Origin of the sequence: Pseudomonas syringae, from assembly GCF_002157375.1 — a bacterium.
In the GTDB taxonomy this organism is placed as follows: Bacteria; Pseudomonadota; Gammaproteobacteria; order Pseudomonadales; family Pseudomonadaceae; genus Aquipseudomonas; species Aquipseudomonas syringae_T.
The window spans coordinates 57672-173014 of the sequence record NZ_MTSA01000003.1; the positions used below are offsets into that span (position 1 = coordinate 57672).

Consider the following 115343-nt stretch of genomic DNA (forward strand, 5'->3'; position numbering starts at 1 on the left):
TGATGAGGTGATGGCCACGCGTGCGCCGTAGAGTTTGGCGAGCTTCAACGCCGCCAGGGCCACCCCGCCTGTGCCCAGGCAAAGGACGAGTTCGCCCGGTTTGACCTTGCAGACCTCAATCAAGGCGTTCCAGGCGGTCAAGCCAGCCGATGCAAGCGCGGCAACGTCCTTGTCGGCGAGCGAGTCCGGCACGTGAATCAAGGCGGCGGCGGGCAATACGACTTTTTCAGCCAGCCAGCCGTCGTGGGTTACGCCGACGTCATGGGCGAAAACGCTGGTCCGGAATTCGCCGTCCAGCCAGCTCGGGAAGTGACCGCAGATGACCCGGTCGCCCGGTTTTACCTGGCTGACGCCCTCGCCGACAGCGATCACCTCACCGACACCTTCGGACACGGGAATGCGCTCTGGCGCCTGCAGCGCACCGTATACGCCTCGCAGGATTTGAACGTCCCGGCTTATGAGGCTCACCAGGCGAGGTGCCACGACGGCTTCTCCCGGCCCGGCAATCGGCTCGGGGCGAGTGGTCGGGGTCAGCGCGTCCAGGCCTTGTTGCGATCCGATCTGAAAAGCTTTCATTAACATGATCCTTGTACCGTCATCGTCGCCCCGTTGAGGACGACTTTTTGAAATTAACGTGTACACGATACCTGCTCAGGGCTGAGCGGCAAGTCGATGAACCGTATGGACCTTGAACGCAGTGACCACACGACGCTGACTACTTCAACCGCCAGACCCCCTCCACCTGATGCGCCAGCCCGCGCTCGCCGAGCGACTCGATGTATTTCTGCATGCCCTTTTCACCGCGCTTCTGCAGTAACCGGGTGGTGCGTGGCAAAAGATTGGGGAACAGCATCGCCAGGCTGGAAGCCCAGGATTCGCTTGGCTTGGGAGACCGTTCCAGGCAAGGTTTGTCGAGCATCAGCACAACCTGCTGGGCGACATCGTCCGGTGACTGAGGCGGCGCGATGAACTGCAAGGCATTGCCGCCGTCGATTGCTTCCTGACGCAGCATTCGGGTGTCGGTTGCGGTGGGCAGAATGGAGCCGACCTTGATGCCTTTATTCGCCAGATCCAGGCCGATTGAGAGCATCGCCCCACGCAGGCCGAACTTGCTGGCGCAATAAATCGGCGACTCCGGCGTAGGGAATACGCCCCCCAGGGATACGGTGGAGATGATTCTGGCGTCGGCAGAGCGTTTGAGCAGCGGTATGGCAAGGCGAGTCAGGATCAGCGGTGCAATCAGGTTGATATTGAGTTCCCGACTGATGCTTTCCACTGACCGGGTATCAAACGCTTCAACCACCGCAATGGCTGCGTTGTTGATCAGCACGTCAAGTCGGCCGAATCCGGATTCGATGTACGCCATCAAACCCGCCAGGCTTTCCTGATCGGTCAGGTCGACGCCATAGGGAAAAGCATCTTCGCCAAGGCTTTCAGCCAGCGCATGAACCCGTGCCTCGTCGATATCCGCCAATATCAGCTGCATCCCGCGATGGATCAGTCGCGCACAGATCGCCTGGCCTATGCCCCCTGCTGCACCGGTAATCAGGACGACGGTTTTCATGAGCACACTTCCTGAAGCGTGGCGCTCTGCTGCATTGGCGCAGCAGCATAACCAGCCCCCTTGCGCAGACTGCTGTAATACCCCTCTGTAACCGGTGCCCAACCCAGGTCATGAAACAGCTTGCGTAAATATTTTTTCAGCGCGTGCGCTTCCAGGTACACCTCGTGGCGCTGGGAGTTGACGAACTGAATACCGCCGGAAAGATCCGGATGGTCCGCCGCAATCAACTGATCGAATTGACGTGCCTGAGCCGTTTGATGCAATTGATCACGCAGGTAACAGGCCACCGCATGGGCTTCATTATCAAAAAGTTTGTAAGCGCTCGAATTGGTCTCCACGTAACCGATGCCGAACAGGTTGTGATGGTCGCGACTGAAAATCGACAGGTACAGTTGAGGGCGACCGCCCTTCCACTCGAAATACTTCGCGGCGTACTTGCAACTCCATTTATAGCCGGTGGCATAGAGCACCAGGTCCAACGGTTCACGTGCGCCGTCCTTGAACACCACCTCATGGCCTTCGTAGTGCGAGACATCCGGTTTGACCTGAATGTCACCGTGCTGCAAATAGTGCAGCAGTTGGGTATTGAGCAGCGGATGGCTTTCGAACAGCTTGTGGTCTGGCCTCGGCAAACCAAAGCGTCGAAGGTCACCGTTGATGATGCGCAGAATCACCTGAAAAATCGGACGTGTCAGCCATATAGGTAACTGCGGACCCTTTTCTCCGAACTCATCAACCGGCATGCCGAACACATGCTTGGGAATGAAGTGATAACCACGGCGCATGCTGATGAAGGCTTTGTCTGCATGCCGGGCTGCGTCGCAGGCAATATCTGCACCGGAGTTACCCGCGCCGATGATCATGACCCGCTTGCCCTTGAACTCTTCAGCGCTCTTGTACGTCACCGAGTGCCGTAGGGTGCCCTCGAAGCGGCCTTTCACCTCAGGCATGTTCGGGTCCCAGTTACAACCTGTGGCACACACCACGGCGCGATAGCGACGTTGCTCACCGTTGGCCAGGGTTACCCGCCAGCGTCCGTCATGTTCTTTTTCCACGTTTTCGACGGCGGTGTTGAAACGAATCTTGCCGTACAGGTCGAACGCCGTCGCAAAGGAGCGGACGTACTCGAAAATCTGCACGTTGCTCGGGTAATCCGGAAAATGCGCCGGCATGGGGTAGTCGATAAACCCCGACTGGTCACGGGACGAGATGAAATGTGCCGACTGGTACATAGGCGTTCCGGGATTATTGATGTCCCAGACACCGCCGACCTCGCTGTGCCGTTCGAACTGCTCGTAATCAAGGCCCTGGCGTTTAAGCGCCCTTGCCATGCACAGCCCGCCAGGGCCGCTTCCGATAATGCATACCGCGTTGCCGCAATCATGGATCTTATTGTCGTTGCTCACTTCACAGTCCTCGGGTTCTACAGCGAGAACACTAAGTTAGCGACGGGATGCAGGAGCAAGCAGGGGCTTAATGGACGTAAAAGGGGGCACTGACGGACTGGCTCCGGCGCTCGTGTTCATTTATCGAACGGCTAAGGGTTTTACCTGGTTTTTCAGGCATGCTGTGACGAACTAAGATCGCAAAGGACGGCTTATTCAGAAGGTCTGGTTCACCATGAAACTCATTGCTGACCCGTTGTTTTCAGAAGCGTCGGCGCCGCCGCAAGTACCGCGCATGCTTCTGCAATACGCCTCCGATCAGGGTGTCGATGCCGAGCGCCTATGCCGCGGTCTGGGTTTTGCCGCCGATGACCTCAAAAGGCACGGCTACCTTTTGTCTCATCGGCAAAGCAATCTGTTGGTGCGCCGGACCATCACGCTGCTGGGTGACAATGGGCTGGGTCTGGCGGTCGGCGAGCGCCAGACGGCCGTGTCCTTGGGCATTGTGGGGCTGGGCATGCAGGCCAGTCCTACGCTGGGCGACGCGCTGGATCTGGCCGTTCGTTATCAGAAACATGCCGGCGCCCTGCTCTGCCATCGCATGGAGCTGCATGAAGGCCGCTGCCTGACGTACATCGTGCCGCAATTCTTTGACCCGGATGTCATCGGTTTCTATCTGGAAGAAGCGCTCGCCAGCGCCATGGCGATCGTTCGTCACCTGACTGGCCGCGACGATCTGGTGCCCAGCCGCGTTGAACTCGAATACCCGGAGCCGGAACACGGGCGTCGGTATGAAGAAATATTTCGCTGCCCGGTGATATTTGCCGCCGCTCATAACCTCATCGAATTCGAGGCGCAGTGGCTCGATATTCCCTTGGCGACACGCGACGATTTTGTGGCCCATGAAGTGGCAGAGCTGCTGGACAGCGCAAGCTGGGAAGACAAAGGGACTTCCGACCTGGTGGAAACAGTGCAGCGGGAAATACGCAAACGTCTCTGCGTACCGCCGTCGCTCAGCGAACTGGCCAGACAACTCAACATAGGCGAACGCACATTGCGACGCCGTCTGGAAGCCGCAGGACAGTCCTATCAGGGCGTCATCGATGCCCAACGCCGGGCCAGAGCGTTGTCGCTGCTGAGTCACCGTGAAGCGAGGCTGATTGACGTGGCAAGCGAGACCGGCTTCAGTGATATTCGTGATTTTCGTCGAGCCTTCAAACGCTGGACCGGCGTCACGCCCCGGGAGGCAAGACGCGAAATTCAGCAGTTTCGCAAAGACATCCAGCGGCCCTTTTCGTCCTGACACGCGGTACTCGCCGGCACACCACCGCAAGGCCGCCAAGGCCCCCTTTTACGTCCGCTCATCCCCTGATCGTTCTGGCATCCGTTGTTTAACGTAGCGCTGCTCTCAATAAAACCTCAAACAAGAGATAGGCCGTCATGACAGATCGAGTGCTTGTGACCGGGGGTGGCGGTTTTGTGGCCTGTCACTTGATTCAGCAGCTGCTCGCTAACGGCAGCACAGTGAACACCACTGTTCGCCATCTTGCGCATACGGCGAAAGTGCGCCCGTTATTGACCTTGCAGAAACAATACCCCGGCCGTCTGCATTTATTTGAAGCCGACTTGCTGGCAGAGGGCACTTTCGATCTTCCCATGCGCGATTGCTCGGTCGTTCATCATGTGGCATCGCCGTTCCTGCTGCCCGAAAAAATCAAGGACGGCCGCCGTGACATGCTGGAGCCTGCGCTGCAAGGCACCCGGAATGTCTTGCAGAGCGTCGGTAAAACGCCGAGCGTAACGCGGGTGATCATGACCTCGACGGTCGGCGCCATTTTTTGGCGATTACATTGATGTCATGCACATGAAGAACAAGACCTTGACCGAGGACTACTTCAATACCAGTAGCACCCTGGAATCCAATCCCTATCATTACGCCAAGGTAGAAGCGGAGAAAGAGGCGTGGCGGCTCTGCGAGGCGCAGAACCACTGGCGTTTGGTCACGATCAATCCGGGAATGATCCTCGGCCCCTCGCTTACACCGGCGTCAGACTCCGGCAGCCTGTTCCTTCTGGATGAGATGTTTCGTGGTTACTTCTTTTACGGCATGCCGGATCTGAGCCTGACGACGGTCGATGTCAGGGACGTGGCAAAAGCCCACATCAATGCAGCACATCACGCTGGGGCTAGCGGGCGTTACATACTCGCTGAACAACAGATGATGTCTTTTGTGGATATCGCGAGGATTGTACGGCGCCTGCATCGACGCCCCTGGCTGTTGCCGCGTTACCAGATCCCGAATGCCATCGTGCGGATGATCGGCCCGTTCTTCGGGCTTACTCAGGATTATCTGAGCAAGCACCTGAGCATTCGTTTTGTGGTCGATAACCGGCGCAGCGTGGAAGAACTGGGCATCACGTATCGATCCATCAAGGAAACGCTGACGGATCACTACCGCAGTTGGGAGTTGCAACGCCAGCTTGAAAAGTAGCCGTCATTACGCGACGTTTCAAATCGCTACGTGTAGGTCATTACAGGCGCCTCGCTCGGCCGGTCCGTTGCCCTGACCGGTCCGTTACGCTCGCCCATTGCCAGCAGCGCTGTCACTTGGGCCAACGGCAGTGGCCGCCCAAACAGGTAGCCTTGAGCAAAATCGCACTGATGAGCGGTTAACCAGTCTGCCAGTTGCTCGTGTTCCACGCCTTCGGCGGTGATTTTCATGCGCAAGCTCTTGCCCAAGGCAAGAATCGCCTTGACCATTTCATTCTGATTAGCCAAGGACGTGTCAAAAAAAGACCTGTCGATCTTGATTTTGTCGATGGCCAGTTTGGTCAGGTGATAAAGCCCTGAATAGCCTGTACCGAAATCGTCCAGCGCGACACTCACGCCCATCGCGCGCAGACGTTCCAGGTTCAAGCGGGCGCTGTCGACGTTGGCCACAAGGGCATTTTCCGTCACTTCCACTTCCAGTCGGTTCAGCGGAAATTTGCCTTCGCTGGCCAGGTGCTCCAGCCATTCTGGGAAGTCGAGGCTTTCGATCATCAGCGAGGTGACATTGATCGACAGCGTGAAGTCGCTGGGCCAGTCGCGCGCTTGCTCAAACGCCTGGAGCAGAAGACATTCAGTCAGTTGTTTGATCAGCCCTAGCTGTTCCGCCACCGGTATGAAGTCCAGCGGCAGGATGATACCGCGCTCGGGGTGCAACCATCGCGCAAGCAGTTCGAACCCTGCGAGGCGTTGATCGGGAAGACTGACGATAGGCTGATAGAACGGCTGGATATGTTTCTCTTCAATCGCGTGCTTCAGTTCCTGCGCGAACAATTCCTGCAGGCGCTGTTCACGCTCAAAACCGACTTCGTAGAAATGAAACGTGGCCCGGCCGCTGCTTTTACCGCGGTACATGGCGTTGTCAGCACGTTGCAGCAGGATGTCGGCATCGGAACCGTCCAATGGGAAAACGGCAACGCCCAGGGACGCACTGAGGGTGACACGCGGTAAACCGGCGTTGGACGCTGCAATTTTTGCCAGCACGCTTTCAGCCAGTGTGGCCAGCTCGGCATGATTGAAGTCACCGCTGACCGCCAGGCCAAACTCGTCACCGCCCAGCCGCGCCACCGAAGCCTGCAAGCCTGCAGTCGCCTCTCGCAGGCTTTCCGCAACGGCGCATATGGCCGCATCTCCCACCGCATGCCCGTGGGTATCGTTGATCAGTTTGAATTTATCCAGGTCGATCAGGAAGACAGCCGTCTGCATAGAAGTTTGCTGCAAGCGAACAACCAGTTGATCGTGAAATACACGGCGATTGAGCAGGCCAGACAGTGGATCGTGGCGTGCCAAAGAGTCGCTGAGCGCCTGTGCCGCCAGCAAATCGTTGTAGCTGCCTTGCAGCCGTTGCATCAGGCGTGTCAACAGTATGAGCGGCACGATCATCAACAGCAGCGCAAACGCGGTCGACGTCAATACAAAACGCCAACGCTCAGCGTTTTCGAAGTCCGCGTCATAAGGTAAATCCAAGACGTACATGGCGAAGGATTCAAGCTTGAACTCCCACGCCACTGCCAACAGAAAGATGGAAAACAAATAAAACCACAACACGGCGTAAAGGTATTTACGGACCATTTGCGGGTCGCGGATGAATGACATAAGGGCTGCGCTCGAAAGACGACTGGGGTGACGGCTATAGACAGGTTATCGGTTGCCAGGCGTCAGTCTTGAAGACACACCGCACTCCACGCGCTACCTGCTGAAGGGCAACGGCTCCGGGCAACACGGTTGACGTGGAGCCGGAGCCGATCAGTCAGCGAGAAACTAACTCGAGCGCTGATTGACAAAACGACTGACGGCCTTGACCACGGTGTTCGCGCCTTGCTGGATTTCCTGAATGACGCGATCTGCGTCATTCGCCAATACCAGTGCCTCGGAAGCCTGCTCGGTGCTGCGTACGATGACGCCTACTGCCTCTGAAGCCAGGTTTTGATTCGTCTTCACGACGTTTACGATTTCCTCTGCGGCTTTGCTCGTGCGAGAGGCCAACTGCCGCACCTCATCGGCGACCACAGCGAACCCCCTGCCCTGTTCGCCCGCCCGTGCAGCTTCGATAGCTGCGTTCAACGCGAGCAGATTGGTTTGCTCGGCGATACCGCTGATGGTTTTGATGATCGTTCCAATCACCTGGCTTTGAGAGTCAAGTGCCTCGATCCCTCGCGTCGCCTCTTCCATCGATACCGTCAATTGGCCCAGCATCTGAAGCGTATCGTTAATTACTTTCCGCCCCTGCTGTGCGCTGCTGTCCGTATCGATGGATGTTTGATAGGCCATCTCCGAGGCTTCGGCAACGGCTTTCTCACGTTCGACCTGCTCAGTAATAACCGTCGCAAACTTTGCAATTTTATAGAGTTTGCCGTTGGCGTCGGTAATAGGGTTATAAGACGCTTCAAGCCATACATCGCGGCCCGCTTTGTCTACCCGTCGAAAACGGTCGACGATGAACTCGACACGGCGCAGTCTTTCCCAAAAACGGGCGTAGGCCTCAGAGGCAGATTCTTCAGGCAAACAGAACAGCTTGTGATGTTTCCCCTTTATCTGATTCAACTCGTACCCCATCGCTTTCTGGAAGTTGTCATTGGCGCTAATGACAATGCCATCCAGGGTGAAGTCGATCACGGCCGTGGACCGTTGCAACGCATTGACGAGTGCTTCATTTTCACGCGAGGCCTCGATGGTTCGCGTCAAAACGCTTGAGTACAAGGTGATCTGCTCGACGCCACCCGTCTCGTTTTTGAAGGGCACGACCACCGTCCTCAACCACACCCTGGCCCCAGTCTTGCTGATCAGCCGCAACGTGCCGCTGAAATGCTTGCCGTCCCGAATCGCAGCCAGCGCACGCTGCTGATGAACATCACCGCTCAGCTCTGGCGGGCTCAGCTCGGAAAGACTGCGTCCGGCGATCTCGCCTTGAGAATAGCTCATCTCCGTCTCGAACAAGGCATTGGCAGACTGCACCTTGCCCGCCGCATCCAGAACGACGGCAACGGTCTCCAGATTCAGAATTTGCCCTGCTTGTTCAAGCATGGCGAGGCGGCGCTCCAATGCCTTGTTGGTACTTTTCAAACGCGAGTTAAACATTGCGACTATCCGGGGCAGTTTGGGCTTGCAACCTTCATCGGTCACCGGGGTAAAACCTTGAGTGCGTATTCAAACTAAACATTGAAAAAAAGCCGAGTATTTATTCTAAAAACTAGTTTAGGATCCCACCTGCCAATTTACGTATATATACGAACTTACGGCATGACGAGCGGTTGTAAGGGGGTGATGAACGAAGTTGCAAATGAGCGGTCATTCATTGCCCAGCTGAACAATAGCTGAACAAAAAGCCTGCTACGACGGCCTGTCATCAGACAGAACGTTACAAAGGAGTTTTACTCGTGTCAGAACCCTGCATTCGTCCTCTCGCGCTTTGCGTTTTCCACCATCACGGAAAAATACTGGTTAACCCCTTTTACGACGCGGTCGAAAAGCGAAGCTTTTTTCGCCCTGTTGGAGGTGGCATCGAGTTTGGCGAACGGAGCATTGATGCCATCGTTCGCGAGGTGCATGAAGAATTGAGCCTCTCGATCAGCAACATTCGCTTGATTGGCACGTTAGAAAGTATTTTCACCTATGCGGGCAAGCGAGGGCACGAGATAGTCCAAGTCTACGATGCAAGCTTTGATGATGCAGCAGTCTACGAAAAACCCTGGCTGGCGGGCATTGAAAGCGATGGCGCAACGTTCAAAGCCACATGGCATTCTGGTTCCAGCTTCACCGACGCAGCTGCGCTGGTGCCTGAAGGACTGTCCGACCTGCTCAGGAAAGCATGTCTGCTGGATTGAGTGTCCAGGCTGGAGACAGCGCTTTCTGATCGGCACCCTCGGTGCAAACAGCGTCAACGTAAAAACGTAAGGCAATCGCGTCAGCCCGTTTAAATGCTTTCAAGAACGCCTACTGCCCCTCATTCAACCGCTCCAAAAACTCCTCACGCCGTTCTCTGTCAGCCCCCTCCTTCGCCAACAACCCGGGCAACAGCTCGTTCGCTTGCTGCGGACTCAGGATAAATACTCCGTCGTCATCGCCAATCGCAATATCGCCCGGGTTCACAACCACCCCACCGATGTTGATCGGCCCGTTAAGCTCACCGCTCTCTCCAAGGCTTCGGGTGGTGACGGCGCTGATACCACGGCTGAATACCGGCAGGCGATGTTCGCGCAGGGCGGCGACGTCTGTGACGGCGCCGTCGACCACCACGCCGGCCACCCCTTTGATCAGACCGGCCAAGGTGCGCAGTTCGCCCCAGCAGGCGCAATGCGCGTCGCCGATGCATTCGATCACCAGCACATCGCCGGGCAGGCTGTTCAGCAGTGCGTCGCGAAGGATGCTGCCGTCGGGCAGGTGGACTTTGACGGTGACAACATTGCCAACCATCCGGGCGCCGTCGAACAACGGCCTGAGCCCGTGCAGATAACCGCGGTCGGTCAAGTGGCCGATAGTGGACGCCGCGATGCCGCGAAACTGCTCAATGACGGCGTCGCTGAGCTGTTGCTGACGGTGTGCAATTTGTGTGTTCATCGACATTTCCTGGGCCTCAGCAGCGGGCAGGTTGAGCAGTATTCGACAGGCTGGCTGGCGTCGTAATAAAAGCAGCAGGTGCGGCGGAAGCGGATGCTTTTGCCCTCCGACTCAAGCAGCGTCGGCGGCCGTCGGAAGTGTTTCAGCGGGTTGTAGCTCAGCCCGAACAACGCGGGGTCGGCCTGATTCAGCAGCCAGTCGAAGTCGTCCTCGCAGCGCTGTCGTATCGTCGGGTCTTCGACCTTGTCCATGCGTTTGTCGTACAGCGAATAGACGCGCACGGCCGTGTTTTCCCAGAGAATGCGCCGGGAAATACCGGTCACACGGTTGAACGTTTCCCACAGCGGCTGGAGCAAATCCCGAAACAGGGTGCCGGCGATCATTTCACGCCACGCCTCGCGGGCGTCCGGCTCATGCCCCGCTGGCGTCACGTCGACCAAGGGCATTGAAGAGGTCCAGAGGCCATCATCGTGTGCGTACTCGATCACGCTGTTGTCCAGCGACAGAATCAAACCTTTGTCGTAGACCGACAGGGCGTACAGGCAAGCGCCCGTGCTCAGAAAGGAGAAACGCTTGGCCAGCAATGACGCAGTGATCGCCAACGTCGGAGAGCCGATGATCGGCCCCAGTGTTGTCAGTAACTGTTCGCAGACCTGATCGTCCAGCAATGCCCTTGCGGGCAACGAACGTGGGTCACACGTATCTGCCTGTTTGAGCCGCAGCGCTGTGGACAGCAGCGCCCACTCGGATTGACTGAAGTCGCACGTCAGGCTCATTTCGGCAATTCCCGGCCAAAGGGAATGCACAGCGGCGTGCCAAAAAACGGGTCGGCAATGATCCGGCAATTGAGACCGAAGACCTGTTTGACCAGCGCTTCGCTGAGGATGTCGGCGGGCCGACCTTGGGCAAATGCGCGGCGTTCGTGAACGGCCACCATGTGATCGGCGTATCGGCAAGCCAGGTTCAGGTCGTGCAAAACCATGACGATGGTTTTGCCTTCCTGACGATTGAGGTCGCGCAACAGGTCGAGCACTTCGATCTGGTGGGCCAGGTCGAGAAAGGTCGTCGGCTCGTCCAGCAACACAATGTCGGTGTCCTGCGCCAGGGTCATGGCGATCCAGGCGCGCTGACGCTGGCCGCCTGACAAAGCATCGACCGGCCGTTCGGCCAACGCCTGCATGCCGGTCTGTGCCAGGGCGCGTTCGACCATCGCCTCATCCTGCTCGGACCATTGCTGCATCCAGTTCTGATAGGGATAACGCCCCAACGCCACCAGTTGACGCACGCTGATGCCTTCCGGAGCGCTGGGCATCTGCGGCAGAATCGCGAGTTCACGCGCCACGGTGGCAGTGGATTTCTGGTGGATGTCCGCACCATTGAGCACCACGGTGCCCTGCTGCGGCTTGAGCAGGCGCGCCAACGACTTGAGCAAGGTGCTTTTGCCGCAGCCGTTGCTGCCGATCAACACGGTGACCTGGTTTTCGGGCAATTGCAGATCGAGGCTGTCGATGATCACCTGGCGCTGGTAACTCAGGGTCAGGTCGTGGGTTGCGATGGACGCCATCCGTAATTCCTTAATGCCGCTGGTTGATCAATAGATACAGAAAAAACGGTGTGCCCAGCACCGCGACAAAAATGCCTGCGGGCAAATCCAGCGGCAGGAACAGCGTACGCCCGGCCAGATCGGCAAGCATGACCAGATTGGCACCGATCAGCGCGGCCATCAGTGCCTGACCGGTAAAGCCCGGTGGCATCAGCCGTTTGGCAATGTGCGGCGCGATCAGCCCGACAAAAGCAATGGCCCCGCCCCAGGCGACCGCAAGCCCCGCCAGCGCAACACTCACCAGCAACAGCCCGGCGCGCAACCATTGCACGCGCACGCCGATGCCTTGGGCCAGGTCGTCATCCAGTTGTTGCATCCGCACCTGACGGGCGAGCAACACCAGCAGCGGCAGGGTCGCCAGTAACCAGCCGGCCAGGGCACGCGGCTCGGGCCAACTGGCACCATACACGCTCCCGGTCAGCCAGACGTAGGCCGACAAGGTGGTGGTCAGCGGGCTGAACACCAGAGTGAAGGTGGTCACCGCCGCCAGCAGGGCCGACACCCCTACCCCGATCAACACCATGCGCAAGGGCGAAGCGCCTTGATTCCAGGCCAGTAGGTAGATGACCAGCGCAGCGAGGCCTGCCCCGCAGACGGCCGCCAGCGGCAGAAATTGCGCGCCCAGTGCGGCCGAGAAAAACGACAGATACAGCACCGCCGCGGCGCTGGCACCGCTGGTGATGCCCAGCAGGTCCGGCGAGGCCAGCGGGTTGCGAATGATGCTTTGCAGGATCAGACCGGACACAGCCAGGGCTGCGCCCACCAGAGCCGCCAGCACCAGACGCGGCAGGCGCAATTGCTCGACGATGAACACCAGGCTGGCGTCCGCATGGCCGGAAAGCACGTTCAGCAGGGTCGCAGGCGACAGATTGATCTTGCCCACGGCCAGCGAACACAGCACTACCAGCAACGTCAGCGCCACTGCACCCGCCAGACGCGTCAGCACGGTCAGGCTGAACTGCCGGGAGAAGCCGCGATAACGCAGCGTCAGGTGCTTATCCATAACGCGCTCCTCGCCGGACCAGCGCAATGAAGAATGGCGCGCCGAACAGCGCGGTCATGACCCCTACCGGGACTTCCTGAGGCAGAATCACCACGCGCGCCAGCGTATCGGCGAGCAGCAAAAGCGTTGCACCCAGCACCGCGCAGCCGGGCAGCAGCCAGCGATGGTCGATGGACAGCGTCTTGCGCACCATGTGCGGCACCAGCAACCCGATGAAACCGATGCTGCCGGCCAGGGCCACGGCGCTACCGGCCAGAACAATGATCACCAGGCTCATCAGCACACGAATCAACCCCGTCCGCTGGCCGAGCGCCGTGGCGATGGCTTCGCCGGTATTGAGCACATTCACCTGCCCGGCCAGCACCAGCGACCCGCACAAGGCGAGCACCACGCACATCAGCAGCGGCGCAGCGGTCGTCAGATCGCGCTCCGACAATGAACCGGCCAGCCAGAACAGCACGGTGTCCAGGCCGTCCTGATTGACCACCAGCAATGCCTGGCTGAAGGCCGTGAACAGCGCCGTGATCGCGGCACCGGCCAGCACGATGCGTAACGGATTGAGACTGCCCTGCCCGCGGTTGCCGATCACCCAGACAAGGGTCCCGGCCACCGCCGCACCTATAAAGGCACACCACAGCCATTGGCTCATTGACGTCAGGGTAAGCAACGACGAACAGGCGATGATTGCAAACGTCGCCCCCGCATTGATGCCGAACAAACCCGGCGAAGCCAGCGGGTTGCGCGTCAGCGCCTGCATGAGTGCCCCGGCAACCGCCAGACTCGACCCCACGGCGACGGCCATCAACGTGCGCGTCAGCCGGGTATCGAGCAACACATGCTGGAGCGGGTTCAGCGTGTCTGGCTGCCACAGGCTTGCAACGATGGCCGGTGGCGAGATCCAGACGGCTCCGGTCGCCAGACTCAACCCCATGCATGCCACCAGCATCAACAACCCAAGACCCAGTTTCATGGCGACCGTCATGTGGGGCGGGCCGCCATCACCACCTGGGCGATTTCATCGAGCATGCGATTGGCACCGAGAATGCCACCGGACAGGCTCCAGGCGACGGCATCGACGCGCCACACCTGATTGTCCTGAGGGGCACGCAGTTGTTGCCAGAACGGGTGCTGGACCAGCTTGTCGTAGTTTTGCTGCGCGGCTTTGCTGTCCGCGCGCTGGAAGATGAAGAACAGGTCGGCATCGACCACAGGCAAACTCTCTTTGCTGCTGAGTTTAAGGGAGACGCCGCGAGCCTCGCGGGCGGCAGGTGTCCAGTCAAAGCCCAGTTCGGTGAGTACCGAACCGGCAAAACTGGCGGGCAGATAGCTGCGGATGTGATCTTCGCGAATATCGAGCACCGAGACAGTGATGGGCCAGCGACCGGCGAATTTCGCCTGCAACTGACCTCGCAATTCGGTCACACGCCGCTGCCATTCGCCGAGCAGTTGCATGGCTTGCGGCTGGCGATTCAGTGCCGCGCCCATCATGGCCAGCGTGCGCTTGAATTCGAACACCTCTTCAAGCATCAGCACCGGACAGATCTGCTCCAGCAACGGCGCAATGCGCTGATGGCGAAAGCGTGATGCAACGATCAGGTCTGGCTTGAGCAAGACAATGTCTTCCAGGCTCGGCTGGGTTTCCAGACCCACGTGCGGCACTGCGGCCAGCGCAGGGCGCAAGTAGCGGTACATCGGTTTTTCGCTCCAGGAGTCCACGACACCGCATGGCGTGACACCCAGCGCCACGGCGCTGTCGGAAGCGCCTTGAAACAGGGTGACGACCCTTGACGGCGCAGCACGCAAAGACGCTGCCCGGGCAAACCCGGGCAGCGCCAATAACCCCAGCGAGAGGCGCAACACTGTGCGCCGCGAAGGATGCAGGGTTCGGTCAGGTGTCACGGCGCAACCTGTGGAACGGGTTGACCACCTGACCTTTGCCGAACGGCATGCTGCCGGGGCCGCCAGCGCGTTCGATCATCGGTGTGAGCAGCAGTTTTTGTGGCCAGTTCGGTGCTTCGAACAGTTGATGCCTGATCATTGCACGTGCCTCGTCGTCGAATTCGATGGTTGTGATCAGATTATCCAGAACATCGCGCAGCACAGTCCACAACGCCGTGACCGGCACTTCGTAAACCTGGGCCAGCGTGTCCATGATTGCCCGCACGTTGACCTGAATGCCAAGGGTCTGCAACCAGAACAGCAGGTCCTCAGGGCGGTCATGATAAAGGGTATTGGCATGACCTTTCTTGATTCTGTATTCCGGGTCGTGCATGCCGTTGCGTTCCAGCCACGGCACAAAGATACGCAATGAGTCGTGATCCCGCAGCAGCAGCCCTTGCGCCTCACCGGCTTTCCAGACCATGACCGCATTCTGGCCGTGTACCTCACCGAGCATCCCGAGGCGGAACATGCGCAGGTTGATGTCGAAGAAACTGTGGCTCAGTTCGCGGAACAGCGTCAGCACCGAGGCCTGATTGTGCGGCAGGCTGCGGTAGTCCATCCATTCATCGAAGAAATGCCGGTTGCTGCCCGGCAACGGCGTGCCCAGCGCGGCCATCGGCAGCAGGCGGCACTCAGGGTCGTTCAGCAAGGCCGAAGGGTACTGTCGCACCATCGCCGACAGGTGCCGTGGCGCTTCGTCGAACAGCGTGGCTTGCGGCGGCATGAACGCCCACCATTTGCCCTCGTCGCACAGGTGCAGCGAGCGACTCAGGGTTTCGTCCTTGCCCACGACCTCACGCAGCAGTTTCTCGCTCAGTTCACCGTTGATCATCTTGACGGCTGGCAGGTAACGGGAAGCGCCCAGGGAATAGATCGCCATCGGCAGCTTGAGGTAATCGGCGCTGTCGAAGCACGGCGTCATCGAACGCAGTGACGACGTGGCATGCACCGTGGCCGCGTTGAACGTCAGGCGCTGGCAATCGCCCTTGGCGAACACGTCGCCCAATTGCACGTCCAGCACATGTTCGAACTGCCAGGGATGGACCGGCAGCGCCACGTGACTGTGCGCAATGCCACGCTGCTGCAGCTCCTGTTCGAGATCGGCCTGCAGGTTTTTCGGCAGCAGATAACCTGCGGGGAACGAGGTCTTCAGATCCCCTACGCCGCCCCCGCATTGCAGCAGGGTCTTGTCGACGGCGACCCAGTTCAGCGCCACCGGCTGGGCAAACTCGGCCTGATACTGTTTGTATTCCTGCTCGCTCAGGCCCTGCTTGGCCTTGGCCAGCGGGTGATAAGGCCGATCACGCAGCGACGCCCACTGTTCCATCGTGCGGAAGAACGTGGCACCGTCCTGCGCCATCAGGTCTTGAAGGTCGACCTTGTGGTCCAGCGACAGCGCGGTTTGCCACACGCTGATGCGCAGGACATCAAGAAACAGCGCAATGCCTTTTTCGTTTTCCTGGCGCTCGCTGCCCTGTAGCTGGGTGGCCTTGCCGGCAAACACCCACTTCATGAAGTCTTCCGGCGACAACTGCGTCCAGCGCTCGTCCTGGCGGCCCAATACCGGCGTGCCGGGCACTTTCTCCCATTGCTGGGTGATGCCGGGGCGCAACGCGATACTGATGAAACGCTGCTCGGCTGCATCGCAGCACCATTCCCAGATTTGCTGGGTGGCGCTCTGCTCTGCCAGTGTCGGGGCCTGCGGGTGACGCGATTGCCAGTGAGCGGTGTCCTGCAGGTTCAATGGCTCACGGCCAAAGAAATCTTCGGCCAGCAGGCAATCAACCAGGTCCTGCATGACCAGGTCAGCGGCGAGTGAAGTGAAGTTCATCGGATTATTTTCCTTCTGCTGAAATATGGGTCAGACGGGCCTGCAGCGCACGAAAGGCGATACCGCGCTCATCCCCGAGAACAAAGGCGTTGACCCCGCGAGCCTGCCAGCGGGCGGCGTCGCCGGGCTGACGAGGAATGGTGCAGTAGGCAACGCCTGCGGCCTGAGCGGCCTGCCAGGTGTCGGACAAAGCTTGTTGCACCTCGGGCTGATCGATCTGCCACGGCATGCCCAGTGATTGCGACAGATCGGCGGCACCTTCGAGAATCATGTCCAGCCCCGCGACAGCGGCAATATCGGCCGCGCGACGCACGCCTTCGGCGCTTTCGATCATCGCCACGACCATGATTTGCCGGTTGGCGGCTTCGACGTACTGCGCCAGGCTGTGTTTGCCGAATGAACCGGGACGCCCGGCATTGAGGCTGCGGCGGCCCAGCGGGTGGTATTTGCAAGCCGCAATCGCGGCTGCCAGTTGCTCGGGGCACTCGATCATCGGCAGCACGATGCCCTGAGCGCCGCCATCAAGCAGGCGCAGCAGGGTTTTCGGGTTGAGATCGGCAACCCGCACCAGCGGCGTCAAGTCATAGCTTTCTGCCACGCGGATCATGTTTTCCACGGTTTCCGGGTTGATCAGCACGTGTTCCATGTCGATGATCACGAAATCGAACCCGGCCTCGGCGATCAGCTCGATGGCTGCCGGGGCCGGGATCGAACTGATCAGCCCGTACACCGGCTGCCCGCCGTCGAGTTTGCCCTTGAGTGTGTTGGTCCTCAGCATCATTGCGGCCTGTAGGCATGCAGCGGGTTGGGCACCGAACGGAAACGCCGCTCGCCGTCGCCAAGCAGCCGGCGCTTGGTCAGCTCTTCCACTTCATAGGTCGGTGCAAACACGTCGAACAACCCGAAACGGTCACGGTGCTGCGGATGCGCCTGCTGATAGCCGAGGATCACGTCTGCGGTCATCTGCCAGAACAGCGCCTCGTCCAGTTGATAGCGCTGACGCAGGAAAATCGCCATTTCCGCCAGACAGATGAAGAAGAAGCAGTCGCAGGAGAAATCACGTACTGCGTTCACGTCATCGGTGATGATGAACGAGTTGCGGTTGAGTTTCGCGTGGCTGTCAGGCAGCGGAACCAGCTCCGGGCACAGTTCCGGACGCCCCAGGTGCGCGGGCGAGTAACGCACGCCATCGTGGAAGTCCTTGAGGGCGATGCGCTGCGGCCAGCCCTGTTTGACGATCAGCACAATGTTCTGGCCGTGAGACTCCATGCCGATGCCTTCGGCGTAGAGCATGTGGATGATGGGTGGCACGGTGACCTGCAACAGTTGACGGGTCCAGTCCTCAAGACCGTACTGGCGGATCCAGGCGTCTATGAACGGTGCCTGTTCGCCGTCGCCATAGCGGTTTTCCACGTGGCTCAGGCCGTTGAACGGTACGGCTTGCTCATCGTCCCTGAGGTACTGATGCAGGCTTTCGCGCCAGATCGCGCCCAGCGTGCCGTAAGTCTGTGCCGAGCGTGATTCGGGCAAGTGGCGGTAGTCGTAACTGACCCCGGCGATTTCGCCGAGAATCACGAAGTCCAGTTTCCGGGCGGTGCTGTCGGTGGCGATGAGGTTGTGCAGCCAATCGGTGATGATCGGACCGTTGAGCACCGTATGCCGCGCCAGAATCCGCGTGCTGGAGGTGTTGGTCATGCTCATCGCCAGCTTCACGTAAGGTCGCTTGGGCTGGCTGGCGTTGGCCAGCGTGCGAATCGATTGCTGGGCCTTGTAGACGTCGGCTGAGGTGCCCAGATAAACCAGCTCGCCACTGGCCAGTTCCGGGTAAAAAGTCGACACCGTCACGTTGTCCCACTGCCACGGGTGTACCGGCATCAACTGATAGTCATCGATTGATCGGCTTCGTGCCGCCAGGTCACTGGCAAACGCCTGCCAGCGCTGTTCGCCGAGTTCTTCACGAATGAACGCCTGCCAATCCATGCTGCGGGAATGGCCGACTGAAGCGCTCGGCCTGGCAACCGCCAGCCAGACCACCGCGAACGGCGTGGCGAACTCAGGCCCGTAGTGGCGGTTATCGGCCAGGGAAAAACCGATTCGCGATTTGTAGCACGGGTGGTAACTGTGGGCGTCCATGAAATGCTGTTCCAGCGCATCCACGTCCAGCTCGTGGGCCGGCATGGCAGGCTGATAACCCTGATTGCGCGCTTGCAGGTCCTTGAGCTGGGTCTGCTCGATTTCCTGAATGAAGCGTGCCAGGTGCGGGCTGTCCTTGAACGGCGCAAGCAGTTCGCTCAAGGCCAGGTGCAGGTCTGGCGTCGAGCGCTGACCCGCGCTGTCAACGCGTTCAATGCTGGCGTGATCCAAGCGGATCAGCTCGAAACTGGTGCTGAGCAGACCGTTGCAGCGGTACTCCACGCCATCACCGAGCGGCACGCTGAAACGATGTTGATGCTCACCCAATGGCTCGCAACGGTAAGGCAGCGCCGCTTCGTACAGCAGGGTTTGCAGCAACTGTCCGATCACCCGGCGCTGTACTTTTTCGTAACGCGCGGTGTCGATATCGGCCAGCCACGCGCCGGTGGCCGTTGTCGGTGATGCAGTGTGGCGTTGCAGCGGTAAAGGAGTAGCCATGTTCATACCTCGAAGGAAAAATTATCGGGGTTCGACCGCGTCGGGCTGAGCCTCGGCGCGCTCGTCATTGAGGGGGAAACGCCAGGCGCAGGGCAGCGCCAGCAGAATCAGCAGGCCGGTAACCATGAACACCTCGCTGATGGCCGACGGCGTGGCGAGCGTCCCGGCGGTATTCAGGCGAAACTCCAGCCACAGCGAGGCGATGACAATCGCCAGCGACGCGACAAGACGGCGGGAAATGTTGTTCATCGCGGCGCCCTGAGTGACCATCGGTTCGGGCAGGGCATTAAGCCCCGCCGTTGTCACGGGCATATAGGACAGCCCCAGGCCCGCGCCGCGAAGCATCATCAGCACAAACACCACGCCAATCGACGCATTCGCATTGAGCATGCCCAGCGCCAGCGTCGAGAGACCGGTCAGCAGCAAGCCGATGGCGACCACGGTGCGCGGACCGTGGCGGTCCAGCGCCTTGCCGCCCCACTGCCCGAACAGGCTGGCGAACGCAGCGGTACACAGCAGCGCCAGCCCGGTCCAGATGGGGTTGTAACCGAGCACGGTCTGAACCAGCAGCGGCAGCAGCACCAGGCACTCGAACATGCCCACCGACTGAACCACGGCGATGATCACGCTCAGCCGGTAGCCGCGCAGGTTGAACAGGCGCAGATTGAGCAACGGTGCTTCACGACGCAGTTCCACGCGCACAAAGGCGATCAGGCAAGCCACGGCGACCAGCACCATGCCCTGATTGAACGGGTCGAACAGCGCTTCGGCGTGGTGCATGCGGCTGATGGCGATCATCAGCAGGCCGATACCTGATGCGATCAACAGGTAGCCGACCAGGTCGAACGGTTTGCGCTCGACTGGCTCCGAATCCGGCAGCACGCCGATGCCCAGCAGCAAGGCCAGCAAGCCGATGGGCACATTCATCAGGAACAGCGAGCGCCAGCTGAACCACTCCAGCAACAGGCTGCCGCACAGCGGCCCCAGCGCCGGAGCAAGCATTACCGCTGCGCTCCATAGCCCGGTCACCCTGCCCCGTTCGTGCTTTTCGTACACCGAAAAGATGATCGCCAGCGACAACGGAATCATCAGCCCGCTGGCCACGCCCTGCACAACACGCGCCGTGATGACCAACGCGATGGAGCTGGCCAGAGCGCCCAGCAACGAGCCACCGACGAACAGCGCCACGCCCCACAGGTACAAGCGTTTACGCCCGATTCGCTGACTGAGAAAACTGGTCAGCGGCATGGTCATGCCCATGCTGGTCATGAAGCCTGCGACGATCCAGGTGGCCAGCAACGGGCCGATCCGGAACGCCTCCATGAACGTGGGCAGCGCCGGGTTGAGCGAGCTGTTGCTCAGGCTGACCGTGAGCGTACCGAGCAACACGTTGATCACTACCCAACTGCGTGGGACGCTCACGCTCATTTTCTAACCCGTTCGCCATTACGCACGAAGTGCTGGGGCGGTCTGGGGTGGCACAGAAAATCGGCGTGCGAGATGTTGTAGCCATAGGCACCCGCCATCGGCAAGACCAGCAGGTCGCCGATATTCACGCCTTTCAAGGGCTGGCGGCGGCTCAGTACATCCTTGGGTGTACACAACTGCCCGACAACGGTGTACGCCTGTTCTACCGATGCCGACGTTTCAGGTACGGCTGGCAAGTGGATGACCGGATGATCGTGGCTTTGCGCAACCGGCAGGCGGAACTGGTGGGTACCGCCCCGACAGACCAGAAAGTGCTCGCCGTGGCTGGTTTTGCTGTCCAGTACCTCGATGACGTAATAACCGCAGTAGGCGCTGATGAAGCGTCCTGGCTCAAAGCGCAGGATCGGCGCATCAGGCTGCTCGCCCAAGCGCTTTTCCAGATAACGGCACAGGCGCTGCCAGTCAAATTGCTGACTGTTCAGGTAATCGACGCCAATACCACCGCCAACGTTGAAATGGGTCAGTTGCTCGGGATGGCGAGCCAGCGCTTTCCATTCCTGCCAGCGTTGCAGGTAAAAATCCAGTAACTGCTCATGGCGCTCCACCGACATCTGGTGCGACATGGCATGTACATGGAAACCCTTGAGCGTCAGATGGCTGGCATCATCGACCTTGCGCACGGCGTCGGCCAGGTCCGCCTCGTCGATGCCGAACGGGGTGGCTGTTCCGGCCATCGCCAGTTTGCTCGACTGCTGCGCCGGCAGTTGCGGGTTGATACGAATAAACACCGGCTGCACGCGCCCGGTCTCTTCGGCCAGGTGCTGCAAACGCTGGATTTCGTTGAGGCTTTCCACGTGGACGGCTTCGACCTTGTTCAGCAGCGCTGAGCGCAGGTCCGAATCGAGTTTGCCCGGGCCGGAAAACACGTAGGGTTTGCGCGTCGGGCAGGCCATGACCCGCTCGATCTCACCGCCTGACGATATTTCGAAACCGCTGACCAAGGGTGCCAGGGTGTCCAGCATCAGGGCTTCGCTGTTGGCCTTGATCGCGTAATACAACTCCACGCCAGCCGGCAGCGCCGCCATGACCTCACTGACGTGCTGTTGCAGAGCGTCCAGGTCATAGATGAACGCGGCCAGCGGGTCGCTTTCGAGCGCGCGAGCCTCATGGATGGCCCCCAGTACGGTTTCCGGCACCTTATGCATAACGAGCCTCCTTGCTCCAGGGTGAGGCAAGGCGCACGTAATTGGCCTCACGGTCGGCTTTGGCGGCCAGGCGAACCTTGAGATTGGTCTTGCAGGCAATCGACTGACCGGCGATCAGTGCGTCAAGCTCCGGCGCAGGCAGCACCAGTTCGTCGCGGATGCGCTGCAATTGCTGCTCGACTTTTTGCCACATCAACGGCGCCAGATGCGGTCGCTCCCAGCTCAAGGCCAGCACGGCCTCGGACAGGTTGTTGATCAGCAGGCAATACGTGATGCGGTTCCAGCCTTGTTCGCGGGTATAAAGCAGCGACTGACGAATGCGCGGATGCAAGCCGACCTGAATCGCCTTGATGCCCAGCTCTTCGGTCAGCTTGACGCCTTCGAAGTCGCGCAACAACAATTGTTGCGGCTGGCCGTTATCGTGGATCAGCACCGCGTTCTGCAAATGCGGCTCCATCACCACACCATGATTGAAGAACAGCGCCATGACCGGGCGCAGCAGCAAGGCCTGGTAGGCGTCGAACCAGCTCAGCAGATGCTCGTCTTCAAGCTCGCCACCGCTGAACGTCTGGAGGAAGTCATGCACCAGCGGGCGTGAACGCAAATCGCGCGCGAACAATGTGCCTGCCATCACGCTGCAGTCAGCGCCGGAGCGACGGCAGAAGTTCTCTCGCAGGATCGCCCCGGTCTGCTCGCGAAACCAGTGGCCGTCTGTCTCGCTGGCCCCTTTTGGCGCCCAGCTCATCGAGCCGGGCTCGGCGACCGTGGACAGTCCGCCAAGTGTTTGCGGGGAGCCTTGCTGCAGACGCTGGAACAAATCGTCGATGATCAGAGTGCTTTCCAGTTCGTACCAGGCGTTCTTCCTGACACAGTTGGTGATGCGCACGTTCAACGAACCCTTGATGAAGTAATCGTGGTCTTCGATGTACCAGGTGCGCATCGACGCGGTCGGGCTGGCCAGCAGGCCGCTGGCGCCAAGGTCCGATATCTCCCCCAGTTCGAGCAGGCGCTGCACGCGGCGGTCCTGCATGAACAGTTGAGCCTGTACCGGGTGCATGCAGATCAATGCATGTCCGGGTCTGGCCCGTGACTGATCGGCGAAGCCGGACATGACCTGCGCCTCGCTCAGGCCATTGGCGGTGACTCGCAAGCCGTCCATCGGTACTTCGAACAGGTGCAGCGCAGTCTGCGCCTGGAATTCCGGCGCGTAGGTTTCTTGCGCCAGATGGGCAGGCCACAACCGCGCCTTGGGCGCCGGGTGATTGGGATGGCCGAACCACAGGCCCTGCTCACTGGCCAGATAACCGCTCAGCGGTGCCGGGTGCTGGCCTGTCATGTTGTGCGCCACGATGGCAGCGGTCAGGTGCTGGCTTTGCAGCACCTGATCCATCAACTCGTCGTTACTGGCCCGGGTCATGTGTTCACACGCGGTCAGCAATTGCTGCACGAACTCGGGAAACGCCAGGCTGCGCCAGGTGCTGTTGCCGTTGCGCGCATAGACATCGGAAAGGTAGCGGTGACTGCCCAGACGGTCGCGGCGGTCCACCAGCACGAAGAATTGCTGTTGATTGGGCAGGCTGATGGTCAATGGAATGCCTTTCCATTGCCCCCCGTCTACAAAACTGCCCGGGGCAATTCCCTGCATGCCTTCGGGCCACGTGTAATGCAGGCAGTTCTCCGGCAATGCGAACTCTTTGATCAGGCAGTTGAGTAACGCGCGAGTGGTTGCCAGCTCGCTCACCATTGTTGATAAAACGGTGCGATCGGTATTAGTCATGTCTGCTCCACAGTCGCATTACGCTGACTGTTTAAGTGACGTCGAAACACGTGATGATGTACGCGTGCAGCACAAGGGTCTGACGGTCGGCACGGGCATAGAAACTGGCAGTAGCCCGTTATAATCTGATGCAGTTATCCGTTCAGTCAGACAGTGCCTGCCGCCCTGTTTAATTTAGTGGCGCAGTTGATGAAGTGCAGCCTTGAGTGCCTCTTCGAATCGGCGGATCACCAACTGGCATTGATCTTCGGTAATGATCAGCGGCGGTAATAACCGGATCACGTTGCCATTACGCCCGCCGCGTTCAAGTAGCAGTCCCTGTTTGAAACAGTGCTGCTGAATGGAGACCGCCAGTGCAGGGTCCATCGGGTAACTGCCGAGCCGGTCTGCCGGTTTACGCTCATCGACAATCTCGATGCCCAGCATCAGCCCGCGTCCGCGCACCTGGCCCATGGCCGGATAACGCTGCTGCAAAAGGCCCAGCTGTTCCTTGAGCCACTGACCACGCTTTGCAGCCTGGGCGGCGAGGTTCTGGCGTTGCAGCACTTCCAGGGTTGCAAGCCCGGTGGCCATCGCCATCTGGTTGCCACGGAAGGTGCCCGCGTGATTGCCCGGCGACCAGGCGTCGAACTCGCGCTTGATGCCGAGCACCGCTAGTGGCAGACCGCCACCGACCGCCTTGGACATGACGATGATGTCTGGCTCGATCCCGGCGTGCTGGAAGGCAAACATCTTGCCGGTGCGGCCAAAACCGGCCTGCACTTCATCCAGAATCAGCAGGATGCCGTGCTTGCGAGTGACCTCGCGGACCTGCCGTAACCACGCGTCTGGCGCAGGGTTGACACCTCCCTCGCCCTGTACGGCTTCCAGAATCACTGCGGCAGGAAGCGACACGCCGCTTTCGACGTCTTCGATGAACTGGGTGAAGTAGTAACTCAGCGCCTCGGTGCCAGCCTCGCCACCGATGCCCAACGGGCAGCGGTATTCGTGGGGATAAGGCAGGAACTGCACGCCCGGCATCAGGCTGGCAATGGCGTTTTTCGGTCCGGTATTGCCGGTCAGCGCCAGAGCGCCGTGGGTCATGCCGTGGTAGGCACCGGAAAAGCTGATGACGTTGTTGCGACCGGTGGCGGTCTTGGCCAGCTTGATGGCGGCTTCGACCGCATCGGCACCCGACGGCCCGCAGAACTGCAGGCAGTAGTCGCGCCCCTGCCCCGGCAACAGTTCCAGCAAAGCCTCGCTGAATGCGTCTTTGACGACCGTTGTCAGGTCGAGCGTATGCATTGGCATACCGGATGTCAGGAAGCTGTCGAGGCTGGCCATGATTGCTTCATGGTTATGCCCCAATGCCAGCGTTCCGGCACCGGCCAGACAGTCCAGGTACGTAGTGCCTTCAACATCGGTGACCCACACGCCCTGCGCCTTGGCAATGGCCAGCGGCAACTTGCGCGGGTAACTTCTTACATTGGATTCAAACTTGCTTTGCCTGTCCAGATAATTGGCATTGGTTTTATGCGACGTAGTAGAGTGCAATAAGCCATCATTCAACATCTGTTAACCCTCGCTAAATTCTGGATGCAAATTATTATCATTTCCGCAAAAGTGCAACCCGTTGTTTCAAAAAAAAGATGAAATTTAAATGAACGTAATAAAGCGAATGTATAAAACAATCAGGCACGCCGTGACACCGAGATAACATCGGTGCTTTTTACAGGCCACTCATTAAAAGGGCTGCTTGTTATTCATTATCACGCTACTCAAAGACGTTATTGGAATAACGAATACACCCGCCGTACCGGAGTAATGACCATGAACTTACACGCCTTGATTGTTTCTCATCAGGTCAGGCCCTTCCCTGGGCCGTTTGTTTGAATCAGAACCCGATGGTCGCCGAGAGCAGGTAGGTTCTCGGCGTTGAAAGGGTCAGGCCTGGCTCGCTGTCATCCGAGGCACCGGCCGAACTCCAGTAGTACTTGTTCATCACGTTCTCGACATTGGCCCGCAGCGTGATGTCCTTCTGATCGACCTTGAAGGCATAACGCGCGCCCACATCGAAACGCTCGGAAGAATCAATGCTTTTGCTGTTGGCCTGATCCAGGTACTGCGAACTGGTGTAGATGCCCCGTCCGGTCAGGGTCAGGCCCTGAACGCTCGGCACATCCCACTCGGCGCCCAGATTGACGTTGTACTCGGGGGTGGCCGGTGCCCGGTTGCCATCAAACGTGCCGTTGACGGTGTTGGTCAGCTCGCTGTCGATGTACATCACCCCACCCAGCAGGCGGAAGCCTTTGAGCGGTTCGCCAAACATGGTCAGCTCGACACCATCGTTGCGGCGCTTGCCATTCGGGCCAAAGACCCGCGACGCAGCATTGGTCTCGTAGGCTGGCTGCTTGATACGGAAGACGCTGGCGGTGAAGGCGTACGACCCCAGGTCATATTTGGCCCCGACTTCAACCTGGCGGCTGACGAACGGCGGGAATATCTGGTCCTCGTTCACCGAGGTCGACGGTGCGATCTTGCCCTGGCTCAAACCTTCCATGTAGTTGGCGTACACCGACAGATCGTCGGTCACCTTGTACAGAATGCCGCCCGACGGTGAAACCTTTTCCTCATCGTATGACGTATCGCCCTTCACGCCATTGGTCCAGTCGTCGACCTTGACCCGCTGCCAGCGGGCACCGAGGGTCAGCAGCAGACGGTCATCGAAAAAGCCCAGAGTGTCGGTCAGGGCTAAGCCGCTGAAGCGGTTTTCGGTGTAGACCTTATCGTCGATGCGCGTCGGGTTGCCGGGTGTGGGGGTGTCGATCGGGTTGTACAGATTGCTGGGCGACGCCGCATAGCGGGCGCCGCCGTTCTCGAAGTCCATGTAGAAATAGCTGGCCGCCAGATTGACTTCGTGGCTGACCGACCCGGTATTGAACCAGCTACGAACCCCGGCGTTGGCCGTGCGGACGTTTTCGTCGCGGGTGAAATCGCGTGGCTGGACGCTGAAATCGCCCGCATCATTGGTCACTGATACTGCGTGACGAAGAAAATCATGGTTACTTTTGCGCGCGCCGACACCGCCATACAGCATGACCGAGTCGCTGACATCGTATTCGGCGTTCACGGCGCCAAACGTGTCCTTGGTGCGGGCCTTGCTCCAGGACTGCGCGTAGTTGTCACGTACATCGTTGGCGTTGGGCACCTTCGCGTTGGCGCCGACCTGCACGCGCTCCTGCGGGGCGTCGGTGTCGCGCTCGGTGTGCCCGATGTCTGTCGACAAGCGCAGACGCTCGCCGCGGAAGTCCAGGCCCAGCACGGCCATGTCGCGATCAACGCTCTGGTGGTCCCATTCCGTGTCGCCGGACTGCTTCACGCCGTTGAAGCGAATCCCAAACTTGTCGTCTTCGCCAAATCGGCGACCCACGTCCACTGCGGCACCCACCTGCCCTTTGGAGGCGTAGCTGGTGGTGATTTCGGTGATGGGCTTGTCCGTGGCACGCTTGGGGACCACATTAATGCCGCCACCGACGCTGCCGCGCGGGGATATGCCGTTGATCATCTGGCTCGGCCCCTTGAGGATGTCCACCCGTTCGGCCATTTCCATGTCGATCGTGTAAGTCGGCAAGATGCCGTACAAGCCGTTATAGGACACGTCACTGTTGAACAGGCTGAAGCCGCGAATGGTGAACTGCTCATAACGTCCGCCTGCCGGGTTGGTGGAGCGCACCGACGGATCGCTGGCAATCAGGTCGCCCAGCGTGCGCGCCTGCTGGTTCTTGACCGCGTCCTTGGTGTAAGTGGTCATGCTGAACGGGGTTTCCATGAAATCCCGAGAACCCAGCATCCCTTGCGAACCTTTGCGGGCCACCTGGCCGCCAGCGTATTCCTGACCGTCCGTAGCGCTGCTGGCCCCGACAATCGACGTGGGCGCAAGCTGCAAACCGGCGCCCTCGGGTGCAGGGATCAAGGTGTAGGCCTGTTCGCCCACCGCCACCAGTTGCAGGCCGGAACCCTGCAGCAGACGCGCGAAACCTTCCTCGACCGCGAAATCTCCGGACAGACCGCTGCTGTTGCGGCCGTTCACCAGCACGGGATCTACCGACAGGTTGACCCCGGCCTGCCCGGCGAAACGGGTCAGCGCAGCACTCAGGCTACCGGCAGGAACTTCATAGGCACGCTTGCCCGACGTTTCGGCCCAACTGGTCGAGATGAACAGTGGGCTGGAACTCAATGTCAGCAAAAGGCTGAAATGCAACAGCGGACGCAAACGGTAGGGAGAAACTGCGGGCATAGAAGGAAGCTCTCATATTTTGTTCACTTACCTGACATGACAGGCGAGACAAAAAAAAGGGACAGGCTTCACGCATTATTTTTCAGGGAAGTGCTTGTTCGAGGGACCAGCGTGATCCAGTAACGGGTGCGCATCTGCACCTCGACCGGCAGGCTGGCGGCCAGCAATGACAGTACACGGTCGGTATTGTCTACCCGGAAACTGCCGGTCACCCGCAAGGTTTCAAGCGCCGGTTCCCAGCGCAGCAAGCCCGGACGGTAGCGGCCAAGCTCGCGCAGGAAGTCGCCCAGTGGCTGGTTTTGAGCGGTCAGTACGCCCTCGCGCCAGCCTGGCAGCATGGCATCGAAAGCGCTGACAGGTCCTGCGCCACTCCGCTGCAGGCTCATCTGTTGCAAGGCGCGCAAGGTCAGTGCAGGCCCCTGGACGGGATGAATCTGTACCGCACCGCTGACCACTGACACCCGGCAGTCATTCTCGTTGAGACGGACGCAGACTTCGCTCTGACTGACGACGACACGGCCATAAGGCCCTTCGACAGTCAACGCCGCCCTGCCCGGCACGTTGAGTGACATCTCCCCACGTACCAACGTAATACGCCGAGTGGTCAGATCAACGTTCACAGCGCTATCGGTGTTCAACTGCAAGCTGCTGCCGTCGGCCAGCGAAACCCGCTTGTGCTCACCCACGGAGGTTTGCAGATCGGCACGCCAGACATCCAGCGGCACCTGTCGCCCCAGCAACCAGGCAGCCGGAACCAGCGTCACGGCACCCAGCGCTCTTTTCAGTGCCGCTCGCCGCGCCTTGTCAGGTCGATCAAGCGTGGCCATGGCCAGATGGCTCGGCAGGCCCAAAAAGCGTTGTCGCAACTGCTGCGCCCTTTGCCAGGCGCGCTCGTTGCTGGCGGAACTGTCGCGCCAGTGTTGCAGCATCGCGTGATCTTCTTCACTGGCACCGCCGGACTCCAGCAAGGCCAGCCATTGCGCTGCCCGGCGTACGACCTCGCGCTCTTCGTTCGACGGTGCCGAGCGAATCACCAGTCCACCAGCAGGCAGTGCTCGTAGGCTTGTGCCATGTAACGTTTGACGGTGCGTTCGGACACCTGCAAGCGCTCGGCGATCTCGCGATAACCCAGGCCTTCAAGCTGGCTCCAGAGAAACGCGCGGCGCACCACGGCCGACAGACCATCCAGCAACTCGTCCAGCGCTTGCAGGGTTTCGAGCAACAGCCAGCGCTGCTCGGGAGACGGCACACTCTGTTCAGGCAACTGCGCCAGCGCCTCCAGATACGCCTGTTCGAGGCTGCGGCGCGTGTAGAAATTGCTGAGCAGACGCTTGCCCACGGTCAGCAGATACGCTCGCGGCTCTTGCATGTCGGCGATCTGTTGAGAGCTGGACAACACCCGCAGAAACGTATCCTGACTCAGGTCCGCAGCATCCCAGGCATTGCCCATGCGCTTGCGCAGCCAGTTTTCGAGCCAGCCGTGGTGGTCGCGGTACAGGGCATGCAGGGTCTGCGGAGGTAGGGTCGCTGTGTCAATCATGACAAGAGCCTTGAGCGGTGGGTGCGCCAAATGAGACTGATTCTAATTAGTGTTATATCCCGAGTCCATGCTCTTTTTTTCGAAACGCCCGTTTTCGTTGCGCAAAACAGGCGTCATTGAACCGCAACGCATTGATTTGCGGTGCGTGCGGAGGAACTGCCGAGTCAAAAAAATGAGTACAACACGCTCACTTTTGTGCCTGCGACGTTTCGCTCATGACACACAAGCACGTGACAGTGTCGGGACTCAGGTCAGGGCAAGTTGCTGCTGGTGGACCTGTAAATCGGCCATCGGGCTGCGACCGGCCAACATCCATGCATGTCGACCGTCGCGCCAGTGGACCACGTTCAGGCCGTGCCGCACTTCTTGAGCCGGAGGGCGGGCCTGTTGGGACGATTTTACAAAACACAGCGCCAGCGGTTGCTGCCGATCGTCCAGGTAAACCAGTTGGGCAATCAGGTCATGGTCATAACGCAGCACCTGCGCACGTCGCAGGGTCGCCCCCTGAATCGCGACGCCCTGAGGCGTCAGGGCAATGCCCAGCTGCTCACCAACCCGCGCCAATTGTGCGGCCTGACCAGACGCGCCCTGTTCCAGGCCGTCCAGTGTCTGCGCGGTATAGAGCGCCATGTACTGAGCCACCGAGCCTCGCCAACTGCCGTCGTCCACCCGGCGCGACGCTTGCCAGCCGTGCCAGACACGATCCCCCAGCACGCCGGCGACCAGACAGGCTGCGGCCCCTGCCAGCAAACGTCGGCGTGACCATTGCGGGCTTGCCGGCCCGAGCGCCGCAGGCGGCGGCAATGCGCCAAGCATGGTCTGCAGGTGCGCGGTGGGAGCTGCGTCCAGCAACGGCGCAAACCCCTCGGGCAAACCCGCGCAGCCCTGCTCGAGAAAAGCCAGCCGCTCGGCGATGACCGGTTCGCGCTCGCGCAACGCTTCGATGCGCGCGGCATCAGTGGCACTCAATTCGCCGTCGATAAACGCCACCAGCGTGACGTCGGACGGTATTTCGAAGGGTGAATGCGGGCTCATCGTTGACCACCTGACTGCCGGGTCTCTGGATTCATGGTTTGCGCCAGACGGATTCGAGCGGCGGCCAGACGGCTCATCACCGTGCCCATGGGGATTTGCTGAATGTCCGAGATTTCGCGATAGCTGAGGCCTTCTACGTAGGCGAGAAAAACGCTTTCGCGCAGTGCTTCTGGCAAATCCTGTACTCGGCGCATGACCTGGCTGGCGAGAATCTGGCTTTCGAGTGCCTGACTTTCATCGGTAGACGCAAGGTCGTCGCTGTTGACAAACCCTTGGCCCCTGCGCACCTGCTGTGAACGGACTTCATTGAGCCAGATGGAATGCAGAATCGAAAACAGCCAGCGATCCAGTCGGGTGCCCGGTTGATAATGCCCCGCCCGTTCCAGCGCTCTCACGCAGGTGGCCTGCACCAGATCGTCAGCAACATGCCGTTGCCGCGACAACACCCAGGCATAGCGCCAAAGCCTGGCCAGGCAGGGGCTCAGACCCTGCCGTACAGTGTCGAGGCTATAAGGCTCAGGAGGTTCGGTCGGCACGAAGGTAAATCCTCAGAGGCACGTCATGCCGGGCAGCCCTCTGGCTGGCAAATCTGCGGCGGCATGCTGTGTCACAGCCATTCTTCTTTACAGTTTTTCAGAATGCCTGATGGCACCTGACAAATCGCGGTATTCCTCACACCCGCGCCCGCACAACCCTTCGATCGCTTGCAGTTGCTGCTGCGCCAGATCCAGCCGGCCCTGAATCACATACGCTTCGCCCAGGTACTCACGCACTAGCGAGTAACGCGGATCCAGATCGACCGCACGCAGATAATAACCGATCCCTTCTTCAGTACGCCCCAGCTTGCGCGTGGCATAACCTCGATAGTTGAGGGCCTCGGCGGTGTCGGGGTTTTTCAGCAGATCGAGAACGGTGAGCGCTTCATCGTAGCGTTTTGCCTTGGCCAGCGCATAGGCGTAATGCGCAAGGTCTGGATCGCTCAACTGACTCTGCTGGGACACGCAACTTTTGGCTTTCGAATCCCATGCCTGACCTTTGGGACAAGTGGGCGTTTTCGTCGTGCTGTCGCCCATTGCCAATGCCTGCCCGCAGACCGCGAGGCTCACACAGCAGACCAGCCAACAGGTGCTTGCGGTTTTTGAGATAGAACGTTTCATGGCTATTTCTCCAGGCTCGGGAAGCGTGACGTGGGTACAACTAACGGTTTTCAGGAAGCATACGAAGCAAAACACCGTCCTTGAGCCACCAGTGGTGCGCCAGCACCACACAGGCGTGCAACCCGGAAAGAATGATCAGCGCCCAGGCGACATTTTCATGCAGGCCACCGAGCGTGTGTTTCCAGTCAGGGTTTGGTGCCATGAGGGCAGGCACTGCAAACAGCCCGAAAAAGTCGAAAGACTCGCCCTGTGCCCAGCGAAACATGAAGCCCAACACGATCTGGGCCAACAGCAGCCCGTACAGCAAGCCGTGCCCGGCTTTGGCCACGAAGCCAGCCATGCCTTGGTGACTGGCCAGACGGCGGCCACGGGTCAGACGCCAGAGCAAGCGACCGACGATGGCGACGCTGAGCAAGATGCCCAAAGAGATATGCAGGCCCTGAAGGCTGTGCCGAAGCGGTGTGCCTTTGGCCAGAAAGGACCACGTTTGCGCCGTGGCGAACAATGTGACGACCAGTACCGCAGTCGCCCAGTGAAAAAACAGGGTCGTGAGGTCATAGCGCGGGACATTGCTGGCAGCAGGTTCGATGGCGTTCATCAGGTGTTTCTCTCGACAGGACGGTGTAGGAACTGTCAGTGAACACCCGAGCCTCAGGCTTTATTCGCGCTGCCTGAAAATAATGATGCGGCACAACCAACGATTGGCGAGCTTTTAGGGCTTGGATTGCCTTCAGCCTGTCTGACTCCGGCGCATCAAGCCCTGCTTACAGCGCCGACTTTCCTGCCCGCCGAACACTTGCGCAATATCCCCACCAACAGCAGCGCTATCACCGAGAACCAGGTACTGACCAGCAGAACCGGCTGCGCGTTTTCGCCTGCGATCCATTGCGACGCCAGCAAAGGGCCAAACGCGCAGCCCAGCAATTGCATGCCCGGGATAAGCCCGGCGATCCTGCCCGAGGGATCAATTTGCAGTGCAATGCGCACCTGAAAAGGCGTCAGCATCAGGTAGACCAGCGCAAAGAAGCTGCACAGCCCAAGGAATACCGTTATGCCCTGATCAGCCGCCACGTACATGCCCAGTGCAATACTGGCCAGCAGCAGCGCGGCCACCGCCAGCATCGAATAGTCGGGCACCCTGCGCACCAGCAAGATCCCCAGGCATCCGCCCACGACCTGCATGAACAGCATGGCCGATACCAGCAACTGCGCCGCTTGGGAAGTGAGGCCGGCGTGGGTACCCAAGGGTTCCAGATAGGCCCACAGCGCGCCGATGGCCGAGAGTTGCAGGAATACCAGAATCAGCAGCCCTGCGTGCTTGAAGTTCCATCTGAAACCGGATACGTCGGGCTGCTTGTCAGGTTGGCACGCCAGTCGTATGGGCAACCAGGCGACGCACACCACCGAAACGGCCGTCAGCACGCCCAGAAACACAAAACCGGCATAGACGCTCTGGCCAGGCAATATCCAGAAAGCAAGTACCGCCGCTATCAGTGCCTGCGCCAGTGTCTGGACCACCATGAACACGCCTGCCACCCGGTCCGGAGCCGGCCCTTGTACGATCAGGCTGACGGCCCCCCATAACAGCAACCCTTCGGCCAGCCCTGCCACCGCACGTGCGGCGGTCAACGGACCATCGCCGGTGACATTGGCGGTCACCAGGTCCATTCCGGCAGCGAAAAAAAGGGCGATGACCGTGAGCAGGCGCAGGTTCAGCCTTGACCGCAGCAAGTCGCCCAGCACCACGCCCAGCCCCAGCGCGACGATTTCCCCCATGGCGACCAGCCCGACGCCCTCCAGTGACACGTGGTTCTGCGCGAGCAACTCACCCAGCAATAGCGGTTGCAGCCCCACCATCAGCACAGCGACTGAGCCCAGAGCCAACGCGGCACTCAGTTGCCTGCGCGTTACAGCGGACGACGTTTGCATGGCATGCGCCTCTTCGGAGTTTCAATAACCGCGGGTTTCCGGCGGAATCTTGCCATCGGCAAAATGCTGCGCCGCGCGCTTTTCGTCTTTCATCAGCCTTCCGTTGGCCACCAGCACCACCCACCAAGGCAGAAGCGTGAGCTGCGTGCCGCACGCTTTGGCCAGGGTGAAGGCCTTGGCGCACTTTTCAAACAGTTCGGCATTGAGTGCCATACGAGCGCCCGTGGTACCCATGACCACCGGCGTGCCCCCGATCAACGCGCCGTTCCCGCCTCGCTTCAATGTGTTCGCCAAGGGTTGATCCTGTCGGGCAGGCTCGCCCATATGGCCGATGTGACGCGCTTGCTCATCAAATAGAATCGGCATGACACCGCCAAAATCCACCAGACTTTTTGCGAACGTCCCGCCGCCGATCAGAATCGCGCCGACATCCGCCCGGGTTCGGTAAATAGCCGCGTGGGTATGGCTGGCGGGTACTGCGCAAGCGGACCAGTCGATGACCTGTGGCGCCAGGTCATCGAGTGTTCCCAGCCACATGCCCTGCTCGCCCGGCAACCGCAGGGACATGCTGCTGTGCGAATCCACCTGGCCCATCAGGCGCTCACGCAGGTCAAACCATTGCTGTCGAAGTGACTCTCGCATGATGCTCACCTCACACCAGCTGAAAGACAGTGTCGAAACGCTCGAGCGCGTCATCAATGACGTCGTCGGTGTCCGCCAGGCTGGTGTATATACGGCTGCCCGCCAGGGTGATCAGGCCATGCGCGGTGTAAGCGGCCCCCATCTCCTCCATCATGTGCTTGCGGGTCTTGGCCTCGTTACGCGCCTTTAACAACTTGAGCGGGTTGCTGGTGTCGAGCAGCAGCACACCGGATGTCTGCAAATGCACGATGGAGCCCATGTTGTATGCCACGTAGGGCAAACCGCGCCGCTGGATGATCTCTTCGAGCCCGGCCCGCATACGGTCGCCTGCCCGTCCCGCCAGTGCCGGCGCATCAAGACGGCGCGCCTCGAGCAAGGCGTAGTAACCCGCCACACAGGACAGCGGGTTGGCCGACAGCGTCCCGCCGACGAACGCCCGTCGGGACGATGTGCCAATACCACCCGCCAGCAGTTGCATCACGTCACGGCGCCCGCCAATGGCACCGGCCATCGGGTATCCGCCGGTCAGGCATTTACCCAGTACGGTGATGTCCGGCAAGACATTGAAATACGCCTGGGCGCCGCCCAGACCGGCCCTAAACCCGGTGACCACTTCATCGAAAATCAGCAGCGTGTCGAACTCGTTGCACAGCGCACGCAATTGACGGTTGAAGTCAGCATGCACCGGTCGTGTCCCGCTTTCCGGTCCAAAGGGTTCGACCATCACCGCGGCAGTGCCACCCCGCAGCCGATTGATTTGCAGCCTGCGGCGCAAGGCGTCCAGGTTGTTGGGCGGACTTTCCTGAGTGTTTGCCGTGGCGCCTCGCGGAATACCCACAGCCTCCATCCGCCCCGTACCCGGCAGGCGCATGCCGTAAACCAGTTGGTCGCTCCAGCCGTGATAGGCCCCGCCGATCTTGATCACCCACTTTTTGCGGGTATACGCCCGCGCCAGGCGCACAGCCGCCATCACGGCCTCGGTGCCCGAACCCAGCAAGCGGACCATGTCGACGCCCGGCATCATCTCGCAGACCAGTTCGGCCAGCTTGACCTCGTATTCGTGCAGCAGACCGGTGACCGGACCGCACTCGTCCAGTATCCGGTTGACCTGCTCGCGAATGGCCGGATGATTCGAACCTAGCAAGGTCGGGCCGCCCGCCTGTAGAAAGTCGGTGTAACGATTGCCATCGATGTCCGTCAGGTGCGCACCTTTGGCCTGAGAGAAGGCCAGCGGAAACGGATAGTTGAAGGCCAGGTTGTGCTGCACGCCTCCCGGTATGACTTTTTTTGCGGCCTCGGACAGGCGCTTTGAGCCTTGGCAACGTTCATCGAAATAACCCATGACCTTATTCATCGCGTCCCGCTTGATCGGGCGAATGGGCTGCTTCACCAGCGCATCGAAACGACGATAGAGCGAATCGACATCAGGCCATTGCGATACCGCTGAAGCCGGGGCCTTGGGAATGCTGGCAGGATCAAGAGGTTTGTTCATGATTGAGTCTCTGAGAAAGTCTGAGGGCTGATGGCATGCGCACTGGCCAGGGCGCTGACCAGACGGGCGATGGCGGCACGTGACTCGGGCTCTCCCCCGGCATTGACCTTGATCCGGTTGAGCAGATGGTCACGGCAAAATGTTTCCAGGTCTTCCAGACGTGCCAGGGTGGTTTCGATGTCCGGGCCGCAGCACAGCACGCCGTGATTGCGCATCAGATAAGCGTTGTGGTCAGCGCGGACCGCCTTGCTCAGTTTGCCGGCCAGCCAGCTGGAGCCGGACGGTGCATAACCGACCAGCGGAATGCGTTTTCCCAGCGACTTCCACAGCTGCGGGTATGGCACGTCCAGCGCTTCGCCAAACAGTGTGCAGGCGCTGCCCAGTGGTTGATGGGTATGGATGCTGCAATTGACATCCGGTCGGCTGCGCAGGACTTTCGCGTGTAACGAGCTTTCCACCGAGGGTGAACGCTCTCCCGACAACTGTTTCAGGTCCTTGAGCCGCAGCACACAGACGTCCTCCGGTCGCATGCTGAAATAGTCCGTGGCCGACGGCGTGACAGCGATGTGCAGCGCATCTACACGCAACGCGAGGTTGCCGCCGGTTGCGGCGAAGAAGCCGCGGCGAGACAGATGCCGCGACAGTGCGACGATCTGCTGTTGAACAGAACTCATAATGCCGTCTCCTGCGATGGGTTCAGCCTGCGATAGAGCGGTGCCAGGCGCTTGCGCACTTCTTTGAACGTGGCGAAGCGGTCGTCATACAGGCTGCGGGTTGACGTGGAAGGCTCGTAAAGCCGATGGGGTCGTTGCAGCGAGGGCAAATCGTGGAACTGGAGTTTTTCCAGCGCCACGGCAGCGATGAAAGCGGCTCCGCGGGCATTGGTCTGGATGGGGTTGTGCGGCTGCTGGATCACTCGCCCGCAGACATCGGCCATGATCTGGCACCACACGTCCGATTGCGCGCCGCCGCCGGTGGCCACGATGACGCCCCCGGGCTGGCCGATGAACCGCGAGAACGGCTCCAGCATCCAGCGCGTGTTGTGTGCCACGCCCTCCATGAAGGCACGGATGATGTCTTCCCTGGAATGTTCGAGCTTCAGGTTGAACAACCCGGCACGCAGACTCGGGTCGCCGGTGGGCGAACGTTCGCCGCACAGCCAGGGCGTGTAGATCAGCCCTCGCGAGCCGGGCGGCACCCGGGCTGCGATCCGGTCAAGAAGCGCATACACATCCGGCTGTTGCTCGTCGCTCAGCAGCTCATCCGGGTGATAAAGCACCTTGTCCCGCAAAAACGACAGGTTGGCCCCCGCCGCAGACTGCATGGCCATCGCCAGGTAGCGCCCTCTGACCGCGCTGGGAACCGCCGCGATGTGATGACGGACGCTGGATTTCTTGAACGGCACATGCGCACCGACCCATGACGAAGTGCCCAGATAAAGGTGCGGCGCAAAGTCACTCACGGTGGCGCCTACCGCCACGGCCGAGGTGTCCACGGCCCCGGCCACCACTGGCGTCGAGCGTGGCAGCCCCAGTGCATCGGCCAGTTCGGGCTGCAACGTGCCGATAATGTCTGTAGACCACACCAGTTCCGGCAATTTGCCGGCGTCGATGCCAAGCGCCTTGATCAGCCCTGTGTCGTAACGAATGCGATGAGGGTCGCGGTTATCGGTGATCCAGGCGGTCAGCATCGAGTCGCTGGTGGCGCAATAACGACCCGACAACCGCAGGTTCATGTAATCGAGCACATTGAGGAACTTGTAGGTCTTTTCATACCTGGCAGGGTCATGATCAAGGATGTAGGCCATGTGCCCGGCCGAATCCATGCCGGACAGTGACGCCACCCCGCCCGTCAGGCGCAACGAGCGCCAGAGTTTCAGCGGGCCGTAGCCACCCAGATTGCACCAGCCACCGCCCATGCGTTGCTTGATGGAGTCGGCGCCGCGCTTGTCCAGCCATAACAAGGCACGGCCAAGCGCAGCGCCATTGCGGTCGACACACACCGTGCCTTCGCTTTGGGTGGAACAACACACGGCCACTACCTGGCGACGCCTGAGCGAATCGGCCCCCAGCAACTCGCTGGCACCGCGCAAAAAAGCATTCCACCAGTCTTCCGGGTCCTGTTCGGCACTCAAACCGCTGACGTGAAGCGGTACGCCGTGGAACGCCCAGGCCCGGATGTCGCCTTCCATGGAAACCAGTGCGCACTTGCAGCCGGACGTTCCCAGGTCGATGGCCAGGACGAGTTGCTCCAGGCCGGTGGCCGCCTCAGGCGTCCGGGAAATGAAAAGCGATGTCATAAAGGTCTACTCAGAATGTGCGGGAAATCGACGCCACCCAGCGACTGCCGTCCGTGGTACGCACATGCCCGTCGTCCTCGGCCATATACAGCTCGCGCGCCCTGGTTTTGGTGGTCACCCAGTCGAGTCCCCAATCGAAACCCCACCAGTGATGAACCAGCCCCACGCCGTAATCAGCAAAGTCGGCCTCCGAGAAGTTCTCGATCTGCTGATAACCGGCATGCACTTTCAGGTTGGTATTGATGCCCAGCGCGTACTTGTAGTCCAGGTCATACAGCATGCTGCCCCGTGAGTTGTGATCGCCCCTGGCGTAGCAGTCCAGGCCTTTGGTCGGGTCTTCACGGAACTGCAATTGCGCGCCGCAAACACCGCCGCTGTTGGCACCTCGATAGTTTTTCGAGAGCACCCGTGCGACTCGCCCTTCGAGCGCGCCATAGCCGATTTCAAGCACTGCAAACTGGCTGTTGTAATGGGTCGAGTGTTCTTCGCCAGGCGTGAAGGTCTCGAAATCGAATCGATTGGGCGCCTTGAATTGAGCCCCTGGAAACATCTCGGCGGCGAGGCCCACGCCATAGTGCCAGGCATCCGGATCGCCGAAGCGGTAGCCACCGGCGAACAGAACTCCGGCTCCATCGCCGTCGAGAAACTGCTTCTTGCTGACCGTGGTAAATTCGGCGAGCGCCACAAGGCCCGATTCATGAGCGACCTGAAGGGTCACTTTGGCGCCCGGCTTATTCAACGAATCGGAGATGCCCCGGGTGCGAATATCCGAACTGACCTTGGCGGTGACGTCCACCGCGTAACTCGACATTTCATCGGCCAGCGCCAAGGTCGGACAGGCCGCCGAGCACAGTGCTACCGCCATTGCATAACGGGTTGTATGAGTGCGCATGATTCTCTCCCACGCTAAAGGACCGGACTTACAATGTGCAAACCGGGGCAGGAGGCAGTGTGTCGATACGTTCGAATTGCTCTGTCTTGCCGAGGACCTCGGTGCCGACAAAAGCCCTTACATTGAGGCGACCGTCCTTGACCCGGACAGCGCCCTTGTATTTTTTATGGTCACGGGGGTCATACACCCAGCCGTCGCGCCAGGCATCCTGGTCATAACGGGTCAGTTGCAGGATTTGTACGCCGCAATCGCTGGACGTCGACGCGGTATCCTTGACCCAGACAACCTGTCCGCAGAGAGCACCTGCCGTATCCTTGCAATCGTCCAGCCTGACCACGGCGTCCTTTTCCGCTGTCAGCCAAAGTCCCTTGGCCTCCAGCGGACCTGTCGCCGCATGAATGCCAGTGGAGCACATCAGAACCGAGGAAAAGAAAAGCCATTGCTGTACGTTCATAGCGGCACCTTTTTATTTTTTTTAACAGACCGTCACAATAGCGACGCCTCAGTTATGATAGTCATCGCTACACGATAGTTATAGCTATCATTTTAGGGCGCAGCAACTGTTTTTTTCATTGCGACACAGGCTCCCCATCCTTTTTGACAGGTACTTATGGCCAGGCTGAAAACCGACACAGATCCTGCGCAGGTCGCGGGAAAAACGGCAGAGCGAAAAAAGATCCCCGCGCAGCAACGGGCGACTGAAACCTACGAGCGGATTCTGGTGGCCACGGCCCAGACCCTGTGCGACGTCGGCGTGGAGCGCTTGTCGACCAATCTGGTCTGCGAGCGCGCCGGTCTGACTCCGCCTGCGCTGTATCGCTATTTCCCCAACAAATACGCGCTGTTGACGGTTCTTGGTGAACGTCTGCTGGAGAAGCAGAACGAGCGGATCGATCACTGGATCACGCCTGAACTCTTGACTGGCACGCCGCAAGCCCTTGAGCAGGCGCTTGCCGAGCTGATTCTGGACACTTATCGGGTGACGGACGCCACGCTGGGCGGCATGTGGACCCTCAAGGCATTGAGGGCGGTTCCGGCACTTGAACACGTGCGGCTCGACTCGCACCGTCGGGTTTCCACCGCTCAGGCTGCAATCCTGGCCGGCGTTTTCCCGGACGCGGACCCTGAACGTATTGCGATGGCTGCTCGAGTGGCGGTAGAAATGATTCACGCCACCATCGAGTTGCTGTTCGATGAACCGCTGAACCCAGGGCACGTTTGCGCAATGGTGGCGGCGATGATCGTCAGTCACCTGGATCGTTTGGGTCCCGAAACAGGCAACTGAACTGAACACGCCTCCAGTTATTACAATAAACAGCACCAGGAGCACCGGCATGAACCAGCCTGCACAGATCCCCCCTACCACACCGTATTCTGTTGCGGCGCTTGCCGAACTGCTGGAGGCGCAGCAGGCTGCGAATCGCGCTCAGGGAGCGCCTTCCTACGCGCAACGAATGGCAGACCTGGAAGCCGTTTCCCGGCTGGTCAGGGACAATCAGGACCGGTTGCTCGAAGCGGTCAGCGCAGATTTCGGCAACCGCTCTTTTGCCGAAACCAGACTCGGCGAGCTGATGCCTGTCATCAACGGCATCAAGCATATTCGCGCGCACCTCAAAGCCTGGATGCGCCCGGCCCGGCGCAAAGTGGGGATTATCTTCCGGCCGGCCTCTGCCAACGTCATTTATCAGCCTCTGGGCGTGGTGGGCATTCTTGCGCCCTGGAACTACCCACTGACCCTCACCCTGATCCCGTTGATCGAAGCGCTGGCTGCCGGCAATCGCGTGATGATCAAACCGTCAGAGCTGACCCCGAGAACCTCTGAACTGCTCAGGCAATTGCTGAGCGAAACGTTTCCCGCCGATCAGGTTGCCGTGGTCACCGGCGATGCCATGCTGGCCAGCCAGTTCAGTGAGCTGCCGTTCGACCATCTGCTGTTCACCGGATCGACCCGCATCGGGCGGCAGGTCATGGCGGCGGCGGCGCACAACCTGACGCCCGTGACCCTGGAGCTGGGCGGCAAATCGCCGGTCGTGATCTGCGCCGACTTTTCGATCAGAAAGGCCGCCCGCATGATCGCGATCGGTAAATTGTTCAATGCCGGTCAGACCTGCGTAGCACCCGATTACGTTCTGGTTCCACGCGACCTGGCAGATAGCTTCGCCAGCGAATGGCTGGCGGCGGCCAAAAAGCTTTACCCCACCCTTGAAAGCAACCCGGACTACACCTCGATCATCTCGCCTCGGCATTACGAGCGATTGCTGGGCATGGCCAGTCAAGCCGTTGCTGCAGGCGCTAAAGCCTGGCAACACGATGCGCCCGCCGCGGCCGACGAACGCAAGATCCCGCCTACGGCGTTCACCCACGTGCCATTGAACTCAGACCTGATGCAGGAAGAGATCTTTGGTCCGCTGCTGCCAGTTCTTGTCTACGACACGCTGGATGAGGCGATTGCCTTTATCAACGCCCGGCCCTCGCCCTTGGCCCTTTATTGCTTTTCCAGTGATCAGGCATTCGTGGATAAGGTGCTGAACCGCACCCGCTCTGGCGGTGTGACCCTCAACGGCACCATGCTGCACGCCACGCAGGATGACCTGCCGTTCGGCGGTGTCGGAGAAAGTGGCACCGGGGCCTATCACGGCTATGAAGGCTTTGTCCGCCTGTCGCATGCGCGTGGTGTTCTCAAGTTGAGCCGCTTCAACCTGTCGGACAAGGTCTCTGCGCCTTATGGACGCCTGACGCGCCTGGTCACCCGGTTCATGCTCGGCAAATAGGTCGGCACGGGCTGGCTAACCCCCTGTCGGTTTCCTGAAACGGCTAAACCGAGCAGCCGGTCGGTTTGGCCCGCCCGCCATCTTTTTACACTGGAAACAACGCGTCGCCACGTCTACAGGCTGGCGCGATACTCCCTGATTGCCAAGTGCTTATCACTGTTTGTGACCGTGACGCATTTAGGTAACATCCCGACGGTAGTCTTTGCGCTATTCCACTATCACCGAGATCTAACGGCCATCTAACGCAGCCGTGAGTCGCAGTAGCGCTCGTGATTAAGTTGATGTGACCGCAATGTCTTTCTGGCGTCTATACCTTTGTCAGCAGTTCTAAATCATGGATGACTAAATGCCTCATACCCTACTCCCGCAGATTGGCAGGGCCATCGCCAGCATCGGCAATGGTAATTTCTCCAGCATGTTCCACAAACTGATCGACACCCAGCTTGCGGTCGATGCCACGCACCTTTCATCACTTCCGCAGCCCTGGCAGGCCCCGGCAGATTCGGCACCTACGGTCTTCAACGAGACGGTGACGTCGTCGCGGGGCACGTTACTGCTCAACGACTCTATTCATCTGTATCCCGATCAGGCTTCGGAGAGCTTCAGTTGCAAGATTTCGGTGTTTCGCGCGCTTCCGGCGCATGCGTTTTCCGACAGAGAACGCCGCCAGCTGGACGACATATCACCGCTTCTGTTCTCGATACTCGAACGGCATGTGAATGCCTTGCAACTGGCGATGCCCAGCCTCGAATACGGCAAGACAGAGAGTTTCGAAGAGCGTTTCCACGAACGCCTGCGCGAGACAGGCCTGACACTGTCCGAGCGTGAAACGCAGGTCTGCCTCGGCCTGCTGGCCGGTCACACCGCACTCGAACAGGCCGAACGCCTGACGCTCAAGGTCAATACGGTCGGCAGCTACCAACGCCGTGCCGCCATCAAACTGGGTATCAGCGGTCGGCACTCTCTGATGCGCTGGATGTACGCATCGTCCGAAAGCAACTGCCCGGCCTACTGAGCCGCCTCTACTCATCAGAACCCGGTATAGCCCGACAGTACCGTGGTACGGCGTGCAGGCCCGATGCCGGACCGCACGCCGATCACGCCCTACCGGATCACTGAGTTTCCCCTACGCCCATCGCCAGCCCGTCATACCACCAGGCCGCCAGGCTGTACACGTCCGGCGCCTTGAGGACACTGAAGTGGTTGCCCGGCCCTTCCCAGACCGCCAGTTGCGGCAACAAATGTTGCCACGCCGCAGCGGACGACGCCTGCTCAAGCTGATTGTCCAGCGCATCCAGATGCGGATCATCCACCAGCACCAGACTGGCCCGACCGCTGTAACCTCCGGGATGCGGCCGGTACACAGTGCGCAAGGCGCTGGCAAATGTGCGAACAATCCCTTGCAGGGCCTGGGGCGCCATACGCGGCGGCAGCAGACCGGCGCGCACCATCGCTTCCTGTAACAGGTGCAGTTGAGTGCTGCCATCGCAATCGGCAAAGCTCAGCGGATCCAGTTCCAGGCGCTTGCCGCTGGACAATTGCAGCGCTTCGATCAACCGCTCCAGCGCAGCCGTGGCCGTGTAGGGTTTGCTGGCCAGGCCATCACCGCCAGGGGCTTCGCTGTCGATCAGGGTCAGCGACGCAACCTCTCGGCCACGAGCCTGGAGTTTTACCGCCATCGCGTGCGCCGCCCAGCCACCAAAGGAATGCCCGACCAGATGCAAAGGGCCGTGCGGGTATATCGCCTCGATTGCTTGCACGTAGCTTTGAGCGGCCGCCTCTACCCGACTGTGCGGAACGCTGCGACCGTCCAGCCCGCGTGGCTGCAACCCGTAGATTGGCCAGTCACGCCCCAGCGCCTCGGCCAGCCCGATAAAACCGGTGACACTGTCGCCGGCCCCTGGTACGCAGAACAGCGGGGCGTGACCCTCCAGCCCGCTCTGGATCGCCAGCAGCGACTGAGAAGCCGGGGCCGAAGGCGGCGTGACGGGCACGCTGGCCAGTGCCTGCGCAATGCGTTGACCGAGCACACTCACATTGGGCGCCTGCATCATGCTCATGTGATCACCCGGCACACTGATGCACTGCAGTTGACCGGTTGCCAGCGTCTCGCCCCAGCCCAGTGTGTCGCTGGTGCCAGGCGGCGCCATCGGACGCTGCTCGGCGCAGAACAAGTGGACGGGCATGTCCAGCGGCTCGAGCTGGTAATGGGCCAGCGCGTGACCGTGTGCGACCTCACGCTCCAGGTAGTGGCGCAATTGTCGGTCGCTTGCCTCAGCCAGTTCGTTGTAAAGCAGATGCTCGTCGCGACACAGCTGCAATAACGCGTCGAAGTCCGGCAGCGTGGTCTGCTCGCGCAACGCATTGAGACGCGCCAAGGCTGCAGCGGCTGCTGAGTCTCTGGTTTCTTCCCAGTGCGCGGTGCAGTGCGACAGCAGTTGCCGCTCCAGCAGGTCCGGCCCTTGCCAGCGCGCTTTGCCCTGATCGGTCAGGCGTGGCACATAGCTGTCGATCAAGCCCAGGAACGTAACCGCCTCGTCCATGCCGAGCAACTGAGTGGCGACCTCGTAAGCCACCACCCCGCCGAACGACCAGCCCGCCAGCCGGTAAGGACCGCGTGGCTGGACCTGACGAATACGCTCCACCAGCCGGGCTGCCAGGCATTCCAGCGTGCGCAGTTGCTGCTGGCCCAGCCCGATGCCCGGCAAGCCGTAGATCGGGAAGTCGCCCTGCAAATGTTGCCCGAGCACCGGGAAATAGGCGTCGAGGCCGGTGAAATCATGGACCAGGAACAGCGGTGGCTCGCTGCCGCCCGCCCGCACCGTAATGATCTCCTGAGCCTCGGCTGACAAGGCCGGGCGCTGGTCAAGCAAACCGGCCAGGGCAGCAATGCTCGGGTGCTGGAACAGTTCGGCCAGGGTCAGTGGCAACCCGTCCTTCTGCAGCAGGCTGACCAGACGGATCGCCAGCAGCGAATGCCCGCCCAGCTCAAAGAAGCTGTCGTGCCTGCCGATGCGGCCGACCTCAAGAACCTCGGCCCACCGTTGCGCCAGACGCTCCTCCAGCGCAGAGGATGGCGCCTGGTAAACGACGTTTGCCAACGCGTCCATATCCGGTGCGGGCAAGGCCTTGCGGTCGACCTTGCCGTTCTGGGTCAACGGCAGTGCATCAAGGCCTACATAGACCGCAGGCACCATGTATTCCGGCAGCACGCCCAGCAAATGCGCGCGCAGCCTGGCGCTGTCGAGTGTCGCATCGCGACGGGTGAAGTAACCCACCAGTCGCAACGCGCCATCTTCCAGGCGCTGGGTGGTTACGACGGCTTCGCCGATGCCCGGGCATTGGGCAAGCTGCTGTTCGATTTCGCCCAGTTCGATACGCACACCGCGAATCTTCACCTGGTCGTCGTTGCGCCCCAGGTATTCCAGCGTCCCGTCCGCCAGCCAGCGCACCAGATCGCCCGTACGGTACATACGCGCCTCCGGCACGTTGGCGAACGGATCGTCGAGGAAGCGCTCGGCAGTCAGGTCCGGACGATTCAGGTAGCCCCGTGCCACACCGGCACCGCCGATGTACAGCTCGCCGGGTACGCCGAGCGGCACGGGCTGACCGCGCGAGTCCAGCACGTACAGCGCGGCATGCGTCACCGGTTTGCCGATGTGCAGCACTTTGCCCGGTTCCATCAGCCCCGAACTGGCCACTACCGTGGTTTCCGTCGGCCCATAGTTGTTGATGACGGCAAAGCCCGGGTCACGGTTGAAATGACGCAAGCGGTCGCCACCGATCAGCAGGGTCTGCAGCGTCGGGTGGCGCAGCTCGCGGCTGAAGGCGTACTCGGCCACTGGCGTGGGCAGGAACGACACCTGCAACGGCTGCGCCAGCCACCAGTCGAGCAGCAGATCGAGCTGTTCATTGCCGATCTCTGCCGGCGGCAAGTGCAGCACGGCCCCAGCGCATAATGCGGGCCAGACTTCCCAGGCCATCGCGTCAAAGCCAAACCCGGCGACACTGGCCGTGTGGCTGCCAGCATGAAGGTCGAAAGCCTGACAGTGCCAGTCCACCAGATTGTTCAGCGTCCGGTGTTCGACCATGACGCCTTTCGGCAACCCGGTAGAGCCTGAGGTGTAGATCACATAGGCCAGGTGCCTTGTTGTCATTCCCGGCACGTGCGGGTTGTCGAAACGTTGTGGCCAGTCCGCGCGATCCAGCGAAATCACCGGGACGGGCAGTTCCGGCAGGCGAGCCAGCAGGTCGGATTGAGCCAGCACCACCACCGGTGTGCTGTCTTCGAGCAGGTACCCGAGACGTTCGTCCGGGTGTGCCGGGTCGACCGGCACGTAACTCGCCCCGGCTTTCAGCACCGCCAGCAACCCGGTCAGTGTCTCCAGACCACGGCGCGCCACCACTGCCACGCGGTCATCCGGGCTTACGCCCAGACCGATCAGGTGATGGGCCAGTGCATTGGCGTGCCGATTCAGTTCGGCGTAAGTCAGCTGCTGATCACCCACCTGTGCCGCCACGGCATCGGGCTGGTTGAGGGCATGCTGTTCGATGCGCTGCTGAATCGTCAGCGTGCTTTCGGGCCCGGCCTTGTGGGCATTGAAACCTTCAAGCAATTCGCTTCGTTCGGTGGCAGGCAGAATGTGCAGTGCCTGAACCGGCGTCAGCGGCGCCTGTTCCAGGGCCGACACCAGATTTTCCACGGCGCAGGCCAGGTACGCGCAAACCCGCTGAGCATCAATGCCTGTCGAGGTCAGCGCGGTCAGGTTGAACGCCTCACCCAGGTCATCGACGCTGAGCGTCAGCGGGTAACTGCTGCGCTCGCCCGTCTGCAGCAATTCGATGCCTTGCCAGGCCTTGTCGGCCGCGTGGTCATGGCCCTGCGGGACGGAGCTGTGGCGGTAATTCAGCAACGCGCTGAACAATGGCGCGCCCGCGGGTAACGCGCTGCAACGCTGGGCCAGAGCCAGTGAAGCATGCTCGTGAGCGAGCAGCCCGGTCAGACGCTGGTGAGTCTGCAACACGGCATCGCGTGCCGTCTGATCAGCGAGGTCGATGCGCAGCGGCAAGGTGTTGATAAACACCCCGAGCGTGCGCTCTGCCCCTTCAGTGCCACTCATACGACCGATCAGCACGGTGCCGAACACCACCTGATCGCGGCCGGACAAGTGGCCCAGCACCTGCGCCCAGGCCAAGTGCATCAGGCTGGCCGGGCTTACGCCCAATTGCCGTACCTGATCGCGGACGCGCTGGCTCAACATCGAATCCAGACGCAGTCTCGCTTCACCGGATACTTCAGGCCCCGGCAACGACGTCTGGGCGTACGGCAAGGTCGGCTCGTCCAGATCGCCCAACTGCTCGCGGAAGAACGCCTCATGGGCCCCATCCGCCGGTCCCAGCAAGGTGTGCGCGATGTAATTGCGGTAAGGCACCGGCGCGGGCAGCAGCGCCTCCTGATCGAGCAACACGGCCTGCAATTCCTGGCTCAGCAGGTCAAGGGCAACGTGGTCCATGATCAGGTGGTGGAACATCAGCACGGCGACGATACGCTGGTTGGCCGGGTCATCGGCATGCACCAGACGCAGCAACGGCGCACGCACCAGGCTCAGTGGCTCGGCAGCGTCCAGCGCCGCCAGAGGCACTTCGATCACTGGCAGTGCGGCATGCCGCCACACGACCTGTACCGGTGTTTCCAGGCCTTCCCAATACAGCGACGTGCGCAGCACGTCGTTGCGGTCGATGACCTTTTGCAGCGCCTGACAAAAAGCGTCCAGACGCGAGCGGTCGGCAAATGCAAAGCGCGCCTGCAAACGGTAAGGGTCATCCTCGCCGGCTGACAGGTAATGGTAGAAAATCCCCGCTTGCAAAGGCCCCAGCGGATAGATGTCCTGCACGTTGCACGCACCGCCTTGCACACTGGCGACCACGCGGTCGATCCCTTCCTGATCCAGGGTCACCAGCGGCAGCAGGTCCGGCGTGATCCAGGTGCAGTCGGCGCCGATCCGGTTGGCCGGTACCTTCACCTGATTGCCACTGCCCACCGCGCTGGCCAGCGCTGCCAGGGTCGGCTGAGCGAACAGCACGCGGATGTCCGCGTCCATGCCACGGCGACGCATGCGCGCAATCAGCGTCACGGCCAGCAGCGAGTGCCCGCCCAGTTCGAAGAAGTGGTCGTGGCGGCCTACTTGCTCGACCTGCAGCAAATCCGCCCAGATCTCAGCAAGGGCCGTTTCCAGGTCGCCTTGCGGCGCCTCGTATTCACGCCCCGGCAATGCCTCGCGATCCGGCGCAGGCAAGGCTCGTCGATCAACCTTGCCATTGGCGGTCAGCGGCCACGCGTCAAGACGCACGAATGCGCTCGGCACCATGTAACCCGGCAGACGGGCCAGCATTCCGGTACGCAGCCCGGCCACGCCGACGGGCGAACCCTTGGCGCGTTCGATGAAGTAAGCCACCAGACGGGGCTGGCCCGGCTCGTCCTCGCGGGCCAGCACCAGCGCTTCTTCGATGCCCGGCAACTGCGCCAGTTGCGCCTCGATTTCGCCCAGTTCGATCCGCACACCACGGATCTTCACCTGATCGTCGTTACGGCCCAGGTACTCCAGCGTGCCATCAGCGTTCCAGCGCGCCAGGTCACCGGTGCGGTACATACGCGCCTGCGGTCGCTCCGCGAACGGGTCGCGCAGGAAACGCTCGGCGGTCAGTTGCGGCTGGTTCAGATAACCGCGCGCCACGCCTTCACCGCCGATGTACAACTCGCCGGCAACGCCCAGTGGCACCAGTTGCTGGCGGTCGTCCAGCAGATACGCGCGGGTATTGGCGATGGGTTTACCGATATCGAGGTTGCCGTCGGGCAGCAGGCGGCCCGAGGTGGCGACGACGGTGGTTTCGGTCGGACCATAGTTGTTGATCACGGCAAAACCCGGATCGCGGTGGAACTGACGCAGGCGGTCACCGCCGATCAGCAGGGTTTTCAGGGTCGGGTGGCGCAATTCGCGGCTGAACGCATATTCAGCCACCGGCGTCGGCAGGAAGGCGACTTGCAACGGCTGGGCGATCCACCAGTCCAGCAGGGCGTCGAGTTGCTCGTTGCTGACGTCCGCAGGCGGCACGTGCAGCGTCGCCCCGGCGCACAGGGCCGGCCAGACTTCCCAGGCCATCGCGTCGAAGCCGAAACCGGCCACGCTGGCGGTGTGGCTGCCTGCGTGCAGGTCGAAGGCCTGGCAGTGCCAGTACACCAGATTGGCCAGGGTGCCGTGTTCGACCATCACGCCTTTCGGTTGCCCGGTCGAGCCGGAGGTGTAGATCACATAGGCAAGGTCGGTGGAGGTCAGCCCCGCCACGACCGGGTTGTGCGGTTGCTCAAGCCATTGCGGCCGATCCAGCGCGATCACCGGTACGCTCAGTGCGGGCAGATGCTTGATGACGGTGTGTTGCGCCAGCACCGCCACCGGCGCGCTGTCGCTCAGCAGATAGGCAATGCGCTCACCCGGATGCGCCGGATCCACCGGCACATAGCAGGCACCGGCCTTGAGCACGGCCAGCAAGCCCACCAGCGTGTCCAGCCCGCGACGTGCGACCACCGCAACACGATCATCCGGGCACACGCCAAGACCGATCAGATAATGAGCAAGGCTGTTCGCTTTTCGATTCAGCTCGCCATAACTCAGCGATTGCTCGCCGACCTGCGCCGCGATGGCGGCGGGCAAACGTGCAGCCTGAGCCTCTATCAAGCCATGAACAGTCTGGTGTTGTGCGAAGCTCAGGCCGGTATCGTTGAGGCCCTCCAACAGATACTGACGCTCCTGTTTGCCCACCAACGGCACCTGCGCGAGCACTGCCTGCTGGTCAGAGACCAATGCGTGCAGCAACTGCTCGAAATAATCGCCATAGCGCTGCACGGTGGTTTCATCGAACAGCGCCGTTGCGTAATCCAGCGTGCCGACCAGCGCATCCCCGTGTTCGCCGAGGTTCAGCGACAAGTCGAACTTGGCAACCTGCGTGCTTTGCTCGACCAATGCCAGCGACAAACCCTCCATGTCGGGCAGCTTGGTATCACCGGCCAGCCAGTTGAGCGTGGTCTGGAACAGCGGCGCGTGCGCCAGGCTGCGTGCCGGGCGAACGATTTCCACCACCTGCTCGAACGGCAGATCCTGGTGATCCTGAGCCTCCAGCACCCGAGTCCTGACCTGGGCCAGCAAGGCTTCACCGGTAGCGTCCGATGACATGTCGATACGCACGGCCAGGGTATTGACGAAAAGCCCGATCAGCCCCTCCAGTTCAGCGCGACCGCGCCCTGCAATAGGGCTGCCGACGACAACGTCGGTCTGCCCGGAAAGACGCGCCAGCAGCGCAGCCCACGCCGTCATCAGGATCATGTACAGCGTCACACCCTGGCGCTGCGCCAATGCACGCAAACCTGCGGTCAGCGGCCCCTCCAGTCGGATCGTCAGGCTGGCACCGGCAAAATCCTGTTGCGCCGGACGTACACGGTCGGTCGGCAAGGTCAGCAGCGTCGGCGCGCCGTCCAGGGTCTGGTGCCAATAGGCAGCCTGGTGTTGCAGGCGCTCGCCGCTCATCCAGCTTTGCTGCCAGACCGCGTAGTCTGCGTATTGAATGGCCAGCGCGGGCAGCGGATCGGCCTTGCCCTGGCGAAAGGCCGAGTACAACGCCAGCAGTTCACGCGTCAGCACGCCCATCGACCAGCCGTCGGCGACGATGTGGTGTACGGTCAGCAGCAACACGTGACGCTGGTCCTCCAGCTGCAACAGGCTGCCCCGGATCAACGGTCCACGCGCCAGGTCAAAAGGTGCCGCTGCCTCTGCGACAACGCGCTCGTTCAGCACGTCCGGGTGCTGACGCAGGTCTTCGACGTGCAGCAGCGGGTTGGCAGGCATGGAGGCGAACACCACCTCGGCGCCCTCCTCGCGACCGATGAACCGGCTGCGCAGGGTTTCATGGCGCTCGACGATGCGCGACACGGCCGTCGTCAGCGCCGTGACATCCAGCGCGCCTCGCAGGCTCAGGGCCAACGGAATGTTGTACGCCTCACTGCCGCCTTCGAGCTGGGCTAGGAACCACAACCGTTGCTGGGCGAACGACAGTGGCAACGACTGGTCACGCGGCGCAGGCAGGATCAGAGACAGTTCGCTGCGTCCGGCACCGGCCAGCGCAGCAGCAACCGCTGCCAGTTCACCCAGCGCAAAAAGCTCACCCAGTGGTAACTCCATGCCCAGTTGCTGGCGCACCTGCGAAACCATGCGCATGGCCAGCAGGGAATGCCCGCCCAGATCAAAAAAGTGGTCATAGCGGCCCACCCGCTCTACCTGCAACACCTCGGCCCAGATCTGCGCCAGCGCGATTTCAATATCACCCTGCGGCGGCTCGTAGGCCATGCTGAACAGCGAGGCGTGATCGGGTTTGGGCAGTGCCCGCATGTCCAGCTTGCCGTTCGCCGTCAGGGGTAACGCTGTCAGCTCGATAAAAGCGCCCGGAACCATGTACTCCGGCAGGCTGGCCTGCACATGAGCACGCATCTGCTCGGGGGAAGGCGCTTCAACCTCCGGCTGACCGGTGAAGTAGGCGACCAGACGCACGTTGCCCGGCTCGTCTTCGCGGGCCATGACCACTGCATCCCTGATGCCCGGCAACTGGTGCAGGCAATTGACGATCTCGCCAAGTTCGATGCGGAAGCCACGTATCTTGACCTGATCGTCATTGCGACCCAGGCATTCCAGCTGTCCGTCTTCCAGCCAGCGCCCCAGGTCCCCGGTGCGGTACATCGTGGCGCCGGGCTGAGTGCTGAACGGGTCGGCGATGAACTTCTCGTCCGTCAGCTCCGGGCGGTTCAGATAGCCCAGCGCCACACCGTCGCCACCGATATACAGTTCGCCGATTGCACCTAACGGGGCCAGGCGCTGGTGGGCGTCCAGGACGTAAAGTCGAGTGTTGCCGATGGGGCGTCCGATGGGCACCGATTCGGCGCTTTCAGCCAGTACCCGCACATCGCAGGCGGTGGCAAAGGTGGTGGTCTCGGTCGGCCCGTAAGCGTTCAGCAGATGCAGGCCCGGCGCCTGAGCAAGCATCGTCCGGAAACTGACCGGATCCGCGCGTTCGCCGCCTGATATCAGCATCCGCAGGCCGACGAGGGCCTCGGGAATCAGTTGCACGTACTGATTGAACAACGCGGTCGTGAGGAACAGCACGCTGACGTTGCCGTGGCGCAGCGCCGCACTGAACCGTACCGGATCGATCAGCGTGCTGTGTTCGATGATGAAAATCTGCCCGCCGTTGAGCAAGGCACCCCAGACTTCCAGCGTGCTGGCATCGAACGCGGGGTTCGAGACGAAGGCGATGCTGTCCTGTTCGTTGAGGTCGGCGTAACTGTTGTTCAGCACCAGACGGGCGATACCGCGATGAGGCACGCGCACGCCTTTTGGCGCCCCTGTGGAACCCGAGGTGTACATGACGTAGGCCGCAGTGTCCGAGGTTTGTGGCAAGCCCGGGTCATGAGCAGGCTGGTCGTCGAGGTGCAGATGATCCAGATCGATACGTCGCACCGAAGCCGCAATCGATGTGGCGCTCTGGGTCAGAACGCACACCGCCTGGCAGTCTTCGAGCATGTAGTTCTGGCGATCGGCAGGTGCATTGACGTCGAGCGGCACGTAGGTCGCCGCGCACTTGCCGATGGCCAGTTGGCTGATCAGCAATTCCAGCGAACGAGGCAGCAGAACCGCGACATGGTCGCTCGGCTTGACGCCTTGTGCCATCAGGTAATGGGCAAGGTGGTTGGCCCGTTCGTTCAACTCGCCATAGGTCAGCGAGCGTCGGCCGTGCAAGGCCGCAATGGCATGCGGATGAAGCGCCGCGCGACGTTCGAACAGACGATGCACGGGTTGCTCGCGGGGGTAGTCGCGCCGGGTATCGTTGAACGCGGTCAGCAAACGTTCGCGCTCTGCGGGCGGCACTACGGACGACTCGATCAGGGCGGTTTCCGATTGCTGTTCCAGTGCCTGCACCAGATGCACAAGGGCTTGCTGCACGTAGGCGCAAATCCGTTGCGGATCAATACCCGGTGCCGCCTGCGCCGTCAGGCCGAAACTGTCGCCGAAGTCATCGACACTCAAGGTCAGCGGGTAGTTGCTGCGTTCTTCCGCGTGTACGACCTCGATCCCTTGCCATGCAGCGCTGTTCGCCTGGTCATCGACCTCAGGCTCGGCGCTGTGGCGGTAGTTGAGCAACGTATTGAACAACGGCGCGCCAGCCGGCAAGGCACTGCATCGCTGGGCCAGAGCCAACTGAGCATGCTCGTGAGCGAACATGCCGACCAGACGGGCATGGAGGTCGAGCACCGCACTGCGCGCGCAATGGCCGCTCAGATCCATGCGCAATGGCAAGGTATTGATAAACACACCCAATGCGCGTTCACCCCCTTCCCCGCCGCGCAAACGTCCAAACAGCACGGTGCCGAAGACCACGCTGTCGCGCCCGGACAATTGCCCCAGCACTTGAGCCCAGGCCAGGTGCATCACGGTGGCGGCGCTGACCCCCAATTGCCTTGCCTGATCGCGGACCTGACGGCACAGGTCGCCCTCCAGCGTGAGCCGGGCCTCGCCAGGAATCTGCTCGGCGGACGCCATTGCCAGACCGTAAGGCAAGGTCGGCTCATCGACATCGCCCAACTGCTCGCGGAAGAACGCTTCATGGGCGTCGTCGCCCGGCCCTTGCAGGACGTGGGCGATGTAGTTTCGATACGGCACGGGGGCTGCAAGCCGGGCTTCGTCGTCCAGCAATATGGCCTGCAACTCATGACTCAATACATCAAGGGCTATGTGGTCCATGATCACATGGTGATAGCGCAGTACCGCTGCAATCCGCTGGTTGCTCGGGTCATGGGCATAGACCAGATGCATCAGTGGCGCGTGGGTCAGTTCCATGCGGGGTGCATTGAAAAGATCGTGCAATGCTGTTTCCTGGACGCGCAGAGGGGCCTGGCGCCAGACCACTTGAACCGGCGCCTGCAAACCTTCCCATAACAACGCGGTGCGCAGAATATCGTTGCGCTCGATCACGCGCTGCAATGCATGGCAAAAAGCGTCCAGACGCGACGCATCAGCGAACGCGAACTCCGGCTGCAACAGATAAGGATCGCTGTCCCCGGCTTTCAGGTGGTGGTAAAGGATGCCTGTCTGCAATGGGCCCAGCGGATAGATATCCTGCACATTGGCGGCACCGCCCGGCACTTGCGCGACGATACGATCAATCGCGGGCTGATCCAGCGCCACCAGGGGCAGCAGTTCGGGCGTGATGCGCTGGCAGTGCGCATCGATCAGGTTGGCCGGCACTTTGATTTCAGTGTCCTGACCGACAGCCGCAGCCAGCGCCGCCAGGGTTGGCTGGACAAAAAGAACGCGAATGTCCGCTTTCATGTCCAGACGCCGCATGCGCGCAATCAGGGTCACGGCGAGCAATGAATGGCCGCCCGATTCGAAGAAGTTATCCTGACGACCTACCTGATCGACCTGCAACAGCTCGGCCCAGAGCCTGGCCAGGGCGATTTCGGTCGCACCTTGCGGCGCCTCATAGGCCCGGCTGGCGACGCTGTCGCGATCCGGCGCCGGCAGGCTTTTGCGGTCCAGTTTGCCGTTGGCCGTCACCGGCAGGCCGGCAAGCCGTACAAAAGCCGCAGGCACCATGTAATCCGGCAGCAGCTCCGACAGCCAGGCACGCAACTGCTCGATGTCCAGCCCGGTTTTGTCTTCAGCGCAGGTGTAATAGGCAACCAGACGCTTGTCTCCCGGCACGTCCTCACGCGCAATCACCACCGCGTCGATGACATCCGGGTGATCATTCAGGCGAGACGCGATCTCGCCCAGTTCGATACGGAAACCGCGAATCTTGACTTGCTCGTCGTTACGGCCCAGGTATTCCAGGCTGCCGTCGGCCATCCAGCGACCGAGGTCACCGGTGCGGTAAATGCGTGCATCCGGTGCGTGGCTGAACGGGTTGTCGAGGAAACGTTCGGCCGTCAGTGCTTCACGGTTCAGGTAGCCCCGTGCCACACCGGCGCCGCCGACATACAGCTCGCCGACCACACCCACCGGCACCGGCTCGCCGCGGGCATCGAGGACATACAGCTGCAAATCGGGGATGCGCCTGCCGATCGGGCTGGCGCCGACGCGCTGCGCGTCTTCAGGCAGCACCGGGTAATAGGTCACATGCACCGTGGTTTCGGTGATGCCGTACATGTTTACCAAGTGTGTTCCGGCGTTCACGTTGCGGGCATACCACGGCTTGAGCATGGCTGTTTCCAGTGCCTCACCGCCGAAAATCACCTTACGCAACGAATGCGCCTGCCCGTTCTCGCCCTGGGCAGCAATCAGTTGGCGGAACGCGCTCGGCGTCTGATTGAGCACCGTCACCCCGTCACGGCACAGCAGTGCATAAAAGTCTTCAGGCGAGCGACTGACCAGCTGCGGCACGATCAACAGACGTCCACCGTGCAGCAACGCCCCCCAGATTTCCCAGACCGAGAAGTCGAAGGCGAACGAGTGGAACAGCGCCCAGACATCCTGATCGTTGAAGCTGAACCAGTCTTCGGTGGCCGAGAACAGCCGCGCAACGTTTCGGTGTTCGATCATCACGCCTTTGGGCAGGCCGGTGGAACCTGAGGTGTAGATCACATACGCCAGGCTCGAAGGCTTGACCGACACCTGCGGATCAGCGTCGGATTCGTCCTGCAAATCGGCGTCATCGAGACTGACCACTGGCACTTCTGACACCGGCAAGGCGTCATGCACTGACCGCTGGGTCAACAACGCCACCGGCGCGCTGTCGCCGAGTGTGTAGGCCAGACGTTCCAGAGGATAAGCCGGGTCCAGTGGCACGTAGGCGGCACCGGCCTTGAGAATCCCCAGCAGGCCCGCGATCATCTGCAGGCCGCGCGGTGTGCAAATGGCGACCCGGTCGTCCACACCGATGCCCATGCCGATCAGCCGATGCGCGATCTTGTTGGCCTGGGCATTGAGTGTCGCGTAGCTCCACGCTGTGTCTTCAAAGCTCACAGCAATCGCATCCGGCGTGCGCTGCACTTGCGCTTCAAACTGGCTGTGCAGGGTCACTCCTTGCGGATAAACCCTGTCGGGGGCATTGAAACCGTCGACCAACTGGCGACGCTCGGCCTCCGACAGGAGCGGAATGTGATTCGGCACCGTCTGACTGCCAGCGACCATGCCCCGCAGTATCGCCTCCAGATAACCCAGATGACGTTCGACGGTGCTGCGGTCAAACAGCGCCGTGGCATATTCCACGATGCAGCGGAAATGATCGGTGCTGTCGCTGACGCTCAGCGCCAGGTCGAATTTTGCGAAAGCGGCCTGCTCTTCCAGCGGTTCGAGCTGCAGATCGCCCAGTTGCAAGTCCAGCCCCTGGCTGCCGTCCCAAGTCAGCGATGCCTGGAATAACGGGCTATGCGCCAGGCTGCGGGGCGGCCGCAGACGTTCCACCACTTGCTCGAAAGGCAGGTCCTGATGGTCCTGCGCTTCCACCACGCGCGCCTTGATGCGGGCCAGCAGCGTCATGACATCAGGCTCGCCCGAGGTATCGACGCGCACAGCCAGAGTATTGACGAACAGACCGATCAGGCCTTCGATGTCGGCACGACGGCGGTTGGCAACCGGCATGCCGACAACCACCTCCTCCTGGCCGGACAACCGCGCCAGCAATACGGCCCAGGCCCCCATGAACACCATGAACGGTGTCACCGACTGCGCCTGGCAGAAGGCTCTGAGGTCGGCGCTCAGACGCGTATCGAGATTCAGCGCAACGCTGGCCCCCGTGTAGTCCTGATGCGCAGGGCGTGGACGGTCAGTCGGCAACGTCAGCAAGACCGGCGCACCCGCAAGCGCCTGCTGCCAGTAGTCGCCCTGATGGCTCAACCTTTCGCCATCCAGCCAGTGGCGTTGCCACACGGCGTAATCGCCATATTGCAGCGCCAGCGCGGGAAGCGGATCGTCCAGCCCTTGACTGAACGCCTGATACAGCGCGGTCAGCTCGCGGGTCAGTACGCCCAGCGACCAGCCGTCAGCCACGATATGATGCACGGTCAGCAGCAATACGTGACGGTCTTCAGCCAGACACAACAAACGCCCGCGGATCGGCAGATCGTTTTGCAGATCGAACGGCTGCGCGGCCTCTTCCTTTGCGACCGCACGCAAAGCATCTGCGTCCTGACCACGCAGGTCCTGCCAACAGATATCGGGTACTGCGGTGACGGACGCAGCCTGCACCCAGGCGTTATCGTCTTCCTGGCTGAAGCGGCTGCGCAGGCTGTCGTGGCGAGCCACAATGCGCTCCAGCGCACGTGTCAAGGCATCAGCATCCAGCGGACCGTTCAGTTTCAGGCCCAACGAAATGTTGTAGGCGCTGTTGGCATCTTCCATCTGCGCCATGAACCAGATTCGCTGCTGCGCAGAAGACAACGGCACCGGACCGGTGCGCGGCTGCACATCGATGTCCGGCAACTGGCTGCGCGCAGCCGCGGCGAGACACTGTGCCACGGCACTCAACGAGCTGTCGGCGAACAAGTCACCGAGCGCCAGCTCCAGAGAAAGGCGCTGACGCACCTGAGACACCATGCGCATCGCCAGCAGCGAATGACCGCCCAGCTCAAAGAAGCGGTCATGGCGACCGACCCGCTCGACCTGCAGCAGCTCACTCCAAATCAGGGCCAGCGCATGCTCCAGCTCACCTTGCGGTGCTTCGTATTCTCCGGTCGATAGCGCGTCGCGGTCCGGCACGGGCAAGGCGCGACGGTCGACCTTGCCGTTGGCGGTCAACGGCCAGCGGTCCAGCCGCACCAGTGCGCTGGGCACCATGTACGCGGGCAAACGGCTTGCCAGCGCGGCGCGCAGGTCATCTACGGTTGTCGGCATCGCCTCTGCGCGCTCGGTGAAGTAGCCCACCAGTCGCGGCTGACCCGGCTCATCCTCACGGGCCAGCACCAGCGCCTCTTCGATGCCGGGCAACTGGCTGAACTGACTTTCGATCTCCCCCAGCTCAATGCGCACACCACGAATCTTGACCTGATCGTCGTTGCGGCCCAGGTACTCCAGCGTGCCATCAGCGTTCCAGCGCGCCAGGTCGCCGGTGCGGTACATGCGCGCTTGCGAGTGCTCGGCGAACGGGTCACGCAGGAAACGCTCGGCGGTCAGTTGCGGCTGGTTCAGGTAACCACGCGCAACACTGTCGCCACCAATGTAAAGCTCACCGGCCATGCCCAACGGAACCAGCTGTTGCTGCTCATCCAGCAGATACACCGAGGTGTTGGCAATCGGTTTGCCGATGTCCAGGCTGCCATCGGGCAGCAGGCGGCCTGATGTGGCAACCACGGTGGTTTCGGTCGGTCCGTAGTTGTTGATCACCGCAAAGCCCGGGTCGCGATGGAACTGACGCAGGCGGTCGCCGCCGATCAGCAGTGTGCGCAGGGTCGGGTGACGCAGGTCGCGACTGAACGCATATTCAGCGACCGGCGTCGGCAGAAAGGCCACCTGCAGCGGCTGAGCCAGCCACCAGTCAAGCAGCGCATCGAGCTGCTCATTGCCGATGTCAGCGGGCGGCAGGTGCAACGTGGCCCCGGCACACAGCGCCGGCCAGACTTCCCAGGCCATCGCGTCAAAGCCAAAACCCGCCATACTGGCGGTATGGCTGCCCACGCTCAGGTCGAACGCCTCACGATGCCAGTCGATCAGGTTATTCAGGGTACGGTGCTCGACCATCACGCCTTTGGGCTGACCGGTCGAACCCGAGGTGTAGATCACATACGCCAAGTGCGTCGAACCCAGCCCGACGACCTGCGGGCTGTCCTGCTGCTCGGGCCAGACAGGCCGTTCAAGGTCGATCAGCGGGCCTTGAAGGTCCAGCGCTCGCAAACGTGCCAGCAGCGGTTGTTGGGTCAGCACCGCAACCGGTGCGCTGTCATTCAGCAAGTAGGCAATGCGCTCGTCCGGGTGCGCCGGGTCCACCGGCACATAGCCTGCGCCAGCCTTGAGTACGGCCAGCAGGCCGATGAGCGTTTCCAGGCCGCGCCGTGCGACCACGGCCACGCGGTCGTCCGGCTGCACGCCGAGGCTGATCAGATGATGGGCAAGGCCATTGGCACGCCGGTTCAGCTCGCCGTAGCTCAGGCGTTGCTCGCCGACTTGTGCGGCGGTCGCATCGGGGCGCTGTTGCGCGTGCTGCTCGATACGCTGGTGGAGCGTCAGAAAACGCTCGTAAGGCGTGTCGCAGGGGTTAAAGTCGCTGAGCAATTGCCCGCGCTCGCGAGGCGGTACGACGTCGATCCGTTCGGCAGGCATGTGCGGCGCCTGCTCGAGTGCGTCGAGCAGGCTTTCCATGGCGCGTTGCAGGTAAGCGCAAATCCGTTGCGGATCAATGCCCGGCGACGTCTGCGCCGTGAAGCCGAAAGCCTCGCCCAGATCGTCGACGCTCAGCACCAGCGGGTAGTTGCTGCGCTCCTGGGCATGCAGCACTTCAATGCCCTGCCAGGTTTCGCCGGACGCCTGCGCTGGCGCACTGTGTCGATAGTTGAGCAAGGCGTTGAACAGCGGCGTCGGCGCAGTCACGCCGCTGCAACGCTGAGCCAGCGCCAGCGGTGCGTGTTCGTGACGCATCAGGGCGGTCAGGCGCTGGTGGGTCGCGCGCACCGCGGTCACCACGTCCTGGTCGCTCAGGTTGATGCGCAACGGCAAGGTATTGATGAAAATCCCCAAGGCCCGTTCTGTGGCCTCGGCGCCCAACAGACGCCCCATCAACACAGTGCCGAACACCACGCGCTGCTGACCGGTCAGACCCGCCAGCACCCGTGCCCAGCCCAGATGAAACAGGCTGGCGACGCTTACGCCCAGGCTTCGTGCCTGACCGCGCAGACGCTGACACAGCAGCAGGTCCAGCGTGATGCTGTGCTCGTCGATGTCATCGCCTTCACCGCTCAGGTCTTGCAGGTCGTAGGCAAGGGTCGGTTCATCGAGGTCGCCGAGCATGTCGCGGAAAAACACCTCATGCTCTTGTTCGCTGACGCCCAGCAGCGCCTGCCCGACGTAATTGCGAAACGGCACGGGCACACCCAGCGACTCGAGCTGACCGGACAGGCAGGCCTGAATCTCGTGACGCACCACTTCAAGGGCGCTGTGGTCCATCGCGATGTGGTGGAACAGCAAGGTGGCCTGCACGCCTTTGCCGTCGACCGGCTCATGGCAGACCAGGCGCATCAGCGGCGCCTGTCTCAGGTCCATCGTGATGCCTTCGGCAGTCGGCAAAGTGTCGACCTTGAGCTCGGCATGCCGCCAGACCACTTGCAGCGGCGTTTCCAGACTGTCCCAGTGTACGGATGTGCGCAAAATGTCATGCCGGTCGATGACGGTTTGCAGCCCGCGGGCAAACGCGTCCAGACGCGCCTGATCAGAGAAGGCGAACTGCACCCTCATCACATACGGGTCGCCGTGCGTGGCGGTCACGTGGTGGTACAAAATACCCTGTTGCAGCGGGGCCAGCGGATAGAGGTCCTGCACATTGGCAGCGCCTCCCGGAATTAGCCCGATCAACCGGTCGATGGCGCCTTGATCGAGTTCGACCAGGGTCAGCATCTGCGCGGTAATGTGTTCGCATCCCGCCGGGATCGCGTTGGGCGGCAGTACCAGAGCCGGGCGCTTGCCGGTGGTGTAATCGCCCTGCCCGATCAGCTCGATCAGTGCCGGTTTGTGAGTGCGCAGATGGTCCAGCAGGCCGTTGTCGCTCAAGGCCCGGCGATTACCCTGCACCACCAGCTGTCCGTCCTTGACCGTCAGGTGGATATCGTGAGCTTTGAGTGTTGCCAAAAGTTCGTTGATGCTCACAGGGTGATCTCCATGTTTTCTGTGATCGCGGCGTAACCGGCCAGCGTAGGTTGTTCAAACAGTGCCCGGACGTCAGCTTCGATGCCTTCCTGACGCAGACGCGCCGTCAGGCTTACCGCCAGCAGCGAGTGCCCGCCCAGTTCGAAAAAGTTGTCATGCCGCCCGACGTGCTCGACCCCGAGCAGCTCGCTCCAGAGTCTTGCCAGGAGGGTTTCGGTCTCGCCTTCGGGCGCCTCGAAGGGTCGCGTCAGCACGGCGTCGGCACCTGGCACCGGCAATGCCTTGCGGTCCAGCTTGCCGTTGGGGCTCAGGGGCATGGCGTCCAGATGCACGTAAAGCGCAGGCACCATGTAATCCGGCAGTTGCGCCCGCAACAGGTTACGCAACGTCTCGACCGACAGCAGCGCGCCGGTGTAATAGGCCACCAGCCGCTGACCGCCCGGTTGCTCGTCGCGGACCACCACCACGGCCTGATGGATATCCGGATGACCGGTCAGGCAGGCCTGGATATCACCCGGCTCGATGCGCAATCCGTTGATTTTTACCTGATCGTCATTGCGGCCGAAGAACTCCAGGTTGCCGTCTGCACGCTGGCGGACCAGATCGCCACTGCGATACAGGCGGTCGCCCGCAACAAACGGGCTTGCGATAAAACGCTCGGCATTCAATTGCGCCAGGTTCATGTAGCCACGCGTCACACCGGCACCGCCGATGTGCAAATGACCGATCACTCCTTGCGGCACCAACTGGTCGTCGGCATCGAGTACATACAGGCGTGTATTGCTGATCGGCTTGCCGATGGGCAGTGAACTGTCAGGCACGCGCTGATCGGGTTCGAGCGTCCAGACGCTGCAATCGACGGTGGTTTCAGTCGGGCCGTATACGTTATGCAGGCGCACTTTCGGCAAGCGCTGGCGTACGCGTTCAGCCAGCGCCGGGGTCAGTTCACCGCCGCCGCAGACGATGTCGGTCAGGCTGTCGCACGAACTGCTTTGCGGCAGATCGATAAACTGCTGCAACAGCACCGGCACAAACTGCACCACGCTGATCTGCCGCTCTTGAATCACTTGTGCCAGGTAGGCCGGATCCCGCTGGCCGTCAGGACGGGCAAGCACCAAGGGCATTCCGCTGCACAGCGGCCAGAAGATTTCCCAGACCGAAGCGTCGAAGCTGATCGGCGTCTTGTGCAGCAGCGCCGCGCCTGGCACCGGTGGGCACAGCAGCGAACTCCATTGCACCAGGTTGCTCACCCCGCTGTGCTCGACCATCACGCCTTTCGGGGTGCCGGTGGAACCCGAGGTGTAAATCACGTACGCCAGGTGATTCGGCGTCAGACCGGAAATACGCGGGTTGTCGATGCGCTGCCTGTCCCAGGCCGAGCCTTCCAGATCGATTCGCAGGGTATGCTCGTCGTCCAGCAGATCGTGCGTGGCGGCCTGCACCAGCAAGGCAATCGGCGCACCGTCCTCGACCATGTACTGAAGTCGCTCGCGCGGGTAACCCGGGTCGAGCGGAACGTAGGCGCCACCGGCCTTGAGGATGGCCAGAAGCCCGACCACCATTGACAGGCCGCGTTCGACGCAGATAGCGACACGATCATCAGGCCGCACGCCCAGATCGATCAGGTGATGGGCCAGCGCGTTGGCCTGTTCATTGAGCTGCCGGTAGCTCAGTTGCGAACGTCCGGCGCGCAATGCGATGGCCTGCGGCGTACGCACGACCTGGGCTTCGAACAGGCCCTGCAGGGTTTGCTGCAAGTCGTGATGAACGTCTGTCGTGTTGAACCCGACCAGTAAACGCTGACGCTCGTCGGCGTCCAGCACCGGCAGGCACCGGATCGGCAGATCCGTCTGGCGCTCCAGCGCCTCCACCATGCCGCTCAATGTCTGTTGCACATAGCTGCAGATACGTTGCGCGCCGACCTCAGGCGGCACCGTCACGCTCAGGCGCAGGCTGTCGCCCAAGTCATCGACATTGAGGCTCAGGGGGTAATTGGTGTGTTTCTCGCTGGCGAGAATCTCCAGGCCGCGCCAGGCATCTTGCTGAGCGTCCTGGCGCGCCTGCCCGGCAGCGTTCCGGTAGTTGAGAATGGCGCTGAACAGCGGCAACGGCGCGGCAATCCCGCTCCAGCGCTGGGCCTGAGCCAGGGATGCATGCTCATGCCCGAGCAAGGCGGCGAGACGGGCGTGAGTGGCGCGCGCCCCTTCGCGCACGCCGACATTTCCCAGATCGACCCTCAGCGGCAGGGTATTGATGAAAATGCCCATGCCACGGTCGGCACCGGCACCGCCTTGCAGGCGGCCCAGCAACACGGTGCCGAACACCACCCGGTCATTGCCGGTGGCAGCTGACAACACGCGGCCCCAGGCAAGGTGCAACAGGCTGGCCACACTGACACCCAATTGCCGTGCCTGACTGCGCAGGCTTCGCACCAGCGCATCGGGCAGTATCTGTTGCGCTTCCTCGATCGAGCTGCCGTCACCTTGGACATCGCGCAGGTCGAACGGCAGGGTCGGTTCTTCGATATCACCCAGTTGCTCGCGGAAGTACGCTTCGTGTTCCGCTTCGCTGACGCCCAGACGCGCCTGAGCCACATAATTGCGGTACGGCACGGCAGGTTGTGCGGGGGCCGGCTCGCCGCGCATGTGGGCGAGCATTTCCTCGCGCATCACTTCAAGGGCCGTGGCATCCACCACGATGTGATGAAACAGCAGCGTCGCGGAAAGGCCCGCACCTGTAGCGTCAGGACTGTAAGCCAGACGAATCAGCGGCGCGCAGCCGAGGTCCATTCGGGCTGATCCCGCCTGGGCATCGATCTGTGCAAGCGGAACACGCTCGACCACCAGGTCTGCGTGCCGCCAGACCACCTGTTGCGGTGTTTCCAGCCCTTCCCAGACCACTGCAGTGCGCAGGCTGTCGTGGCGCGCGATGACCTGACGCAACGCGTCGGCAACCGTTTCCAGGCGTTCCAGGCTGTCGACGTTCATGCGCAGTTGCAGCAAATACGGGTCGCCCTGCTCCGCCGTCAAATGGTGATACAGAATGCCTTCCTGCAACGGCGCCAGCGGGTAGATTTCCTGCACGTTGGCCGCGCCGCCCGGCACTGTGGCAACAATACGGTCGATGGTCGGCTGATCAAGCTGTGCCAGGCTCAGCATGTCTGGCGTGATATGTGCGCAACCCGTCGGGACCCGGTTGGCCGGCGCAATGATTTCACGGCCATGACCTACGGATGCGGCAAGCGCAGCAACGGTCGGCCGGCCCAGCAAGACCCGCACATCGACGCTCAGACCGGCATTGCGCAAGCGTTCGACCAGGCTGACCGCCAACAGCGAATGACCGCCCAGTTCAAAGAAATTGTCGTGACGCCCGACTTTCTCCAGCCCGAGCACCTGCGCCCAGAGATCCGCCATGACGGTCTCTACTTCGCCCTGTGGAGCCTCATAAACCTGCCCGGTCAGTTCTTCCAGCTCCGGGTCCGGCAACGCACGGCGATCAAGCTTGCCGTGACTGGTCAACGGCAGTGCGGCCAGGCGTGTGAACGCCAGCGGCACCATGTGCGCCGGCAAACGAGCGCGCAATGCGTCACGCAGCGACTCGGGTTCGACACTGGCGTTTTCGGTGAACCAGGCCAGCAAGCGTTCGCCGCGCACCAGCACCACGGCATCTTTGACCTGAGCCTGACTGGCGAGAACCGCTTCGATTTCGCCCAGCTCGATGCGCATGCCGCGAATTTTCACCTGGTCGTCGTTGCGTCCCAGGTAGTCAAGGGTGCCATCCGCGTTCCAGCGCACCAGGTCGCCGCTGCGGTACATCCGTGCCTCGACCTTGTCGCTGAAGGGGTCGGAGACGAAGCGTTCTTCGGTCATTTGCGGGCGGTTCAGGTAGCCACGGGCGACCCCTGCGCCGCCGATGTACAGCTCGCCGATGACACCGACCGGCACCGGCTGCAACTGCTCGTCCAGCACGTAGATGCGGGTGTTGGCAATCGGGCCGCCGATGTCCAGCGATCCACCGGGCAATACCGCTCCCGAGGTGGCGACCACCGTGGTTTCGGTCGGGCCGTAGTTGTTGATCACCGCAAAGCCCGGGTCGGTATCGAACTGCCGCAGACGGTCGCCACCGATCAACAGGGTACGCAGCGTCGGGTGCTGGCGCGGACGCCGGAATGCCTGCTCGGCGACAGGGGTCGGCAGAAAACTGACCTGCAAAGGTTGCTGCAACCACCAGTCGAGCAGTTCGTCTACGTGCTCGTTGGCGATGTGCGCGGGCGGCAGGTGCAGCACGGCACCGGCGCACAGCGCAGGCCATACTTCCCAGGCCATCGCATCAAAACCGAAACCGGCAACGCTGGAGGTGTGGCTGTCCGCATGCAGATCGAACGCCTGACAATGCCACTGCACCAGATTGACCAGCGTGCCGTGCTCGACCATCACGCCCTTGGGCTGGCCGGTGGAACCCGAGGTGTAGATGACATAGGCCAGATTGCGCTCGTCATGACCCGGAATACGCGGGTTGCTGTCGGCGTAATGAAGGCTGTCGGCCTGATCGATGTTCACGCTGGCGGTGTCACCCACCCGATCAAGCGTCGAGCTTTCGATCAGCACCAGGCGTGGGGCGCTGTCCTGCAACAGGTAGTCGATGCGCTCGGCCGGGTAAACCGGGTCCACCGGCACGTAGGCGGCGCCGGCCTTGAGCACCGCAAGCATGGCGATCAGGCGCTGCGGGCCGCGATGCAGACACAGCGCAACCCGCTCGTCCGGCGCAACACCGAGGGCAATCAGGTGATGGGACAGGCGGTTGGCACGCTGATTGAGTTCGGCATAGCTCAGGCTGTCCGCGCCCTGAATCAAGGCCGGGGCGTCAGGCCTGCCAAGCGCTTGCGCCTCGATCAGGCTTTGCACGGTGAGGGCTTGCGCAAAGTCCTGCTCGCTGGCATTGAAATCGGTCAGCAGATGCCTGCGTTCTTCATCGTCAAGGATCGAAAGGTTATTCAGGGCCAAGGGCCAGGTTTGCTCCAGCGTGTCTACCAGATGCTCCAGAGCGTTTTGCATCCAGCCCGCCACACGCTCGGCGCCCATGCCTTCGAGTGCCAGCACGTGCAGGTCGAAGCCTTCGCCCAGGTCGTCCACGCTGAGGGTCAGCGGGTAGTTGCTGCGCACGTCTCCGCCAAGCACCCGCACGCCTTGCCACAGACCTTCGCCGTCAAGCGGCTTGACGTCAGCACTGTGGCGATAATTGAGCAAGGCGCTGAACAGCGGCGAACCGGATGCCACACCGCTGCAACCTTGAGCGAGCACCAGCGACGCCTGTTCGTGAGCGATCAGCGCAGAAAGCGTTGAATGGACGTTTTTAACCGCCGCCTGAGTCGCCAGCGCGGTGTCGACCCGCAGTGGCAGCGTGTTGATGAACACCCCCAGCGCCCGATCAGCACCCTCACCGCCCATACGCCCCAGCAGCACCGTGCCAAAAACCACGTCGCGACGGTTGGAAAGCACGCTGAGAACCCGCGCCCAGGCGACGTGCATCAGGCTCGCCGCACTGACACCCGACTGCCGGGCCTGTTCGCGCAGCCGCAACGCCAAAGCGTTATCGAGTGTGCGCCGATCCTCTTCGATGCCGCTGCCATCGGCGGGCACTTCCTGCACACCGAACGGTAAGGTCGGTTCGTCTACGTTCCCCAGCATGTCGCTGAAGAATGCGGTGTGCCGGGCGTCATCGTTGTTCAGTCGCACTTGTGCGACGTAGTTGCGGTAAGGCACGGGCGTCGTCAGGTCTGAGGCCTGACCAAACAACAGCGCCTTCATCTCGCGGCTGACAATCTCCATCGCGGTGTTGTCCAGCACCAGGTGGTGAAACAACAGAATGGCAACCACTTCACCGCTGGCCGGGTCCTGTGCGTGGACCAGACGCATCAGCGGAGCCTGGGACAGGTCCAGCCGATGGTGACGTGCGTCATAACGCTGTTGCAGTTGATCAATGACCGCCGTCTGCGCGTTGTCCGCGTCCAGGCTGACGGCCTGCACGTTCAGTTCGGCAGTGCGCCAGACCACTTGTTGCGGATGCTCCAGCCCCTCCCAGACCACCGAGGTGCGGAGAATGTCATGCCGGTTGATAACCTGCTGCAACGCGCCGGCCCAGGCCTCAAGACGGTCCAGGCTGTCGAACGCCAGGCGCCATTGCAGCAGGTAGGGATCGCCCTGTTCTGCGGTCAGATGATGGTAAAGAATGCCTTCCTGCAACGGCGCCAGCGGGTAGATTTCCTGCACATTGGCAGCGCCGCCGGGGACGCTGGCAACAATCCGGTCGATGGCGGACGGGTCGAGGGTCACCAGGCTCAGCATGTCCGGGGTGATGCGCGTGCAGCCCGTCGGGATACGGTTTTCGGGCGCGTTGAACGCCTGCACCGTGTTCTGGGCGGCGGCCAGAGCGGCCACTGTCGGCTGGCTCAGCAGCACATGCACGTCGGCCTTCAGACCGGCCTTGCGCAGTTGCTCCACCAGGTTCACCGCCAGCAATGAATGGCCGCCCAGTTCGAAGAAGTTATCGTGCCGCCCTACCCGCTCGACGCCCAGTACCTGCGTCCAGATGGCCGCCATGGCGATTTCCACTTCGCCTTCGGGCGCTGCGTAGGCATGACCGAGCAGGTACGCCGGGTCAGGGTCCGGCAACGCGCGGCGGTCGAGTTTCCCATTGGCGGTCAATGGCAGTGAATCCAGACGGGTAAACGCGCGCGGCACCATGTAAGCCGGGAGTCGTGCGCGCAGTGCCTGAGTCAGTGCGTCGGTATCGACCGGCGAAGTGTCGGTGAACCAGGCCAGCAGATGAAAATCCCGTACCAGCACCACAGCGTCCTTCACACCCGCCTGACTGGCCAGCACGGCCTCGATTTCACCCAATTCGATGCGCATGCCGCGAATTTTTACCTGGTCGTCGTTACGCCCCAGATAATCCAGGGTGCCGTCGGCATTCCAGCGCACCAGATCGCCGCTGCGGTACAGCCGCGCGCGCGGGTCATCGCTGAACGGGTCGGCGACAAAGCGCTCTTCGGTCAGTTGCGGCTGGTTCAGATAGCCCCGCGCAACGCCCGAACCGCCGATGTACAGCTCACCGGTAATGCCCACCGGCATGGGCTGCAAGTGCCGGTCAAGCACATGAATACGGGTGTTGGCGATGGGGCCGCCAATGTGCAGCGAACCGTTGGCCGAGACCTGGCCGGAGGTGGCAACAACGGTGGTTTCAGTCGGGCCATAATTGTTGATGACTGCGTAACGACGGTTCTGCGCAAACTGACGGAGGCGATCACCGCCGATCAGCAAGGTGCGCAGGGTCGGGTGTTCTTCGTCCTGACTGAATGCGTATTCGGCCACCGGGGTCGGCAGAAAGCTGACATCCAGCGGCTGGGCGCGCCACCAGTTCAACAAGGCCTCAATGTCTTCGCCGCCCTCTTGCACGGGCGCCAGATGCAGCGTCGCCCCGGCACACAGGGTCGGCCAGACCTCCCAGGCCATTGCATCGAAACCAAACCCGGCCAGGCAGGAGGTGTGACTGCCTGCCGTCACGTCAAAGGCCTGGCAATGCCAGTCGACGAGGTTCGACAGTGTGTGATGTTCGACCATCACGCCCTTGGGCTGACCGGTGGAGCCTGAGGTGTAAATCACATAGACCAGATGCTCACTGACAAGCCCGGCCACCTGTGGGTTGCTGTCGAGACCTTGTGTGTCCAGACAGCCGTCCAGTTCGATCAGCGGCATGGTCAGGGGCGGCAGGCGGTCGACCAGCGAGGACAGTGTCAGCACGGCCACGGGGGCGCTGTCGCTCAACAGGTAATTCAGTCGCTCGCGAGGGTGCGCCGGGTCGATGGGCACATAGGCAGCGCCGGCCTTGAGAATCGCCAGCAGGCCGACCAGGGTTTCCAGACCGCGACGGGACACCACCGCAACCCGGTCGTCAGGACGCACACCGTGGGCCATCAGCCGTTGAGCCAGCGTATTGGCCTGTCGATTGAGTTGCGCATAGGTCAACTGCCGACCCTGGTAGACCGCTGCCACCGCATCGGGCCGGGTGCGGGCCTGCCGTTCGACGCGTCGATGAATCAATCGCTCATCTGTCACGTCCGTTTGGGTCTGGTTCCAGCCCTCTACCTGCAACTGCTCGGTGGCCGTCGCCAGCTCGAAGGCTTCGATGTTGAGCGTCGGGTTCTCCAGCCCCTGCTCCAGTATGTGCAACAGCCGCCCGGCGATTGCTTGCGCCTCAGCCTCGTCAATCCAGGCGCGGTGATGGACCAGATGCAGCCAGGCCTCGTCGTTGTAGCTGTTGCTGCGCAAGTGGATGGCCAACGGCGTGGTTTCGTAGCCATTCGAGACTTTGACGGTCTGAGCCTGAGCGTCGCCGAAGCAATAGTCATGGTTCTCCAGTTCATAGGAGACCGACACCTCGAACAACTGCGCCCGTTCCTCGCGTGACAATTCGAGGCTGCGGTTCAGCTCGCTCAAGGGGAAGCGCTGGTGGCGGAAATCGCGCTTGAGCGTGTCGCGCACCTCGACCACCAAAGCGGCGAAGTCCAGCCCGTCGGCGAAGGCCATGCGCACGGCACTGACCTGAGCGAAATGGCCCAGCGTCGCTTTGAAACGCGCGCCGGTGCGGTTGAGCAGTGGTAACCCGACCACCCACTCTTCACGTTGTGTGGTGCGCGCAAAATAGACGTGCAGAACCGCCAGCAGCACGTGAAAAGCGGAGGCGTTATGCGTTTCGGCAAATTGCTTCATGCGGGCGTGCAGCGCTTCGGGGAAGGCCTGCACCCATGTGCAGGACGGCGCCGGATCGGTTGCCCGACGATTGTGATAGCGGGACACCAGCAACGGCTCCGGCAGGTTGCGGTATTTCTCCAGCCAATAGGCTTTGTCTCGCGCATGCCGCGCCGAGACGTGATATTGCTCGTCGTCCTTGATGAAGTCGCTGTAGCGTGGCGCCCTGGCATCAAGGCTTTCGCCATTGATCAGCGCGGTGTAGTGTTCACCCAGCGATTTCATCATCTGCCCGAAACCCCAACCATCGAGGATCAGGTGGTGGGCCTGAGTCACCAGCCAATAGTGTTCGTGAGCCAGGTGGACAAGGCAAAAGCTGAACAGTGGACTGCCGTCGAGCCTGCAAGGACGCTGCATACGTTCGCGTATCAGTTCGCGGGCGGCATCGACCGGATGCGGTTGTTCACGCAGGTCATGCAGCGGCAGGGTAATCGCCATTGATGTTGCGTAACCTTGCAACGGCAAACCGTCCGGCCCTGCACCCGGCAGCAGCACAGTGCGCAGGCCCTCGTGGGCTGCCACCAGTTGCTCCAGGGCACGCTGCAGTTTGTCCGGGTCGACCGGCCCGGCCAACTCCATGTATCCACCGATGTTGTAGAGCGGCGAATCACCGTGGCTGATCTGATCAAGCCAGATGTCGCGTTGGGCAGCGGTCAGTGGAAAAGTCGGGGCGGCAGGCATGGCTCGAAGTCCTTATCGGCAGATAAGCCGCGGATTAAGCACTTCACGTTTGTCAGTGTATGGCCCCTTAAACCCGGACACTGCCGGATCGATACCAATCATGGGTAATTAGTTCAATTCAATCTTCAGATGTGTCCCTGTTTTACGCTACAGACGTGACGCGAAACCTTAGGCTGAATACTCTAACTTTCACCCAGAACCGTTTGTGTGTGAGCGCGAGCGATAAACGACGCAAGACATCGCTGCCCGCTGCTTTAATCAGTAATCTTCATCAGCTTTTCCTTCAGTAGTTGCCGGGCAGGAGTCGACCACAGGATCGCTCCTCACGAGGTAGAAATAAGGAAGTTTTATTAACATGGCGCAACACTTCGACTACAGCGACGACCCAGGCTTCTACCGTCAACTGGCACGCCTGGTGTCCAGCACCGGCTGCGCGACCTTCGCTGCCCAAATGCTGGAACTGGTGCATGCCCAGGTGCCGATCCACGGAATCGATCTCAGCGAATGGACGCTGGACCTGCGCGAAAGCACGATTATCGACATCAACGTGCTGGGTACCGCCGGGCTGCAACAGGAACTCGCGCTTGTGCCGAACCATCCCTTGCTGCCAAGCATCCTGCACATGCAGGACCCGCTGCTGATCCAGCTCAAGACTACGCCAAGCAAACAGCACCCGCAGCGCAGCACGCATCAGTGCAACCTCGTCTCCAGTAGCGGCGACCGTCGTCGGGTCATCTGCTTTCATCGCCTGATGACCGAGCGTGCGTTTTCGCTGGCAGAGCTTTCAGTGCTCAAGAGCCTGTCCGACATGCTGCTGCCTCTGGTTGAACAGCATGCGCAAAGCCTTGCGCAACAGGCCAGTGTCCAGGACACCGGAAGCGAAACCGAGGCAGGCTCTCTGGATCAGGTGTTCAGCATCAAGCTGGCCCAGGAAGCCGTGACGCTTTCGGCACGAGAGCAGGAGGTGTGCATCGGGTTACTGACAGGCGGCACGGTTTCCGAGATGGCTCAGCGACTGAACGTCAAGAACAGCTCGGTGGAAACCTACCTCAAGCGCGCCACGGCAAAACTGGGTGTCAGCGGTCGGCACGGCCTTGCCCGATGGATCGCCGAGCGTTGAGGCCTGGCGTTTACAGTCAAGAGATCCCGCAGGGCTTCGGCCATCGAAAAGGCTCGGCATTCATTTCAGCGCAGGCGGCATGCGATCACGGCACTGCCGGTGACGCTGAATGATTTATCACCCTTTGCGCGTTGCATCATCCAGCGCCAGAATGGTGTGGGCATTGGTGACCGTCGTTGCCAGCGTGTTGACCACACCCGAACGCAGCGCGCCCAGGGTGGCGGCGGCCTTGGTGTTTTCGCTGGCAATGGCCACGACATCGGGAATGCGCAGCAACTCTTGAACGGTCAGCCCGATCACCCTGCCCTGAATAGCGTTGACCGCTGGCTGGCCGTGAATGTCGATGAAATCGTAGCCCATCATGTCGCCCACGGTGCCGGATAACCGGGCCTGCGCGATTTCCTGCGGCGAAAACCACCCCATACGCACCATGTTGCTGTTCTCGCTCATGTCACCGATACCGATCAGCGCCATGTCGGCCCGGCGTGCGCGGTCGAGGGTCGAACGCACGGTGTCGTTGCTGATCAGAACGCTGCGCAATTCCGGGTTGGCAACCAGCGCCGGGGCGTAAAGGCTTTCGCTTTCACCACCAAAACGCAGTGCCAGACGACGACAGATGTGGTCCGGGTTCATGTATTCGCCTGCCTTGAGCGAACCGCCGATTGCGCAGACAAACGTGCAGTTGCGCGTCACGGGCAAAAACACGTTGTCTGCCACAGCCCCCACGTTGCGCCCCATACCCACGGCGACGATCATGCCGTCGCTCAGGGTTTTGTTCAGGTAATTGGCGACCAGGCTGGCCACTGCCGAGCGCTGGGTGTCCGGGTCGCTGTGATCGACCGCAATCAGCGCACGGTCCAGCGCAAAGCGCTCCACCAGCGCCTGTTCAAGCTCATTGTTCATGGCCGGATGCTGCAGCACCCGCACCTCGACAATCCCTTCATCACGTGCGCGTTTGAGCAGGCGACTGACCTTTGCCCGTGACAGATCGAAACGCTTGGCGATGGCTTCCTGAGTGACGTTCTCTAGGTAATAAAGCATCGCGACTTCGGTCATCAGATCGATGTCGCTGGCCATGCGCTGGGTACTGTCACTCATGTGGGCGGGCTTCCGTTTCGGCATCAAACAAGCATTCTCCCTACTCCCGCCCTGTTCCGTCCACTACTGATGGCCGTCACGTTCGATGGCATTGATGCGCTCGACCTTGGCGCCGGAGCGCGCAGCCTCGAACTCCGACCCCAGAAACGAGGTGACGATGCTTTTCGCCAGCTCGGCACCGATCACCCGCGCACCGACAGAGAGAATCTGCGCATCGTTGCTTTTGCGCGCCCGCTCGGCCGAATAGGTGTCATGGGCCTGCGCTGCGCGAATCCCGAACACCTTGTTGGCGGATATCGCCATGCCGATGCCAGTGCCACAGACCAGCACACCAAGCCGCTGCTGGCCGGAACTGATAGCGGTTGCAACCGCCAGAGCGATGTCCGGGTACAGCACCGGCGCGGTGGAATGGGTGCCGAAATCAGTGACCGGGTAACCCAGCGACTCGATATGGCGCTTCAACAGTTCTTTGAGTTCATAACCCGCTTCGTCACATCCGATAGCCACCGGGAAAGGTGTGTTCATGGCGTCTGGCTCCGCTGCCGTGGTCGCTCAAGTCCGACCAAATGTTCAATCGGTGAAATTCCGATCACTTATTTCTCGGGCATTCCATGCACCCTGTCAAGCAGGAATTACGATAACGCCGGGCAATTTCCGCTCAATGCAGCCCTTCATGCGTATACGGCACATCAAAAAACTTTTAAGTGAAAGAGATTGACTGATCAGAATTTCATTTGATACACATATGCTCACTGAGCGACACGTCAGTGCATCTAATAAGAATTCACAGCACGAGGACACGCCGATGGCTACGCCATTACTGCTCCAGGCTGAACAGGTCACCAAGGCTTATGCTGGCATTCCTGCCCTGCGTGACGGCCGTCTTTCGTTGCGCGCCGGCAGTGTGCATGCCCTGTGCGGCGGGAACGGCGCGGGAAAATCGACTTTCCTCAGCATCCTGATGGGCATCACTCAGCGCGACTCGGGCACTATCCTGCTCAATGGCGAACCGGTGCAGTTCAATCGCCCGGGCGAAGCGCTCGCGGCGGGAATTGCGATGATTACCCAAGAGCTTGAACCCATCCCGTTCATGACCGTCGCCGAAAACATCTGGCTGGGCCGCGAACCCCGCAGGGCCGGTTGCATTGTCGATGGCAAAGCACTGAATCGCCGCACTCGCGAGCTGTTGGAAGAGCTGGAGTTCGACGTCGACGCCACCAGCCCCATGCACCGCCTGAGCGTGGCGCAGATACAACTGGTGGAAATTGCCAAAGCGTTCAGCCATGACTGCCAGGTGATGATCATGGACGAACCCACCTCCGCCATCGGCGAACGTGAGGCGCAAACGCTGTTCAAGGCGATCCGCCGGCTCACCGCACGAGGCGCAGGAATCATTTATGTCTCTCACCGGCTTAGCGAGCTGGCGCAGATTGCCGACGACTACAGCATCTTTCGCGACGGGGCCTTTGTCGAAAGCGGACGCATGGCCGACATCGATCGCACACATCTGGTGCGCGGCATCGTCGGCCAGGAATTGCAACGTATCGACCACAAGGCAGGCCGGGCATGTGCTGCCGAGTGCTGCCTGGACGTAGACGGCCTCAGCCGCACTGGCGAATTTCAGGACATCAGCCTGCAACTGCGTCACGGCGAGATCCTGGGCATCTACGGCCTGATGGGCTCCGGCCGTAGCGAATTCCTCAATTGCATCTATGGCCTGACGACTCCGGACGCGGGCCACGTGACCCTGCAAGGCAAGCCGATGCCGATCGGCCTGCCCAAGGCAACCATTCGCGCAGGCATGTCGCTGGTGACCGAGGACCGCAAAGACAGCGGCCTGGTGCTCAGCGGCAGCATCCTCTCAAACATCGCGCTGTCGGCGTACAAGCAATTGTCGAGCTGGTCGCTGATCAATGCGCGCAAGGAGCAACAGTTGGCAGAAGACATGGTCCGGCGCCTGCAGATCAAGACCACCTCACTGGACCTGCCGGTCTCGTCCATGAGCGGCGGCAACCAGCAGAAAGTGGTTCTGGCCAAATGCCTGTCTACCCAGCCGGTCTGCCTGCTCTGTGACGAGCCTACCCGAGGCATCGACGAGGGCGCCAAGCAGGAAATCTATCACCTGCTGGATCAGTTCGTGCGGGCGGGCGGTGCTGCGATTGTGGTGTCGTCGGAGGCCCCTGAACTGTTGCGCCTGAGTGACCGTATTGCCGTATTCAAAGGGGGCAGGCTGGTGACCATCAGCAGCGATGCCGATCTTTCCCAGGAAGCCCTGCTGAGTCTTGCCTCATGAATAGCAAAACCATCATTGCCCCCGCCACTGCACAACCGCGCAGCCTGCTGCGTCTGTCTCTGGACCGTTTCGGCCTGCCACTGGTGTTCATCCTGCTGTGCGTGGTAATGGCTTTTGCCAGCGAATACTTCATGACCTGGCGCAACTGGATGGACATCCTGCGTCAGACCTCGATCAACGGCATTCTCGCGGTCGGCATGACCTACGTGATCTTGACCAAAGGCATTGACCTGTCGGTGGGCTCGATTCTGGCCTTTGCGGGGTTGTGCAGCGCCCTCGTGGCGACACAGGGTTATGGCTTGCTGGCGGCGGTCAGCGCCGGGATGTTCGCAGGTGCCATGCTCGGGGTGGTCAATGGTTTCATGGTGGCCAACCTCTCGATTCCGCCGTTCGTGGCCACGCTGGGCATGCTCAGTATCGCCCGCGGCATGACCTTCATTCTCAACGACGGCAGCCCGGTCACCGACCTGCCTGAAGAATACCTGGCGCTGGGCATCGGCAAAGTCGGCCCGATCGGTGTGCCGATCATCATCTTCGCCGTGGTCGCGCTGATTTTCTGGATGGTGCTGCGCTACACCACCTATGGCCGCTACGTATACGCGGTCGGCGGCAACGAGAAGAGCGCCCGTACCTCCGGGATCGGCGTGCGCAAAGTGATGTTTTCGGTGTACGTGGTGTCGGGGCTGCTTGCCGGGCTGGCGGGTGTGGTGCTGTCCGCCAGGACGACCTCCGCCCTGCCCCAGGCCGGCATGTCGTATGAACTGGATGCGATTGCCGCAGTGGTGATCGGCGGTACCAGCTTGTCCGGCGGCACTGGCAGCATCGTCGGCACGCTGTTTGGCGCATTGCTGATCGGCGTCATCAATAACGGACTGAACCTGCTCGGTGTGTCTTCCTATTACCAGCAGGTCGCCAAGGGACTGATCATCGTGTTTGCAGTGCTGATCGACGTGTGGCGCAAAAAGAAACGCTAGGCCCTTTTCCTCTGAATGACCGACTGACTACAACAATAACGAGGTGCTCATCATGAAATTCGGTACATCCCTGGCCGCTGTCGCGGCGCTCTCCCTGCTTGCCAGCAGTATCGCGCTGGCCGCCGACGGCAAGACCTACAAGATCGGTGCGGCGGTTTATGGCCTCAAGGGTCAGTTCATGCAGAACTGGGTCCGTGAGCTCAAGCAACATCCGTCGGTCAAGGACGGCACCGTGCAGATCACCGTGTTTGACGGCAATTACGATGCGCTGACCCAGAACAACCAGATCGAGACCATGATCACCCAGCATTACGACGCGATCATCTTCGTGCCTATCGACACCAAGGCCGGGATCGGCACGGTGGCCCGGGCCATGGAGAGCGACATTCCGGTCATCGCCTCGAACACCCGCGTCGCCAGCGCCAAGGTGCCTTACATCGGCAACGACGACGTCGAAGGCGGCCGCCTTCAGGCCCAGGCGATGGTCGACAAGCTCAACGGCAAGGGCAACGTGGTGATCATTCAGGGACCGATTGGCCAGTCGGCGCAGATCGACCGGGAAAAAGGCGAAATGGAAGTCCTGAAGAAACACCCGGACATCAAGATCATTGAAATGAAAACCGCCAACTGGTCGCGTGCCGAAGCATTGGCGCTGACCGAGGACTGGCTCAACGCCCACCCGAATGGCGGCATCTCCGGGATCATTTCGCAAAATGACGACATGGCCTTGGGTGCCCTGCAAGCGGTGAAGTCGCGCAACCTCAAGCCTGCCGACGTACCGATCACCTCTATTGACGGCATGCCCGACGCCATTCAGGCAGCCAAGAAAAACGAAGTCACCACCTTCCTGCAGGACGCGCAGGCCCAGTCTCAGGGCGCACTCGACGTTGCCCTGCGGGCGCTGGCCGGCAAAGACTACAAGCCACGCTCGGTGATCTGGGAACGCTACGCCAAAGACGTGAAATGGGGTGACGGCACTGACAAGAACTACATCCTGCCGTGGGTGCCGGTGACCGATGCCAACGCCGATGCGCTGTATCAGCAGGTCGGCGGCGGCAAGTAATTGAGGAGTTATCGCCACACATAAGTTCTCAGACTCCCGCTTCTGCCCGCAGGGCGTGGGAGCGAACTTGTTCGCGAAGACGGTCGTTCAGACGATGTATTTTCGGGGAATACACCGGCCCTTTCGCGAACAAGTTCGCTCCCACGGCCTTCGGCCAGAATCAAAAGCTGATGCGTGCGCAGAGTGTGGCGAATCATCAATCCAACAACGTAGCAGGCTGAAGAGTAAAACCCCGTGGGAGCGAGCTTGCTCGCGAAGACAGCAGTTCAGACGGCGCATTTTCGCCGCCTAGTACCGGCCCTTTCGCGAAAACGTTCGCCCCCAACGGCCTTCGGCCAGAATCAAAAACTGATGGGTGTGCAGAGTGTGACGAATCATCAATCAAACAACGTAGCAGACTGAAGAGTAAACCCCGTGGGAGCGAGCTTGCTCGCGAAGACAGCAGTTCAGACGGCGCACTTTCGCCGCCTAATACCGGCCCTTTCGCGAACACGTTCGCCCCCAACGGCCTTCGGGCAGAATCAAAACTGATGGGTGCGCAGAGTGTGACAAATCATCAATCCAACAACGTAGCAGGCTGAAGAGTAAAACCCCGTGGGAGCGAGCTTGCTCGCGAAGACAGCAGTTCAGACGGCGCACTTTCGCCGCCTAATACCGGCCCTTTCGCGAACACGTTCGCCCCCAACGGCCTTCGGGCAGAATCAAAACCAGATGCTGCTGTAACGCGTAGCGTGACGAATCATCAATCAAACAGCGCTAAAGGAGAGATTTTCATGTCCGAATTCTGGAACAAGGCCTTCGACCTCAATGGACGCTGCGCAGTCATCACTGGCGGGGCCGCCGGGATCGGCCTGGCCTGTGCGCGCCTGCTGGTCGAGCATGGCGCTCGGGTGGCGCTGCTGGACCGCGACCCTGCGGTGGTCGACGTGGCTGCCAGCCTTGGCAGCGAAAACATGGGTATCGCGGTCGATCTGCGCCGGATCGAACAGGTCAACAGCACCCTCGACACAGTATTCGAGCGGTTCAAACGCCTCGACTTTCTGATCAACAGCGCCGGCGTTGCATTGCTCGACAAGGCCGTTGATGTGACCGAAGACGCCTGGGACACCACGCTGGACATCAACCTGAAAGCCAGTTTCTTCGTTGCTCAGGCATGCGCCCGGCACATGCTGGCCCAAGGCAGCGGACGCATCGTCAACCTGGCCTCCCAGGCGGCCGTCATCGGTCTCGACAGGCACGTCGCCTACTGCGCAAGCAAGGCCGCCGTGGTCGGCATGACCAAAGTGCTGGCGATGGAATGGGCACCGCACATCACCGTCAACGCCATTTCCCCGACCATCGTCGAAACCGCTCTGGGCAAGAAGGCTTGGGCGGGTGAACTGGGTGAGCGGGCCAAATTGCAGATCCCGGCGGGCCGCTTCGCCCAGCCGGAAGAAATCGCCGGGCTGGCGCTGTACCTGCTCAGTGACGCCGCCAGCATGATCACCGGTGAAAACGTGGTGATCGACGGTGGCTACAGCATCCAGTAATTCACTTTTCAGTCGCGAGGTTTATCGTCATGTCCACCGCTACCGAACGCACTGCCGAACAACTCTCTCCCGTCATTCCGGCCACCATGCAGGCAGTGGTCTGCCATGGCCCGGAAGACTACCGGCTGGAAACCGTCGACGTGCCGACGCCTGGCCCTGACGAAATCCTCACCAAGGTCGAGCTGTGCGGCATCTGCATGGGCGACATCAAGACCTATCGCGGCGCGCCATCGTTCTGGGGCGATGCGGAACAGCCGCGCTATGTAAAACCGCCGATGATTCCCGGTCATGAATTTGTCTGCCGAGTGGTTGCGCTTGGCCCGGGTGCCGAAAAGCGTGGCGTGCAGGTCGGTGACCGCGTTATTTCCGAACAGATCGTGCCGTGCTGGGGTTGCCGTTTCTGCAATCACGGCCAGTACTGGATGTGTCAAAAGCACGACCTCTACGGTTTCCAGAACAACGTGCAGGGCGCGATGGCCCAGTACATGATCTTCACCAAAGAAGGCATTATCCACAAAGTGCCGGATTCGATTGCCCCGGACGAAGCGATCCTGATCGAACCGCTGGCCTGCTCGCTGCATGCGGCGGAACGGGCCAACGTCGATTTCGATGACATCGTGGTAGTCGCCGGAGCGGGCACGCTGGGTCTGGGCATCATTGGCGCGGTGCGTATGCGCAACCCGAAAAAGCTCATCGTGCTCGACATGAAGCCCGAACGCGCCGCCCTCGCCCTGCGCATGGGCGCAGACGAAGTGTGGAACCCGGCCGAGGTCGACGTGTTGGCGAAAATCCGCGAGATCACTGACGGCTACGGCTGCGACATCTATATAGAAGCCACCGGGCACCACAAGGCTGTCAATCAGGGCCTCGCCATGCTGCGCAAACTGGGACGTTTCGTAGAGTTCAGTGTGTTCAATGACGAAGCCACGGTGGACTGGTCGATCATCGGTGACCGCAAAGAGCTGGACGTGCTTGGCTCCCATTTGGGGCCGTACATGTACCCGCGCGCCATCGATTTTATCGGCAACCGCAAGATCGACATGCGCGATGTGGTCACCCACAAGTTCGCCCTGGCAGACTTCAAGGAAGCCTTCGCCGTCATGGAGCGCGGTGATAAATCCCTGAAGGTGGTGCTGGAACCCTGATCTGCCTGTTCCTCATAAAAACAACACAGGAAACCGCGCTATGAATCGAGTGATAAACGACCCGGACCAGGTGGTCGAGGACATGTTGCGTGGCATTCTGGTCGCGCACCCCGAACTGTCCCAGAGCGACAGCAACCCGCGAGTCATCAGTAAAACCCGGCCTTCAGCACAGGGTCATGTGGGCATCGTCACCGGTGGCGGGTCGGGCCACGAGCCGGCCTTCCTCGGCTACGTCGGCCCCGGGCTGGTGGACGCGGTGGCTGTTGGCGAGATTTTCTCGTCGCCTACCGCGAAAAGTTTTTTCGACGCCTTTCGCGCTGCCGATCACGGCGCAGGAATCGCCTGCTTGTATGGCAACTATGCGGGGGACAACATGAACGTAAAGCTGGCGATGAAAATGGCCGCCAGCAAGGACCTGCAGGTTCGCACCGTGGTTGCCAATGACGATGTGGCCTCGGCGCCGAAAGCCGACATCGCCAAACGGCGTGGCGTGGCCGGGGAGATTTTCATGTGGAAGGTGGGCGGTGCCGCCGCCGCACAGGGCTACGACCTCAATGGCGTGATCCGCGTCGCCCAGAAAGCCGTGGACCAGTGCCGCTCCATCGGCATCGGCCTGACGCCTTGCACCATCGCGGCAGTCGGCAAGCCGAACTTCCAGATTCCGGACGGCAAGATGGAATTGGGCATTGGCCATCACGGTGAACCGGGCATCGAGGTCATTCCCATCGAATCCGCAGCCGCAATGGCCGAGCGAATGCTGACACCTATCCTCGCCGACCGGGATTTCAGCGCTGACGAGAGTGTCGTGGTACTGGTTTCCGGGCTTGGTGCGACTCCGGTGATGGAGCTGTACATCTTTTACGCCGAAGTGGAAAGCCAGCTCAAAGCCAAGGGCTTGAACATTCATCGCTGCTACGTCGGCAACTACTTTACCTCGCTGGAGATGATGGGCGTGACCCTCACCCTGCTGGGCCTGGATGACGAACTGAAAACCCTGATCGACCACCCTTGCCGCTCCATCGGCATGACCCAGGCGGAGTGAACCATGAGCCAGTATTTTTCCACACAGGACGGCACCGCTATCGTCTCGGATCTGGTGAGCGTGATCGTTGCCAACCGCGAATACCTCAGCGAAGTCGATGGCGCCATCGGTGACGGCGATCATGGCATCAATATGGCCAAGGGCTTTGCCCATTGCGGCCGCAACATCGAAGGCCGTCGGCTGACCCTGGCCGAAGCGCTGGACGAGTTGACCCTCAGCTTGATGGAAGGCATTGGCGGCTCGATGGGGCCGCTGTATGGCAGCCTGTTCATTGGCATGGCTGACAAGGTGCGCGGCCGTGAAGAGATCGATGCCGACACCTTCGCCAGCCTGCTGCGTGGCGGACTGACGTCATTGCAGGACATTACCGAAGCCGGGGTGGGCGACAAATGCCTGATGGACACGCTGATTCCAGCCGTCGAAGCCTTTGAACAGGCGCACGCTGCCGGCGCCTCATTCAACGAAGCCCTTGAGGCGATGAAACGCGCTGCCACACAGGGGCGCGACTCGACAAAAGCGCTGATGGCAAAAATCGGCAGGGCCAGCCGGCTGGGTGAGCGCTCTGTCGGCGTGCTGGATGCGGGGGCGGTGTCGTGCTGCCTGATACTGACGCAACTGGCAGACTCAGTGCAGCCGAGGCTGAACAGCCTGTAAAGACACCGCCCTGTCACAGCTCGAAGCGGACCCGACGCTCGCGGCGCTGTGCTTCTGGCAACGCTTCACCACGCCGGACCGCCGCCAGCAACTGCTCGACACCCACGTGAATGGCGTCAGCGGGCACGTTGCACGGCTTGAAGTTTGCGGCGTTGTCGAGGCCTTCGCGGTGCGCGCGAATGATGTTGACGTCCTGTTGAATCACGATGTGCGTATACAGATGAATGAACGGACGCAGCATTCGCAACACCCAGCGTGGCACCGGAAAGCGGTAGGCGATATAGGTGTAGACGCACGACTGGCGTTCGTTGATCGGGGTGATCTGGCTGACAATCAGAAAACCCGAGCGCTTGCCCCAAAGGTAATCACAGAACGTCACATTCGGGGCCAGGAAGCGATCGGTATGCACGAGCGACTCGGCCTTCGGGTTGGTCAGCCATTGCATCATCCCGATCTTGTCGACCTCATCGTGATAGGTGACTTCAATGCTTTGCGCCTTGCAGGCAAGCGTCGCTTCCATTGCCCGACCGCTACTGGAACGAAAAATACCTTCGTGAACGAACACCGTGTGCGGCACATCCAGAAAGTTCTGCACCAGGCTGCCGACATCGGCGTCGAAGGTATTGATCATGAAATACGACTGCCACGGGCTTTCACCATAGGCTGGAAGTCTGAAAACCGGTTTTTCACAAGCATCATCACGGCCGGTGTACACCCAGACCAGTCCGTCCTGCTCGCACACGGCAAAGTGCCGTTGCCGATAACGATAGCCGGGAGACTTAGCGTCGCCCTGCCCGCCATCGACACTTGGAATATGTACCACTTGCCCTTCGGCGTCGTAGCGCCAGCCGTGATAAGGGCACACCAGGCAATCTTCGCTCACATTGCCTGCCGACAGCCGGGTGCCGCGGTGTACGCACTGGTCGAGCAGCGCCGCGGCCTGTCCGTTGCGTTGGCGAAACAGGACGATATTCAGGCCCATAATGGTTGCCTGATAAGGCTTACCGTCGCGCAACTGCTTCTGTGTACACGCCACATACCACTGCTCGAGCGTTCCATCGACAGGTGTCTCGTTGTCGCGGTTCAAAGGTGCGGACATTCAGGGTCTTCCGTGATTGCAAGAAAGGCATTGGCCATGTCCAGACGACTCACCAGTGCGCGAGGTTTGACGTCTCCCGCACGAATACCGCTCGACTCGGCGGCGCATTGCAGCATTTCGGCGAGTGTGGACGCACCCCCACTGACGAAACGCACACGCACAGGCCCCAACTGGCCAAGACTGCGCGCATGTGCGTAGTGAAAAGCGCCTTGCAGCGCGGTCTCGATAGCTGTTGCCAGCGCCTGACTGCCTACACCGGTCGCCGCTGGCGTCGCTACCAACGCCAGATAATGCGGCGGCGTGTTTCTGCAATCGGGTAACAGGCATGCACTGTCTGCGCCGTCGATGCACTGCGCCAGCACCCGTTCGACGAGTTGCTCATCCAGTTTTTCGCCCACCAGGTCGCACGCACTCGCACAGCGTCCGACAAACTCCACACGGGGCGTGCCTGCCAGCTTGCCGACCACACGCACCCTGTCGCCCAAGGCATATCGGTAAAGACCTGCGCCAGTGGTCAGTAATACCTGCGCGGTTTCACCCATGCGCAATGAGTGAGCGTCCCTTGGCACCCCTTCGTCATCAATGAATTCCAGATAATGACTACCAATCGCCAGCGGGCACCCTTCTCCTTCCCCCACCGGGACACTGACCACGCCTTCGGTCGCGAACAGCCCCTTGGGCAGCCACTGCGCCTGAGGAAAGCGCACAGCCAGTTGCACGGCGTATCCACGACTCGGTCCATCCATCCAGCAACTCACCGCCGCAAGGCGGGGCCATAACTCGGTGAACACGCCATGTGTACGTGCATGGCGCAGGGCCGTGTTACGTGACGCTGGCAGCATTGCTTCCAGCCAGGCACAGGTTTGCCGGCTTTCGGGGTGTTCAGTATCGAATAGCGGCTGCAGCAGGCTGGTCAGAAATGTCGGGCTCCACACGCTGATAAAGCTCAGTTCGGCATCTGCGACCAGTGCCAGCAAGGTCTGCCTGCGCCAGCGTGCGGCATCCTGAGCCAGGTCTGGAATAAGCAACGTGCCCGCCAGCCCGGCAATCGCGCTGCCTTCCAGGTATTGCAGATCACTGGCGCTGCCAACCGGGATACCATTGGCGGTCATCGCAGGCGGCTGCAAAGGCGGCGACATCGACCAATACCCGCTGCCGTGGCTGATTTCAGGCACCTGGCGGTACATATCCGCTAGCCAGACCGTTAACGACCCCTGCAACTGGGCCAGAAACTCACGCGTGTAGGGAATGTGTTTCTGCAGCGCGCTGTTGCCGCTGCTGCGCTCGAAAAACAAGGGCGGACTGCTGGTCAGCACTGCGCCGTTTTCGTGCTGCGCACGTTCGATCCAGAGCTGCAGTTCGGCGTAAGTATGCGTCGGCACCTTGTCGCGAAACGCCGCAACATTGCGGATACCGGCAAAGTCATGGGCACGGCCGAAGGCACAGTCGCGATTGGCCGCCAGCATGCGTTGCAGCAATTGCGCCTGGGCCTCTTCGGGTTGCTCGAACTGCCTTTGCCAGCTATCCAGTGTGGATTGCGCGTCGTCGACGAAAGACCGCCACAAGGCTTTTTTCAGATTGCCGTCAGCTTGCATCAAAAGTACGTCTTGTCGAGTTGCGTCAAATCATCGGGCAGGCGTTGCGGCGGCGTGAACACCTGCAGCCAGCCGAACCACAAAGGCCGGGTTTCCTTGAGATTGGACGCCGCATGCATGTGCTGCCAATGCATGTGCGAATGGCGATGATGGGTCAGGTTGTAGTTGAAATTGAGAAATGCCCAGCGCACCAGCCGTGGCGCACGCATGTTGTAGGCACCTTCGACCACATCTATCGGGGTGCGCATGTGGTACACCCACTGCAATGACGACCAGGAAAACCCGAAGGCAATGTAGGTAATCAATACGGCTTCCCAGGTCCAGCCAAGCAGGTACGCGCAAGCCAGCCACAATACGATGCCTGCGATGACCTCCTTGCGGATACGCCGAAAGTCGCGGATGGAAAAGTCTTTGAATGCCGCAGCGTAGGTGTTGACCTCGCCACTCTGCGACCAGCGATCGGCCACGCGCGGTGGCAGCAACGGCAGCAGCAGGCTGCCGATGAACGCCGCCAGCCAGATACCGCCGAGTACTGCAAAGTAATACTCCAGGCGTTTACGCAGCAGGGACTCATCGGGCATGGCGAAGTCTGCCAGTTCAGCCCGCGTACGGTTTCGGGAGTGATGGCCGAGGTGATTGATATGAATGAGCGTCGCGGACGCGCCAAACAGGGTGGACGCCCAGCACATCATCAGGTAATTGGTGGTCTTGTCACTGTGCGCCAGGCTGTGAAACGCCTCGTGCATCATCGAGAAAACACCCTGCATGACCAGGCAGAACGGGATCAGGATCAGCCATTTCCAGGCACCTGCGTCGGTGTGGGACAGCCATGTGAGGGTCGCGCCCCAGAGCAGCGTCTGAAGAGCCAGCACAGCCAGATTCGCCGCATCGAAGCGGCGCGCCAGTGAAATATCCTTATAACTGCGCATAAATGACCACGTGTAAAAACGCCGAGTATACCTGCCCACGCACCAGTCAGGTTATTCGGCCGTTTCAAGCCTGCCAGACTCTGGCACACTGTCGACCCAGGTCACTACGGTAAGCCGAGCACCATGTCGCTGTTCAAACGCATCCTGTCCCGACGCTCGGCGGCACAACTCTCCCCACAGGCTATCGCGCACCGCTCGATACGTTTTACGTTCGATGACAGCATCCCCCGCTACTGGCACGCAGGCCGGGTACACACCACACGCTTTTTCGATTGCCTGTCGTTCATGTTTCCGCAAGGAGAAAAAATCTTCATCGAGAGCGTGGTGCATTTTCGTCACGCGCTCGACAAGGGTAGCGCGCTGGACAGGGCTGTCGACGACTTCATCTTTCAGGAAGCGTCCCACATGCGCGAGCACCGCGCCTATAACCAGCGCCTTGAAGCACAAGGCGCGCCGGTCGAGAGGCTGGACCGCATGCTGCTGCGGCGCTTGAAGGAAAGCGAGCGGCTGCCGGCCAGCTTCCGACTGGCGCTGACCGCCAGCCTGGAGCACATTACCGCGATACTTTCCGATCAGATTTTGCGTAATCCGGCAGTCCTCAAGAGCGCCGACCCGACGATGGCCGCGCTATGGCGCTGGCACGCGCTGGAAGAGATCGAGCACAAGGCGGTTGCCTATGACGTGCTGTGTACCGTCGAGCGCAACCCGTTCCGGCGTTATCTGCTGCGCTGCGTGGCGATGATCAGTCTGTCGGTGTATTTCACCTTCGACCTCTCGTACTTTACCTATCACCTGGTGCGCGGTGACCAGCAGCACCGCAACTGGCGTGAATGGCTGCGCCTGCAGTGGTGGCTGTTGGTCAATCCGGGGCTGCTTTCGCGGATCATACCCGCCGGGTTGTTCTGGTTCGTGCCCGGTTTCCATCCCGACCGCATCGATACCCGCGAGCTGCTTCACACGGCTCGCCAGGCACTCGATGAACAGCGTTGAATGCTGCCTGCGTGGCCTGACCGCATGACGATGATCTGGACGCCCGAGGGCTTCGATGACTGGCAACGGCATTTTCCGGACACGGTTTTCAGGCGCCCTGCTGACGGGCTGGACTGGACCGGGCTTTTTCTGAAGGGCTGGCAGACAGCCTCGCTCGGACTGCCCAAAGACACACTGGTGGTGCTGGTCGCCGGTCTTTATTCGGAATTCATACTCTACTGCAATCGTGCCTGTGCGCGGTCGCTGAAGTCAGAGGGCTACGAAGTCCTGCGCATGCCGGTGCGGTCTTCGCGCGGCGTGATAGCGCAAGGCGAGCACATCGCGAAGGTCCTCGGCACGCGCCTCAAGCCAAGGCAACGTTTTGTGGTGCTGGCGCACAGCAAGGGCAGTCTCGACACACTGGCGGCGCTGTCACAGCACCACGACTTGCTCGACGCCTGTGACGGTATCGCGCTGGTGCAGCCGCCTGTCGGCCCCTCGCCAATCATCAATGATTTGCTGGGCTGCAGCGCTCGCGAAGCGGGGCCGGGTTATCGAATGGATGCGTTCCGTCAAGCGCTGGTCAACAGCGCGCCCCTCGCCGAAGGCACCCGTGACATCAGCAGCCGACGCGACCCGCGCGTGGCCGAGATGCTCAGCGCCCTGCCTGCATCATTGCATTGCCTGCATGTGGTCAGTTGGTCCGCCGTGCGGCGCTCACGCTTCGACACTCACCATCAACGCCTGAACGCCTTGCGCCCTGGGCATGCGCATGATGGCCAGTTCTATATGCAAGACCTGTCATTGCCGGGTATCCCGCAGGTCTGCCTGCCGGATCTGGATCATGGCCAGCCGATTCTGGGCGGCGCCGGTTTTGATCCTGCAAGATTCTGGCGGACGTTACTGGAAATCCTGCACCAGACGCGTCCTGTCAGGGCCGATCACACCAGGTAGATTTCGAACCCCGGAATACTCGCAGCAGATACTTCGCCAAAAGCAGGGGCCTTGCTGCTGCATGGCGCCGTGTAAAGGTCCATCGGCAAGGACACGCTACGATAACGGTTCATTGCGGGCCAAAGCGGATCGTTGTCATACAGGCATAACTGCATCAGCGAATAGTCGTTGCGCACCTGCGTCCAGGCAACGTCCAGCAAGGCGGCGAACACATCGGGGGCACGCTGCCGAACCTGCAGATGAGTCAGGTAGATGTCTCGCAGCGCGTTGCCTGGCGCGGCGATACCCGGTCTGCCCGCCAGGGGCGCGACCGCGTTGTAGCCCAGCCGCAGTAACCGCTGGGCAAAGGGCATTTGCTCGACGACGATACGCTTGATCCTGCCCGCGTCCCAGGGCGCGACGCAGCCAAGCAGGTTGTCGTAATCGTCGAGCGCCAGCAGAAACGAGCCAATCCCGAAATCCGGCCATTGACTGAGCCTGCGCTCGAATTCCGCCTCACTGAATACACAGCCGAACGGCTGCCGCGACGACTCGCTGTCAAGAAACGCTCGGAGCGCATCCAGATGCCGCGGCTCGGCTTGCAGCACTCGCATGCCGGCAGGCGTGCGAGGTGCGTGACTCATGCCCCGCTGACCATAAACCGATACATTGCTGTAGCCACGCCAGTGCGCAAGTTTCAGCGGGTTTGCGCGCCGTCCTCCCAGCAGGGACCGGGTCGCCAGCGGGTTGTCGCGAATGATGCAGCAATAGGCCTGTTGAGCGCCTGTCTCCAGCGACAGCGCCGCCAGACGCGTCTGCACGTCTGCCATCCATGACCGTGACAGCCGGCGGTCGGGCATCAACCGAAGGTCGCCCAGGTACGCCACCGGCTCGACGCGCCCCTGAACGTAGCCGTCACGCACCACCAGGCTGGCCGACCCGCGCAATTCGCCGTCCGGGCTTTCAGCAAGCCAGGTACGGTGGTCGGCGGCATGGCAGCGATGCAGGGCGAAGTAATCAGGGCTGCGATCAAAGCGTAGTGGCATGCTGCCGCGCATCGCGTGCCGCTGTTGAAAGTCGATGAGCTGCGAACTGTCCGCCGAACCGGCCTGGCGAATCAGCACGCCGGGCGCTGCTCGGCCATCAACAGACGTCGAGCCAGTGGCCGCAGGTTTTCGACAGTGAAGCGACACAGGCAAACCAGCTCGTCGCCTTGGGCGTAACGAGGGTTTTTCTGCAGAAAGTAGGCAACGTCCGGCAATCTCGCATGATTTTCCGGCACCTGCGCCAGCGCTTCGGTCAGTCGCCCCTGCGGGGTCTTGAAGGACAGCAGTCCGGTGGACGGGTCGTAGGCATCGCCAAAACGCGTCTGCGCAAGGTGATCCATCAACGCCTGAGTACGAGGGTCGGTCAAATGCCCCGCACGCGGCGCGTAATCCAGTACCATCGCCCGCAGGTACCGATAAGTCCGATGCCCTTTGCAGATCAGGAACCAGTACAGGGGAACGTCGGGGGCCAGACGCCACAGGTCGCCAATCAGTCGGGACCAGGCGAAGGCAAGTTGCTGGCTACCCCAGTGTTCAGGGGTGATGATGGTGTCACCAGAGAAAATGAACCTGCCGGGCTGATTGTCCCAGTTCATTTCAAACAGTTTCAGCGTCGAAAACCCCATGATCGCCTGATCGGGGTCGCGCAGAACAATGCAATGCGTCTTGTCATCCAAGTCCTGCCCGAACCGGACCCGGCAGGTGTCTTGATAACAGGCAGAATAGATCTCGAACATCCGGTCGATATCATTCGATTGCAGGTCGGAGCGCTCGACAGCGGTCGCGCACAAATTCATGGAGGCCTTCGATGTATGGAAACACAATGACCGGATTCTGAATGGCCGGGCCGCAGAGGGCAATGAATCTATTCTCCTCGGCGTCCCGCGTCGCGAATCACCACCGTGCGCACATCAGCCTGACTGACTGTTCGCTTGAGCACGTACCGATTGAACCAGGCTTTGTCTACATGCACCCTCCTCTCACTGTCGTCACCCGTATTGATCGTCCCTTCACGTGGCTGATGGTCTACCTGCTGGTGACCGGCCTGCTGTATTTCCTGGTCACCCACGTCCCGATGGGCGCCGTGCAGCGTGTCGAACCCGGGATTGTCGACGCCTATATCCCGTTGTTGCCATTCACGCTTGCGCCGTACCTGAGCTATACGCTGATCATGCCGGTGCTGGTGTACATGGGGCGTCGGTCGTCCTGGCTACTGCCGGCGTTCTTTGCCGGCGCGCTGGCGGCCGGTCTGTGTCTGGTCAGTCATCTGTTCTGGCCCACCATGATCCTGCGCCCCGAAACCGGGTCGGCATGGCTTGACTGGCTGTACCAAATCGACGCGCCGCTGGCGGCCTCTCCCAGCGGGCACGTGGCATTACCGGTGGCAATCAGCGTGGTCATGGCCGGTTTGCGATTGCGTCAGGCATGGGTCTTCGGCGTCTGGGGTGCGGTGCTGATGCTGTCAGTCATGACCACCGGGCAACATGTGTTTACCGACATGGCCTTTGGCGCGGCTGTCGGTCTGGCCTGCGGCATGGCAACCCTGATCCTCAAGCGCCGCGCAGTAGACATGCGCACGATGTCGGCGCTGCTTCTGGAGTGGCTGTGCATCCTGGTCACGATTCGCGTCGCGCTGTACCTGGCGGACTGGCGTTTCTACCTGCTGGCCATGATCATCGTCGCAGCCCGACAGCACGCATTGTTCGTGCTCTACCACGATGCAACCCACTACCACCTGACTCGACAGCGCAGCACCAATGATTTTTTGATCAACCTGGCCATTGGCGTTCCCGGCCTGGTGCCCATCGAGTTCTATCGCCCTCTGCACCTGGATCACCACCAGCACGCCGGAACCGAGCAGGATCCGGAGCGGCGTTTCCTCTATTACCGTCAGCCCTGGCGGTTCAGGCCATTGAGCACAACGTTGCTGATCCGGCAACTGCTGGGTGACCTGCTGATGGTCAATACGTTGCGCAACATCGCGGCTTACAAGGCTGCCGGGGGCGCGCCACTGTCCATTACCCGGCCGCTGATGGCCGCAGCGCTGGTCTGGCTGATGATTGTGGTGGTCCTCATCTGGCAATGCTCACTGCAACAAACGGGCTTGCTGGCCATGCTGTGGTTCATGCCCCTGATCACCCTCGGCACTCTGCTGCAGAAAATACGCAGCATCGCCGAGCACAGCGGCGGCCCGGGCGTCACGCCTGGCTGGAACCACTGGACGTACGCCTGGCGTGTCGGCTGGCTGGGGCGGTTTTTCATCTGGCCGTACCACATCAACCTGCATCTGCAGCATCACCGCACGGCCAGTATTCCGTGGCACGGGCTGCCCGCCGCGGTTCGCAGCGACGAACGACTCATGGCCTCACGCTCGCTGTTGTCACTGATGTGGGCCAGATTGCAGCATAAGCACTGAGGCGCGAAAACACCGTGGGGATGCACTTATGAAACGGGCTCATGAAACTATCCCGACAACGCTCTATTGTTGATGTAAAAGCCGCTCTATAAGGTGCTTCGGAGGTAACAGACGGGTGTGCTTTGAGCACACCGCTTCCGATAGACACCAGGGAACACTCATGAAAAATCTTTCCAGCGTCACCGTAGTCATCGGCGCCGGGGCCATAGGCCAGGCCATCGCTCGCAGAGTCAGCGCCGGCAAACACGTCCTGCTCGCCGAACTGCGGCAGGACAATGCCGAAGCGGCCGCGAGGGTGTTGCGGGACGCCGGCTTTGAGGTCACGACGGCGGTTGTCGATGTGTCTTCCCGAGACTCTGTCGAGACACTGGTACAGACGGCGACGGCATTGGGGTCGGTGACCGGGGTGATTAATGCTGCTGGCGTTTCACCTTCCCAGGCACCGGTTGCCACCATTCTGCGTGTCGATCTGTATGGCACGGCATTGGTCCTGGAAACATTCGGCGAGGTCATCGCCCAAGGCGGCAGCGCAATTGTCATCGCCTCACAATCAGGCCATCGACTGCCCGCGCTGAGCCCTGAACAAAACGCCGCGCTGGCCACCACACCGGTCGAAGCATTGCTCGCGCTGCCCATGCTTCAGGCAGCACAGGTCACTGATCCGCTGCAGGCTTATCAGCTTTCGAAACGCGGTAATTCATTGCGCGTCATGGCCGAGGCGGTTCGCTGGGGCAAGCGCGGTGCGCGGGTGAACACCATCAGTCCGGGCATCATTTTCACGCCGCTTGCCCGGGATGAGCTGAGCGGCCCGCGCGGTGAAGGTTATCGCCGAATGATCGAACTCAGCCCGACCGGTCGTGGCGGCACACCTGATGAAGTGGGCGCGCTGGCAGCCCTGCTCATGGGACCGGAGGGCACCTTCATCACCGGCAGCGACTTTCTGATGGATGGCGGTGTTACGGCCGCTTACTGGTACGGCGACCTCGCCCCTGAATAGCTATTCAACACCGTCTGCTGCACCGTACTCGTGGTCTGAGACCTGCTCCATCCAGTCCACCACCTTGCCATCCAGTACTTCGGCAATGGCGATATGGGTCATGGCGGTTGTCGCGGTAGCGCCGTGCCAGTGTTTGAGGTTGGGTGGAATCCATACGGTGTCCCCCGGTTTGATCGAGCGGACCGGTTGCCCCGCTTCCTGCACATGTCCCGCACCGGCGGTGACGATCAACGTCTGACCCAGCGGGTGTGTGTGCCAGGCCGTCCGCGCGCCAGGCTCGAACGTCACGGTGGCACCGCTGACCCTGGCGTCTTCCGTCCCCTTGAAGGGGGCGTCGACACGCACGGTGCCGGTGAAATAATCGGCAGGGCCGCTAGCCGAGGGTTGAGAGCCGCTGGTGGTGATAACAAGCATGAGTATTCCCGAGGGCGTGTTGGACGGTGTGTTTGAACAGGCGTCCAATCTACCCACGGCGAACTACCGCGACTATCCGCTACAATTTGAAAACACTTATAGGCTGGGCTCATTAATGCTTCGGGAAAATGCCACGGACCTGCTCGCTTTTCTGGCGGTTGCCAAAGAGCGAAGTTTTACCAAGGCGGCGGCTCGCCTTGGCGTGTCTCAATCAGCCCTGAGCCATACCATTCGCAGCCTGGAATCACGTCTGGGTCTGCGCCTGCTGACCCGCACCACTCGCAGCGTCTCGCCCACGGAGGCAGGCGAACGACTGATTCAGAGGGTCGGCCCGCGCTTCGATGAAATCGAAATCGAGCTGGCCGGTCTCAGCGATTTGCGCGACACCCCGACTGGCAAGCTGCGCATCAATGCGATGGATCACTCGCTGGACCTGATCATCCGGCCAGTGCTCAACACCTTTATGCCCAAGTACCCGGACATCAGCGTTGAAGTGTGTTGCGACTACAGTTTCGTCGACATCGCCGCCGAGGGGTTCGATGCGGGGGTTCGTCTGGGCGAGGCCGTGGCGGATGGCATGATTGCCACCCGGATCGGCCCGGACATGCGCCTTTCAGTGGTGGGCTCACCCGCCTACTTCGCAGGGCGTACAAGACCCGTTACCCCGAGAGACCTCACGGCGCATCGCTGCAATAACCTGCGCTTGCCCACCAACGGCGGGCTGTACGCATGGGAATTCGCCAAAGACGGTGAAACCCTGAACGTCCGTGTCACGGGCCAGGTCACGTTCAACGGTGTCTACCCGCTGCTGGACGCTGCACTCGACGGTTTCGGGCTGAGCTACATTCCCCACGATCTGGTGGCCGAGCACATTGATGCCGGACGCCTTGTTCAGGTGCTGGAGGACTGGTCACCGACCTTCGCCGGGTTTCATCTCTACTACCCGAGCAGGCGGCAGGCATCGCCCGCCTTTGCGCTGTTGCTGGAAGCATTGCGTTACCGCGCGCCATAAACACCCGCAAAACGCTTGATCCGCGCGACTGAGTGCTGCGGTCATTGACGCAACGCTTTGGCTAGCTCGCCTTCCGGTTTCCGGCCAAGGGCAGTTTCATGACGGCCTCGAAACCGTCAATCAGGTTGCTGAACGAGAGCGTGCCGCTGCCATTCACGATGATCGCTTCAACGATTGCCAGCCCTAACCCACTCCCGCCTGCATGCCCCTTGTGCCAGAAGCGCTTGGTGAGGTCGGTCAGTTCGGTAGCAGAAACACCATAGCCCCTGTCTCTGACGCGAAAACTGACCCCGTTTCCATCTCGGGATATCGTCAGGTCGACCTTGGTGTCCGGTCGGGTGTGCCGTAGTGCGTTGTCTATCAGATTTCGCAGGGCAGCCGTCGCAAGGACCGCCGGCACGTTGAGCGGCAATGACTCCACCTCTTTCTGGATAACCAGCACGACGGAGCCCTGCTGAGCCGAGTCAGCCAGTGCCTGCTTCGCTACGTCACCCGGCAGGGTGGACTGTCCGTCTTCGAATGACAGCCGGCCCTCAACCCTGGCCAGCAGAAGCAGTTGTTCCAGAATGCGCTGTAGACGATCGGCGCCTTCTTCTGCTTTGCGCATCGCGTTTTGTGCAACCTCACCTTCGGTCAGTTGAGCCACCTGAATATGAGTCTTGATGGCGGTCAGCGGGCTGCGTAATTCGTGAGCCGCATCGCCGGTGAGCCTGCGCTCACGCTCGATCGCTTCAGCTATACGCGCCAACAGGCCGTTCTGAGAGTCGACCAGCAACTTGAGTTCGGCGGGCAGCTTGCCGATGTCGAGGGGATCCAGGCAATCTGCGTTACGCCGAACCAGCGCATCCTTGATACGCGAAAGAGGCTCAAGCCCTTTGCCGACGCCTATCCAGAGGAGAATCAGACTGCCCATCAGGGACACCAGCACCGGTACGGCAGCGGCAAACAGGATGGAATATTTGAGCGTTTTGCGTTGATCGACCCGGTCGGCGGTGCTGATCCGCACGCCTTCGATTTCAAGCGTGAAGGTTCTCCACTCGACGCCGTTGACCACTTGATTGTGATACCCCTCCCCCAACGCACCCAGCGTCTGACCGGGGGCATTGTGGCTCTGGACGAATATCTCGCCTCTGAGTGAGGTTACCTGGCAGGCCATGCCGTTCGACAGTACGGACTTGGCAGCCTCTGATCGCTCGGCGTTCAGCAGGTCGAACTTTCGAATGGCGGCAGGCGAGGAAGGAATAAGGCTGATGACCAGTCGCGCGGAAGCCGCCAGTCGCTCGTCGAATGACTGGCTCACATTACGTTGCAGGTCACACAGCATCCAGGCGGCAGCCAGTGTCCACAGCACGATGAAGCTGGCACCCAGTATCAGCGTCAACCGCGATCTAAGACTCATCTGATTCATCCGCCACCGAGCCTATTCGATACCCCAGCCCCCGCACCGTCTGCACAATGCTATTGCCCAGTTTGCGGCGCACGTTATGTATATGCACGTTGAGCGCATTGCTTTCCACGTCGTCCGCAAAACCATACAGCGCATCCTTGAGCTGATCGGTAGTTACAATCCGCCCCTTGCTGTCCAGCAATGCCTTGAGCAAGGACTGCTCTTTTCGAGAAAGATCGACCGGCTTGCCAGCGAGAAAAGCTTCCCCGGTGGTAGGGTCGATGCCAAGGCTGCCATGCTGGATGAGGTTGCTGCTCCGGCCCAGGAAGCGGCGATGCAGCGTGTGCAGGCGGGCGGCCAGTTCTCTGAGGTCGAAAGGCTTGAGCAGGTAGTCGTCAGCGCCAGCCTGCAAGCCGGCCACCCGGTCAGCGATAGAGTCACGGGCGGTGAGGATAAGCACCGGCAGATGAAATGAACGCTCGCGCAACAGGCGAAGCAGCGTCAAACCGTCTTTGTCCGGCAGGCCGAGATCAAGAATCATGACCTCGAACTGCGCGACCAGCAACATGGCCTCTGCGCCGGCAGCATGCAGGACGTGCTCGACACTAAAACCTTGCGCGCCCAGGCCGGCAATCACGCCTTCGGCGATCAGTCTGTCATCTTCAACCAGTAATACGCGCATGCTGCTTCCCGCAAATTGAAACAGGGTAATCTTTTGGGATTAAGGGAACATTAAGTTACCCGACAGCAGCCACTTATTAATACTCACGGCCGTCATCAGCAACACCTTAATGATCACTTAATGATGGGTCGACATGATGAACTGACTCTTTCGACACCCACACTTTGGTGACCCTGATGAAAACCCTGTCTGTTATTACCCTGCTGCTCACGGTGTCCGGTTGCGCTGCTGTTATCCCCGAACCGGATAAGGCATCCAGCGTTATTTATCTGTCTGCCGACACTGGGAATACGCTGCTGGCCGAGCGAGTGGATGGTAGCACAGTCGATGACGGGCGTTACTTCAAGGTGACATCGGGCCGCCACACACTTGAATTACTGGTGCTGACCGAACTCCATGGGGACTCGACCCGCAGTGATTTTGTGAAGGTTGATGTTGACAACTTCCAGCCTGATAAACGTTATCGCCTGGTGCTGACGGACAATACCCTCAGCCATGACCTCAGGCTGCTGGATGAAACCGGCACAGTGATCAAAGACATTCAGATATAACGTTCTTCTCCGCGACACCTCAACTAAAAACACACGCCTCACCGCTCATTCAAAAGGTTTATACCGATGCAAACAGCCAAAGAAGACTGCCTGGCGCTGGCCGCCCGTGTATTGCTCAGCCTGTTATTCCTGTACAGCGGACTGGGCAAACTTATGGCGCCTGAAGCGACCCTGAATTATATCGAGAGCGCTGGCCTCCCCCTCTCCGTATTCGCTTACATCGGCGCGGTGTTCGTGGAGCTGGGGCTAGCCGCTGCACTCGTGGTGGGTTTCCGAACGAAAGCGGCGGCGGCCGTGATGGCTGTTTTCACGCTGGTCACTGCGCTGATTTTTCACAAGCATTTCGCCGAAAAAGCTCAACTGACCAGTTTCCTGAAGAACGTTGCGATCTGTGGCGGCCTGATTCAGGTCATGGTGACCGGCCCTGGCGCGCTCAGCCTCGATGCGACATTCAAAAGGCCCGTCAAGCGGCGGGCCTTGAACGATTGAAGCCCGGCACCCCTGTAGCCATCGCTTATTGCGATTGCGCACGCAGGCTGAACGGCTCCCCGTTCTTCTCGGCATAATGACGCGCCCTGCGCAAAATATGCTGAGTGGCCCGTCGCGTTTCTTCCTTGTTGCATTCCACATGCGCCTCCAGCAATTGCTGGGCCTGATCCGGTCTGCGTTCCAGCAAGGCGCAAAGAATGCTGGCATGCTCTTCATAGGTGGCGTCTATCCTTGAAGTGCTGAACTCAAGGCGGCGAATGGTCCGGGTCTTTTCAGTGATTTCGAGGTGCATGCGGGCCATTTCCCTGTTGCCGACGGCTTCAACCAGTGCGCAGTGAAAGCGCTCGCCAAGCCCGGCCAGAATGTCGATGTCTCTCAGGCGTTCGTTCTCCGGCACCAGCCAGGTGCGCGTGAGTTCGGTAATCAACGGATCCCGGCTCAGGTCCATCACGCCGAGCCGGGCCAGCGCGGCCAGTTCGAGCACGACACGAACGTCGTACAGCTCCTCGAAATGATGGGGATCGAAGGGGCATACTTGCCAGCCACTGCGGTAGTAAACCTGCACGTAACCTTCGTGCTCCAGCCGGAATAACGCCTGTCTGACCGGTGTGCGGCTGGCGTGAACACGTTCGGCCACCTCGCCTTCGGTAAATCGCTCGCCCGGAACCAGACGAAACTCGGTAATGTCCTCCTTGAGCTGCGCATAAATTCGCTCGGATATGTTTTCAGGGCGCTCTTTCGACTTTCTGACATACGTTGCCATCATGGGTGATTCGTCCTTGTAATCGAGTGACTTTCAGGCTTGGCCGTGACTGCCTGATGCTTGGGTGGACAGCCACCAGCGCGGGAAATCCGCGAGGCTGTCGATCACCGCATCCACGTTGTGTTGATGGGCCTGCAGAAGCGACAGGTCATATTTTCCGGTACGCACCAGCAGACTGCTGGCGCCCACCGCCTTGGCGCCCGCGCAGTCGGTCAGCACATCGTCGCCAATTACCAGGGTTCGCTCTGCGCAGGTATCAAGCGTGCGCAGAGCCGCTTCGAAAAACACCGCTGACGGTTTGCCCATCACCAGGGCTTCGACCCGTGCAGCAGCCTCCAGACCCACGATGAACGCGCCGCAATCGAGGCGTTCGCCATCGTGATCGAACCAGAACAGGTTTTTTTGCAGCGCAATCAGACGCGCGCCCCCTCGCAACATCCGAAAGCAGCGATTCAACGCGGCGTAATCGAATGCTTCGCCGATATCGCTGATCACCACCACGTCGGGCGCTACATCGTCTGTGATGACCTTGCTGAAGGCGCCCCTGACCGAGTCCGGAACAAGAAGGTGGCATTTGAGCTGCGGATGCTGCTTCAAGTACCCCACACAGGCCGTGGTGGCGGTCTGAATTTCATCGGCGGACACTTCAATGCCTGCCTGACAAAGCTCGTCGGCCAGCACTTCCGGCATTTTGGCGGTGGTGTTGGTGAGTAATTGCAGCTTTAGCCCTTCGGCTCGGGCGAAGTTCAACGCCTCGGCCGCTCCGGGCAATGGCTGCCCCTTGAGCATGAGTGTTCCATCGATATCCAAGAGCAGACTTTCAAAACGCATGGACAGGCTCCCAGTTGTTGAAAAGAGGTATGGCCCGGCTCAGGACCTGGCTGTCAGCCACTGACGAATGTCGGGTAACGTGAAGGTGTTTCCGGGAGGCGGCGGCAACGGCGTGCTGCTCGCATCCAGCAATACGCCGCGCAGCCAGGGGTCGCTGGCGCATACCGTGTGGTCGCCTCCTTTACGGCTGGTCCGCGCACGGTGCTCTGAACGTGCAGACAGCAGCCGGGCGCCGCGAGGCGCTTGCCAATAATGCGAACCGCTCCACCCGTCGGCAAACGCCTGACCGTTCGAATGCTCGAACATTGTCCAGTTGTCCCGAAAACACTCGGCAAGGCTCTGCCGCCAGGCTTCGGTCAGCGAACACGGGTCGAGCCCCAAGCGAGCCAGCCGCTGCTGGTTGAACAGCAGCAGGCCGTTGTCGGCGGGATGAAAGACAGCCGCGCTCTTTTGCAGATCCGGCCAGCCTTCAGGGTCATAAACCAGCCAGCCGCATGCTTCGAAAAAGGCGTTGGGGTACAGATCATGATGGACCGCCGCCATGCCGTGATCCGAGTGGGCGATGCACTGCACCGGAACACCCGCGGCATCGATACAGCGCACGATCAGCTCATCGACCCAGGTCAGTAATTCATCGAACAAGCGCTGCCCGGTCTGCTGCATGACCGGGCAAGCCCATTGCGGATCGAGGTACTTCAGCCAGTGATGCGAAAGCAGGTCGACCACCGGGTAATAGCCGATCACCCGATGCACATCGCGTGCAGCGATTGCACCGACAATGTCGTTACAGAAGCTCTTGTGCATTTCGCGCATCAGCTCCAGCAAAAGCCATTCGGCCGCGCCCTGCCCGCCTTCGTCCAGCCGCTTGCCCAACTGCCCGGCGCGGTAAAGGCACGTGAGGTCATTGGCGATATAGGCTTTATGAACATCCGCCCGGTAATCCAGCGTCTGCACTTCGCGGTAGCCGAAACTGACTACCGCAATTCGCCCTTCTATGCACACGGCGCGTAAAGCGATGGCGTTACAGACGTTGCCCGGCCCCTCCAGCGGCAGATGCACCGAGCGGCCCAGCGGCAACCCGCAAGGCGCGCGGTGTGCGCCATCAGGCCAGACAATCGTTGCACCGCCTTTTCGCGGGCTGACCCGGCCCTTCACGCCCAGCGCCTCGATGCGCAGTTCACCGCCCATTTCGATCACTTCAGGGCGTACCGATAACCCCTGATACACGCTGCTTTGACCAACCATTGCGGCGCCAAGCCGGTCGGGCTGGACGAAAGGCAGGGCGCACAGGCGAAAGGTGATGCCCTCACGCGCCCATTCGTCCCAGACCATGTCGATATGGCGCGGCCAGACCTGAAAAGCCCCCGCCGTTGCCAGCGGGTTGTGTGGCACCGGAGCGGGCATGAGATAGCCCGTCAAGCCGTGCTCGCTGACCTGCGTACCGCTGAAAATCGAAAACAGCGAGGGCGGCGTCTGGCAATTGGGCGACAGCGGCGCCAAGGGATAGAAAGGCCATTGCAGCGCGCAATCCTGCGCCGCGTTTCTCGACCGATAGCGGTTCACCAGCTCCCAGGACAGCCCATCGATCAACAGCCATATCAACGGGTCCGGACCTTTCATGAGACCCGCCGACACTGAGGGCCGTGCATTGCCCACTGCGCCACCACCGCGACACGCTGCTCGAGCTGATCCAGCGAGCTGTTATTGGGCAGCACGTAATCGGCCTTGATGCGATGGGTCTGTAGATCCAGCGCGCTGTTTTCCACCACGCTGACGTCGCCCCGCTGCCCCAGCCGCGACTGACGCAAGGCATGATCGACAAGGATCTTGACCACCTGAAAACCTTCGGTACGCAGGTAAGGCCAGTCGATTGCATCGTCGCGAAGGTCATCGTTGATCACGACCTGAGCGGTGGATTGGGTCAATCGCCGGGCAAAGCTTGCGACCAGCGAATGGCTGTTCAATGTCCGCAGGTCTCGTGCTATGCCTTCCAGCAGACACTGATTCTGCATACCGGGCAGCAACGCCACGCCGGCATGCTGGTAAAACGCCTGTTGCAGGTCATAAAGAGGCTGGGCCAGCTTGATGACCTCTACCGTCAGGCCTTCGCCCTCGAAATACGTGCGCAACAGCTGGGCCGTGGTGCTCTTGCCCGAACCACTGGGGGCAACCAGCGCCAGGCGGACCTGAGAAAACGGGTTCATGAGACCTCCTTGTCAGGCACTGATCAGTTCGCGGGCCACGCCGACGCGGTTTTGCCACTGCACCTTGAGCAGCCCCTCAACGATTTCCGCCGGCACGGTGTCGCTCAGCGTGCCCGGGTCGATCATGCTGTGCCAGGTCGAGGTGATGAAACGATGGGGCCATTCGAACAGCGTCGGTGAATGGATCTGCTCAAGAACCGCGTCGCGCGCGGGGGCGTATACCTGCAACGCCCCGCGCGCGCTCACGTTGGGCAGCATCACCGTCGTCAGCCAGCCGCAGCCTTCAGGGCTGGCCTTGAGCGCAGCGCGCATGGTTTCCGGCTTGCACAGGCGCTTCTCGGTGTTGGCGATCGACAGATCGTCGGCCACCGAGGCGAGGTCAAGACGTTTAGCCAGCTCGGGGTGGGTGCGCAAGGTGCCCACGCCGACATGCGGGTAATCGGGCCAGCCTCGGGCGCGAACCCGTCCCTCGACAACATCCAGCAACAACTTGTCGCCGGAGAAATACAGGTAGTCCTCGGACAGCACCAGGTCCAGCATGGTGGTGGTCTTGCCTGCGCCCTTGGCCCCGCCGATGGCGACAATGCCGCCGTCTTTCCCGACAACGGCGGACGCATGCATGATCACGCTGCCCTTGGCCTGCTCCACCAGCAGCCCGAAATAGCGCACCAGCTCGATCAGATGAATGAACGCATTGTCATCGCCGTAGAACTCGACGTCACGGCGAGCACGGTCGATCCGGTAGCCCACTCGGGTGTCCGGGTCCCAGGCGTGATCCAGACCGGTCAGCGGGTCGTGACCACGCAGTACGCGCAAGGTAAAACCGGGGGCGTAGGTGTCGCGGATGACTTCAGGTGTCACGCAAAGCCTGACCCATTCGTCTCGGAAGGCGGCGCTGTCGTGCAAGCGCACGCTCAGGTCCACGGGGGTATGACCGTCATCGTTGACGTCGGCAAAATAAGGCGCCAGAAAGACCCGTAACCGCTGAGCGAGTGCAGAACCCGAGGCCTGATCGTTCAGCTCAAGGCGATAACGTCCATTGCATAGATAACGACTGCTCATGAGTACAGGCTCTCCCGTTGGGTGGTGAAAGGCGATGGCGAGTGCAGAAAGGCAAAACGGTCGGTCATTGGCCAGCTTTCAAGGCGACGATCGTCCAGAAAGGCGTGCAGGTGCATCATCAGCCTGCGCAGATCGGCAATGATCACGTCGTGATGGACAGCGCCGCGTGACTTGAGAAAGCGCACTTCACCACGGGTCGTGTACCCCGACGTATTTCCCGGTTCAGGAGCCAGTGGCGTACAGGTCTCGAACGAGACCATAAACAGATTGCCGCTCTCCACGGATTCACACGGGCAACTGAAGGCGTAGCGCCGGTATTCGCCAAGTGCCTGCAACGTGCTGTCAGTGCTCATGGCCATTGCTTCAAGCGCGGGCGAGCCCAGCGAAAGCTCCTGGCGCGTGGCCGACAGACTGCCGGGCGCACTGCGAAACACTTGCACCAGCGGTTCGTTGACGGCCAGTTTGCGTTTCCGGGTGCAGTGCTCCATCCACACATAACCCCCGTCTTCGGCGCGGGCAGCCGTCACGTGATGGTCCCATAGCTGAAATTCATCCCCACACTGACGGGTGAACGGCGCCATTGCCGGGCCAAAACCGGCGTCGAACCACGCCTCACCCAGCACCCGCGCGTGGCTGTCCGGGGCCAGTTCGAACGACTCGACATAAGGTTGCGCCGTGGTGCTGTAACGACACTCCCAGTTGTTGATCGCCAAGTGGTTGCGCTCGAATGCCTCTCGCACTACCTGCGCCAGATTCGATGAGCCCCGTGGCTGATCGATCTCCAGCGGAGGTTGCACAAACAGTGAGCGATGCACGTCAATGCGATTCAGCAAATGACTGATCTGCACGTGATCACCCTGTAGCGTGATGATCGCCAGCGGAATGGCTGCGCCGGACAGGTTGTGGCAGTCCACTTCGTCCAGATCGGCGCGCCGCAGCGTGCCGTCAGCACTCCAGCGAGCGAGCGTGCGATAACGACCGCGCAGGTCGGCGACAGCCGTCAATTCGCCCATTAACGCCGTGTCGGCGGGAATCGCGTATAGGGCGAGGTCGCCCGGTTCAAGGGGTTCCTGATGACGGATCTTCCAGCTACCGAACAGGATCGCCGTCTGCATATCAGTGGATTGTGGCATGGTCATCTCTCCGGCAAATCGAGTTCAAAGCCGACTTGCCTCACGGGCAAAATCGAGTTTCGAGTAAAGGTCCTGCTGAAACGGCAAGCCTTGTCCGGCCAGAAAGTCACGCATCACGTTGGAGACCGTTTCAAAGTCCTCTTCAACTTCGCGCAGCGTGTGCAACGTTCTGCTGCGGCAATACTCGACTTCGACCTGGGCAAATTCCGCACTGCCGTCCACCATGCGGCAGACATCGAAATAGGCGCCAAACCCGTTACCCGTTCTCAATGATTCGAAGTTGATATCAATGCGCGTGCGCCTGAACGGTTTCAGTCGACGCAGGTGTGCCGGGGTCATGGAGCGGGCGTGGGCCTCGATGTCGGCGAAAGCCACCGGCTGATCGGTGTTGAAGTCTTCACGCCGAAGCTCGGCGTTTTCGAGAAACCACTTGCGCTTGACCGCCATCAGCCCGTCGGCTTGCGGGATAAACGAGATGTAACCGGTTTCGGACGGTTCGCCGGTCACTTCGAAAATGTGTGACTCGTAATCGTAGGTCTGAAAGTCACGGTCGATTTCCAGGATCAGATCCTGAAAAGCCCCCTCGCCAAACGCCTTGTGCATGGCCGTGGACAATTGCCACATGTCGGGTATCTGGAACGAGGTGAACTTGCGCTCCAGCTCCATCTCCGGACGCCAGCGTACGTACCAGCAGTCATCGCTGAGGATCGGCTGTGACAGAGCGGCCTGCACAGCGCAGGTCCTGGCCAGGCGCTGCCAGGCACGCCAGGACGTACGCTCGACCGGTTCGACGTCCAGCAGGTGCAGAAACAATGCGCCCGCTTCGCCCTCATGAACGTAGTGATAGACGCTGCAAGTGTTGCGCCGGTGAACCACCGCAAGCGTCGCCAGCAGTGCCTGATCGGAGGGCCGCCGATGATGGGTCGGGTCCATGACGTGCATGCGTGAGCGGCTGTCCTGAGTGCGCCTGCGCTGTGCGGCGCTGAACACTTGAAAATCGAAGTCCTTCATCGGCATTGGCACTTGCGTGTGATGCGCATTGGAAAGCCAGTGCGCCTGTAGCGTGCCGCTGGGGATGAACAGCCCGTTGTCGGCGTAGCGTGCCTGGGCGGCCTCGGTGTCGACAATCGCCACCAGGGCTGCATCGATATTGCCGTTGAGGATGTGCGGATCGAAAAACAGCAGTGATATGTCCGTCATCATTGGAGCTCCCGTACTTCGTTGACGTCGTGGGCAGGCGCTCGCGCGCTCTGACTGAAAGTGATTCGTTGCCCGGCAAGCCCCTGCCGATACAGTGCTTCGGACTCGACGGCAGGCACGCCATGCTCACGCAGCAGAATCGAGAGGTGGCACAGCATCGACGCCTGTTCGAAGACAAACCCGCGGGCGAAAGGCAGCAAGGCGGCCAGCGCTGCGTAGGGGCGCGGCGATACCACGATGGCCTGCCCGTCGTGCGCCCGCAGTTGCTGCTCAAGCGCCTCCAGTTCTGCGCCGAGCGATTGCGAAGTGGGGATCGAGTTGATCGATACGGTGGCCGAAATACTCAGTTCCTCCATATTTCGCCCCGCCGTGACCACCACTGTCGGCCCGTCGGCATAACCCGGCGAAATCAGGCGAATTTCGGTCGCGTCCCCGACCTGCACAAACGTGGATAACGGCGAGAAATCGATCAGGTGCAACTGTTCGCCCACCCTCACCCATTCCAGTTGAACCGAGCCCAGCAATTCGCTGGCGGCGTGGGTGATGCGGTGCAGACGCTGCGCATCGGCAGGTCCGGCCGGGTCTTGGGTCGCAAGCCGCGCGCGGCTGGTTCTGGCGATACCGCGATTGATTGCCAGCAGACCTTCCGGGGACCATTCGCATGTGGTGGAGCCGTCATCGCAGGCCTGAGTAATCAGCCCTGTCTCGCCTTTCAGGAACTCGCGCACCACAAAACACACGACGCGTTCATCGCTGAGTTCCAGCAGCCGCTCCAGCAGCGCCCCTCTTTCGAGAATCTGCTGGCGAACCTGATCAGAGAAATCCAGCACGACCTGGCTCGTCTTCAGCCTGTCGAGCAGCGCCTGATTCATTGCAGGCTCACTCAGCCCCTGGCGATTGGCTTTGATCAGCAATGCCTGACCCGCCGAGACCTCATTGGCATGAGCAAACAGGGCCAGCGGTCGACGTTTGCTGCGAAAGTACTGCGCAAAGGCCGGCAACGGACGAAAGTCCATGAGGGCATCGTCGCTGGCGAGGTAGAGTTCGACGCATTCCAGCACCGGTTCAAGGCTGCGCGCTTCACGCAGGCTGGTCACCGGCCTGGCCTGCAGCAGCCAGAGCTGATGCTCGTCAACGGCCCATTCGATGTCGGCTGCCGTGCCCAGCGCCGCCGAAGCCTGTGCAGCCAGCGCTGCGACCTCCAGCAGCAGTGCCTTGTGCGGCTCCAGCTCGGGTGCGCAATCGACGTGCTGATCACTGACCCGCGCCGACATCCCCTTGTCGACGCCGGAGACCATCGCTTCGCCCAGCGAAGCAACGGTTTCGATCAGTGTGGTGGCTTCGCCGGTCAGCGGATCGTGGCTGAAGGCAACGCCTGCGAAGCGTGCCTTGACCATGCGCTGCACGATCACGGTCATCTCCACCGGCGTTTCCAGCATCGACGCGCGAAGGCGCTCCAGAATGGCCTGACGCGACACCCCGGAACGCCAGACATCCCGTACGGCGGCCTTGACCGCCTGTACGCCCTGCACTGACAGGTGAGTGGCAAAGATGCCCGCAAAACTGTGCTGGGTGCCGTCCTCTATGTTCGCCGACGAACGCACGGCAAGTTCCGTGGCCTCATCGAAACCCGTGTTTGCCAGCAGCGCCTCAATGTGGTCGTCGGCTGCATCGCTCCAGTCGAATTCGGCCAGCCGGGCAATTCTGTCCATGTGTTCGTCGAGAAAGGCGCCTGCGGTGATCCGCACGGTTTTCAGCGTGTCTTCGATGGCCTGCTTACGGGCTGCAAAGTCTTTCCACAGTACGCAGTAATCAGCGTCGCCCAGCGCGCTGAGGGCCGGCACCGGCAAGGTGTGGGCAAGGCTTTGCAGGGTGGTGTATTTACTGGACATGACGGCCTCCCGCTATCAATGAAAATGTCTGGGATGAATCGGGTCGCTCAACTGGCCAGAGAGTCCGGTGCCAGATCGAGTGCCTCAAGTGCCGCCATACCGGGGAACGGTGCATGCACAGGCGCGCCGGGCGGCGGGCAAGGTGTGTTTTTGAAATCCATGAAAATCCGTGACGCGAAGGCCTCGGTTGCCCCCTGGTATTTCCCGGCATACAACTCGATGTCACCTTTCACGTTCCAGAACATCATTTGCCCGATGTTCATGCCGGGGTAGACGCGAATACGGTTCAGGGCATACAGCTGCAAGGTCCAGCGGCCGACAAAGCCGATATCACCCAGCGGCGCAGAGAGGTTGATGAACATTCCCAGCCGCGCAATCGAGGAACGCGCTGCATAGGTGGGAACAAAATGTGTGCTGCCCATGGTCTCGATGGTCGAGGCCAGGTAAAGCTTCATCGGCTGGAGTTCGTAACCTTCCGGGCCGATGTCGATGGTTCGCGTCGACGCTTCGGTGCGCACATCGATCACGTCGTCTTCATAGACTTTCATCTGGTCATGCAGGCGGAAGTTGTAACTGTTGGGGTTCACGTTCTCATGGGAGAAAGGGCTGATGATGATTTCACCCGAACGCACACGATTTTCGATTTCACTGCCGGTCAGTATCATGGTTAATCCAGAATGATTTTCGAGGGCACGGTGCTCTTGGAACCCAAGTAGCGTCCCGCATAACAGGTGGTCAGCCCGAAGTTGGCCCAGAAACAGACCTTGGCAACCTTGGTCCCGGCGTACACGCGCACGGGTTGAGTGACGACGATCTCCAGCGTCCAGCTGATCGCCGCACCGGTATGGCCCAGCGGTGCGCTGGTCTGAATGAAAACGCCACAGGACGCTGTCGACACGTTGGCGTACAGCTCACTGGCGAAGTCGATACCGCCGATCTGTTCGGCCGTGGCGCCCAGGTAGAAACGATGGGGGTACAGCACAAACCCTTCAGGCGGAATACGGTGTTCGATCACCTCCAGTTCCCCGTGAGGATCGATGCGGTCACTGCGGTACTCCAGCAGCAAATCGGCCAGGTGACACCCGTAGGAGTTGACCTCCACATGGACGGGGTCGAAGGGCTCTATGACGACACTGCCCACTTCACGCATTTTCACGATTTCAGAACCGGTCAGCATCATGGGTCAGGCCTCCTGATCCAGAGACGCCACTGAGCGTGCCCGTCCGTTGGCGCCATACAGTTCGGCCAGCATGCAACGCGCGCCCAGCAGGTAGCCCTGCGTGTTGCGGGCGGCAGCCGAACCCGGCAAATGGTGCGCAAGACGCCGGGACAGCGTTCCCAAGTAATAGCTGGGGACTTGCTGAAACAGGTGATGTTCCCAGTGCCGATTGATGTTGCAGGGCGCGAACAGCATTCGCTCCAGCCAGCCGGGGCTGATACTGCGTGCGTCGCGGGTGACGTGCCGGGTAGAAAGCCCGGCGTGTTCCGACAGGCTGCGGATCCGCAGGATCGGAGGCAGAAAGAACACCAGCGGCGCAAGCCAGTACAGCAACACGCCGACCCAGGCATGAAACGCGGCAACAAGCGCCAGTGCGCAGGCATAAAAGACCAGCGCTTGGCGACGTTCGGTGCGGTTCGACGGCAACGGCGTAGTGAACAGACCGACCACGCTGAAGCTGTCCATCGTGCGCAGCGACTGCAGGGTCGACAGCCCGCTGATATCGCGCAGCAGAGCCTGCCAGAACTGCCCGGAGCTCGGCGGCGCGAACGCGTCTGCGTAATCCGGATCGTCTGCGGTGTTGAGGTGTTTGTGATGGGCAATGTGGTGCGCCCGATAGCGTGACGTGCTCAATGTCAGAGGGAACGTCAGAAACACGCTGGAAATCAGGTCATTGCGCCGTTTGTCACGGCTGATCAATACATGTGCGGCGTCGTGCATGAGGACCAGCAGCGCGTGCTGACGGGTGGCGATGACCAGCATTGCCAACAGGCACACCAGCGTCGAATCGGTCAACTCGGCCGCCGCAATGGCCGCAACGATCACGGCCCACTGCCACCCTATCTGCCCGCCCTGCCGCCAGCCGCTGAGCTGTTTGAGGTCAGTGGTCAATTGCTGGTGATGCCGTGCCAGCGTCGCCCGCTCGGCCCGTCTGTCGTAAGCGCCACTGTCCATTGCGTCGAGTTCGATTGTCTTCACCATGTTTCATCTCCCGTTCAATCGTTGAAAGGGCCCTCTTAACCGGGCATTGCCGCGGATTTCGCGGCCAGCCTGTCGAGGCTGATCCGTGCATCGGGTGCATGGGCCAGCCAGTAATCCACGGCCTTGGGTAAAAACTCTTCTGCACGGGGCGCCGAGCGCCGGGTATTCAGCGGCGGCCTGACCAAGTCGCTTTCCGCGTAAACGCCATAGATCTGCAACAGCCGCTCGAAATAGCGAAAATCCCGGGTCGAAATGCCTTCCGGACGCCATGCAACCAGAGAGCGCTTGAGGAATGCCCACTGTCGGCTGCGCAGGATCGGTGCCGGGATCAATGGCGCAATCCCGAACGCCTGGCGCGCATGATCGACACGCGACTCAATGATGCGGATGACCTGTTCATAGGGCAGCCGCGCGTCCCCTGCCGAAGCCACCACGTCACGCGGCGCCCCGCCCGCCACGCAATGGCTGACCAGATGGACCAGTTCGTCAACCACCCAGTCAATAGGCACCAGATCGAACAGCCCTTCGCGGTTGCCCACCAGAAACGGCGGCGAGAATGAATTGATGAAGCGAATCAGCGGGTACAGCCCGTGAAAGCGGCTGATTGCGCCGTCGCGGGTGGCGCCGATCACCAGGCTGCAACTGAACACTGAAATAGGCATCTGCTCGCCATAGGCCTTGCGCAATCCGCGCTCCGCAGCCGCCTTGCTTTCTTCGTAGCCGTTGCGGTAATTCCAGTTTTCGCAGCGAGTGAAGGCCGTCGACACGTAGATGAAATGGGGCTGACGCACCAGCGTCCGGACGAAACCGCAGAACAGCTGCGCGCCCTCGACATTCAGCGCCTGCATCTCTTCAAAGGTTTTGTCCCACGCGACATCGGCGGCGAGGTGGACCGCCGTCGCCCGCTCGATGACCGGCAGACTGGCCGCCAGCGCGGTGAGCGATGCAGCATCGGTCAGGTCGGCGATCCGACACTCCAGCCGCGGGCGACTGCTTTCCGGCAGGTCTTGCAGGCATCCTTTGGCCGCCTGTTCGGAACGGCACAGGGCAATGACATGCGAGTCAGGTTGTTGACTCAGCCAGGTTCGAACGAACCAGGAGCCCAGCGCGCCGCTGGCCCCGGTGATGATCAGTGTCGAGCGCATGTCAGCAGCCTCCTGCCGCAACCTTCTGATGACGACGCGCAAGCAACTGGCTGCGTATTCCGTCCAGCATCTGAATGTTGTTGGCGCGAATGGCGCGCTCGCCGATGGGGTGCAACACCTCGGCCAGCGATGGAATGCCGAGGTCGAACGTCACGTTCAGGTCCACATGCAGACCGTCTTCGCGCTGCACCAGCAACCACTCGCCATACCACACCTCCAGGTCGCCATCGGTCTGTTTGAACTCGATGCGCTCCTGTGGCACCAGCCAGTCCTGCTCGGTCCAGGTCAGCTCACTGCCGTTGATCAGCACGCGCCAGGTGCTGGAAACATATTCGCTTTGTCGCGGGTGAACCGTCACGTCAAGAACGTCACTCATGAAGTCGGGATAGCGGGCGAAGTCCGAGAGAATGGGCCACACTTCGCTTGGCTCGAAGTCACCTAGAAGTACGCTGGTCGATACGTCAGGCATAGAAATTCTCCGTCACTGGATTGAAAGATAAGCAGCGTCGATGGCATCACAGAAGCTGTTGATGCCCTGTTCGAGGTCAATTCTGGAGATGGTTGCGTCGGGATAGACCCGCAGGACCTGAGTCGCGCTCAGGCAGAAAGCAACCAGCACGTTGCGGTGCGCAGCCTCGATCAGGGTTTGGGCCACGTACTGGCTGGAGGTGAATTCGACACCGATCATCAAACCGCTGCCGCGGACTTCGGCCACGGCCGGGCAGTCCTGCAACCGGCTGCGCAGGATGTTCATCGCGATCTGCCCCAGCGCGTTGACGCGTTCGCAGAAGGCGGGATCGCCGACGACATCCAGCACCGCATTGACCACCGCCCCGGCCAGGGCGCTGCCCGCGTAGGACGATGCATGAACGACGGGGTCTCGGGCCGGAGCGCCGAACTGACGGCTGTCGTAGATGGCCGCCGCCACGGGAAACACGCCGCCACCCAGCGTCTTGCCGAACACGATGATGTCGGCAGGCGCTCCGCACACCAGCGCCCCGCTACGCCCCAGCCCCGATTGAATCTCATCGTGGATCATGAACGCGCCGTGCTCACGGCACAGCCCTGCAAGGTCGCTCAGAAAACGCATGTCCAGAGGCCGGATTCCGCCTTCCCCCTGAACCGGCTCGGCGATCACCGCAGCGATGTCACCTTCGGCCAGCGTTTCGCGTGCCGCGTCGAGATCGCCTGCATCAATGAATACAACATCCTCGGCGTGCATCAGCGCAGCATGCCCGCGGTAGCCGTAACTGATTGCAAGCGCGCCGCTGGTGCGGCCGTGATAGGCGTATTTCAGCGCAATGACCCGGCGTTTGCCGGTTTGCATGCGCACCAGTTTGAGGGCGGCTTCGATCACCTCCGAACCGCTGTTGCCGTAAAGCACACCGTTACCGGGTCGGCCGACGCTCGCGGCCAGACGCTCTGCGGCACTCACACCAGGCTCGTTGGCCAGAATGCGGCTGGAAAGGCCGAGTGAAGCCACTTGCCGCGTGAGTGCAGCCACCACGACAGGGTGGCGGTGCCCCAACAGGTGCAGGCCGAAAGAACCGAAGTCCAGCCAGCGGCGGCCGGTGTCGTCGGTTATCCAGGAGCCATCCGCCGATTGCTCGGCGGCGGTCAGCCCGGCCATGCGCAACATCAGGCCTTGCTCGCGGCCAAACACCGCGCCGTAACGCTCGACGAACGATGATTTGCGCGCAGGCACCTGTGCAGCGGATTCGGGCAGGACAGGACTGTTCATAGGGACCTCATCAAGGGAGCCAGAAAAGCGGCGTCGCGGCCGGCAAGGCGGCAGGATCTGTCCCAGTCACGCAAGGTCCGCAGGACCTGGCCCTGAGTGCCTGGCAACAGCGGGTTGAACAGCTTGCCGGGGAAGGCATTCAGGACTTCCTTGAACAGGTCGATCAGCCGGCCGGCGTCGTCTTCGCAGTCAGCCGTGACATCGGTCGGGATACCCAGCCAGTCGATGGCGGTTTCCCCGGAATGGGCGATCACGTCCGAAAGGCCGTACTCCGCGAACAAGGCGAACTGGTGCAACTCATTCGGGGTATCGGCACCCGCCAGACGACAATCGATATCCACCATCAGCTCCGCCAGCTTGATTCTCAGCGCGTGGACGACCCGGGGTTCTCCGGTCGCACCTTCAAGGTCCTCCAGATACGCTTCGAGTTCGGTCATCAGCAGCCAGGCCACCGCGATCAGTTTTTCCACGTGATCCCCTGCGGCGTAGCTGTAACCACCCCCAAGGCGCGGAAACCACCGACGCCCGGATGCGTGTTCGGAATGGGCATTCATGCGTGTGCTCCCTGCATCGGGTGGTGATCCTTGAGTGAGAAACTGATCAGCCCTGCGCGTGCAGCACGCAACAGGCAGGCAGCCATATCGTGAGGCTGTTCGGCAAGGTCGATCGGGCGGGTGTTGAACGCCTCCGGTAGAGCAAGGGTGGGTAAAAGCGTCGCGCGGCGCGCGGCGTTGATGACCACTTCTATACCTGGCAGAAAAGCGCTGGCGGTGGAGCGTTCGATGCGCGGGCTGAGTACGGCGTAGTCGGCCTCATAGGCAAAGGAGTGTTCGGCGAGCAGCGTCAACTCGCACAAATGCATCAAGTCCGGCCCCTGCAACCCGCTGCGGCAGGCCGGATAGGCGCGCTGCCAGAGTTGCTCGACGGCGTTGGTCAGGCTGTCGGGGATCACGATGCCGTGGGTGTGCAGCGCCTTGTGCCAGCGCAGTAACGTCCATTTACGGTTGGAGTTGACCCAGCCGTGGCGGGCGAGAATCGCATTCATGAGAAACAGTGCGGCGTTGCAGGCGTAGGCGGCCGCCGCGCGGTACTCGCCGCTGCGCCAGGCCAGCGCAGAGAAACAGGCGCTCTGACGGTAGTCATCGAACGCCGAAACGGACCAGACCGTACTCAAACTCTTCTGGCTGTCCAGGTAAGGCAAGGAGGGGTCGGTCGATACCGCGCACACCAGACGTTCCAGGTACTTGCGCGACACGGGTTGTTGCTTATCCCACTGTTTGAACGCAGACAGTTGTTGTGCGGTGCCCTGTTCAGCGACCCGGGTCAGCTGTAGCAGGGAGGCCTCAACTTCCTCTCGGGCGAACGCAACCACCTCCATGTGGTGTTCATTGTGGTAAATCTGCGAGGCCATCGACTGATCGGATTCCCGGTCGTGCGTCACACAGATCAAATCTATGTCGCTGGCCGAGTTGGCAATTCCGTGGACGGGCGAACTGGTCATCAGCGTCAAATGCGCCTGCGCATACTGCCGCCCTACTACACCGTCCAGCGCCTCAAACGAGAGCTGGCGTGCAGTTAGAAACTGCCGGGCGTTATTAAGATAAAAAGCACGATAATCCATTTAAATAATCTTCCTCTTGATAACGCTGACGTCCCTGCACCTGCCGTCGGCGACCCGAACAGGCACCATCTGGTCCTTTGATAAACATTATCATTTCGTCATTAACACAAGACGTGAGTGCAGTGGCTAATACGCATAAAGGCACTATCAAGCCTTCAGCAAGTGCCGTGCCACCTCGCTTGAAAATGCGCATTGCGCGCAATTGACACACAGAAAAAAACAGACCTCAACACACGAGTAAATTCGTCAAACCCATGAAATGGAAGGTCTTTCTTATAAGCATGCAAGTCGACATGTATTCCGACAGTGGCACCCACGTATTTATTGATTACAAAGAAAGATAAATACATGTAGCAAAACGCTATCTATTGAAACAATGTTCAGAACAACGATAGCCCGCACCACCCTGAACCGAACATTAAACAGATGCCCTTTTTTGGTGGTGCATCTTGTATACATGTTTACCCGTTGCCGTTCATTGAATAAGCCCCCGGACTTACAAGACCACTGGCATGAAGCTTGCTGCACAGCCCTTACATCCCCACCGCCAGGAAGTTCAACGTGGATACACTTATTGCGCAATTGAATGATGAGACCAGCGACACTTTCTATACCGTTGACCAGCGCTGGATTACGCAAAACGCGCGGCAGTTCAGCGAGCGTTTTCCTGGCACCGTGCTATACGCAATGAAAGCCAATCCCCTGGTGCAGGTGCTCGAAGCCTTGAACAAGGGCGGTATCAATCATTTTGATGTGGCCTCGCTGGCAGAGGTCGCAACCGTACACGACACGCTGGACAAACCGGTTCAGTACCTCATGAACCCGGTCAAGTCCCGGCACTGCCTCAAGGAAGCCTATTACCGGTATGGCGTGCGCTCATTCGTACTCGACAGTGCCGAGGAGCTTGCCAAGATGCGTGACGTGCTGCCTGAGCGCGACAGCTCGATCACGCTGTTCGTCCGCTATGCCCCGTCTGAATCCAACGCAGTGTATGACCTGAGGGGCAAGTTCGGCGCAAGCCCTGAACGGGCGACGCAGCTCGTCCACCAGGTGGCCTCGGTCACTGACTGGTCGTTGGGACTGTCATTTCATGTGGGTTCTCAGGCGATCGAAACAGGCCCCTGGCTGACCGCCCTCAACGATGCCGAGTCGATTGTGCGCGACACCGCTCAGCACATCAGGCATCTGGACATCGGCGGAGGATTTCCCGGCAATTACCTGAACTCGATGGGTGACACGCCCGCGCTGGTCGGCAGGGTCTGCGACCACATCCAGAGCAGCCCGGCATTGAAGGACCTGAACCTGATCTGCGAAGCAGGCCGTGGCCTGGTCCACGGCGGCATGTCGCTGTTTGCCCGAGTGCTGTCAAGGCGCGAGCACACTGTTTTCTGCGGTGCGGGCATCTTCGGCGGGCTGCTCTCGGCCCAGCAATGGCTGCAGTTCCCTGCGCGTGTCTGGCGTGACGACGCCCCTTATGAGGGTCAATCGCAAGACACTTATCAGGTATTCGGCCCCACCTGCGACAGCATGGATCGGCTGGCCTTTCCTTATTCATTCCCCAGCGATATCAGAGAAGGCGACTGGCTGGAATTCCAGTCGACCGGGGCTTACTCCGTGTCGCTACGCACCCCGTTCAACGGTTTCTACGCTGATCAGATCATCTCGCTCGCCTCCTGAACCCTAAAAAAACGGTCTGCCCTTATGCTCTTCAAAGCCTACCTGTTCCTGTTCGCTGGCATCGCTGCTGAAACAGTGGCAACCATCGCGCTGAAAGAAAGCAACGGCTTCACCCGATGGCTGCCGGTCATCACGTCAATCGTGGGTTACGGGGTTGGCATTCTCTGCCTGGGGTACGCGCAACGGGACTTGCCGATGTCTTTGATCACATCCATGTGGTCAGGTCTCGGAATCACGCTGATCACTGTGATTGCCGCGTTTCGCTATCAACAGGTGCCCACGCTGATGTCTGTCGCAGGTATCAGTTTGATCATTGCCGGTATCGTGTTGGTCAACCTGGCCAAGGAGCAAACGGCCTGAAAGCGTTGCGCGGTCAGGCCTGTAGGTGGTTGAGAAAGCCCTGGTTCAGGCGAAGGCGAAAGGCCCGTCAAACGTGCCGATCGGCACCCAGTGGGTAATGAGGCCCGTGTCGCGTTTCCAGTGATGCAGCAACAATGCAGGCGGCTCGATGTACGAGGCGTCGCTGGCACCGGGTCGAAGTTGCAAGGCAATGGCCGTGGTAGTACTCGGTGCCGTACACATCAGCGTTCCGCCAAAACGAAGCTGCATGAAGCGGTGAATGTGCCCGCAGACAATCCGCTCCACCGCCGGGTATCGCGACACCACCTCGGCCAGCCGCTCGCCTCGCTCGCAGCGGTAGGCGTCGATGCAGGTGATACCGCTTGGAAAGGGCGGCTGGTGCATCATGATCAGCGTCGGTTTGTCAGGCTCCAGTGCCAGTGTTTCATCCAGCCACTGGCTCGCCCGATCGGTCATGTCGCCGTGATGCTGTTCGGGCACGCTGATATCCAGCCCGATGATGCGCACGGGAGCCGCACCTGAATGCACGAAGTTACACGTGTCTTCCTCCATGAAGTAATCGTGCTCGGGAAAGGCGTCGCGCAGGTTCTGCCGATGATCGTGGTTACCGGGAATCATCAGCAGTTTTTGACGCAATGGTGCCAGTAACTCGCGGGCCATTGCATACTCTTCCGGACGCCCTTCATCCACCAGATCACCGCTGAACAGGATCAGATCCGGTGGCGGGTCGAGTGCGTTTATCGTATCGACGGCAGCCGCCAGCATGGCGTTCGAATCCACGACGCCTTGATACAGCTGCCCTCGTGGACGTACGTGCGTGTCGGATATTTGCGCAATCAGCATTCCATTACCTCAGTCGTGATCAAGTTGCCTGTTCGTGGCGCAACCACTGTTTCAACGACTCTTGCAACGAGCGGGCCAGCCCCGGCACTCCAACGATGTACCGCCTGAGACAATGCACGTCATGCCTCGGGAAAGACCGGTTCCCCGAGGTTCAGCATCAGCCGGTTGGCCCAGGCGAAGATCGAAATGGCGTGAATCAGGTCGAGCACCTGTGCGTCATCCAGCCCCTGCTCGCGCAACGCCTGAATGTGCCCGGCATCGAGCGCCGCCGGCTCAAGGGTCAGGTCGATGGCGAACTGCACAATGGCTTTTTCCCGCGCCGTGGTGCCCGCTGTTTGCGGGTCGGCGAACACCTGGGCAATCACGTCATTGCGTTTGGCCAGTTGCTCGAAACGCTGTGCGTGTACCGACGCGCAATACACGCAGCGATTGATCCGCGAGACCACCGTGCTGGCCAGTTCCCGCTCGGCACGAGACAGACCGCCCGATGCATACATGATGGCGTTGAAAGCCTGAGAACGCTGACGAAGGATGTCCGGGTGATGCGCCAGGGTCAGGTAATAATCCGAGGTCTTGGCCTGCGGATGACTCTCTTCAAGCACAGCGATCTGTTCGGGGGTGGCGTCGTCGAGTTGCACCGTGGGCAACCAGGCTTTCCAGCCCAGCACCTGATTGGTAAACCCTTCGATCTGGATGAGCTCACTCATTGGGTTGCTCCGGCAGATTTCAGGGCCGTCAGCCCGGCGGCCAGACGTACCTGATAGGACAGAAAGGCAATCAGTTGCGCCAGGACCACGATTTCAGCCGTGGCGAGGCCTTGTTGCTGCAATGCCTGCAAGGCACGCTGATCGCCATGCACCGGGGATTCGATCAAGGTGCGGGTGAAGTGCAGAATCGCAGCCAGGCGCGGGTCTTCCATGCGCTCTATATGACCGGCATTCACGTGGGCCAGCGCGGCAGACTCAACACCTGCATCCTCCAACTGCGCCAGATAATGCGCACTCAGGGTGGACTGTGCGCTGAGCCGTGTTGCGTAGTACGCCACCCACAGCCGCTCACTCAATGACAGGTCATTGTCGAGCGCCGGATCGAAAAAAAGCGCCTGGCTGCCTTGGGTCGCTGACGCCACCTTGTCTCGCGCATGGCGCACGGTGTGCAAAGAACTGCCAGGCTCGATGGCCAGCAGATCATCGAGCAAGTCCGGCGTGGTCGGGTGTTCAGCAGTCGATGTCATGAAATATCCTGCAAGGCTGGGGTGGCGTTCGCGCCGTCGCGGTCATCTGCAGTGCGCGAACGAGGGAAAATCACGGCTGTTCGGTGACCATGGTCGCCGCAGTACGGTCGCTGACCA

General features: G+C 60.9%; 88 protein-coding genes and 1 pseudogene (2 of these 89 cut by a window edge). 24 read left to right on the forward strand and 65 right to left on the reverse strand.

Annotation, left to right across the window (positions count from 1 at the left end; all coding sequences use genetic code 11):
* The 3 genes from BW686_RS03885 to BW686_RS03895 form a co-directional block, all read right to left on the reverse strand.
* Positions 1 to 576, reverse strand: the 5' portion of a protein-coding gene (locus tag BW686_RS03885; RefSeq protein ID WP_084914381.1) for a zinc-dependent alcohol dehydrogenase family protein. 447 nt of this gene lie to the left of the window's left edge; the window shows 576 of its 1023 coding nt (coding positions 1–576); the start codon lies at positions 574 to 576; its stop codon lies off the left edge, out of view.
* Positions 577 to 715: 139 nt separating this feature from the next.
* Positions 716 to 1564 carry an SDR family NAD(P)-dependent oxidoreductase gene (locus tag BW686_RS03890; protein ID WP_084914383.1) on the reverse strand — a complete coding sequence of 283 codons (849 nt, stop codon included), beginning with the start codon at positions 1562 to 1564 and terminating at the stop codon, positions 716 to 718.
* Positions 1561 to 2970, reverse strand: coding sequence for a flavin-containing monooxygenase (locus BW686_RS03895; RefSeq protein WP_084914386.1), 1410 nt, complete (start codon positions 2968 to 2970; stop codon positions 1561 to 1563). The genes BW686_RS03890 and BW686_RS03895 overlap by 4 nt, the downstream gene beginning before the upstream one ends.
* A gap of 214 nt (positions 2971 to 3184) precedes the next feature.
* On the opposite strand from BW686_RS03895, the gene BW686_RS03900 reads away from it, so the two are divergent.
* The 3 genes from BW686_RS03900 (at position 3185) to BW686_RS27050 (ending at position 5440) form a co-directional block, all read left to right on the forward strand.
* Positions 3185 to 4252, forward strand: coding sequence for an AraC family transcriptional regulator (locus BW686_RS03900; RefSeq protein WP_084914388.1), 1068 nt, complete (start codon positions 3185 to 3187; stop codon positions 4250 to 4252).
* A 137-nt stretch (positions 4253 to 4389) separates the two neighbouring features.
* Positions 4390 to 4803, forward strand: a complete 414-nt coding sequence (locus tag BW686_RS27045) for an NAD-dependent epimerase/dehydratase family protein (protein WP_256898127.1) — start codon at positions 4390 to 4392, stop codon at positions 4801 to 4803.
* Positions 4804 to 4813: 10 nt separating this feature from the next.
* Positions 4814 to 5440, forward strand: a complete 627-nt coding sequence (locus BW686_RS27050; protein ID WP_256898128.1) for a hypothetical protein — start codon at positions 4814 to 4816, stop codon at positions 5438 to 5440.
* 26 nt (positions 5441 to 5466) lie between these two features.
* Here the strand turns inward: BW686_RS27050 and BW686_RS03910 are convergent, their stop codons facing one another.
* The 3 genes and pseudogenes from BW686_RS03910 to BW686_RS27385 form a co-directional block, all read right to left on the reverse strand.
* Positions 5467 to 6972, reverse strand: coding sequence for a putative bifunctional diguanylate cyclase/phosphodiesterase (locus BW686_RS03910; protein WP_256898195.1), 1506 nt, complete (start codon positions 6970 to 6972; stop codon positions 5467 to 5469).
* A gap of 285 nt (positions 6973 to 7257) precedes the next feature.
* On the reverse strand, positions 7258 to 7767 hold the full coding sequence (locus tag BW686_RS27380) for a methyl-accepting chemotaxis protein (RefSeq protein ID WP_373270982.1): 510 nt from the start codon (positions 7765 to 7767) through the stop codon (positions 7258 to 7260).
* Between the two features lie 30 nt (positions 7768 to 7797).
* Positions 7798 to 8574 (reverse strand): annotated as a pseudogene (locus BW686_RS27385) (PAS domain-containing protein); the annotation flags it as partial.
* A 299-nt stretch (positions 8575 to 8873) separates the two neighbouring features.
* Here BW686_RS27385 and BW686_RS03920 point away from each other — a divergent pair.
* The gene (locus BW686_RS03920; protein ID WP_084914396.1) at positions 8874 to 9320 is read left to right on the forward strand and encodes an NUDIX hydrolase; all 447 of its coding nucleotides are present in this window, start codon (positions 8874 to 8876) and stop codon (positions 9318 to 9320) included.
* A 109-nt stretch (positions 9321 to 9429) separates the two neighbouring features.
* Here BW686_RS03920 and BW686_RS03925 read toward each other — a convergent pair whose 3' ends face one another.
* The 27 genes from BW686_RS03925 to BW686_RS04055 all read right to left on the reverse strand — a co-directional run bounded on the left by BW686_RS03925 (position 9430) and on the right by BW686_RS04055 (position 39188).
* Positions 9430 to 10053 (reverse strand): RraA family protein, encoded by a 624-nt coding sequence (locus tag BW686_RS03925; RefSeq protein ID WP_084914399.1) that lies wholly within the window; start codon positions 10051 to 10053, stop codon positions 9430 to 9432.
* Positions 10050 to 10829, reverse strand: coding sequence for an IucA/IucC family C-terminal-domain containing protein (locus BW686_RS03930; protein WP_084914402.1), 780 nt, complete (start codon positions 10827 to 10829; stop codon positions 10050 to 10052). The genes BW686_RS03925 and BW686_RS03930 overlap by 4 nt, the downstream gene beginning before the upstream one ends.
* Positions 10826 to 11617 (reverse strand): ABC transporter ATP-binding protein, encoded by a 792-nt coding sequence (locus BW686_RS03935; protein WP_084914404.1) that lies wholly within the window; start codon positions 11615 to 11617, stop codon positions 10826 to 10828. Before BW686_RS03935 ends, BW686_RS03930 begins: the two co-directional genes overlap by 4 nt.
* A 10-nt stretch (positions 11618 to 11627) precedes the next feature.
* Positions 11628 to 12659 (reverse strand): FecCD family ABC transporter permease, encoded by a 1032-nt coding sequence (locus BW686_RS03940; RefSeq protein WP_084914408.1) that lies wholly within the window; start codon positions 12657 to 12659, stop codon positions 11628 to 11630.
* Positions 12652 to 13641, reverse strand: coding sequence for a FecCD family ABC transporter permease (locus tag BW686_RS03945; RefSeq protein ID WP_084914410.1), 990 nt, complete (start codon positions 13639 to 13641; stop codon positions 12652 to 12654). Before BW686_RS03945 ends, BW686_RS03940 begins: the two co-directional genes overlap by 8 nt.
* Positions 13638 to 14558, reverse strand: coding sequence for an ABC transporter substrate-binding protein (locus BW686_RS03950; protein ID WP_084914413.1), 921 nt, complete (start codon positions 14556 to 14558; stop codon positions 13638 to 13640). The genes BW686_RS03945 and BW686_RS03950 overlap by 4 nt, the downstream gene beginning before the upstream one ends.
* Positions 14548 to 16431, reverse strand: coding sequence for an IucA/IucC family protein (locus tag BW686_RS03955; protein WP_084914415.1), 1884 nt, complete (start codon positions 16429 to 16431; stop codon positions 14548 to 14550). Before BW686_RS03955 ends, BW686_RS03950 begins: the two co-directional genes overlap by 11 nt.
* A 4-nt stretch (positions 16432 to 16435) precedes the next feature.
* Complete coding sequence (locus BW686_RS03960; RefSeq protein WP_179149168.1) at positions 16436 to 17209, reverse strand: HpcH/HpaI aldolase family protein; 774 nt, start codon at positions 17207 to 17209, stop codon at positions 16436 to 16438.
* Positions 17209 to 19062, reverse strand: a complete 1854-nt coding sequence (locus BW686_RS03965) for an IucA/IucC family protein (protein ID WP_084914421.1) — start codon at positions 19060 to 19062, stop codon at positions 17209 to 17211. Before BW686_RS03965 ends, BW686_RS03960 begins: the two co-directional genes overlap by 1 nt.
* Positions 19063 to 19083: 21 nt before the next feature.
* On the reverse strand, positions 19084 to 20490 hold the full coding sequence (locus BW686_RS03970) for a DHA2 family efflux MFS transporter permease subunit (protein WP_084914424.1): 1407 nt from the start codon (positions 20488 to 20490) through the stop codon (positions 19084 to 19086).
* Positions 20487 to 21695: a type III PLP-dependent enzyme gene (locus BW686_RS03975; RefSeq protein ID WP_084914427.1), complete on the reverse strand. Its 1209-nt coding sequence runs from the start codon at positions 21693 to 21695 to the stop codon at positions 20487 to 20489. Before BW686_RS03975 ends, BW686_RS03970 begins: the two co-directional genes overlap by 4 nt.
* Positions 21688 to 23472: an IucA/IucC family protein gene (locus BW686_RS03980; RefSeq protein ID WP_084914430.1), complete on the reverse strand. Its 1785-nt coding sequence runs from the start codon at positions 23470 to 23472 to the stop codon at positions 21688 to 21690. Before BW686_RS03980 ends, BW686_RS03975 begins: the two co-directional genes overlap by 8 nt.
* 174 nt (positions 23473 to 23646) lie before the next feature.
* On the reverse strand, positions 23647 to 25023 hold the full coding sequence (locus tag BW686_RS03985) for a diaminobutyrate--2-oxoglutarate transaminase (RefSeq protein WP_084914432.1): 1377 nt from the start codon (positions 25021 to 25023) through the stop codon (positions 23647 to 23649).
* A 322-nt stretch (positions 25024 to 25345) separates the two neighbouring features.
* Positions 25346 to 27748 carry a TonB-dependent receptor gene (locus BW686_RS03990; protein WP_084914435.1) on the reverse strand — a complete coding sequence of 801 codons (2403 nt, stop codon included), beginning with the start codon at positions 27746 to 27748 and terminating at the stop codon, positions 25346 to 25348.
* A 68-nt stretch (positions 27749 to 27816) separates the two neighbouring features.
* Positions 27817 to 28782 (reverse strand): FecR domain-containing protein, encoded by a 966-nt coding sequence (locus BW686_RS03995; RefSeq protein ID WP_084914438.1) that lies wholly within the window; start codon positions 28780 to 28782, stop codon positions 27817 to 27819.
* Positions 28779 to 29288, reverse strand: a complete 510-nt coding sequence (locus tag BW686_RS04000; RefSeq protein ID WP_084914441.1) for a sigma-70 family RNA polymerase sigma factor — start codon at positions 29286 to 29288, stop codon at positions 28779 to 28781. Before BW686_RS04000 ends, BW686_RS03995 begins: the two co-directional genes overlap by 4 nt.
* Before the next feature lie 246 nt (positions 29289 to 29534).
* Positions 29535 to 30323, reverse strand: coding sequence for a hypothetical protein (locus BW686_RS04005; protein ID WP_084914443.1), 789 nt, complete (start codon positions 30321 to 30323; stop codon positions 29535 to 29537).
* A complete protein-coding gene (locus BW686_RS04010; RefSeq protein WP_084914446.1) occupies positions 30320 to 30859 on the reverse strand; it encodes an RNA polymerase sigma factor in 540 nt (179 codons plus the stop codon). The genes BW686_RS04005 and BW686_RS04010 overlap by 4 nt, the downstream gene beginning before the upstream one ends.
* Before the next feature lie 87 nt (positions 30860 to 30946).
* A complete protein-coding gene (locus BW686_RS04015) occupies positions 30947 to 31480 on the reverse strand; it encodes a tetratricopeptide repeat protein (protein ID WP_084914449.1) in 534 nt (177 codons plus the stop codon).
* Between the two features lie 40 nt (positions 31481 to 31520).
* Entirely contained in the window at positions 31521 to 32078 is a 558-nt protein-coding gene (locus tag BW686_RS04020; protein WP_084914452.1) for a cytochrome b, read from the reverse strand.
* Positions 32079 to 32233: 155 nt separating this feature from the next.
* On the reverse strand, positions 32234 to 33409 hold the full coding sequence (locus BW686_RS04025; RefSeq protein WP_084914454.1) for an MFS transporter: 1176 nt from the start codon (positions 33407 to 33409) through the stop codon (positions 32234 to 32236).
* A 21-nt stretch (positions 33410 to 33430) separates the two neighbouring features.
* Positions 33431 to 34051, reverse strand: a complete 621-nt coding sequence (locus tag BW686_RS04030; RefSeq protein WP_084915050.1) for a hypothetical protein — start codon at positions 34049 to 34051, stop codon at positions 33431 to 33433.
* Positions 34052 to 34061: 10 nt separating this feature from the next.
* Positions 34062 to 35543 (reverse strand): aspartate aminotransferase family protein, encoded by a 1482-nt coding sequence (locus BW686_RS04035; RefSeq protein WP_084914457.1) that lies wholly within the window; start codon positions 35541 to 35543, stop codon positions 34062 to 34064.
* Positions 35540 to 36217 carry a class II aldolase/adducin family protein gene (locus BW686_RS04040; RefSeq protein ID WP_084914460.1) on the reverse strand — a complete coding sequence of 226 codons (678 nt, stop codon included), beginning with the start codon at positions 36215 to 36217 and terminating at the stop codon, positions 35540 to 35542. The genes BW686_RS04035 and BW686_RS04040 overlap by 4 nt, the downstream gene beginning before the upstream one ends.
* Positions 36214 to 37842, reverse strand: coding sequence for a xylulokinase (locus BW686_RS04045; RefSeq protein ID WP_084914462.1), 1629 nt, complete (start codon positions 37840 to 37842; stop codon positions 36214 to 36216). The genes BW686_RS04040 and BW686_RS04045 overlap by 4 nt, the downstream gene beginning before the upstream one ends.
* A gap of 10 nt (positions 37843 to 37852) precedes the next feature.
* The gene (locus BW686_RS04050; protein ID WP_084914465.1) at positions 37853 to 38734 is read right to left on the reverse strand and encodes a TorF family putative porin; all 882 of its coding nucleotides are present in this window, start codon (positions 38732 to 38734) and stop codon (positions 37853 to 37855) included.
* A 28-nt stretch (positions 38735 to 38762) separates the two neighbouring features.
* Positions 38763 to 39188: a DUF2147 domain-containing protein gene (locus BW686_RS04055; protein WP_084914467.1), complete on the reverse strand. Its 426-nt coding sequence runs from the start codon at positions 39186 to 39188 to the stop codon at positions 38763 to 38765.
* A gap of 156 nt (positions 39189 to 39344) precedes the next feature.
* On the opposite strand from BW686_RS04055, the gene BW686_RS04060 reads away from it, so the two are divergent.
* The 3 genes from BW686_RS04060 (at position 39345) to BW686_RS04070 (ending at position 42520) form a co-directional block, all read left to right on the forward strand.
* Positions 39345 to 40019, forward strand: coding sequence for a TetR/AcrR family transcriptional regulator (locus BW686_RS04060; protein ID WP_084914469.1), 675 nt, complete (start codon positions 39345 to 39347; stop codon positions 40017 to 40019).
* A 49-nt stretch (positions 40020 to 40068) separates the two neighbouring features.
* Positions 40069 to 41505, forward strand: a complete 1437-nt coding sequence (locus BW686_RS04065) for a coniferyl aldehyde dehydrogenase (protein WP_084914472.1) — start codon at positions 40069 to 40071, stop codon at positions 41503 to 41505.
* A gap of 346 nt (positions 41506 to 41851) precedes the next feature.
* A complete protein-coding gene (locus BW686_RS04070) occupies positions 41852 to 42520 on the forward strand; it encodes a helix-turn-helix transcriptional regulator (protein WP_084914475.1) in 669 nt (222 codons plus the stop codon).
* 97 nt (positions 42521 to 42617) lie between these two features.
* On the opposite strand, the gene BW686_RS04075 is transcribed toward BW686_RS04070, so the two are convergent.
* Complete coding sequence (locus tag BW686_RS04075) at positions 42618 to 60395, reverse strand: non-ribosomal peptide synthetase (protein WP_084914477.1); 17778 nt, start codon at positions 60393 to 60395, stop codon at positions 42618 to 42620.
* Positions 60392 to 69883: a non-ribosomal peptide synthetase gene (locus tag BW686_RS04080; protein WP_084914480.1), complete on the reverse strand. Its 9492-nt coding sequence runs from the start codon at positions 69881 to 69883 to the stop codon at positions 60392 to 60394. Before BW686_RS04080 ends, BW686_RS04075 begins: the two co-directional genes overlap by 4 nt.
* Before the next feature lie 349 nt (positions 69884 to 70232).
* On the opposite strand from BW686_RS04080, the gene BW686_RS04085 reads away from it, so the two are divergent.
* Positions 70233 to 71003, forward strand: coding sequence for a helix-turn-helix transcriptional regulator (locus BW686_RS04085; RefSeq protein WP_084914484.1), 771 nt, complete (start codon positions 70233 to 70235; stop codon positions 71001 to 71003).
* A gap of 117 nt (positions 71004 to 71120) precedes the next feature.
* On the opposite strand, the gene BW686_RS04090 is transcribed toward BW686_RS04085, so the two are convergent.
* Together BW686_RS04090 and rpiB are read right to left on the reverse strand one after the other, a co-directional pair.
* Complete coding sequence (locus BW686_RS04090; RefSeq protein WP_084914487.1) at positions 71121 to 72101, reverse strand: sugar-binding transcriptional regulator; 981 nt, start codon at positions 72099 to 72101, stop codon at positions 71121 to 71123.
* 63 nt (positions 72102 to 72164) lie between these two features.
* Positions 72165 to 72626, reverse strand: coding sequence for a ribose 5-phosphate isomerase B (gene rpiB, locus BW686_RS04095; RefSeq protein WP_084914490.1), 462 nt, complete (start codon positions 72624 to 72626; stop codon positions 72165 to 72167).
* Positions 72627 to 72906: 280 nt separating this feature from the next.
* Here rpiB and BW686_RS04100 point away from each other — a divergent pair, with 280 nt between their 5' ends.
* The 7 genes from BW686_RS04100 (at position 72907) to dhaL (ending at position 80801) form a co-directional block, all read left to right on the forward strand.
* On the forward strand, positions 72907 to 74394 hold the full coding sequence (locus tag BW686_RS04100; RefSeq protein WP_084914493.1) for a sugar ABC transporter ATP-binding protein: 1488 nt from the start codon (positions 72907 to 72909) through the stop codon (positions 74392 to 74394).
* Positions 74391 to 75368, forward strand: a complete 978-nt coding sequence (locus BW686_RS04105) for an ABC transporter permease (RefSeq protein ID WP_084914496.1) — start codon at positions 74391 to 74393, stop codon at positions 75366 to 75368. Before BW686_RS04100 ends, BW686_RS04105 begins: the two co-directional genes overlap by 4 nt.
* A gap of 52 nt (positions 75369 to 75420) precedes the next feature.
* Positions 75421 to 76431 carry a substrate-binding domain-containing protein gene (locus BW686_RS04110; protein ID WP_084914499.1) on the forward strand — a complete coding sequence of 337 codons (1011 nt, stop codon included), beginning with the start codon at positions 75421 to 75423 and terminating at the stop codon, positions 76429 to 76431.
* A 773-nt stretch (positions 76432 to 77204) separates the two neighbouring features.
* Positions 77205 to 77960: an SDR family oxidoreductase gene (locus BW686_RS04115; protein WP_084914502.1), complete on the forward strand. Its 756-nt coding sequence runs from the start codon at positions 77205 to 77207 to the stop codon at positions 77958 to 77960.
* A 29-nt stretch (positions 77961 to 77989) separates the two neighbouring features.
* Positions 77990 to 79105: an MDR/zinc-dependent alcohol dehydrogenase-like family protein gene (locus BW686_RS04120; protein ID WP_084914505.1), complete on the forward strand. Its 1116-nt coding sequence runs from the start codon at positions 77990 to 77992 to the stop codon at positions 79103 to 79105.
* A gap of 40 nt (positions 79106 to 79145) precedes the next feature.
* Positions 79146 to 80147: a dihydroxyacetone kinase subunit DhaK gene (locus tag BW686_RS04125; RefSeq protein ID WP_084914507.1), complete on the forward strand. Its 1002-nt coding sequence runs from the start codon at positions 79146 to 79148 to the stop codon at positions 80145 to 80147.
* Between the two features lie 3 nt (positions 80148 to 80150).
* Positions 80151 to 80801 (forward strand): dihydroxyacetone kinase subunit DhaL, encoded by a 651-nt coding sequence (gene dhaL, locus BW686_RS04130; RefSeq protein ID WP_084914510.1) that lies wholly within the window; start codon positions 80151 to 80153, stop codon positions 80799 to 80801.
* Between the two features lie 13 nt (positions 80802 to 80814).
* On the opposite strand, the gene BW686_RS04135 is transcribed toward dhaL, so the two are convergent.
* From BW686_RS04135 to BW686_RS04145, 3 genes are read right to left on the reverse strand one after another with little or no spacing between them, the layout of a single operon-like run.
* Positions 80815 to 81900 (reverse strand): aromatic ring-hydroxylating dioxygenase subunit alpha, encoded by a 1086-nt coding sequence (locus BW686_RS04135; RefSeq protein WP_084914513.1) that lies wholly within the window; start codon positions 81898 to 81900, stop codon positions 80815 to 80817.
* On the reverse strand, positions 81885 to 83495 hold the full coding sequence (locus BW686_RS04140) for a GH3 family domain-containing protein (protein ID WP_084914516.1): 1611 nt from the start codon (positions 83493 to 83495) through the stop codon (positions 81885 to 81887). The genes BW686_RS04135 and BW686_RS04140 overlap by 16 nt, the downstream gene beginning before the upstream one ends.
* On the reverse strand, positions 83495 to 84424 hold the full coding sequence (locus BW686_RS04145; protein ID WP_084914518.1) for a fatty acid desaturase family protein: 930 nt from the start codon (positions 84422 to 84424) through the stop codon (positions 83495 to 83497). Before BW686_RS04145 ends, BW686_RS04140 begins: the two co-directional genes overlap by 1 nt.
* A 123-nt stretch (positions 84425 to 84547) precedes the next feature.
* Between BW686_RS04145 and BW686_RS04150 the strand changes: the two genes are divergently transcribed.
* Together BW686_RS04150 and BW686_RS04155 are read left to right on the forward strand one after the other, a co-directional pair.
* On the forward strand, positions 84548 to 85414 hold the full coding sequence (locus tag BW686_RS04150) for a metal-dependent hydrolase (protein ID WP_179149169.1): 867 nt from the start codon (positions 84548 to 84550) through the stop codon (positions 85412 to 85414).
* Positions 85415 to 85438: 24 nt separating this feature from the next.
* The gene (locus tag BW686_RS04155; protein WP_084915056.1) at positions 85439 to 86347 is read left to right on the forward strand and encodes a hypothetical protein; all 909 of its coding nucleotides are present in this window, start codon (positions 85439 to 85441) and stop codon (positions 86345 to 86347) included.
* Here the strand turns inward: BW686_RS04155 and BW686_RS04160 are convergent.
* Entirely contained in the window at positions 86335 to 87450 is a 1116-nt protein-coding gene (locus tag BW686_RS04160; RefSeq protein WP_084914521.1) for a hypothetical protein, read from the reverse strand. The genes BW686_RS04155 and BW686_RS04160 overlap by 13 nt on opposite strands.
* Positions 87444 to 88109, reverse strand: coding sequence for a hypothetical protein (locus tag BW686_RS04165; RefSeq protein ID WP_179149181.1), 666 nt, complete (start codon positions 88107 to 88109; stop codon positions 87444 to 87446). Before BW686_RS04165 ends, BW686_RS04160 begins: the two co-directional genes overlap by 7 nt.
* Before the next feature lie 230 nt (positions 88110 to 88339).
* On the opposite strand from BW686_RS04165, the gene BW686_RS04175 reads away from it, so the two are divergent.
* Entirely contained in the window at positions 88340 to 89788 is a 1449-nt protein-coding gene (locus BW686_RS04175) for a fatty acid desaturase (RefSeq protein ID WP_179149180.1), read from the forward strand.
* Positions 89789 to 89948: 160 nt separating this feature from the next.
* The gene (locus BW686_RS04180) at positions 89949 to 90785 is read left to right on the forward strand and encodes an SDR family oxidoreductase (protein WP_084914526.1); all 837 of its coding nucleotides are present in this window, start codon (positions 89949 to 89951) and stop codon (positions 90783 to 90785) included.
* On the opposite strand, the gene BW686_RS04185 is transcribed toward BW686_RS04180, so the two are convergent.
* Positions 90786 to 91199, reverse strand: coding sequence for a (R)-mandelonitrile lyase (locus tag BW686_RS04185; protein WP_084914528.1), 414 nt, complete (start codon positions 91197 to 91199; stop codon positions 90786 to 90788).
* Between the two features lie 115 nt (positions 91200 to 91314).
* Between BW686_RS04185 and BW686_RS04190 the strand changes: the two genes are divergently transcribed.
* Entirely contained in the window at positions 91315 to 92211 is an 897-nt protein-coding gene (locus BW686_RS04190) for a LysR family transcriptional regulator (protein ID WP_084914531.1), read from the forward strand.
* A 61-nt stretch (positions 92212 to 92272) separates the two neighbouring features.
* On the opposite strand, the gene BW686_RS04195 is transcribed toward BW686_RS04190, so the two are convergent.
* Positions 92273 to 93610, reverse strand: coding sequence for an ATP-binding protein (locus BW686_RS04195; RefSeq protein WP_084914533.1), 1338 nt, complete (start codon positions 93608 to 93610; stop codon positions 92273 to 92275).
* Positions 93600 to 94280 carry a response regulator gene (locus BW686_RS04200; protein WP_084914536.1) on the reverse strand — a complete coding sequence of 227 codons (681 nt, stop codon included), beginning with the start codon at positions 94278 to 94280 and terminating at the stop codon, positions 93600 to 93602. Before BW686_RS04200 ends, BW686_RS04195 begins: the two co-directional genes overlap by 11 nt.
* Before the next feature lie 176 nt (positions 94281 to 94456).
* On the opposite strand from BW686_RS04200, the gene BW686_RS26010 reads away from it, so the two are divergent.
* Positions 94457 to 94831 (forward strand): PA0061/PA0062 family lipoprotein, encoded by a 375-nt coding sequence (locus tag BW686_RS26010; RefSeq protein ID WP_143514146.1) that lies wholly within the window; start codon positions 94457 to 94459, stop codon positions 94829 to 94831.
* 66 nt (positions 94832 to 94897) lie between these two features.
* Positions 94898 to 95320, forward strand: a complete 423-nt coding sequence (locus tag BW686_RS04210; protein WP_084914542.1) for a DoxX family protein — start codon at positions 94898 to 94900, stop codon at positions 95318 to 95320.
* Positions 95321 to 95345: 25 nt separating this feature from the next.
* Here BW686_RS04210 and BW686_RS04215 read toward each other — a convergent pair whose 3' ends face one another.
* The 16 genes from BW686_RS04215 to BW686_RS04290 are packed head-to-tail and all read right to left on the reverse strand — an operon-like array spanning position 95346 to position 111112.
* Positions 95346 to 96086 carry a GntR family transcriptional regulator gene (locus tag BW686_RS04215; RefSeq protein ID WP_084914545.1) on the reverse strand — a complete coding sequence of 247 codons (741 nt, stop codon included), beginning with the start codon at positions 96084 to 96086 and terminating at the stop codon, positions 95346 to 95348.
* Positions 96087 to 96116: 30 nt separating this feature from the next.
* A complete protein-coding gene (locus BW686_RS04220; RefSeq protein ID WP_084914547.1) occupies positions 96117 to 96914 on the reverse strand; it encodes a TIGR01458 family HAD-type hydrolase in 798 nt (265 codons plus the stop codon).
* A gap of 39 nt (positions 96915 to 96953) precedes the next feature.
* Positions 96954 to 98534 (reverse strand): hypothetical protein, encoded by a 1581-nt coding sequence (locus BW686_RS04225; RefSeq protein WP_084914549.1) that lies wholly within the window; start codon positions 98532 to 98534, stop codon positions 96954 to 96956.
* The gene (locus tag BW686_RS04230) at positions 98531 to 99118 is read right to left on the reverse strand and encodes a dephospho-CoA kinase (RefSeq protein ID WP_084914551.1); all 588 of its coding nucleotides are present in this window, start codon (positions 99116 to 99118) and stop codon (positions 98531 to 98533) included. The genes BW686_RS04225 and BW686_RS04230 overlap by 4 nt, the downstream gene beginning before the upstream one ends.
* Before the next feature lie 12 nt (positions 99119 to 99130).
* Positions 99131 to 100180: a hypothetical protein gene (locus BW686_RS04235; RefSeq protein WP_084914554.1), complete on the reverse strand. Its 1050-nt coding sequence runs from the start codon at positions 100178 to 100180 to the stop codon at positions 99131 to 99133.
* A complete protein-coding gene (locus tag BW686_RS04240; protein WP_084914556.1) occupies positions 100177 to 101313 on the reverse strand; it encodes a hypothetical protein in 1137 nt (378 codons plus the stop codon). Before BW686_RS04240 ends, BW686_RS04235 begins: the two co-directional genes overlap by 4 nt.
* 24 nt (positions 101314 to 101337) lie before the next feature.
* Positions 101338 to 102516 (reverse strand): hypothetical protein, encoded by a 1179-nt coding sequence (locus tag BW686_RS04245; RefSeq protein WP_084914558.1) that lies wholly within the window; start codon positions 102514 to 102516, stop codon positions 101338 to 101340.
* A complete protein-coding gene (locus BW686_RS04250; protein WP_084914560.1) occupies positions 102513 to 104405 on the reverse strand; it encodes a PEP/pyruvate-binding domain-containing protein in 1893 nt (630 codons plus the stop codon). Before BW686_RS04250 ends, BW686_RS04245 begins: the two co-directional genes overlap by 4 nt.
* 47 nt (positions 104406 to 104452) lie before the next feature.
* Positions 104453 to 105070: a dCTP deaminase gene (dcd, locus tag BW686_RS04255; protein ID WP_084914562.1), complete on the reverse strand. Its 618-nt coding sequence runs from the start codon at positions 105068 to 105070 to the stop codon at positions 104453 to 104455.
* Between the two features lie 2 nt (positions 105071 to 105072).
* Entirely contained in the window at positions 105073 to 105585 is a 513-nt protein-coding gene (locus BW686_RS04260) for a dCTP deaminase (protein ID WP_084914565.1), read from the reverse strand.
* Positions 105586 to 105588: 3 nt separating this feature from the next.
* A complete protein-coding gene (locus BW686_RS04265; protein WP_084914567.1) occupies positions 105589 to 106605 on the reverse strand; it encodes a fatty acid desaturase family protein in 1017 nt (338 codons plus the stop codon).
* A gap of 35 nt (positions 106606 to 106640) precedes the next feature.
* Positions 106641 to 107750 (reverse strand): SDR family oxidoreductase, encoded by a 1110-nt coding sequence (locus tag BW686_RS04270; protein ID WP_084914569.1) that lies wholly within the window; start codon positions 107748 to 107750, stop codon positions 106641 to 106643.
* Between the two features lies 1 nt (position 107751).
* Positions 107752 to 108219 carry a type II toxin-antitoxin system RatA family toxin gene (locus BW686_RS04275; RefSeq protein ID WP_084914572.1) on the reverse strand — a complete coding sequence of 156 codons (468 nt, stop codon included), beginning with the start codon at positions 108217 to 108219 and terminating at the stop codon, positions 107752 to 107754.
* Positions 108220 to 108231: 12 nt separating this feature from the next.
* Positions 108232 to 109491, reverse strand: a complete 1260-nt coding sequence (locus BW686_RS04280) for an aspartate aminotransferase family protein (protein WP_084914578.1) — start codon at positions 109489 to 109491, stop codon at positions 108232 to 108234.
* Positions 109488 to 110045, reverse strand: coding sequence for a DUF6031 family protein (locus BW686_RS04285; RefSeq protein ID WP_084914582.1), 558 nt, complete (start codon positions 110043 to 110045; stop codon positions 109488 to 109490). Before BW686_RS04285 ends, BW686_RS04280 begins: the two co-directional genes overlap by 4 nt.
* Complete coding sequence (locus BW686_RS04290) at positions 110042 to 111112, reverse strand: DUF6001 family protein (protein ID WP_084914585.1); 1071 nt, start codon at positions 111110 to 111112, stop codon at positions 110042 to 110044. Before BW686_RS04290 ends, BW686_RS04285 begins: the two co-directional genes overlap by 4 nt.
* Positions 111113 to 111673: 561 nt before the next feature.
* Between BW686_RS04290 and BW686_RS04295 the strand changes: the two genes are divergently transcribed.
* Together BW686_RS04295 and BW686_RS04300 are read left to right on the forward strand one after the other, a co-directional pair.
* A complete protein-coding gene (locus BW686_RS04295; protein WP_084914587.1) occupies positions 111674 to 112789 on the forward strand; it encodes a decarboxylase in 1116 nt (371 codons plus the stop codon).
* Between the two features lie 24 nt (positions 112790 to 112813).
* A complete protein-coding gene (locus tag BW686_RS04300) occupies positions 112814 to 113149 on the forward strand; it encodes a DMT family transporter (RefSeq protein ID WP_084914590.1) in 336 nt (111 codons plus the stop codon).
* A gap of 45 nt (positions 113150 to 113194) precedes the next feature.
* Here BW686_RS04300 and BW686_RS04305 read toward each other — a convergent pair whose 3' ends face one another.
* The 4 genes from BW686_RS04305 to BW686_RS04320 form a co-directional block, all read right to left on the reverse strand.
* Positions 113195 to 113992: a phosphodiesterase gene (locus BW686_RS04305; RefSeq protein ID WP_084914592.1), complete on the reverse strand. Its 798-nt coding sequence runs from the start codon at positions 113990 to 113992 to the stop codon at positions 113195 to 113197.
* Positions 113993 to 114111: 119 nt separating this feature from the next.
* A complete protein-coding gene (locus tag BW686_RS04310; RefSeq protein WP_084914595.1) occupies positions 114112 to 114699 on the reverse strand; it encodes a peroxidase-related enzyme in 588 nt (195 codons plus the stop codon).
* On the reverse strand, positions 114696 to 115226 hold the full coding sequence (locus BW686_RS04315) for a CMD domain-containing protein (RefSeq protein ID WP_084914597.1): 531 nt from the start codon (positions 115224 to 115226) through the stop codon (positions 114696 to 114698). Before BW686_RS04315 ends, BW686_RS04310 begins: the two co-directional genes overlap by 4 nt.
* Before the next feature lie 70 nt (positions 115227 to 115296).
* Positions 115297 to 115343, reverse strand: partial view of an ABC transporter substrate-binding protein gene (locus BW686_RS04320; RefSeq protein ID WP_084914599.1) — the final stretch only. It continues 1519 nt past the right edge of the window; 47 of the gene's 1566 nt are visible here — the last part of the coding sequence; its start codon lies beyond the right edge, outside the window; the stop codon is at positions 115297 to 115299.

Bases quoted from the DNA above. Each gene is read 5' to 3' on its own strand.
- BW686_RS04020 (WP_084914452.1), bottom strand. From the start codon at position 32,078: ATGAACGCCATCGAACCTGCTGCCAGCAATGTCCCGCGCTATGACCTC.
- BW686_RS03925 (WP_084914399.1), bottom strand. From the start codon at position 10,053: ATGAACACACAAATTGCACACCGTCAGCAACAGCTCAGCGACGCCGTC.
- BW686_RS04315 (WP_084914597.1), bottom strand. From the start codon at position 115,226: ATGACATCGACTGCTGAACACCCGACCACGCCGGACTTGCTCGATGAT.
- BW686_RS04260 (WP_084914565.1), bottom strand. From the start codon at position 105,585: ATGATGCTGACCGGTTCTGAAATCGTGAAAATGCGTGAAGTGGGCAGT.
- BW686_RS04065 (WP_084914472.1), top strand. From the start codon at position 40,069: ATGAACCAGCCTGCACAGATCCCCCCTACCACACCGTATTCTGTTGCG.
- BW686_RS04045 (WP_084914462.1), bottom strand. From the start codon at position 37,842: ATGACATCGCTTTTCATTTCCCGGACGCCTGAGGCGGCCACCGGCCTG.
- BW686_RS04090 (WP_084914487.1), bottom strand. From the start codon at position 72,101: ATGAGTGACAGTACCCAGCGCATGGCCAGCGACATCGATCTGATGACC.
- BW686_RS04225 (WP_084914549.1), bottom strand. From the start codon at position 98,534: ATGAAAGGTCCGGACCCGTTGATATGGCTGTTGATCGATGGGCTGTCC.
- BW686_RS04025 (WP_084914454.1), bottom strand. From the start codon at position 33,409: ATGCAAACGTCGTCCGCTGTAACGCGCAGGCAACTGAGTGCCGCGTTG.
- BW686_RS03990 (WP_084914435.1), bottom strand. From the start codon at position 27,748: ATGCCCGCAGTTTCTCCCTACCGTTTGCGTCCGCTGTTGCATTTCAGC.
- BW686_RS04285 (WP_084914582.1), bottom strand. From the start codon at position 110,045: ATGAATGCCCATTCCGAACACGCATCCGGGCGTCGGTGGTTTCCGCGC.
- BW686_RS04110 (WP_084914499.1), top strand. From the start codon at position 75,421: ATGAAATTCGGTACATCCCTGGCCGCTGTCGCGGCGCTCTCCCTGCTT.
- BW686_RS04280 (WP_084914578.1), bottom strand. From the start codon at position 109,491: ATGAACAGTCCTGTCCTGCCCGAATCCGCTGCACAGGTGCCTGCGCGC.
- BW686_RS04275 (WP_084914572.1), bottom strand. From the start codon at position 108,219: ATGCCTGACGTATCGACCAGCGTACTTCTAGGTGACTTCGAGCCAAGC.
- BW686_RS04230 (WP_084914551.1), bottom strand. From the start codon at position 99,118: ATGAACCCGTTTTCTCAGGTCCGCCTGGCGCTGGTTGCCCCCAGTGGT.
- BW686_RS04125 (WP_084914507.1), top strand. From the start codon at position 79,146: ATGAATCGAGTGATAAACGACCCGGACCAGGTGGTCGAGGACATGTTG.
- BW686_RS03910 (WP_256898195.1), bottom strand. From the start codon at position 6,972: ATGTACGTCTTGGATTTACCTTATGACGCGGACTTCGAAAACGCTGAG.
- BW686_RS03960 (WP_179149168.1), bottom strand. From the start codon at position 17,209: ATGCTGAGGACCAACACACTCAAGGGCAAACTCGACGGCGGGCAGCCG.
- BW686_RS03955 (WP_084914415.1), bottom strand. From the start codon at position 16,431: ATGAACTTCACTTCACTCGCCGCTGACCTGGTCATGCAGGACCTGGTT.
- BW686_RS04120 (WP_084914505.1), top strand. From the start codon at position 77,990: ATGTCCACCGCTACCGAACGCACTGCCGAACAACTCTCTCCCGTCATT.
- BW686_RS26010 (WP_143514146.1), top strand. From the start codon at position 94,457: ATGAAAACCCTGTCTGTTATTACCCTGCTGCTCACGGTGTCCGGTTGC.
- BW686_RS04035 (WP_084914457.1), bottom strand. From the start codon at position 35,543: ATGAACAAACCTCTTGATCCTGCCAGCATTCCCAAGGCCCCGGCTTCA.
- BW686_RS04080 (WP_084914480.1), bottom strand. From the start codon at position 69,883: ATGCCTGCCGCCCCGACTTTTCCACTGACCGCTGCCCAACGCGACATC.
- BW686_RS03980 (WP_084914430.1), bottom strand. From the start codon at position 23,472: ATGACTAATACCGATCGCACCGTTTTATCAACAATGGTGAGCGAGCTG.
- BW686_RS04290 (WP_084914585.1), bottom strand. From the start codon at position 111,112: ATGGATTATCGTGCTTTTTATCTTAATAACGCCCGGCAGTTTCTAACT.
- BW686_RS04050 (WP_084914465.1), bottom strand. From the start codon at position 38,734: ATGCGCACTCATACAACCCGTTATGCAATGGCGGTAGCACTGTGCTCG.
- BW686_RS03935 (WP_084914404.1), bottom strand. From the start codon at position 11,617: ATGGCGTCCATCGCAACCCACGACCTGACCCTGAGTTACCAGCGCCAG.
- rpiB (WP_084914490.1), bottom strand. From the start codon at position 72,626: ATGAACACACCTTTCCCGGTGGCTATCGGATGTGACGAAGCGGGTTAT.
- BW686_RS04310 (WP_084914595.1), bottom strand. From the start codon at position 114,699: ATGAGTGAGCTCATCCAGATCGAAGGGTTTACCAATCAGGTGCTGGGC.
- BW686_RS04115 (WP_084914502.1), top strand. From the start codon at position 77,205: ATGTCCGAATTCTGGAACAAGGCCTTCGACCTCAATGGACGCTGCGCA.
- BW686_RS04055 (WP_084914467.1), bottom strand. From the start codon at position 39,188: ATGAACGTACAGCAATGGCTTTTCTTTTCCTCGGTTCTGATGTGCTCC.
- BW686_RS04195 (WP_084914533.1), bottom strand. From the start codon at position 93,610: ATGAGTCTTAGATCGCGGTTGACGCTGATACTGGGTGCCAGCTTCATC.
- BW686_RS04165 (WP_179149181.1), bottom strand. From the start codon at position 88,109: ATGTTCGAGATCTATTCTGCCTGTTATCAAGACACCTGCCGGGTCCGG.
- BW686_RS04240 (WP_084914556.1), bottom strand. From the start codon at position 101,313: ATGCCACAATCCACTGATATGCAGACGGCGATCCTGTTCGGTAGCTGG.
- BW686_RS04305 (WP_084914592.1), bottom strand. From the start codon at position 113,992: ATGCTGATTGCGCAAATATCCGACACGCACGTACGTCCACGAGGGCAG.
- BW686_RS03985 (WP_084914432.1), bottom strand. From the start codon at position 25,023: ATGTTGAATGATGGCTTATTGCACTCTACTACGTCGCATAAAACCAAT.
- BW686_RS27050 (WP_256898128.1), top strand. From the start codon at position 4,814: ATGAAGAACAAGACCTTGACCGAGGACTACTTCAATACCAGTAGCACC.
- BW686_RS04150 (WP_179149169.1), top strand. From the start codon at position 84,548: ATGTCGCTGTTCAAACGCATCCTGTCCCGACGCTCGGCGGCACAACTC.
- BW686_RS04245 (WP_084914558.1), bottom strand. From the start codon at position 102,516: ATGATGACGGACATATCACTGCTGTTTTTCGATCCGCACATCCTCAAC.
- dhaL (WP_084914510.1), top strand. From the start codon at position 80,151: ATGAGCCAGTATTTTTCCACACAGGACGGCACCGCTATCGTCTCGGAT.
- BW686_RS04210 (WP_084914542.1), top strand. From the start codon at position 94,898: ATGCAAACAGCCAAAGAAGACTGCCTGGCGCTGGCCGCCCGTGTATTG.
- BW686_RS04270 (WP_084914569.1), bottom strand. From the start codon at position 107,750: ATGCGCTCGACACTGATCATCACCGGGGCCAGCGGCGCGCTGGGCTCC.
- BW686_RS04185 (WP_084914528.1), bottom strand. From the start codon at position 91,199: ATGCTTGTTATCACCACCAGCGGCTCTCAACCCTCGGCTAGCGGCCCT.
- BW686_RS04265 (WP_084914567.1), bottom strand. From the start codon at position 106,605: ATGGTGAAGACAATCGAACTCGACGCAATGGACAGTGGCGCTTACGAC.
- BW686_RS03890 (WP_084914383.1), bottom strand. From the start codon at position 1,564: ATGAAAACCGTCGTCCTGATTACCGGTGCAGCAGGGGGCATAGGCCAG.
- BW686_RS04235 (WP_084914554.1), bottom strand. From the start codon at position 100,180: ATGAGCAGTCGTTATCTATGCAATGGACGTTATCGCCTTGAGCTGAAC.
- BW686_RS04175 (WP_179149180.1), top strand. From the start codon at position 88,340: ATGCACCCTCCTCTCACTGTCGTCACCCGTATTGATCGTCCCTTCACG.
- BW686_RS27045 (WP_256898127.1), top strand. From the start codon at position 4,390: ATGACAGATCGAGTGCTTGTGACCGGGGGTGGCGGTTTTGTGGCCTGT.
- BW686_RS03940 (WP_084914408.1), bottom strand. From the start codon at position 12,659: ATGGATAAGCACCTGACGCTGCGTTATCGCGGCTTCTCCCGGCAGTTC.
- BW686_RS03945 (WP_084914410.1), bottom strand. From the start codon at position 13,641: ATGACGGTCGCCATGAAACTGGGTCTTGGGTTGTTGATGCTGGTGGCA.
- BW686_RS04005 (WP_084914443.1), bottom strand. From the start codon at position 30,323: ATGAGCCCGCATTCACCCTTCGAAATACCGTCCGACGTCACGCTGGTG.
- BW686_RS04060 (WP_084914469.1), top strand. From the start codon at position 39,345: ATGGCCAGGCTGAAAACCGACACAGATCCTGCGCAGGTCGCGGGAAAA.
- BW686_RS04105 (WP_084914496.1), top strand. From the start codon at position 74,391: ATGAATAGCAAAACCATCATTGCCCCCGCCACTGCACAACCGCGCAGC.
- BW686_RS04250 (WP_084914560.1), bottom strand. From the start codon at position 104,405: ATGTCCAGTAAATACACCACCCTGCAAAGCCTTGCCCACACCTTGCCG.
- BW686_RS04030 (WP_084915050.1), bottom strand. From the start codon at position 34,051: ATGCGAGAGTCACTTCGACAGCAATGGTTTGACCTGCGTGAGCGCCTG.
- BW686_RS27380 (WP_373270982.1), bottom strand. From the start codon at position 7,767: ATGGCCTATCAAACATCCATCGATACGGACAGCAGCGCACAGCAGGGG.
- BW686_RS04015 (WP_084914449.1), bottom strand. From the start codon at position 31,480: ATGAAACGTTCTATCTCAAAAACCGCAAGCACCTGTTGGCTGGTCTGC.
- dcd (WP_084914562.1), bottom strand. From the start codon at position 105,070: ATGATACTGACCGGCAGTGAAATCGAAAATCGTGTGCGTTCGGGTGAA.
- BW686_RS04190 (WP_084914531.1), top strand. From the start codon at position 91,315: ATGCTTCGGGAAAATGCCACGGACCTGCTCGCTTTTCTGGCGGTTGCC.
- BW686_RS04220 (WP_084914547.1), bottom strand. From the start codon at position 96,914: ATGCGTTTTGAAAGTCTGCTCTTGGATATCGATGGAACACTCATGCTC.
- BW686_RS03930 (WP_084914402.1), bottom strand. From the start codon at position 10,829: ATGAGCCTGACGTGCGACTTCAGTCAATCCGAGTGGGCGCTGCTGTCC.
- BW686_RS03970 (WP_084914424.1), bottom strand. From the start codon at position 20,490: ATGAGCGTGAGCGTCCCACGCAGTTGGGTAGTGATCAACGTGTTGCTC.
- BW686_RS04180 (WP_084914526.1), top strand. From the start codon at position 89,949: ATGAAAAATCTTTCCAGCGTCACCGTAGTCATCGGCGCCGGGGCCATA.
- BW686_RS03900 (WP_084914388.1), top strand. From the start codon at position 3,185: ATGAAACTCATTGCTGACCCGTTGTTTTCAGAAGCGTCGGCGCCGCCG.
- BW686_RS03965 (WP_084914421.1), bottom strand. From the start codon at position 19,062: ATGGCTACTCCTTTACCGCTGCAACGCCACACTGCATCACCGACAACG.
- BW686_RS04145 (WP_084914518.1), bottom strand. From the start codon at position 84,424: ATGCGCAGTTATAAGGATATTTCACTGGCGCGCCGCTTCGATGCGGCG.
- BW686_RS04000 (WP_084914441.1), bottom strand. From the start codon at position 29,288: ATGATTGACACAGCGACCCTACCTCCGCAGACCCTGCATGCCCTGTAC.
- BW686_RS04200 (WP_084914536.1), bottom strand. From the start codon at position 94,280: ATGCGCGTATTACTGGTTGAAGATGACAGACTGATCGCCGAAGGCGTG.
- BW686_RS04215 (WP_084914545.1), bottom strand. From the start codon at position 96,086: ATGATGGCAACGTATGTCAGAAAGTCGAAAGAGCGCCCTGAAAACATA.
- BW686_RS04140 (WP_084914516.1), bottom strand. From the start codon at position 83,495: ATGCAAGCTGACGGCAATCTGAAAAAAGCCTTGTGGCGGTCTTTCGTC.
- BW686_RS03975 (WP_084914427.1), bottom strand. From the start codon at position 21,695: ATGCATAAGGTGCCGGAAACCGTACTGGGGGCCATCCATGAGGCTCGC.
- BW686_RS04100 (WP_084914493.1), top strand. From the start codon at position 72,907: ATGGCTACGCCATTACTGCTCCAGGCTGAACAGGTCACCAAGGCTTAT.
- BW686_RS04070 (WP_084914475.1), top strand. From the start codon at position 41,852: ATGCCTCATACCCTACTCCCGCAGATTGGCAGGGCCATCGCCAGCATC.
- BW686_RS04135 (WP_084914513.1), bottom strand. From the start codon at position 81,900: ATGTCCGCACCTTTGAACCGCGACAACGAGACACCTGTCGATGGAACG.
- BW686_RS04040 (WP_084914460.1), bottom strand. From the start codon at position 36,217: ATGAGTTCTGTTCAACAGCAGATCGTCGCACTGTCGCGGCATCTGTCT.
- BW686_RS04155 (WP_084915056.1), top strand. From the start codon at position 85,439: ATGACGATGATCTGGACGCCCGAGGGCTTCGATGACTGGCAACGGCAT.
- BW686_RS04300 (WP_084914590.1), top strand. From the start codon at position 112,814: ATGCTCTTCAAAGCCTACCTGTTCCTGTTCGCTGGCATCGCTGCTGAA.